The organism is Methylophilus sp. DW102 (assembly GCF_037076555.1).
Lineage (GTDB): Bacteria > Pseudomonadota > Gammaproteobacteria > Burkholderiales > Methylophilaceae > Methylophilus > Methylophilus glucosoxydans.
Genome location: NZ_AP029023.1, coordinates 1,034,664 through 1,150,006, shown reverse-complemented (window position 1 = coordinate 1,150,006; position 115,343 = coordinate 1,034,664). Strand labels below are relative to the sequence as shown.

91 protein-coding genes (2 of these 91 cut by a window edge) are annotated in these 115,343 nt (G+C 52.4%); 40 read left to right on the top strand and 51 right to left on the bottom strand.

Features of this window, described 5'->3' with window-relative positions; all coding sequences use genetic code 11:
- The 5 genes from lysS to AACH41_RS05260 form a co-directional block, all read right to left on the bottom strand.
- Positions 1-673 carry the start of a lysine--tRNA ligase gene (lysS, locus tag AACH41_RS05280; RefSeq protein ID WP_275356861.1) on the bottom strand. The gene continues 866 nt to the left of window position 1, outside the view, so the window shows 673 of its 1,539 coding nt (coding positions 1-673); its start codon is at positions 671-673; the stop codon falls past the left edge of the window.
- Between the two features lie 76 nt (positions 674-749).
- The gene (locus AACH41_RS05275; RefSeq protein ID WP_338657271.1) at positions 750-1,880 is read right to left on the bottom strand and encodes an ATP-binding protein; all 1,131 of its coding nucleotides are present in this window, start codon (positions 1,878-1,880) and stop codon (positions 750-752) included.
- 18 nt (positions 1,881-1,898) lie between these two features.
- Complete coding sequence (locus tag AACH41_RS05270; protein ID WP_194747059.1) at positions 1,899-2,579, bottom strand: response regulator transcription factor; 681 nt, start codon at positions 2,577-2,579, stop codon at positions 1,899-1,901.
- 171 nt (positions 2,580-2,750) lie between these two features.
- Positions 2,751-3,323, bottom strand: coding sequence for a hypothetical protein (locus AACH41_RS05265; protein ID WP_194747060.1), 573 nt, complete (start codon positions 3,321-3,323; stop codon positions 2,751-2,753).
- 47 nt (positions 3,324-3,370) lie between these two features.
- On the bottom strand, positions 3,371-5,272 hold the full coding sequence (locus AACH41_RS05260; RefSeq protein WP_338657268.1) for an ATP-binding cassette domain-containing protein: 1,902 nt from the start codon (positions 5,270-5,272) through the stop codon (positions 3,371-3,373).
- A gap of 218 nt (positions 5,273-5,490) precedes the next feature.
- Between AACH41_RS05260 and AACH41_RS05255 the strand changes: the two genes are divergently transcribed.
- The 3 genes from AACH41_RS05255 to tldD all read left to right on the top strand — a co-directional run bounded on the left by AACH41_RS05255 (position 5,491) and on the right by tldD (position 11,767).
- Positions 5,491-9,342 (top strand): YhdP family protein, encoded by a 3,852-nt coding sequence (locus tag AACH41_RS05255; RefSeq protein ID WP_338657266.1) that lies wholly within the window; start codon positions 5,491-5,493, stop codon positions 9,340-9,342.
- A gap of 34 nt (positions 9,343-9,376) precedes the next feature.
- Positions 9,377-10,231: a carbon-nitrogen hydrolase family protein gene (locus AACH41_RS05250; RefSeq protein WP_194747063.1), complete on the top strand. Its 855-nt coding sequence runs from the start codon at positions 9,377-9,379 to the stop codon at positions 10,229-10,231.
- A 96-nt stretch (positions 10,232-10,327) separates the two neighbouring features.
- On the top strand, positions 10,328-11,767 hold the full coding sequence (gene tldD / locus AACH41_RS05245; RefSeq protein WP_338657262.1) for a metalloprotease TldD: 1,440 nt from the start codon (positions 10,328-10,330) through the stop codon (positions 11,765-11,767).
- Positions 11,768-11,869: 102 nt separating this feature from the next.
- On the opposite strand, the gene AACH41_RS05240 is transcribed toward tldD, so the two are convergent.
- Complete coding sequence (locus AACH41_RS05240; protein ID WP_338657260.1) at positions 11,870-12,709, bottom strand: hypothetical protein; 840 nt, start codon at positions 12,707-12,709, stop codon at positions 11,870-11,872.
- A gap of 130 nt (positions 12,710-12,839) precedes the next feature.
- The gene (locus tag AACH41_RS05235; protein WP_338657257.1) at positions 12,840-14,006 is read right to left on the bottom strand and encodes a sugar MFS transporter; all 1,167 of its coding nucleotides are present in this window, start codon (positions 14,004-14,006) and stop codon (positions 12,840-12,842) included.
- A 255-nt stretch (positions 14,007-14,261) separates the two neighbouring features.
- Here AACH41_RS05235 and AACH41_RS05230 point away from each other — a divergent pair, with 255 nt between their 5' ends.
- Positions 14,262-14,522: a DUF2934 domain-containing protein gene (locus AACH41_RS05230; RefSeq protein ID WP_275356870.1), complete on the top strand. Its 261-nt coding sequence runs from the start codon at positions 14,262-14,264 to the stop codon at positions 14,520-14,522.
- Positions 14,523-14,525: 3 nt separating this feature from the next.
- On the opposite strand, the gene AACH41_RS05225 is transcribed toward AACH41_RS05230, so the two are convergent.
- The 10 genes from AACH41_RS05225 to greB all read right to left on the bottom strand — a co-directional run bounded on the left by AACH41_RS05225 (position 14,526) and on the right by greB (position 21,437).
- Positions 14,526-15,563 carry a hypothetical protein gene (locus tag AACH41_RS05225; protein ID WP_338657255.1) on the bottom strand — a complete coding sequence of 346 codons (1,038 nt, stop codon included), beginning with the start codon at positions 15,561-15,563 and terminating at the stop codon, positions 14,526-14,528.
- Positions 15,564-15,577: 14 nt separating this feature from the next.
- The gene (locus tag AACH41_RS05220) at positions 15,578-16,066 is read right to left on the bottom strand and encodes a hypothetical protein (protein ID WP_338657253.1); all 489 of its coding nucleotides are present in this window, start codon (positions 16,064-16,066) and stop codon (positions 15,578-15,580) included.
- 203 nt (positions 16,067-16,269) lie between these two features.
- Entirely contained in the window at positions 16,270-16,830 is a 561-nt protein-coding gene (gene efp, locus AACH41_RS05215) for an elongation factor P (protein WP_018986563.1), read from the bottom strand.
- A gap of 198 nt (positions 16,831-17,028) precedes the next feature.
- Positions 17,029-18,120: an elongation factor P maturation arginine rhamnosyltransferase EarP gene (gene earP, locus AACH41_RS05210; protein ID WP_338657249.1), complete on the bottom strand. Its 1,092-nt coding sequence runs from the start codon at positions 18,118-18,120 to the stop codon at positions 17,029-17,031.
- 130 nt (positions 18,121-18,250) lie between these two features.
- Positions 18,251-18,754, bottom strand: a complete 504-nt coding sequence (locus AACH41_RS05205; RefSeq protein WP_313984050.1) for a 3'-5' exoribonuclease — start codon at positions 18,752-18,754, stop codon at positions 18,251-18,253.
- A 195-nt stretch (positions 18,755-18,949) separates the two neighbouring features.
- Complete coding sequence (locus AACH41_RS05200) at positions 18,950-19,342, bottom strand: hypothetical protein (RefSeq protein WP_275357220.1); 393 nt, start codon at positions 19,340-19,342, stop codon at positions 18,950-18,952.
- Entirely contained in the window at positions 19,342-19,686 is a 345-nt protein-coding gene (locus tag AACH41_RS05195; protein WP_313984047.1) for a heavy-metal-associated domain-containing protein, read from the bottom strand. Before AACH41_RS05195 ends, AACH41_RS05200 begins: the two co-directional genes overlap by 1 nt.
- A 35-nt stretch (positions 19,687-19,721) precedes the next feature.
- The gene (locus tag AACH41_RS05190) at positions 19,722-20,378 is read right to left on the bottom strand and encodes a hypothetical protein (protein ID WP_338657246.1); all 657 of its coding nucleotides are present in this window, start codon (positions 20,376-20,378) and stop codon (positions 19,722-19,724) included.
- A 72-nt stretch (positions 20,379-20,450) separates the two neighbouring features.
- Positions 20,451-20,861 carry a hypothetical protein gene (locus AACH41_RS05185; protein ID WP_338657244.1) on the bottom strand — a complete coding sequence of 137 codons (411 nt, stop codon included), beginning with the start codon at positions 20,859-20,861 and terminating at the stop codon, positions 20,451-20,453.
- Between the two features lie 93 nt (positions 20,862-20,954).
- On the bottom strand, positions 20,955-21,437 hold the full coding sequence (greB, locus tag AACH41_RS05180; protein WP_194747074.1) for a transcription elongation factor GreB: 483 nt from the start codon (positions 21,435-21,437) through the stop codon (positions 20,955-20,957).
- Positions 21,438-21,705: 268 nt separating this feature from the next.
- Between greB and AACH41_RS05175 the strand changes: the two genes are divergently transcribed.
- The gene (locus AACH41_RS05175; protein WP_338657242.1) at positions 21,706-24,243 is read left to right on the top strand and encodes a methyl-accepting chemotaxis protein; all 2,538 of its coding nucleotides are present in this window, start codon (positions 21,706-21,708) and stop codon (positions 24,241-24,243) included.
- Positions 24,244-24,307: 64 nt separating this feature from the next.
- Here the strand turns inward: AACH41_RS05175 and AACH41_RS05170 are convergent, their stop codons facing one another.
- The 3 genes from AACH41_RS05170 to AACH41_RS05160 form a co-directional block, all read right to left on the bottom strand.
- Positions 24,308-24,676, bottom strand: coding sequence for a hypothetical protein (locus tag AACH41_RS05170; protein ID WP_275356879.1), 369 nt, complete (start codon positions 24,674-24,676; stop codon positions 24,308-24,310).
- Positions 24,677-24,800: 124 nt separating this feature from the next.
- On the bottom strand, positions 24,801-26,996 hold the full coding sequence (gene pbpC, locus AACH41_RS05165) for a penicillin-binding protein 1C (RefSeq protein WP_338657239.1): 2,196 nt from the start codon (positions 26,994-26,996) through the stop codon (positions 24,801-24,803).
- A 5-nt stretch (positions 26,997-27,001) separates the two neighbouring features.
- A complete protein-coding gene (locus AACH41_RS05160; protein WP_338657237.1) occupies positions 27,002-32,992 on the bottom strand; it encodes an MG2 domain-containing protein in 5,991 nt (1,996 codons plus the stop codon).
- A gap of 245 nt (positions 32,993-33,237) precedes the next feature.
- On the opposite strand from AACH41_RS05160, the gene AACH41_RS05155 reads away from it, so the two are divergent.
- From AACH41_RS05155 to AACH41_RS05140, 4 genes are all read left to right on the top strand, one after another.
- The gene (locus AACH41_RS05155; RefSeq protein WP_338657235.1) at positions 33,238-36,009 is read left to right on the top strand and encodes a PD-(D/E)XK nuclease family protein; all 2,772 of its coding nucleotides are present in this window, start codon (positions 33,238-33,240) and stop codon (positions 36,007-36,009) included.
- On the top strand, positions 36,006-39,407 hold the full coding sequence (locus AACH41_RS05150; protein ID WP_338657233.1) for a UvrD-helicase domain-containing protein: 3,402 nt from the start codon (positions 36,006-36,008) through the stop codon (positions 39,405-39,407). The genes AACH41_RS05155 and AACH41_RS05150 overlap by 4 nt, the downstream gene beginning before the upstream one ends.
- 7 nt (positions 39,408-39,414) lie before the next feature.
- Positions 39,415-40,077 carry an NAD(P)H-dependent oxidoreductase gene (locus AACH41_RS05145; protein ID WP_338657231.1) on the top strand — a complete coding sequence of 221 codons (663 nt, stop codon included), beginning with the start codon at positions 39,415-39,417 and terminating at the stop codon, positions 40,075-40,077.
- A gap of 160 nt (positions 40,078-40,237) precedes the next feature.
- Positions 40,238-40,480 carry a hypothetical protein gene (locus tag AACH41_RS05140; RefSeq protein WP_338657229.1) on the top strand — a complete coding sequence of 81 codons (243 nt, stop codon included), beginning with the start codon at positions 40,238-40,240 and terminating at the stop codon, positions 40,478-40,480.
- A gap of 163 nt (positions 40,481-40,643) precedes the next feature.
- Here AACH41_RS05140 and AACH41_RS05135 read toward each other — a convergent pair whose 3' ends face one another.
- Together AACH41_RS05135 and mfd are read right to left on the bottom strand one after the other, a co-directional pair.
- Positions 40,644-41,261: a DedA family protein gene (locus AACH41_RS05135; protein ID WP_313984021.1), complete on the bottom strand. Its 618-nt coding sequence runs from the start codon at positions 41,259-41,261 to the stop codon at positions 40,644-40,646.
- Entirely contained in the window at positions 41,261-44,668 is a 3,408-nt protein-coding gene (mfd, locus tag AACH41_RS05130; RefSeq protein ID WP_338657225.1) for a transcription-repair coupling factor, read from the bottom strand. The genes AACH41_RS05135 and mfd overlap by 1 nt, the downstream gene beginning before the upstream one ends.
- Before the next feature lie 157 nt (positions 44,669-44,825).
- Between mfd and rpiA the strand changes: the two genes are divergently transcribed.
- Positions 44,826-45,497, top strand: coding sequence for a ribose-5-phosphate isomerase RpiA (rpiA, locus tag AACH41_RS05125; protein ID WP_194747083.1), 672 nt, complete (start codon positions 44,826-44,828; stop codon positions 45,495-45,497).
- A gap of 32 nt (positions 45,498-45,529) precedes the next feature.
- Positions 45,530-46,990: a membrane-bound lytic murein transglycosylase MltF gene (mltF, locus tag AACH41_RS05120; protein ID WP_338657221.1), complete on the top strand. Its 1,461-nt coding sequence runs from the start codon at positions 45,530-45,532 to the stop codon at positions 46,988-46,990.
- 13 nt (positions 46,991-47,003) lie between these two features.
- Here mltF and AACH41_RS05115 read toward each other — a convergent pair whose 3' ends face one another.
- The 5 genes from AACH41_RS05115 to AACH41_RS05095 all read right to left on the bottom strand — a co-directional run bounded on the left by AACH41_RS05115 (position 47,004) and on the right by AACH41_RS05095 (position 53,083).
- A complete protein-coding gene (locus AACH41_RS05115) occupies positions 47,004-47,279 on the bottom strand; it encodes a hypothetical protein (RefSeq protein ID WP_338657219.1) in 276 nt (91 codons plus the stop codon).
- A gap of 251 nt (positions 47,280-47,530) precedes the next feature.
- A complete protein-coding gene (gene serS, locus AACH41_RS05110) occupies positions 47,531-48,802 on the bottom strand; it encodes a serine--tRNA ligase (protein WP_338657217.1) in 1,272 nt (423 codons plus the stop codon).
- On the bottom strand, positions 48,802-50,127 hold the full coding sequence (locus AACH41_RS05105; protein ID WP_338657215.1) for a replication-associated recombination protein A: 1,326 nt from the start codon (positions 50,125-50,127) through the stop codon (positions 48,802-48,804). Before AACH41_RS05105 ends, serS begins: the two co-directional genes overlap by 1 nt.
- A 24-nt stretch (positions 50,128-50,151) precedes the next feature.
- Positions 50,152-50,775, bottom strand: a complete 624-nt coding sequence (lolA, locus tag AACH41_RS05100) for an outer membrane lipoprotein chaperone LolA (protein WP_338657213.1) — start codon at positions 50,773-50,775, stop codon at positions 50,152-50,154.
- Positions 50,768-53,083 (bottom strand): DNA translocase FtsK 4TM domain-containing protein, encoded by a 2,316-nt coding sequence (locus tag AACH41_RS05095; RefSeq protein WP_338657211.1) that lies wholly within the window; start codon positions 53,081-53,083, stop codon positions 50,768-50,770. The genes lolA and AACH41_RS05095 overlap by 8 nt, the downstream gene beginning before the upstream one ends.
- A gap of 109 nt (positions 53,084-53,192) precedes the next feature.
- On the opposite strand from AACH41_RS05095, the gene AACH41_RS05090 reads away from it, so the two are divergent.
- The 3 genes from AACH41_RS05090 to AACH41_RS05080 all read left to right on the top strand — a co-directional run bounded on the left by AACH41_RS05090 (position 53,193) and on the right by AACH41_RS05080 (position 55,415).
- Complete coding sequence (locus AACH41_RS05090) at positions 53,193-53,657, top strand: Dps family protein (protein WP_194747090.1); 465 nt, start codon at positions 53,193-53,195, stop codon at positions 53,655-53,657.
- 201 nt (positions 53,658-53,858) lie between these two features.
- Positions 53,859-54,809 carry a thioredoxin-disulfide reductase gene (trxB, locus tag AACH41_RS05085; RefSeq protein WP_338657209.1) on the top strand — a complete coding sequence of 317 codons (951 nt, stop codon included), beginning with the start codon at positions 53,859-53,861 and terminating at the stop codon, positions 54,807-54,809.
- A 60-nt stretch (positions 54,810-54,869) separates the two neighbouring features.
- Positions 54,870-55,415: a Smr/MutS family protein gene (locus AACH41_RS05080; protein ID WP_194747092.1), complete on the top strand. Its 546-nt coding sequence runs from the start codon at positions 54,870-54,872 to the stop codon at positions 55,413-55,415.
- Between the two features lie 46 nt (positions 55,416-55,461).
- On the opposite strand, the gene AACH41_RS05075 is transcribed toward AACH41_RS05080, so the two are convergent.
- Both AACH41_RS05075 and AACH41_RS05070 read right to left on the bottom strand, forming a co-directional pair.
- Complete coding sequence (locus tag AACH41_RS05075; RefSeq protein WP_338657205.1) at positions 55,462-56,064, bottom strand: glycine zipper 2TM domain-containing protein; 603 nt, start codon at positions 56,062-56,064, stop codon at positions 55,462-55,464.
- A gap of 129 nt (positions 56,065-56,193) precedes the next feature.
- Positions 56,194-56,859 (bottom strand): Crp/Fnr family transcriptional regulator, encoded by a 666-nt coding sequence (locus AACH41_RS05070; protein WP_194747094.1) that lies wholly within the window; start codon positions 56,857-56,859, stop codon positions 56,194-56,196.
- Between the two features lie 362 nt (positions 56,860-57,221).
- Between AACH41_RS05070 and AACH41_RS05065 the strand changes: the two genes are divergently transcribed.
- Genes AACH41_RS05065 through AACH41_RS05055 form a run of 3 tightly spaced genes read left to right on the top strand, consistent with a single transcriptional unit; the run spans position 57,222 to position 59,265 of the window.
- Positions 57,222-57,539, top strand: coding sequence for a metalloregulator ArsR/SmtB family transcription factor (locus tag AACH41_RS05065; protein ID WP_194747095.1), 318 nt, complete (start codon positions 57,222-57,224; stop codon positions 57,537-57,539).
- A 38-nt stretch (positions 57,540-57,577) separates the two neighbouring features.
- On the top strand, positions 57,578-58,009 hold the full coding sequence (locus AACH41_RS05060) for a sulfur transferase domain-containing protein (protein WP_338657201.1): 432 nt from the start codon (positions 57,578-57,580) through the stop codon (positions 58,007-58,009).
- Positions 58,010-58,038: 29 nt separating this feature from the next.
- Complete coding sequence (locus AACH41_RS05055; RefSeq protein ID WP_338657199.1) at positions 58,039-59,265, top strand: FAD/NAD(P)-binding oxidoreductase; 1,227 nt, start codon at positions 58,039-58,041, stop codon at positions 59,263-59,265.
- Between the two features lie 14 nt (positions 59,266-59,279).
- Here AACH41_RS05055 and AACH41_RS05050 read toward each other — a convergent pair whose 3' ends face one another.
- Positions 59,280-60,746: a leucyl aminopeptidase family protein gene (locus tag AACH41_RS05050; protein WP_338657197.1), complete on the bottom strand. Its 1,467-nt coding sequence runs from the start codon at positions 60,744-60,746 to the stop codon at positions 59,280-59,282.
- Between the two features lie 285 nt (positions 60,747-61,031).
- Here AACH41_RS05050 and aceE point away from each other — a divergent pair, with 285 nt between their 5' ends.
- Positions 61,032-63,701 carry a pyruvate dehydrogenase (acetyl-transferring), homodimeric type gene (aceE, locus tag AACH41_RS05045; RefSeq protein WP_338657195.1) on the top strand — a complete coding sequence of 890 codons (2,670 nt, stop codon included), beginning with the start codon at positions 61,032-61,034 and terminating at the stop codon, positions 63,699-63,701.
- A 27-nt stretch (positions 63,702-63,728) separates the two neighbouring features.
- Positions 63,729-65,072, top strand: a complete 1,344-nt coding sequence (gene aceF, locus AACH41_RS05040; RefSeq protein ID WP_313983974.1) for a dihydrolipoyllysine-residue acetyltransferase — start codon at positions 63,729-63,731, stop codon at positions 65,070-65,072.
- Between the two features lie 49 nt (positions 65,073-65,121).
- On the opposite strand, the gene AACH41_RS05035 is transcribed toward aceF, so the two are convergent.
- From AACH41_RS05035 to AACH41_RS05010, 6 genes are all read right to left on the bottom strand, one after another.
- Positions 65,122-65,532 (bottom strand): gamma-glutamylcyclotransferase family protein, encoded by a 411-nt coding sequence (locus tag AACH41_RS05035; RefSeq protein ID WP_338657189.1) that lies wholly within the window; start codon positions 65,530-65,532, stop codon positions 65,122-65,124.
- Between the two features lie 64 nt (positions 65,533-65,596).
- The gene (locus AACH41_RS05030) at positions 65,597-67,717 is read right to left on the bottom strand and encodes a TonB-dependent siderophore receptor (protein ID WP_338657187.1); all 2,121 of its coding nucleotides are present in this window, start codon (positions 67,715-67,717) and stop codon (positions 65,597-65,599) included.
- 103 nt (positions 67,718-67,820) lie between these two features.
- Positions 67,821-68,480 (bottom strand): PepSY-associated TM helix domain-containing protein, encoded by a 660-nt coding sequence (locus tag AACH41_RS05025; protein ID WP_338657185.1) that lies wholly within the window; start codon positions 68,478-68,480, stop codon positions 67,821-67,823.
- Positions 68,481-68,622: 142 nt separating this feature from the next.
- Positions 68,623-69,783: a PA0069 family radical SAM protein gene (locus AACH41_RS05020; RefSeq protein WP_275356906.1), complete on the bottom strand. Its 1,161-nt coding sequence runs from the start codon at positions 69,781-69,783 to the stop codon at positions 68,623-68,625.
- Positions 69,756-72,317, bottom strand: a complete 2,562-nt coding sequence (locus tag AACH41_RS05015) for a glycosyltransferase (RefSeq protein WP_338657181.1) — start codon at positions 72,315-72,317, stop codon at positions 69,756-69,758. Before AACH41_RS05015 ends, AACH41_RS05020 begins: the two co-directional genes overlap by 28 nt.
- 34 nt (positions 72,318-72,351) lie before the next feature.
- Complete coding sequence (locus tag AACH41_RS05010) at positions 72,352-73,965, bottom strand: hypothetical protein (RefSeq protein ID WP_338657179.1); 1,614 nt, start codon at positions 73,963-73,965, stop codon at positions 72,352-72,354.
- A 207-nt stretch (positions 73,966-74,172) separates the two neighbouring features.
- On the opposite strand from AACH41_RS05010, the gene AACH41_RS05005 reads away from it, so the two are divergent.
- From AACH41_RS05005 to AACH41_RS04995, 3 genes are all read left to right on the top strand, one after another.
- Positions 74,173-74,646 (top strand): hypothetical protein, encoded by a 474-nt coding sequence (locus AACH41_RS05005; RefSeq protein WP_194747104.1) that lies wholly within the window; start codon positions 74,173-74,175, stop codon positions 74,644-74,646.
- A gap of 110 nt (positions 74,647-74,756) precedes the next feature.
- The gene (gene lpdA, locus AACH41_RS05000) at positions 74,757-76,532 is read left to right on the top strand and encodes a dihydrolipoyl dehydrogenase (RefSeq protein ID WP_338657176.1); all 1,776 of its coding nucleotides are present in this window, start codon (positions 74,757-74,759) and stop codon (positions 76,530-76,532) included.
- 102 nt (positions 76,533-76,634) lie between these two features.
- Complete coding sequence (locus tag AACH41_RS04995; protein WP_338657174.1) at positions 76,635-77,165, top strand: hypothetical protein; 531 nt, start codon at positions 76,635-76,637, stop codon at positions 77,163-77,165.
- Positions 77,166-77,232: 67 nt separating this feature from the next.
- Here AACH41_RS04995 and AACH41_RS04990 read toward each other — a convergent pair whose 3' ends face one another.
- From AACH41_RS04990 to AACH41_RS04980, 3 genes are read right to left on the bottom strand one after another with little or no spacing between them, the layout of a single operon-like run.
- Positions 77,233-78,114: an SPOR domain-containing protein gene (locus AACH41_RS04990; RefSeq protein ID WP_338657171.1), complete on the bottom strand. Its 882-nt coding sequence runs from the start codon at positions 78,112-78,114 to the stop codon at positions 77,233-77,235.
- Between the two features lie 13 nt (positions 78,115-78,127).
- Positions 78,128-78,928: a type III pantothenate kinase gene (locus AACH41_RS04985; RefSeq protein ID WP_338657169.1), complete on the bottom strand. Its 801-nt coding sequence runs from the start codon at positions 78,926-78,928 to the stop codon at positions 78,128-78,130.
- Positions 78,925-79,914 carry a biotin--[acetyl-CoA-carboxylase] ligase gene (locus AACH41_RS04980; RefSeq protein WP_338657166.1) on the bottom strand — a complete coding sequence of 330 codons (990 nt, stop codon included), beginning with the start codon at positions 79,912-79,914 and terminating at the stop codon, positions 78,925-78,927. The genes AACH41_RS04985 and AACH41_RS04980 overlap by 4 nt, the downstream gene beginning before the upstream one ends.
- Positions 79,915-80,081: 167 nt before the next feature.
- On the opposite strand from AACH41_RS04980, the gene AACH41_RS04975 reads away from it, so the two are divergent.
- The 8 genes from AACH41_RS04975 to AACH41_RS04940 all read left to right on the top strand — a co-directional run bounded on the left by AACH41_RS04975 (position 80,082) and on the right by AACH41_RS04940 (position 90,440).
- On the top strand, positions 80,082-81,863 hold the full coding sequence (locus AACH41_RS04975; RefSeq protein WP_338657164.1) for a glutamine--tRNA ligase/YqeY domain fusion protein: 1,782 nt from the start codon (positions 80,082-80,084) through the stop codon (positions 81,861-81,863).
- Between the two features lie 342 nt (positions 81,864-82,205).
- Positions 82,206-82,340: a hypothetical protein gene (locus tag AACH41_RS04970; RefSeq protein WP_338657161.1), complete on the top strand. Its 135-nt coding sequence runs from the start codon at positions 82,206-82,208 to the stop codon at positions 82,338-82,340.
- Between the two features lie 193 nt (positions 82,341-82,533).
- A complete protein-coding gene (locus AACH41_RS04965; RefSeq protein WP_338657159.1) occupies positions 82,534-82,710 on the top strand; it encodes a hypothetical protein in 177 nt (58 codons plus the stop codon).
- 93 nt (positions 82,711-82,803) lie between these two features.
- Positions 82,804-84,525, top strand: coding sequence for an AIPR family protein (locus AACH41_RS04960; RefSeq protein ID WP_338657157.1), 1,722 nt, complete (start codon positions 82,804-82,806; stop codon positions 84,523-84,525).
- A 9-nt stretch (positions 84,526-84,534) separates the two neighbouring features.
- Complete coding sequence (locus AACH41_RS04955; protein ID WP_338657155.1) at positions 84,535-85,095, top strand: flavin reductase family protein; 561 nt, start codon at positions 84,535-84,537, stop codon at positions 85,093-85,095.
- A 301-nt stretch (positions 85,096-85,396) separates the two neighbouring features.
- On the top strand, positions 85,397-87,559 hold the full coding sequence (locus tag AACH41_RS04950) for an HAD-IIB family hydrolase (RefSeq protein WP_338657153.1): 2,163 nt from the start codon (positions 85,397-85,399) through the stop codon (positions 87,557-87,559).
- Positions 87,560-87,588: 29 nt separating this feature from the next.
- Complete coding sequence (locus AACH41_RS04945) at positions 87,589-89,538, top strand: alpha-amylase family protein (protein WP_338657150.1); 1,950 nt, start codon at positions 87,589-87,591, stop codon at positions 89,536-89,538.
- Between the two features lie 38 nt (positions 89,539-89,576).
- Positions 89,577-90,440, top strand: a complete 864-nt coding sequence (locus AACH41_RS04940) for a mechanosensitive ion channel family protein (RefSeq protein WP_338657148.1) — start codon at positions 89,577-89,579, stop codon at positions 90,438-90,440.
- A 212-nt stretch (positions 90,441-90,652) separates the two neighbouring features.
- Here the strand turns inward: AACH41_RS04940 and glmM are convergent, their stop codons facing one another.
- The 4 genes from glmM to rlmE form a co-directional block, all read right to left on the bottom strand.
- Positions 90,653-92,005 (bottom strand): phosphoglucosamine mutase, encoded by a 1,353-nt coding sequence (gene glmM, locus AACH41_RS04935; RefSeq protein WP_194747117.1) that lies wholly within the window; start codon positions 92,003-92,005, stop codon positions 90,653-90,655.
- A gap of 48 nt (positions 92,006-92,053) precedes the next feature.
- Positions 92,054-92,878: a dihydropteroate synthase gene (folP, locus tag AACH41_RS04930; RefSeq protein ID WP_338657145.1), complete on the bottom strand. Its 825-nt coding sequence runs from the start codon at positions 92,876-92,878 to the stop codon at positions 92,054-92,056.
- A 115-nt stretch (positions 92,879-92,993) separates the two neighbouring features.
- Positions 92,994-94,898 carry an ATP-dependent zinc metalloprotease FtsH gene (gene ftsH, locus AACH41_RS04925; RefSeq protein WP_194747119.1) on the bottom strand — a complete coding sequence of 635 codons (1,905 nt, stop codon included), beginning with the start codon at positions 94,896-94,898 and terminating at the stop codon, positions 92,994-92,996.
- Positions 94,899-95,045: 147 nt separating this feature from the next.
- Entirely contained in the window at positions 95,046-95,666 is a 621-nt protein-coding gene (gene rlmE / locus AACH41_RS04920) for a 23S rRNA (uridine(2552)-2'-O)-methyltransferase RlmE (RefSeq protein WP_338657143.1), read from the bottom strand.
- Positions 95,667-95,721: 55 nt separating this feature from the next.
- Between rlmE and yhbY the strand changes: the two genes are divergently transcribed.
- Positions 95,722-96,030 (top strand): ribosome assembly RNA-binding protein YhbY, encoded by a 309-nt coding sequence (gene yhbY, locus AACH41_RS04915; protein WP_194747121.1) that lies wholly within the window; start codon positions 95,722-95,724, stop codon positions 96,028-96,030.
- Positions 96,031-96,092: 62 nt separating this feature from the next.
- Here yhbY and AACH41_RS04910 read toward each other — a convergent pair whose 3' ends face one another.
- The 6 genes from AACH41_RS04910 to bamE all read right to left on the bottom strand — a co-directional run bounded on the left by AACH41_RS04910 (position 96,093) and on the right by bamE (position 104,953).
- Positions 96,093-96,548, bottom strand: a complete 456-nt coding sequence (locus AACH41_RS04910; RefSeq protein WP_194747122.1) for a DUF4149 domain-containing protein — start codon at positions 96,546-96,548, stop codon at positions 96,093-96,095.
- A 58-nt stretch (positions 96,549-96,606) separates the two neighbouring features.
- Complete coding sequence (greA, locus tag AACH41_RS04905; protein ID WP_194747123.1) at positions 96,607-97,089, bottom strand: transcription elongation factor GreA; 483 nt, start codon at positions 97,087-97,089, stop codon at positions 96,607-96,609.
- A 92-nt stretch (positions 97,090-97,181) separates the two neighbouring features.
- Positions 97,182-100,397, bottom strand: a complete 3,216-nt coding sequence (gene carB, locus AACH41_RS04900; protein WP_194747124.1) for a carbamoyl-phosphate synthase large subunit — start codon at positions 100,395-100,397, stop codon at positions 97,182-97,184.
- On the bottom strand, positions 100,397-101,536 hold the full coding sequence (carA, locus tag AACH41_RS04895) for a glutamine-hydrolyzing carbamoyl-phosphate synthase small subunit (RefSeq protein WP_338657139.1): 1,140 nt from the start codon (positions 101,534-101,536) through the stop codon (positions 100,397-100,399). Before carA ends, carB begins: the two co-directional genes overlap by 1 nt.
- Before the next feature lie 228 nt (positions 101,537-101,764).
- Positions 101,765-102,571: a 4-hydroxy-tetrahydrodipicolinate reductase gene (gene dapB / locus AACH41_RS04890; protein ID WP_194747126.1), complete on the bottom strand. Its 807-nt coding sequence runs from the start codon at positions 102,569-102,571 to the stop codon at positions 101,765-101,767.
- A gap of 45 nt (positions 102,572-102,616) precedes the next feature.
- A complete protein-coding gene (gene bamE, locus AACH41_RS04885; RefSeq protein WP_338657136.1) occupies positions 102,617-104,953 on the bottom strand; it encodes an outer membrane protein assembly factor BamE in 2,337 nt (778 codons plus the stop codon).
- A gap of 172 nt (positions 104,954-105,125) precedes the next feature.
- Between bamE and fur the strand changes: the two genes are divergently transcribed.
- Together fur and AACH41_RS04875 are read left to right on the top strand one after the other, a co-directional pair.
- The gene (fur, locus tag AACH41_RS04880; RefSeq protein WP_194747128.1) at positions 105,126-105,548 is read left to right on the top strand and encodes a ferric iron uptake transcriptional regulator; all 423 of its coding nucleotides are present in this window, start codon (positions 105,126-105,128) and stop codon (positions 105,546-105,548) included.
- A 92-nt stretch (positions 105,549-105,640) separates the two neighbouring features.
- On the top strand, positions 105,641-106,177 hold the full coding sequence (locus AACH41_RS04875; protein WP_338657134.1) for a DNA-deoxyinosine glycosylase: 537 nt from the start codon (positions 105,641-105,643) through the stop codon (positions 106,175-106,177).
- Here the strand turns inward: AACH41_RS04875 and recN are convergent.
- Entirely contained in the window at positions 106,125-107,783 is a 1,659-nt protein-coding gene (recN, locus tag AACH41_RS04870; protein WP_338657132.1) for a DNA repair protein RecN, read from the bottom strand. The genes AACH41_RS04875 and recN overlap by 53 nt on opposite strands.
- 19 nt (positions 107,784-107,802) lie before the next feature.
- Positions 107,803-108,672 carry an NAD(+) kinase gene (locus tag AACH41_RS04865; protein ID WP_338657130.1) on the bottom strand — a complete coding sequence of 290 codons (870 nt, stop codon included), beginning with the start codon at positions 108,670-108,672 and terminating at the stop codon, positions 107,803-107,805.
- Positions 108,673-108,759: 87 nt separating this feature from the next.
- Between AACH41_RS04865 and hrcA the strand changes: the two genes are divergently transcribed.
- The 7 genes from hrcA to hldE form a co-directional block, all read left to right on the top strand.
- Positions 108,760-109,788 (top strand): heat-inducible transcriptional repressor HrcA, encoded by a 1,029-nt coding sequence (hrcA, locus tag AACH41_RS04860; protein ID WP_194747132.1) that lies wholly within the window; start codon positions 108,760-108,762, stop codon positions 109,786-109,788.
- Between the two features lie 160 nt (positions 109,789-109,948).
- Positions 109,949-110,431: an FxDxF family PEP-CTERM protein gene (locus AACH41_RS04855; protein WP_338657126.1), complete on the top strand. Its 483-nt coding sequence runs from the start codon at positions 109,949-109,951 to the stop codon at positions 110,429-110,431.
- A gap of 200 nt (positions 110,432-110,631) precedes the next feature.
- Complete coding sequence (locus AACH41_RS04850; protein ID WP_275356932.1) at positions 110,632-110,865, top strand: glycine zipper 2TM domain-containing protein; 234 nt, start codon at positions 110,632-110,634, stop codon at positions 110,863-110,865.
- Between the two features lie 134 nt (positions 110,866-110,999).
- Complete coding sequence (gene hemH, locus AACH41_RS04845) at positions 111,000-112,106, top strand: ferrochelatase (RefSeq protein WP_338657123.1); 1,107 nt, start codon at positions 111,000-111,002, stop codon at positions 112,104-112,106.
- A gap of 366 nt (positions 112,107-112,472) precedes the next feature.
- Complete coding sequence (gene rfaD, locus AACH41_RS04840; protein ID WP_313983884.1) at positions 112,473-113,462, top strand: ADP-glyceromanno-heptose 6-epimerase; 990 nt, start codon at positions 112,473-112,475, stop codon at positions 113,460-113,462.
- A 35-nt stretch (positions 113,463-113,497) separates the two neighbouring features.
- On the top strand, positions 113,498-114,058 hold the full coding sequence (locus AACH41_RS04835) for a D-sedoheptulose 7-phosphate isomerase (RefSeq protein ID WP_194747137.1): 561 nt from the start codon (positions 113,498-113,500) through the stop codon (positions 114,056-114,058).
- Positions 114,059-114,063: 5 nt separating this feature from the next.
- Positions 114,064-115,343 carry the 5' portion of a bifunctional D-glycero-beta-D-manno-heptose-7-phosphate kinase/D-glycero-beta-D-manno-heptose 1-phosphate adenylyltransferase HldE gene (gene hldE, locus AACH41_RS04830; RefSeq protein ID WP_338657118.1) on the top strand. It continues 178 nt past the right edge of the window, so the window shows 1,280 of its 1,458 coding nt (coding positions 1-1,280); the start codon lies at positions 114,064-114,066; the stop codon falls past the right edge of the window.

Here is a 115,343-nt window from a genome sequence, read left to right as displayed (position 1 = left end):
CGCCCCCTGGAATAGGATGCAGCATCGGTGTTTCCACTTCCAGAAACTCGTTTTCATTCATGAACTGGCGAATCGCTGCCACCACTTTGGAACGGGCCTTGAATGTTTCACGGGTTTCTTCCGAGGTGATCAAATCGACATAACGCTGGCGGTATTTGATTTCTTGGTCTTGTAAGCCATGAAATTTCTCCGGCAAGGGACGCAATGACTTGGTCAGCAAGCGCAATTCAGTGACATGCACAGACAACTCGCCTGTACGGGTTTTGAACAATCGACCTTTCGCGCCAAGGATATCGCCCATGTCCCAGTGCTTGAACTGGTCATACAAGGCTTCACCGATTTCATCCCTGGCAATGTAAAGCTGGATACGTGCTGAGCTATCCTGAATCGTAGCAAAACTGGCTTTACCCATCACGCGCTTGAGCATCATGCGGCCGGCAACCACTACAGGGATTTCTTGAGGATCCAGGGTTTCCTTGTCAGTCTCGGCATATGCGGCCTGCAACGCAGCGGCTTTATGCTCTGGCTTGAAATCGTTAGGAAAAACGGCCTTCTCGCTGGCCTGCGCTTGTTCACGCAACAAGCGTAGTTTCTCGCGACGTTCTGCAATCACATGATTTTCATCAACCACGCTCTCAGTTGCGTTATCTGGGTGGGAGTGTTGTGCTGTCATATTGTATCCGGCATTCGCCTGCGTAATCTTAAACGCGCTATTTTAGCATTGTTAGCGCTGATTTTTAGAGGATCGTCTACGTCGTTTCTTGCTGGATGGGCAAATGAATACGGATCATGAATCCGTCCGGGCTTAGATTGGTGGCGTTGACAAAGCCGCCATGGGCTTCAACGATATGCTTGGTCATGGCGAGGCCGATGCCATGCCCTTCGACTTGCGAAGCGCGGCGACCTCGCACAAAAGGCTTGAATATCTGCTCAAGCTCTTGTGGCTCTACGCCCTGCCCCTGATCCTGTACTTCGAGAATAATTTCGCCAGTACGCTGACTATGTTGCAACTCAATCGTCACCTCACCATCCACAGGACCATATTTGAGCGCGTTGCGGATCACGTTATCAATCGCACGTTGCAACAACTCCAGTTGCCCATCCAGAATGACGGGCTCATCTGGCATCAGCAACCGGATTTTGGCGTCATGCTTTTCAAACAGGACATCCCCAACAATGCCCGTTAACAAGGCCTGCAAATCCACCTCTACCTTTTGCAGCTTGTGTATATCCGATTCAAAGCGAAAAATTTCGAGTAATTCAGAGATCATGCGTTCCATGCGCACAGCTTCAAGCTCAACGCGCTGCAAAGAGCTCTGAATTTTTTGTGGATTTTGCATGGCCAGACCAACAGCCATCTGTATTCTTGCCAATGGGGAACGCAGTTCGTGCGAAACATGATGCATCATGTTTGACTGGCTTTTGATCATATTATTCAAGCGCAGCGCCATCAGATCAAAGGCCTGCCCTAGGCCGGAAAACTCATCATAAGAGGCCTTGATCTTGGGGCTGACACGCACGAGCAGATCGCCCTCTGCTGCACTTTTAAGATGAATCAGCAACAGCTTGATTGGATGCGCGATGGCCCAGGCAAGCAAACTGGCAAAGACGAGATTGGCGAGAATGCCGAAAACAAACACCCAAACCGGAAGGTTAAACACCAAAGGCAGGTGTTCATGTGACAGTGTTTTTGCGATCAGCTCATTAGAGGGTTGCGTCGGGGCTTGTGCTTTAACCTGGTCACTCGCGGCATGCAACGCTTCATGGTAGCCGACCAGCTTGCGATTCAGCTCCCACTCTGCAATGTTTCCAACAATAATATCGGTTGAAATGAGCGCCAGAAAAAGTGCTGCAAATAACTTCCAGAACAGGCGCCCCATAGGCCTCGCAATAGCGAATTATTCTCTTACCAGTTGATAGCCAACGCGGTAAATTGTTTGAATCACATTGACCCCGCCGGAAACTTCAGAGATTTTTTGACGGATACTGCTTAAATGAACATCAATGCTACGGTCATACTTGACCAGCGGACGACCTAAGGCCTTGACTGACAGATCCTCTTTGCTAACGATGGTACCTGCATGTTTGGCAAGAATTTCAATCAAACTGAATTCGGTACTGGTGAAAATGATAGGTTTATCCGCCCAGAACACTTTTCTGCGCTCGCTGGAAACCACCAGTTGACCAACCACAATATCATTCCCTTTGGGACTGTCACTGGTATGGCGGCGCAAGATCGCACGCACGCGAGCAACCAACTCGCGTGGTAAACAGGGTTTTTGAACATAGTCATCCGCGCCAGCTTCCAGGCCTTCAATGCGGCCTTCATTGTCGTCCTTGGCGGTCAACATCAACACAGGAATATCGGAATGCTGACGGATGTTGCGTAATGTTTGCAATCCATCCTGGCCAGGCATCATCACATCCAGAATAGCAAGATCAAACTTGCCAGCCAGAACATATTGCTCACCCGTCAGGCCATCATGTGCAGTTGTCACGGTGTAGCCTTCCTGCGTCAGAAATTCCTTTAGCATGTTGGCTAGTTCAACATCATCGTCAATCAACAGCAGCTTGCTCATTTATGTCCTTTTTGAGATTTGCATTAGGCTCAATGTACTTTAGCCACGGAATCTTAACGAACAAACAAATTCAATAACAAGCGTAAGCGAGACATTTTACCCAAGTTTTCAAACTGAATCGAAAATGTTAAATCAATTTAAAGTATACCGCAAATATGTTCGATGCAAAATTTAATCCGCAGTAAAAGCCTCACACAACTGGCTGAGCAACTGACCAAACAGAGGCAATACATCCTCCGGGCCATGCGGACTGTCATCGTCTGTGCTTGCAATCAGGTAGCTGATGGTCACTTTATCCAGATTTTCGCGGTAGGTCAGCCAGTGCTCGGAATCGGTTTCTGCGATCAATTGAAACTTATGAAACCCAGACTCGATAATCTCTGCCAGCATTTCTGGCGCCAGCCCTGCAAACAAGGTTTTGCCTATCGTCACTTGTGCCCGGGCATAATCTGGCTGGTGCCCATCCTGCGTTAATGGCATGAGCAAAAAGGCGTACAACATCAAGCCAAAACACTGATACACCCCCAGCATATCAAAGTCGCTTTGCAACTCATCGGCCGGATGGCGCTCTGCAGAACGTATGGCCTGAAAAGTTAAAAAACTTGCCAGGTAATGCGCGGCCTCTTCAACATCGGCATTCGCATAGGCAGACTTGGCCGCTTCAGCAGACAGCGGCACTGCATTGGCTTGGGCCTGACAGAGCTGATGTAACCACTTCAGCCGCTCTTCATATGTCATTTCCATAACTATTCCTTTATCAATGATTCCTATATATATGTTTGCTACAACAGTTAATCTACTTCCGGCAATGCCTCTAGTGCTTCCTGTAGCGACAACCATTCACTCTCAACCGTATCCAGCTGTTTCTGGTTTTGTGCCTGTGCAATCAACAGTGCTTGCAAAGCCTCCCGTTGCGAGGCTTCATAGATACCGCTCTCAGCCAGTTGGCTGTCTAGTGATTGCTTGGTTTGCTCCAGCTCGGCCAGCTGCTTCTCCAGTGCTGCCAGACTTTTGAGCAGCGGTCTGCGCGCTTGCAACCGCGCCTGTCGATCTGCTTTTTGCTGATGATAGGCATTCTGTTTAGTGGCCGTGCTTGTTGGCTCGGACATGGCAGACGGCGCAGATTGCAGTAAAGACTGCTTGTAATCTTCCAAGTCACCATCAAACACGCTGACCTGGCCTTCAGCAACCAGTACAAACTTTTCGCAGCACGTCGCCAGCAGTGTGCGGTCGTGCGAGACCATGACCATCCCCCCTTCATAGGCCTGCAAGGCCATAGACAGGGCATGGCGCATTTCGATATCCAGATGGTTGGTGGGCTCATCCAGCAAAATCAGGTTGGGACGTTGCCAGATGAGCATCGCCAGCGCCAGCCGTGATTTTTCGCCGCCGGAAAACGGGCCACACGGACTTTTTGCCATCTCGCCCCTAAAATCAAAGCCGCCCAAAAAGTCCAGCAGTTCCTGCTCTCTGGCTTTAGGGTCCAGGCGTTGCAAATGCATGAGTGGCGAATCCTCGGCGATTAGTTGCTCCAGCTGGTGTTGCGCGAAATAGCCGATGCGCAGATCTTTACCCTCCACCCGCTCGCCCGCCAACAAGGTTTCTGATTGCGCCAGCGCCTTAATCAGCGTGGACTTCCCTGCGCCATTTTTACCAAGCAATCCGATGCGCTCACCGGGACGAATCGCCAGATGCGCCAACTTGACCAGTGTTTGCTGACCATAGCCCAAGGCTGCTTGATTGATGACCAGCAAAGGATCTGGCGCGGCGCCCAGATCACGAAAACTGAAACTAAAGGGCGAATCCAAATGTGCAGCACTGATGCGCTCCATGCGCTCAAGCGCCTTGATACGGCTTTGGGCCTGACGCGCCTTGGTGGCCTTGGCACGAAACCGGTCAATATATTGTTGCAAATGGGCGATTTGCTGCTGCTGTTTTTGGTAGCTGGCTTGTTGCAACACCAGTTTTTCAGCGCGTTGGCGTTCAAAATCGCTATAGCCGCCGCGGTACAGGCTCAGTTGCCGCTGCTCGATATGCAGGATATGGTTAACGGTGTTATCCAGAAACTCGCGGTCATGCGAGATCAGCAACAAAGTGCCACGATAAGCGCTCAGCCAGCCTTCCAGCCAAATCACCGCTTCAATATCCAGGTGGTTGGTCGGTTCATCCAGCAACAGCAGGTCAGAACGGCACATCAGCGCACGTGCCAGATTCAGGCGCATCCGCCAGCCGCCCGAAAAATCACTGACCGCTTGACTCAGTTGTGCCTGGGTAAAGCCCAGCCCCGCCAGCAAGGCACTGGCTCTGGCCTCGGCACTATAGCCATCAATATCGGCCAACCGTTGATGCCACTCCGCCACCTGTATGGGATCCTGTGTGCCATTGGCCTCAGCCTGCGCCAGATTTACTTGCAGGGCATGCAACTCTTGATCGCCTTCGAGCGTGTAGGAGAGTGCAGACTGCGCAAGCGCAGGGGTTTCTTGTGCCACATGTGCAATCACCCATTGCTGCGGAATCAGTAATTCACCGGCCTCGGCCACCAGCTCGCCACGCAACAAGGCGAACAGGCTGGATTTGCCTGCGCCGTTCGCCCCGGTTAAACCAACCCGATGGCCGGGATGCAACTGAAAGCTGGCGCCTTCGACCAAGGGCTTGCCTGCCCGCGAAAAAGTCAGCTGCTTAAACTGAATCACTCTTGAATACCTTTAAACGTCATCGAACAGCAAAAGAATCGCATTTTAAACGAATCATGCCCGCTCGGCGGATAAATCCTTGAAGCGCTGCTGAAATAGCGGTGACGCCAGATAAAAGCGCGTAATGTAGTTGTAACGCTGACAGTGACGCAACTGTTTTCGAGTAAAATAGTCACATAAATAAATAATATCTTTTTTGTCCTGCAAAATCCCTCAATATGCCCCTGCAAAAAATCAAACGCTGGCTGCTCTCTTTGTTGATCGGCCTCCTCATCCTGCTGGCAGGCATCGTCGGGGTTATCCAGTTTTACGTGTTCCCCCATATCGACGACTATCGCAGCCGGATCGAACACACCTTGAGCGACGCGCTCAAGCAAAATGTCACCATTGCCAGCATAGCCATCCGCTGGCGTGGCCTGGCACCGCAAGTCACATTGGGCAAGGTGACGCTATACGATAGGCAACAACGCCCGGCACTTGAACTGGCCCAGGTCACCACCCGCCTGTCATGGAGCAGTCTGGCGCTACTCTCACCCTCGCTGGTCAGCCTCAATATTGATGCACCCAATCTGGTAGTGAGAAGAACTGCAGAGGGTCAAGTCTTTTTGGCAGGCATTTCCATGTCCGGGCAGGGGAATCCAGCGTTTGCCAACTGGCTGCTGTCGCAACGACGCATCAAAATATCCAATGCCACGGTGACCTGGCTTGATGAACAACGCCATGCTCCGCCTTTGCTGCTTAAGGATTTGAACATCCAGATATTGACACCGGTCTGGCAACGCCTGTTGCACCGTCACAGCATTCATGTTGATAGCCTGGTTTCAACAGGGACCCAGCAACGTATTCATCTTGAAGCCGTCGCGGTTGGCGATGATGTATCCAAGCCAGAAGCATGGCATGGCGAACTCTCGCTCCGTTTGCCTGAAACCGATTTGGCGGCCTGGAGCCCCTGGATTGACCTGCCTGTCGCGCTGACGGCGGGCAAAGGCAACCTGACCGCGACGCTGGCCTTTGACAAGCTGCAGTTACAGCGCCTAGCGGCACAGGTTGCGCTCAATCATGTTGCAGTCTCGCCCGCCCGGACATCGCAAACCTTTATCGCCAAAACGGTCAGTGGTGAAGTACGCTGGCAACGCGTAGAACAACGGCAAATGCTGACACTCAAGCATTTTTCTGCCGACATTGAGCCCGGCCTCATGCTCAGCGATGCCAATGGTGAGGTGCAATGGGACCAGCACGGTCATGAAGGCACCCTGAGCCTCAAACAACTGGGTCTGACGCATAGCAACCTGCTGGCAAAATGGCTGCCTGCCGACGCTGCCCTCACCCGCTATCTGGAAAACATGGTCCCCACGGGCAATGCCAGCAAAGTCAAGGCTCGCTGGCTATACCACGACAAGCAGTGGCAGGATTACGCCATCACAGCCAGCTTTGATCATATACAAACCAAGGCGTATGAAAAACTCCCTGGCTTGCAAAACTGGGCTGGGCAGCTGTCTGTCAAACCCAATGCAGGCAACCTGGAGCTGGATACAAAAGAGGCCACGCTTGAATTGGCAGGTCTATTGCGCTGGCCGCTACCGATTGATCAGCTACAAGGCGAAATCGAGTGGCGCAATAACGGCCAAAAAATGTTGATCAGCACACACAATCTGCATTTTGCCAACCCGCATCTGGCATTACGCACCAACATGGAATACCAATTGGGTGCCACCGGTGGCGATACCATACAGCTTCAAAGCCAGATTGAACGTGGCGATGCCAAATTTGCGTCGTTCTATTATCCCCTGGTGCTTGATCAGGCCACCCTGCACTGGCTGGATACCTCGATTCTGGGTGGCCAGATCCGACACGGCGAAGTGATTGTCAAAGGCCGGGTCAAAGACTTCCCCTATGTGAATGCAGCGTTTCATTCAGATCCGTCACTGGGTTTATTCAGGGTCACAGCCCAGCTTGACCGTGCCAGCCTGGAATACGGGACCGATTGGCCGCAACTGCAAGACATCGACGCCTTCCTCAAGTTTGAAGGCAAGCGGATGGATATTGCCGTTAAAAATGCCACCACGGTCGGCCAGCACATTACGCAAGCACAAGTAGAGATTCCGAGACTGGATGCGGATGACCCTATTCTGAGTGTCAAGGCCGTCGCAACAGGCAACCTGGAGCAAGGCATTAAATTCATCAACACCAGCCCGGTCAAGCAAGTCACCATGGGCTTTACCGATACGCTCAAAGCCAGCGGCGCGGCAGACCTCAAGCTAGCGTTACAAATTCCGCTCAATAACGTCGATGCCAGCCAGTTTCAGGGCGACTATGCGATCAAAAATGGCCATATCGCCGCCAATACGCAACTAGCCATGCCCGAAATGGGCAATATCAACGGGAATCTCAAATTCAACGAGAAGGGCTTGCAGGCGCAAGGCATACAACTCAGCCTGTTCGACAATCCGGCCACCCTGAGCTTGAGTACCCGCCCGGACAAATCTGTGATGATTCAGGGCAGCGGCCGCATCACGGATGCCGCCCTTAGAAAACTGGATAACAACCTGTTAACGCGTGCCTTGCATGGCACCACCGACTGGAAAAGCAATGTGCTGATTCAGGCACCGAATCTCAGGCTGGATATTCGCTCGCAGCTGATAGGCATGACGATTGATTTACCCGAGCCCGCCAAAAAAACGGCAGACACACCTGCCAACCTGATCATCCGTGTGCGTCAGGAAAACAACCAGCCGGATAAAATTGCGATTGACTACAATGAGTGGCTACACGCCAACCTGTTCCGCCAGGTCAATGGCGAAACAGCAACCATTACCGCAGGGGAAATTGCCATCAACACCCCTGCCCGCTTGCCTACAGGCAATGGCATCAATTTAAGGGCAGACTTTCAAAAGCTCAACATTGATGAATGGCTGCCCTATCTTAATCAGTCAGGCACGCCCCAAAACTCGGCCACTTCTTCACTGGCGCTCAATCAGGTAGAACTGACCGCGGGCACCTTGCATGTGTTTGACCGCAATCTGCATCAGATCAAACTGAATATCACGCCCGAAAGTGAACGCCTCAAGCTGCTGATACAAAGCCAGGAGCTGGCGGGCGAGGCAGACTGGCTGGCTGGCAAACCCAATAAACTGGTGGCCCGTTTAAATTATCTGCGTGTGCCACGCACCCCGGATAACGACACTACGCCAGCCCCCGCCGAGGCGCGCAGATTGGACATGACCTACCCGGAGCTGGATATCACTGCGCAGGACTTCCAGTTTGGCGACAAGCAATTAGGCAGCCTGGACTTGAAAGCTTTTAACAGCGGCGAGAGCTGGGTGATCCAGCGCATGAGCATTACCAATCCGGACAGCCAACTCACCGCAGACGGCACCTGGCGCAACTCGGTGCGCAGCCCGCAAACCCAGCTAAAATTCAACCTGAACTCCAGCAACCTGGGCAAAACCTTGCAGCGCTTTCAGCCCGGAGGGGAAATGGTCAAGGGCGGCACAGGCAACATGAATGGCCAACTAAGCTGGCCAGGCAGCCCGCACGAGTTTGCGGTTGAACGTCTGGATGGCAGCTTCACCATGCAGCTTGAAAAAGGCCAGATCCTGAAAGTGCAACCCGGTGTGGGACGCTTGCTCGGCCTGTTGAGCTTGCAGAGCTTGCCACGACGCTTGACGCTGGATTTCCACGACTTGTTTAGCGAAGGCTTTGCCTTTGACAAAATCACCTCTACCGCCAATATTCGCGACGGGATTTTACGCAGCGACGACCTGTTTATGACCGGCCCCGCTGCTGAGGCCAGAATCAAGGGGGAAACCAACCTCAAGGCCGAAACGCAGCGCCTCAAAGTGCGGGTCGTCCCACATATTTCCGACTCGGTATCGCTCGCAGCGCTGGCTGGCGGTCCAATTGTCGGTGTGGCTGCCTTTGTCGCACAAAAGCTGCTCAAAGATCCACTTAACAAAATCAGTGCCAGTGAGTATATGATTACAGGCACTTGGGATAACCCGCAGGAAGCCGACGCCGATAAAAAAGCCCCGGCCACCCCTGCTGTTCAACCTTTAAAAAATCTGCATTAATGTCAATATCAAGCATTTAAACCGGAAACTTGCCATGGCCGACAATAAAACCAAAAAACTCAAATCCTCAGCCAATGATGACATCGTCAAAGTTGCGGCGATCCAGATGGCGTCCAGCCCCAGTGTTTCGGCCAACCTGGTCGAGTCCAAGCGGCTCATCGAAATGGCGGCCAAGGCTGGCGCCAAGCTGGTGGTACTGCCCGAGTACTTTTGCATTATGGGGCTTAAAGATTTTGACAAGGTCACCATCCGCGAGAAGCCCAATACCGGGCCTATCCAGCAGTTTTTGAGCAAAACCGCCAAAGCCTACAAAATCTGGATTGTCGCTGGCACAGTGCCGCTGGAAAGCAATTACGCCAATAAAGTGCGTAACAGCTGCCTGGTGTATAACGACAAAGGCGAACAAGTCGCCCGTTATGACAAGATTCACCTGTTTGGCATGGATATGGGCACCGAGCATTACCATGAAGAAAACACCATTGAACCTGGCGATACCGTGGTCACCGTAGACACCCCGTTTGGCCGCATTGGCCTCTCGATTTGCTACGATTTGCGCTTCCCCGAACTGTTCCGCGCCATGGGTGATGTGGATATGATCGTGGTGCCCTCAGCCTTTACCGAAACCACAGGCAAAGCCCATTGGGAAACCCTGGTGCGCGCCCGTGCGGTTGAAAACCTGTGCTATGTGGTTGCTTCTGCGCAGGGGGGTTACCATCTCTCTGGCCGCGAAACCCATGGTAACAGCATGATTGTCGATCCGTGGGGCGTCGTGCTTGACCGCTTGCCGCGTGGCTCCGGGATTGTCATCGCCAATGTTAACCGCAACTATATTAAAAACCTGCGCGAAAGCTTGCCTGCGCTCAAACACAAAACCATTAAAGCCATTTAATGAAAACCCTGAGTACGCAAGCGGCACTCCTTGGTGAAAAATCACTCAAATCAAAACAACCCGCTCACCAGACGCTGAAAGTAAAGTAGACACACTATGCAAACACACCTGACCACAGCCAACGACTTACTGCTGCGCCCTGCTGGACTGGATCAAGAAGCGCTGACCAATGTGCTCTCCGGCATGATGACGCACAATATCGACTACGCCGACCTGTATTTTCAATACAGCCGCAGCGAATCCTGGGGCCTGGAAGAAGGTCAGGTCAAATCCGGCAGTTTCAATATCGACCAGGGTGTTGGCGTGCGCGCCGTCAGCGGCGAAAAAACGGCTTTTGCCTATTCGGATGACATCCACCTCGACGCCCTGCAACAAGCCGCCAGTGCCACCCGCGCTATCGCCAGCCTGGGGCAAGAAAAAACCGGCCACAGCATCGTCACCCGCAGCCACCTGCCACTCTATCTGCCGCAAGACCCGATTGCCAGCCTCAGTGCAGATGCCAAGGTCAAGCTGCTCGAAAAACTCGAACGTTACGCCAAGGCCCAAGACCCACGCGTGACGCAAGTGATGGCCTCCATGGCCGCCGAATACGAAGTCGTCATTGTCGCCCGTAGTGACGGCGTCATGGCAGGCGATGTGCGACCGCTGGTGCGCGTCTCCCTCCAAGTCATCGCCGAACACAATGGCCGTCGTGAACAAGGCTCCAGCGGTGGCGGTGGCCGCTTTGATTACAGCTACTTCACCGATGAAGTGCTACAAGACTACGCACAAAAAGCCGTGCATCAAGCCCTGGTTAATCTGGATGCGCGCCCTGCCCCCGCAGGCAGCATGACTGTCGTGCTCGGCAGCGGCTGGCCCGGCATTTTGCTGCACGAAGCCATCGGCCACGGCCTCGAAGGTGACTTTAACCGCAAAGGCAGCAGCGCTTTTAGCAATATGATCGGCCAGCAAGTCGCTGCTAAAGGCATCACCATTGTCGATGACGGCACCATCGCCGACCGCCGCGGCTCCCTGACTATGGATGACGAAGGCAACGCCCCGGAAAAAACCGTATTGATTGAAGACGGCATCCTGCGCGGCTACATCCAGGATACGCTCAACGCCCGCCTGATGGGCATGAGCCTCACCGGCAACGCACGCCGCGAAAGCTACGCGCACATCCCCATGCCACGCATGACCAACACCTATATGCTCAACGGCGACAAAGACCCGCAAGAGATTATCAAGTCAGTCAAAAAAGGCCTCTACGCAGCCAACTTTGGTGGCGGCCAGGTCGATATCACCAGTGGTAAATTCGTTTTCAGCGCCGCTGAAGCCTACATGATTGAAGATGGCCAAATCACCTACCCGGTGAAAGGTGCAACACTGATAGGTAACGGCCCTGACGTACTGAAACGTGTGAGCATGATAGGCAATGATATGGCGCTGGATAGCGGCGTAGGGACTTGTGGCAAGGAAGGTCAGAGCGTGCCTGTAGGGGTTGGGCAGCCTACGTTGAGGATTGACGGGTTGACGGTGGGTGGGACATCGGCATAACCTTTGACAGATGTATCAATTTCTCCCGCACTTTGAGTTAATTCAAATTACCAAGGATGCATCAATAAGAAATTTTACTTTTGTGAGTGGATCTGTCGGGCTTCACTTTTTTGAACTAACTTCCTGGTAAATCTGACTTAACGTCATCTCATTTTGGCGCAGAAGCAACTCTGCGCACTGATGACATCTTTCCAAAAAAGTTGGCAGAGCGAGCTTCGTAACCAAGTACACTCCATGCCTCGACCTGCCTGCCATATGATGCTTCCAAAGGATGTTACCCACCTCTATCTCTACCATATCCAATTCATTGCTTTTAGAGTTATGGGATACTGCATAAAGTGGCACATCGATTACAACAATTGGAAAGAATAACTCGAAATCAGGCAGTACAATTTCAAGTTGATTAGCTCGACTGGCGTAATACAAGGCAGCTTTCGTAGCACTCATGATTGCTTTAAAAGGCGTATCCTGAGCCTCAGAAAAAGCTTGGGTAACGCCGAAGCCAAGCCAAGGCTCTGAATCAAGATTTGGATAGATATACAGCTCGCCCTCCCCCGTAAAAATTAGCCTTCGAATGTATCGCTGAATGCACTCTTGACCAAAATAAGACTCCTCTAACTTATATGAGCTTATAAACTCATCTTGCTCTGAACCATCATTTACATTTGGAATAGCAAATAGTAACCAAGGTTTGTCCTTACTGCTCTTGCATTCAACCAAAAGGCGATAGCTCAAAAATACTGAGCCTTCGCCTTGACTGAAATTACTTTTGTATAAAATTAAATCAATTTCCCGTGACAAACCAGTTTCTGGGTCTACATAACATTCAGATTGCGAGACTTCAAATCCGGCATCTCTGGCTATTGAGGCGACCTCCATCTCAAGAGGGTAGCCATGTTTGTTTAACCAATTCTTCACACGTACTTTCAACTCATCAGTCATATAAAAAGTACCCTATCAAATGGTATTGCGATCTAGTTTTGTAGAATAGGAAAGAAGTTGCGCGCCCTGCCGGCTAATTTGCTTTGTTCAAGTTCCCCTAGGGAAGCCAATATCTCTGCGTCTGCTGAGACTAAAGCTTTGTCAGGTTCCTAAACCCCAACCACGCGATATACGCATAACAAATCACCGGCAACACAAAGGCATGATGTATTCCCAAGCGGTCTGCCAGCAACCCGGTCAAAAGTGGGATCACTGCGCCGCCCACAATTGCTGTTGCGAGCAAGCCTGAGCCTTTTTTCTCCTGCCCGGCTTTCAGGCTTTTGATGCCCAATGTAAAAATGGTGGGGAACATGATGGAGTTACACAAGCCAACCAGCACCATGGTCGCAATTGCAAGATTGCCCGTGCTTTGCATGGAGACCAGGATAAACATGACCGAGAGCAATGCGTGGGTGATAAGCACTTTGGCGGGGGCGAATGCCTTAAGGGTGAAGATTCCGATAAAGCGGCCGACCATGGCACCACCCCAGTACAAAGCCACCAATGGTGCGGCCTGGGTTTCTGCAACATGGCTGATGTCCATTACATAATTGACCAGAAAACTGCCTATCGAGACTTCAGCGCCAACGTAGGCAAAAATACCGATTACGCCCAGTAACAGGCCTTTTTCTTGCAATACTTCAGACCAGCTACTCTCGTCTGCTTCTGCGCTTTCGATCCCTGACAGGTTGATGCGTGATAGCACGACTGCGATCACGATCAATACGCTAGCGATCAGGAAATAAGGATAGACCACGCCTTCGGCATAGCTGGAGTTGGTCAAGCCAGAGAGGATGAAATAGGCGCCAAAAAACGGGGCGACAAAGGTGCCGAGAGAGTTAAAGGCTTGAGCCATGGTCAGTCTGGAAGACGCGGTTTCTTTGGGCCCGATGATGGACACGCAAGGGTTTGCGGCCACTTGCAGTAGCACGATGCCAGACGCGAGCACGAACAAGGCCGCCAAAAACAAGCCATAGGTGTGCAAGAGCACCGCCGGATAAAACAGCAGGCAGCCTAGGGCGGCCAAGGCAAAGCCGATCACCATGCCTTTTTGGTAGCCGACTTGCTCAATCAGTTTGCTAAAAGGGATAGAAGTCAGGCCATAAGCCGCAAAAAAACAGAACTGGATCAAGGCCGCCTGGGCATAGCTCAAGGCAAAAATGGCTTTCAGATAGGGCACCAGAATATCGTTCAGGCAGGTGATAAAGCCCATCATGAAGAACAGGATGGTCAGTGAAGTGAGTGCTTTTTTATACATATTTATTTTTAAAAATGATGAATTGCTGTCACTACACCATATCTGCAGCGACTTTGGAAGGGCCACCCTGCATTTGCAAAGCGAGTGAACTTGACCGTGAAAAATGCTTCAAACAGCAAAAATAGCTGACACATATCAAATTCCCTGCATATTCAGGAAGTTAGCCGCTTGACGATGACGGGTTACCGTTTGTAATATGAGTATGACAAGGCCACAAGCTTTATTTTCATTCATCTCTAGACCAAGGAGTTATGTATGGCAACCAGCAAGACCACTGATGTATCCGCAAAAAAAACCAGCGCCAAAAAAGCGGCCCCTAAAACTGACACCCCAAAAACCAAATCTGCCAGCCCCCGTAAAAAATCAGTAAAACCTTCTATTATCACCAGCGAAGAGCGTTACAAGATGATTGAAGTTGCGGCCTACTATATCGCAGAGAAAAATGGCTTTGGCGATAGCCACATGGATTACTGGCTACAGGCTGAAAAAGAAATTGATCACAAGCTGAATGCCTGAATCTCAACGGCCTGGGTTTGCAGGCCGCTTACCGTAATGATTTAGCGGTGCCGACGTGAACTGGATATCGGCACCGCTATGTTGTGCATATTGTAAAAATCCCAAGACTTCAGGGTGACTCAACTTGAGTCCATAAGCCACATAGGGGTACTCTGAGAGTGGCACCTGTTTCTGGAAGAACGGCCAGTTAGCGCTGGGATTGTAAAAGCGTTCAACCAGGCTGGTAATCGCCAATAACTCGTATTGTCCTTGTGCGTTCAACACCAGCCATGGCCCGCCAGAATCGCCCACCGTAGGCATGGGAATGGTATGGTCGTACTGGTCGAGGTCGTTTAATCGGTTTACCGCCAGCAGCGCCTTTTCGGCATGCACCAGTTCTTGCGTATAGGCAAACTGGGTCTGTGCTTGCAGGTGCAACATCTCGTCCATGTCGCGATAGGGCTTGGGCAATATCTGATAAAAATCCGACAGGTCATGCACAGGCTTGCGTTCGCCGCAGCGTGGATGCCGCGTATCCGCTTCGCCATAGCCGCGCCCATAGCCGCAAATCATAATCACATCTGGCACATGGTCGTCGATGCGAATGCGCAGCGGTTGGATCAGGCTTTGTACTTTGGCATCAAATACCAGCACAGCGACATCCTGAGTCAAATCTTCAGCTACACGGTCAAAGGGCCGGTAGAAGGCTTGTTTTAAGCGCACGTCCTCCAGTCCCAGCAGTTCAGGTTGCGCAATGCCTACCACGGGCAAATCTTTGGGGCCGGTCAGCCGCACCTCTTTCATGCAATGCGCAGCGGTAATCAGCGTCAATGGTTTGAGGCCCACAATGGCGGCACTGCAAATCGAGTCGTAATACTCCCACTTTTCAACAGACTGTAAAAAGTGTGCATGCTGTATGCTGAGCTTGACCGTGGAAATCGTCATGCCCGGAAACGTGAGCCCGTGAATAATGGCTTGCGTGGGATAGCCCATGGTCAATCCCAGACACACCACGAGCACAGGCGCAATCCGCCTGAGCAAGCCTTGCTTGATGTACCACATCAGGATTAAACCGCTTAGTGCAAGCTTCTGGCAGCGTTATTTTTTAACTCTATGGGGCCAAAACAGCTTTCAAGCGAAGGATCATCGTCATCACAAGAAATAAAACTGCTGCCATCAGGTTTAAACAGCACAAAACTGGTTTGCTCGGTATTGATTTCAGAATGTTGTTTGGTGCAATCCAGGGCCTTGTTACTTAAGGTCACGCGATGATTCAACTTGAAAAAACCATGTTCATCCGGTTGCGGGGTGACGTCATAACGCGCTTCAAGTTGCTCGTCGCCGCTGGTAAAAACCGCTGTGCCGTCTTCTTTAAACCAGTAGGTTTCGAGGCAACCACTCTCGGGCAATCTGGATTCCCAATAACCGATCAGGGGATGCTTGAGTGATCTGGGGTCTGCTTTCCCCTCTCCTTCTGCATGGACAGACAAACTGCTGAACAGCGTCGCCCCCAACACCACGGACAACAGGAAGAAGCTTGTTTTTTTGACTCGCTGATCACGCATTGCACACCCCCAAGATTGAAATGATGTAAAGCTGTCAGCGATTGTCATGGAAAAATTTTAAGCGCAGATAGTGAATGATTCACTTGAACGGTTGCATTATTTCCTAGAATGACGCACTACCAGGCATCATCGCACTGTCATCTCCAGTGGCAGGCAATAAAAAACCCCGGAAAATCCGGGGTTGGTCATCGCAAGCAGAGGAATTATTTCATCACGCGGTTGCGGTATTCACCTGTGCGGGTATCGATCTCGATTTTGTCGCCCTGGTTCACAAACAAAGGCACTGGAATTTCAAAACCGGAAGCGATTTTTGCTGGTTTCATGACTTTACCTGAAGTATCGCCTTTGACTGCAGGCTCGGTATAAGTGATCTCACGCACCACAGTGGTTGGCAGTTCGATAGAAATCGCTTTGCCTTCGTAGAAACGCACTTCACAGGGCATGCCGTCTTCGAGGTATGGCAGCGCGTCTTCCATAAACTCAGCGTCCACATCGTATTGGTTGTATTCAGCATCCATAAATACGTAGGTAGGATCAGCAAAGTAAGAGTAAGTCACTTCTTTCTTTTCGAGCACGATCACATCAAACTTGTCCTGTGCGTTGTAGACGTTTTCGCTAGGCGCTTCAGTCAACAAGTTTTTCATTTTCATTTTCACCACAGCCGCGTTACGGCCGGATTTGTTGTATTCAGTCTTTACAACCACCATCGGGTCGTTGCCAATCATCACTACGTTGCCAACGCGGAGTTCTTGAGCGATTTTCATAATAAGCCTTAATTTGTATGCGGGATTTTAAAACGCCGGATTATACCCGATATGCGTGACATTTCTCAAGAAAACAAGGGATTAAGTGACCACGCTTGCAAATTTCTGTGTTGCGCGTGACCCGTGCGCAAGCCGTATCTCATCGACTGCCTTGCTTGCTGCATTGTTAGCGCATCGCGCCTGATGCTGATCGTTCACTTAACGCCGGATTTTCTCAATAAAACGCACCAAGTTGGTGGCGAGATCTGGCTGCTGTGATTGTTGCGCTTTAAACGCTTGCGCATGGCTGGCAAGCGCGGGCAATGCAGTGACCAGCGATTGCCACAAGTCAGGACGCCAGTGCCCGCGTGCCCAGGCCAGCATGGTTTCACGCACGGTTTCGGCAACCGAGGCTTCGGCTAGTGCCAGATAGTGATCGAGAAAGGCATTGAGTTTAACCAGATGCGTTTCTTGGCTTTGCTGATACGGCAACCAGATCATGGGTTTGCCTGCCCACAATGCCCGTATCCAGCTATCCTCCCCGCGGACAAAATTCACATCGCACAGGTAAAGCAGGCGGTCGTAATCCGCTTGCGATAAAAACGGAATAACGAGAAACGTACACTGCTCGCGCTGGATCTGCTCACCCACCCGCAACGGGCTGCTGCCTAGCACATCGGCCAGCATAGGCGCGACTGTTTCTGGCACCAGCACAAACACCGGCTGGAGAGACTGCGCAAGCGACGCCACCAATGCGGCCAGCGGGGCATGCGCGTAGCAAAACAAGGAGAGCGTCAGTGTGTAAGGGGATGCGGCTATCGGCGAAGCAAATTCAAAGCTTGACCACTGCGCCGTCGCCTGCCATGCGTGCAAGCTGGCCTCACGTAGCAGGCCACCGGTCTGCGGCGTAAACCCGGGGTAAAAGAAATAACGGATCAAACCATTGGCTTGTGGTGAGGGTTGTGCATGAAACCCCTCTACCCAGGGTTCTGCAGATAAGTGATCGACATTGACCCAAGTGGCAGCGCCTTGCAACATGTCTTGCTGATAAGTCTCTGGCAAACCACAGCCAAAGGTTTCAATGACGACATCGGCCGCTGGTGAAAAATCTGCGTCTGCATTCCAGTGCCGTATCTCAATACGGGCATGCCCAGCACCCGCAAAACGTTCGGCCAACGCAAGATCATCTACCCACAGGCGCAGTGCAATATCGTACTCATCGGCCAATTGCCTGGCCAAGCGCCAGCACACGCCAATATCGCCAAAGTTATCCACCACTTTGCAAAAAATATCCCAGCGGACGCCAGACACAGCTTGGGAAAGTGACGCAACAGGGTGTATATGAGTCGCACACATAGGAGGAATAAAACGGGGGAATGCCCTTGAAACTCAGGAAGCGCTAGTCTACCCGATCTTGCCAGTGGTCGGCAGCCTGGCGCGTTTATGCCGCTGAGGCGGTGGTCATTTCAGCGGTTTCCAGCCAGGTCAATTGCAACAGCTTGGCATCGGTCGACGCGCGATGGGGCTCCAAAGCCATTTGCTCACGCAGGCGCTGCTTGGTCTCATGCCAGACGGCTTTCTGGTCAAGCGTGAGCGTCAGGCTCAAATCCTCAAGCTTGAAGTTGGGGCTCAAGCCAGCGGCCTCATACAAGCCGTGTAACCAGACAAAGTCTTGATACCAGCCATCGGTATATACCGTTTTGCCATTGAGCATATGATTCAAATGCAAGGCAATCTCGCGTGCCGTCGCGCCATAAGTTTCCAGAGACTGACGGGATTGATGGTGTAGCTTTTCCGCTTCATCATCCCAGTGCAGCCAGTCCGCATGCGGCTGTACTTGCGCACTCCAGGTCTGCCCGCTTTTATCCACATAGCCAATTTCGACCGGATAACTGCCAGCGCCAAAGCCAGAGGCTTCAATGTCGATGATGATAGGTGGATTCATGGCAACTCTCTGCATTGTTTTTCTAATTAAGTCATCGTCAAAAAGACGGACTTCTTTAATGAAACAGAATTATACGCAGGAATATGACGTGCAAATGAATTAAAAGCATTTGTTTTCAACCGCTTATTGACATTCAGCCGCATAAACGCGGCTGAATGTCCTCCCCCTGATTCATCCAACACCAGGGGATGCAACTCAAGCGATCAATAAGGGGGCAATAAAAGCGAAGAAGCTGCCGACCAAAAAGATGACCACAGAAAACCCGTAAATCCACAGGCTTTGCCGCCGGGTTTGCTGGCATAGCTTGGCTAACTGTGGATCCACCGGGCAAGGCAAATTGCGCGCACGCCACTGCATGATGCCGGCCAGCAGCAACATGCTGCCGGCCAGGCCAAACACCAGCGGCTTATGCTCGCTGATCCAGATCAGTTGCGGAAAATGGCTGATCAGGCTGGTCAGGGTTGCCACCGAGCCGATCGCCACCAGCGTGGCTGGCAAGGCACAGCAAATCAGCGTCGAGCCACTGGTGAATAGCGACAACAGATTCAACCGCTTGCTCGCCTGCAAATGATTGATTTCAGCGGCCATCATTTGCTACCTGCCTGGTGATCCGCCTTGACCACTTCTGCCTGAATCGCTTCAACAGTCTGGTTCACCCGGGCCAGCTTGGCCACCGTATAGCCAGCATCTTCAATCACTTTGCTAAAGGCCGCGTCGGAGACCTCCTGGCCATCTTTGAGTTGCAAGGCAACCACCCGGCTTTTCAGGTCAACAAATGCGGCCTGTTTCTGTGGCAAGGCATTGAGTTTTTTCTCGATGCCTTTGGCACAAAACGCGCAGACCATGCCGTTGACTTCGGCCTTGATCGTGGTCACGGCAAAAGCCGCAGGGGTCATTGCAGACAGCATTAATGTAATCAGTAATTTTTTCATGATTCAGATTCCTTTTATTCAATATTCAATCAGGGTTAAAACACAAACATGGCATTCAGGCGCGGCGCAAAGCCCTCGCCTTGCCAGGGGTTGGTCACCCCAAACTCAAGAAAGTAGTTTTTGTTGATGAGCCTTAGTGCAGGCGTCACCTGCACGGACGGATCGTTGTTGCGCATGGTTTTAACCTCCATCACAAACCATGGCTGGGTCTCGTTAAAGCCGGTTTCATAAAATGAAAACCCAGCTTGCACGGCGGCGGTGTCATAGTTCATGTGAGGGGCGCGGATCATGCGCGCCTTGGCGAGAAAATACAGCCGGGTAGACTCCACATCAAATTGCAGGCTGGGCGTATAGGCAAAGCCATCATAGTGACCGCTTGCCTCGCCGACGCTGCCGTTAAACCAGACATTGGCCTGGGCAGACGGCAGGTTCCAGCGTTTGATGATGCCGGTGTAATTGATCCCGGAAATAGTGGTGGCTTGCTCGCCTTTCCCCGACATGCGCATTTGCTCGACGCCAATGGCATGCCCAAAGGTGGGCGAGTAATTCAACATCCATTCCTGGTTGTAGCGACCGATCTCGGTCATGAGCATGGCGCTGTCCTCAAACCCCATCAGCGCCGCCGCGTGGGCGGTCAAACTAATCTGGCTGAGCAAGAAGGCGCCATAGGCAACATAACGTTGCTTAAACATATAGCCTCCATATTCAAAATGCAAAAACGCATTGTGCAAAAACGCTAGGTACGGACGGATTTGTCCTGGGCGTTAAGCGAATATGGGTGGCTTGATCGCGGGAGGGTAAGTTTGTGAGTGCACAGGATCTGCCTCAAACAAGGGGGCAGCATGAGACTGTGCGAAGAAGACAACAGCTGGAAAAGCTTGCAGATCGGCCACACCGGTGCTGACCATGCAAAAACCGCAGACACTGCACTGATGACCGGGCGCGACTTCACTATCCCCTTCAGGCATGGCATGTTCATGCGCGTCTGCCATATGGTGGCAAGGCATGGCCTCGGCCTGCGATTGCACTTGAGCAGAGCGGTCATGCGAAGACACAGCATGTGCGGCCAGATTGAAGGCCTGGTCAGCCAAGGTCATCTGCAATGACATGACGTTGGCAGCCATGACAAAGCATGGCAACCAGCAAATCAGGAACAAGCAGAGACGTTTACGCATGTCTTTAGGATAAGGCCTGGCGATGATTAGTTCAAGTCTTTGTCGATACTTTTACATGACGCTGCCAGCAGCGGGAGCGGCGCGATGCTTCCATCAGGCATAACGGATATCAATAATTTCATACTCGGTGTCGGCCCCTGGCGTCACCACATGTACGGTATCGCCCAGATTTTTGCCCAGCAGCGCTCTCGCCATCGGCGATACCCACGAAATATAGCCTTGTGAAGGATCCAGCTCATCCTGGCCGACGATGCGTATGGTTTTTTCGCTGTCATCACCAAGGTTAAACAAGGTCACCCAGGCGCCAAAAAACACTTTTTCAGTATTGGTTTGCGTATGGCTGTAAACAATCTCGGCGGCTTCCATGCGTTTGGTTAAAAAGCGGATACGCGAATCAATCTGCCGCAAGCGTCGTTTGCCGTAGATGTAATCCCCATTTTCGCTGCGGTCACCGTTGCCTGCCGCCCAGCTCACCACGCGGACCACCTCTGGCCGGTCGACTTTAATCAGGTATTGAAACTCTTTCTCCAGGGCGGCATAGCCCTCGGGCGTAATATAGTTTTTTTGTTCAGCCATTCAATTCCAAATCCATTTTTTGTGCCCCGCACGCTGACTTCAGAGGCAATCCCATGCTCGCCGAGCATATCATACAACATCATGAGTCTAGTACCCGCCAAGCAGCCATTCGCCTGTTGCATCCTCCCTTTGTGAAACATTTGTGAAAGTTTGATGAAAACGCTTTAGTTCAGGCCTTGTTTTACGTAAATAGGTTGAGCGTTGCAATCTGCACGCCCACGCCAGCCTGATGACTGGCCGTTGTTCAAGTTTGTCCCTGAGGAATTGCATGAAAAAGTCTCTCGCCCATCTCAATGTCGGCACCCGTTTGTTTTTAAGTTATGGATTGCTGATTTTATTTACCACCTTTATTTTTGTGATTGCCTGGCGCGGGTTTAATCATATCCACCAGACCTGGCAACAGTTTGAAACCGTACAGCTGACCAAACGAACCCAGATCGAAAACGCCAGCAAAGGCCTGGGAGATGCGGTACATCACTTTAAAAATTACATCCTCAGAGGCGGCCGCGAAGCCCGCAAATTTGAGCAAGGCCTCACCGATATTGAACAAGCCATGCAAGCCTATGCCGCGACCGGCGCGCTCAATGCCCAGGAAAAAGAGATTTTAGGCAATATCACCCTTGCCCTGACCACTTATCGTGACGCCATGAAACGCTGCGAAGCGCTCAAAAACGAAGGCATGGGCGTGACTGAGATTGATGCGACAGTCAAAGGCGCGGACAAGCCATTAAATCATTCCCTCAGGCTGCTGATGGATATGAATACTGCAGGCGTGTCGGATGCTTCTGCGCAATTTGCATCCACCATTGCCAGCGCGAACAAGCAGATCGAAATCGCATTACTGGTGGCGATAGTCATGGCCATGCTCATCGCCTGGAAAATGACCCACTCCATCACCAGACCGCTCGATCAGGCACTGAGCATGTCGCAGCATATCGCCAATGGTCAGTTTATTGTGCAGGCAGCGGCACAAGGGAGCGACGAAACTGCCCGGCTGTTAAACGAAATGCAGCGCATGCAAGCCAATATTCAGAACATCGTGCAATCCCTGAATGAAATGTCCAGCCAGCACCGGGCCGGCATGATTGATTACCGCATAGACAGCAGCCAATTTGCGGGCGCCTATCAGCAACTGACTTCAGGCATTAACCAGATGGTCGAGGAGCATATTGAGGCGCAGAGCCAGTCTTTGCAGGTGGTCACAGCCTTTGGCGAAGGGGATTTCAACCAGCCACTGGCGGCTTTCCCTGGTCAACGCAGCTATATCAATCAGAGCATTGAGCAGGTACGCCAAAACTTCAAACGCCTGATGGAAGATGTGCATACGCTGTCAGCCGCCGCGGAACAGGGCCAACTCTCCAAACGCGTGGATGAATCACGTCATCAGGGTGAATTCAGGCAGATTGTGGCCGGCTTTAACCAGACGCTGGATGCCGTGGTCACGCCCTTGCAGACCACGGCGCATTATCTGGATCAAATGGCGGCAGGCAATATTCCGACCCAGATTGACACCCAGTTTGCCGGTGACTTTAACCTGATGCAAACCAGCCTGCAGCACTGCGCACAGGCGATTCACCAGCTGATCAGCGATGTTCATCACCTGGCCTCGGACGCACAACAGGGCAAACTGGATACACGGGTAGACGTTGAAGCACACGCCGGGGATTTCCGTCAGATTATCCAGGGCATCAACCAGACCCTGGACGCGGTGGTCTCGCCACTGCATGTGGCGGCAGACTGCGTGAAACGCATTGCGGCGGGAGATCTGCCCGCCCCTATCCATAACCAGTACCATGGGGACTTCAAGGTGCTGATCAACAACCTGAACACCTGCATCCTGTCCGTGAAGCGACTGGTAGCCGATACGCGCCAGATTGCCGATGAAGCCCAGCAAGGCCAACTGTATAGCCTGGTGGATGTGACGGCGCATGCTGGCGATTTCAGGCTGGCCTTGCAAGGCTCACAAGAGATTCTGCAACGCATGGTGGCGCCGATAGAAACCGTCAAGCAAGCGGCTGAAACCATACAGGTGGCTGCCGCAGAAATTGAAAAAGGTAATAACGACCTGTCACGCCGTACCGAGACGCAAGCCAATGCCCTGCAAGAAACATCAGCCAGTCTGGAAACCCTGACCAGCCATATCAAGCAAACGGCCGACCATGCACGTCAGGCCCGCCAGCAGGCCAGTCAGGCCAACCAGATGGCCTTGCAAGGCGGCGATGCCTTTAAAGCACTGTCGACCACCATGCAAGGCATCAATGAGACCTCGGACCAGATCGCCCAAATCACCAGCGTGATTGACAGCATTGCCTTCCAGACCAACATCCTGGCGCTGAATGCCGCGGTAGAAGCTGCGCGTGCCGGTGAAGCTGGCCGTGGCTTTGCCGTGGTGGCAGGCGAAGTGCGCAACCTGGCCACCCGCTCGGCCGCTTCAGCCAAAGAGATCAAGGAATTGATTGCCGCCTCGGTCAGCCAAACTAATGTCAGTGCCAAACAAGTGGGGCAAGCCGGCCGCACCATGCAGGACATTGTGCTGGCCGTGCAACAGGTGTCCAGTAGCATAGGCGCTATCTCCGAAGCAGCCGGTCAGCAAAGTGACGGCATGCAGCAGATTTATGCCTCGATGACCGCCATCGACGAGACCACGCAGCAAAATGCCGCCTTGGTAGAAGAAGCTGCCGCGGCCGCAGAAAGCATGCTGGAACAGGTGCACACCCTGGTGGCCTCCGTCAATCAGTTCAAACTGGAGGCAACACCAGAAGAAACACTCGCCCTGCCACAACAGGCGTGGCGCTTAAGTGCCTGAAGCTTGCCTAGCCCCAGGCATAAAAAAATGCGCCCGGCCTGGGCGCATTTTTTGTGCTTCACGGTTAATTGTAATCGTCATTCACCTTTAACACGTTATAAACGTAGTAGCTGGTCTCACCAAAGCAGCTTGACGGTACGCCCTTGTGCTCTTCATATTGCAACCGGACGCGCTCACCAGACAAGGCATTGATTTTGGGAATCACGGCCGGATCGCGCACGGTAAAGTAAAACTTCTCGGCCTGGGTGCCGGGCACGGTGACCAGCACCAACTCGCCCTCCCAGGTTTTGCACAACCAGCCTTTATTCGAGAGTTTTTGCACATAGCCGACCCGGTCCCCCGATGAATATACCCAACTCAAGCTGGCCCAGGTATAGAGTGCAAACAAGGCCACCGGCAACAATAACCATAACAGCCACTTTAATACACGCATGTTTAAAATCCTGCTCTTCCGTAAATGATGAATTGTATGGCTGAATCATAAGGGATAAATCACTTGTACAGCCATATTTATTGTCATGGCTAACAGTTTGCCTTGTGGCCGCCTGGCCCTAGACTTAAGCCGGGGCTTTAAGGGCTATTGCCCGCACTTCAAACGGGTGCTGATCCAACAGCTGGCCGTGCTTGTCCCGCAGGCTTAAGACATGTTTGCCTGGGGGCGGCAAAGGAATCGTCAGTTGTGGCAAACGGCATTGGTTGATCAAGTGCTGATCCAGATACAGACAGCCCTGCCCGCTCCAGGCGGCTTGCACCAGCAAGGCTTGTTTGCGGTCGGGAATATCCGGATCTGGCGCAATCACCGCCCCCGCCGGTGGCGCAATCAGCTGTGCTTGTAGCGGTGCCAGACGAAGGGTGGTTGTAGCTGGCAGTGGCGCATTGCCTAGCACCCACTCTTGCCGGGGGGCCTCGATGGCTGGCACATAATGCACGGTTTGCGCCGCGACACCGGCTGGCGGCACAGGCGGCGTAGACGCGCTGTCCCGGTGCAGATATTCCATGATGTCACGCCACACCGGCGCTGCGCCTGTCACGCCTGACACATCCCACATTGGCTCGCCGGAAAAGTTACCGACCCAAACCCCTACCGTATAGCGCTGGCTGTAGCCTATCGCCCAGTTGTCACGCATGCCTTTGCTGGTGCCGGTTTTCACCGCCGCCCATCCCCGCGTCGATAATGGGCTGGACAAGCCAAAAGTCATACTGCGCGCCACCGGGTCAGACAAAATATCACCGATGATAAAGCTGGTTTGCGGAGTCAACACCTGGCGTGATGGGGACAAAGGCTTGGTGCCTGTGTGAAAGCTGACTGGCTGCCACTGACCACCATTGGCCAGTGCCCGGTAAGCATTGGTGAGCTGGAGCAAGCTGGTTTCGGCACCGCCCAGGGCGAGGCCAAAACCATAAAAATCGGCATCCTGTTTCAAACCCTGCAAGCCCAGCTGTTGCAGGGTGTGTAAAAAACGGTCCACACCCACCAGCGTTAAGGCACGCACGGCAGGTACATTTAACGATGAGGCGAGCGCCGTGCGCACACTGACCGCGCCATGAAAATGGCGGTCATAGTCTTGTGGAATATACAAGCCGCTGGGCGTGGTCAGTGCCAGCGGTGAGTCATCCAGCACCGAGGCGGCTTGCAGCCACCCCTGATCTATCGCCAGTGCATACAAAAAAGGCTTGAGCGTAGACCCTGGCTGCCGCAACGCGGCCACGCCATCCACCGCTGCAGCCCCGGATAAATCGCCGCTGGAGCCAACATAGGCCAGTACCTCGCCACTGGTATTGTCAAGCACCAGCACCGCGCCGTCGGTCACATGCTGGCTGGCCAGTTGAGCCAGATGGGTTTGTAATGTTTGCCGGGCAAAACGTTGCACACTGGCATCCAAGCTGCTGCGGTCACGCTGTCCGGCCTGTGTGAGTAACCGCCTGGCCACATGGGGCGCATCATCCTGCCCGGCCATCGAGAAAGGCCGTTTCGGTAACAAGGCGGCGCGTATCCACAAGCGCTCGCAGTCTTGGCGTGCATCCTGCGTGTGCGTATGCGTCAGCACATCGCAAGCGCGCCTGGCCAGACGCGAAGCACCGGCGGCTGGCGCCCGCACCAGCGCTGCCAGCAAGGCCGCATCCAGACGATCCAGTGCCGCCGGGCCTTTGGCCAGCAAGCCACGCGCGGCCGCATCGATGCCCACCAGTTCGCCACGAAACGTCACCCGATTTAAATACGCCTCCAGAATCTGGTTTTTCTGCCAATCATGATCAATGGCCAGTGCCAGACGAATTTGTGCCAGCTTGAAGCGCCATGGCGAGGTGTGTGAAAAGCCAGGCTGGGTGTCTTGCAGCCATAACTTGGCTAACTGCATGGTCAATGTACTGCCGCCGCGTCGATGCGGGCGATGCAGGTTATCCCAGATGGCAGACAACAGAGCCCACGGATCCACCCCCGCATGCTGATAAAAGCGCTTGTCCTCGGCCACCAGCATGGCCTGCTGCAAGCGTGGGGAAATCTGTGCCAGCGGCACCCAGTCCAGCCTGCGGTAATCATGATTCAGGCGCAAGCGTTGCAGCGGTGCGCCATGTCGATCCAGCAGCCAGGCCTCTGAACTCTGGCTGTGTTGCTTAAACTGGCCGAAGTCTGGCACCTTCACTGTCGCCACCCACAGGATCAGCAAGCAGATTCCGGCCAGCAGGACCAGCACTGCGCAAAGCCACGGACGACTGCGCAGGCTGAACCACAATGGCAGGAGGAAACGTCGCATCAATCTCACTGTACCTGCATGGCAGGCACCGGCAACTCGGCAAACACTTCTGGCGCATACATAGCCTCCACCCGGCTGCCAGGCAGGCTGAACTGGCCGGGCTGATTGAGTCTGACCGTATATTCGACCGTGAATTTACCCTTGGGCACGTAGGCATAATAAGCCCTGAAACCATCCAGTGCGCGCTCTTCATAGGCCGGGCGTTGCCAGCCCAGGCGTTGCTCGTTTTGCGTCAGTTGCTGGCTGTCTCCGCCCAGGCCACTGCCGAGGATGGTCGCGCCACTGGGCACCGGGTCATTGATGACCACCCAGGTCATGTCGGCTTGCGCCTCAACCGTGAGGCGGACGCGGTAGACATCGCCCCGTTGCCAGCGGCCAGCCGTTTTTTGCGACACTGGCGTGACCTCACGTTGCAAGCGATAACCAGCGAACAGAGGCGCTTGCACAGGCAACGCGGCTTTAGATGTGACAAATGCCCAGGGCTTACCTTCACCCTGCTGCTGGATTTGCAATGGAGCTGCCGCCTGCGGCCAGGCATACTGCGTCAGCAATCCCCCCGCTTCGGCCCATGGCGCGAGCTGGTTGGCGGCAATGATACCTTTAGCAGGCTTGGCACTGGCGGCGCGTGACCAAGGCAAATGCTGGCTTTGCCCCGCCAGGCTGAGCTCGACCTGGCCAGTCACCGCCGCCTGTTCATGGGCTTTTTGGAAATGCCGCAATGCCAGCACGCCCCAGGCATTCGCCAAGGTAGTCCGCCAGTGGCCAGCCTGTTGGCGGGACAATAAGCCACGTGCGAGACGCCCTGCATCCTCAGCAGGCAATTGCGGGTCTGCCGCCAGCAGGTCCAACGTACGCGCCGCATTGACGTCGGGCGACACCATCAACCACCACAGGTCATCCTGTTTCTCGGTCGAAAACGTGAACTGGGTGTCTGAAACCATCCAGCGCGATTGCAGCACCTGCATGGCCTGGGCGCGCTTTTGCTCAGCCTCTGGCAGCGTTGGCATGCGTTTAAGAATCGATAACCAGTCAATCACGCCTGAGGTCGGCCACAGTTCGGGGCGAATCTCTAATGCCTCCAGCATTTCTGGTCTGGCATGGTCATAGCGCGCCAGGGCGTCAATGGCGGCCAGCTTGCGCAACACGACATCCGCGGTTTGAATGCTGCCATAGCGGTGAATGCGGCCAGCGACAAAATCTTCCAGGCCTTTGAGCATGCGCTCACGCGCGTTCTCAGGGATGTCATAGCCTGCAGCATCGGCAATTTGCAATAAATAACTGGTCAGACTGTCATCGCCTTGCAGCCAATCCATGGGGAAATAACGCGCCAGACCATCGCCATCGAGGTGCTGCCCCAGACTGAGCATCACGCTATTCCAGCGGGCCTGATCCTCCAACGTCACCGCCACCGAGGCGCGCTGCTCCAGGCAGATATACGGATAGCGCTGCATCCATTCACGCACGCCAGACAGGCTACCGACCAGCGAGCGGTTAAGCCGCACGTCTATGCCGCCACGGCCAGGCACCGCCTGCGCCGGGGCTTGTACCGTCATCCGCCAGGGTTGACCCGTTTGCAACTGCTGTATGGTCTGCTGGTAGACACGAACCGGATAAGCGGCACCGACCTGCTGGTGGATGTTTAAGCGGTCTTTGATTTGCAAACGATTGGGGGATGGCGCGGTAGACTCGCCGACCACCGCCGCATCTATTTGCCAATCCAGGCCGGTCACGTTGTAAGGCACGCGGACCGCAAACGCCAGCGTCGCCGCCTGACCAGCGGCCAGCTTGACGCGCTGCGGTTTGGGTGCTCCCTCAACGCCTAACGGAGTAGCAGTCACTTGGATGGTGAGGGGCTGCTGGCTGGCATTGCGCACGGTCACCATGGCCTGCAGCTGATCGCCTTCCCGCACAAACGGCGGCAATCCAGAAAACAGCATCAGGTCTTGCGTGGTGCGGATCAGCGCACTGCCCGAGCCAAAGCGGGACGCACCGGCATGGGCAATCGCAGCAATGCGGAAACTGGTCAAGGCATCATTGAGCGGGATGCTGACACTGGCCTGGCCGTGTTTATCCAGCTTGATCACCGGCTTCCACAGCAGCAAGGTATCAAACAGCTCGCGCGCGTTAGCGCCTTGTCCGCCGCCGCCGCCGGGGGCGACGGCTTTTTTACCAAAGTGGCGTTTACCGATTACCTGCGATTGTGCCGTTGACGTATAGACCTCAATCGGCCGCCGCTGCATCATGGCCTCCAGCAACTGCCAGGAATCAGGCTTGGCTAGTTGCAGCAAGCCTTCATCCACTGCAGCCAGTGCCACTTCAGCATTCGAGAGCGGCTTACCTGCCGTGTCTGTCACCGTCAGCTTAACCTTGGCCTGCTCGCGCACCCGGTAAACCGGGTGTTCAGGCTCCACCTTGACCTTGAGGGCATAGCCTTGCCAGCCCACCTTGATTTGCGTCATGCCGAGCTTGAAGGCAGGCTTGCTTAAATCCACCAGCGCCGTTGGCCGCGTATCCACTTCAACCGGCAAATGATCGACCAGGCCGAAAAACTGGCCCACCTGATAGACCATGCGTTTAAGCCAGGCAAAGCGTCCGGGCGCTTGCGGATCAACCCGGCCACGCACCACCATCACCGACACATAGGCATTGGGCCCATATTCGGCCGCGATCGGCACCTTGACGATGGGCGACTTCATGCTGATCTTGCTGACAAACGAAGCCAGTACGCCTTCACGCTCCACCGTCACCAGGGCTGTCGCTTCGCGGAAAGGCATGCGTACTTCAAACTGTGCCGTCTCGCCTGGCGCATACTCGCGCTTATCAGCCAGAATATCAATGCGGTCGCTGGCGCCTGCGCTATACCAGCCGTCTTCGTCAGCCACATACACTTCCTGGCTGGCGATGGCAGGCTGTTTTTTGCTGTCTTTGGTGGTTGCCACCAGAATCAATTCGCCACTGGCTGGAGCTGCCCCCTTGCAACTCAGCAAGCCCTGGCCATCGGTTTGCCCATCGCAAACCGCGCCCACATGTTTGACTTCAGCGGTTTGTTCATACGCATAAAACCCGCCCAGCAACCGTTTACGGTAGGCATAGGTATGCCGCTGGTAGGCCTCAACAGCGACCGTCTGCCGCACCAGCGGTTTGCCTGTGCTATCCAGCGCCAGCACCTTAAACGCTAGGCTCTCCTGCGTCGCAAAATAACTGTCCATTTTAATGCCCAGATTCACAGCCGAGGGCAGCAGCAGCGCTTGCGTGGCTGCCGTCAGTATCTGGCCGTTGGGGTCGGCATATTCCATCTCCACCTGCAAGGCATGGGCGGTACGTACACTGGGCAAACGGTCAAACGTGACACGCGCACCGCCACTGCCATCCAGCGTCACTGCCTGCGTGCGGGGCGGGTAGCGCTTGTCACTGTCAGCAGATGCTGGATCCGAGGATTGCCCATCACTCCAGCCTTCTTCCGGGTCATAAGAAAAAGGTTGTATGGCGTGCAGCCCTTCCTGTGGCCGCTCACCGCCAAAACGAAACGCCTCATCCTGCGCAAACTGCATGGTATAAGGCTCTAGCCGACTGCGAAACTTGACCGGCAAGCCAGCCGCAGGCCCGCCCGCCAGATAGTTGAGTTGCACATCCACCTGTAATTGACGCTGGTTGACCACCGGTGCGGCGGGCGGTTTGAGGCTGGCATGCATCAAGGGCACGCGGTATTGCTCAACCCGGAAATGCCCCATCGTTACCTCCATGCCCTCCACGGTCATGGTCACCACATAGTTGCCCAGCTTGGCTTCTTTGGGAATCGCCCAGCTAGACGTACCGGCCGCATTGGCCCAGCGCACCGCGCGCGTCTCGCTTTCGCCGCTGCCCTGATGCGTCAAGGTGATCTCATCCGGCAACCGCTCGGGCAGCCGCAGACCTTTACCGGTATGCAAGCGCACAAAGTGCTTCATGGAGACGGTTTCACCGGCGCGGAACAAGGGGCGGTCAAATACCGTATGCGCCAGTACCGGGCCCGCTGTCTCGCCGCCGCCCAGGTTAAATTGCCAGGGGCTGAGGCCATCGTCCCACTGTGAAAACATAAACGACAAATCATCGTCTTTGCGTGCCGTGACCAGATGACCATAACAACTTTTGCGGTAGCTGTCTTCAAGGGCCTGTGCAATGTTCGCGCGGCCCAGGCGGTCGGTTTTGCCTTGCCAGAGCAAGACACCATCGCAGGTGGATACCCTGACTTCGGCGCCAGAGACCGGTTTGGCATTATCCAGCCGCGTCACCCACACCAGCGATGACTCATGGCCTTTTTTGTAATGCACGGCCAGGTTGGTGACCAGCGCGCTGGAGGAAACATAATAAGGTTTTTGCTCGCCATGCAACGCCGCCCCCAGGCGGTCACTGGCAAACTCGACCACATAGAATCCAGGCTTTTGCAGCGGAATACCTAGCACCTCAAACGTTTTTTGCCCTTGCCTGCGCGGCAGGCGGATCTCACTGGAAGCTACGTCCTGGTTGCCTATTAGCAGGGGGATTTCACCCTCGCGCGGGTAACGGTCATGCGTTTTCAAAAAGGCGTCAGACTCCCCACTGCCATAAGGATGCTGGGTGACTTTAAAATACCAGGCCGCCAGTTCGGCATCATTCTCGGGTTGCAAGCGGCCCACACGGCCAGATTGCTCGGCATTGGCGCCGGGGGTGATGCGCGCGCCTTGCAAGGTGACCTCGACATTACGCACCGTCACCGGCAAGGCAGGTTGCGCATACCGCTCCAAAATGCCAAATTTTGCGGGGAACTTGATCAGGGGCGGATCAACATCCATTGTCATCGCCAACGGGAAAGCGCGCGCATTGACCGGCACGCGCCCGGCATCATCTTTAAAATCACCAGGCAATTGCAACACCACCCGGCTATTGGCGGTAAACGGTCCTTTGAACTGCACGGCCTCCAAGGTCTCGCGTTGTGCATAGTCTGCAATCACCGGCTTTTGCGTGCTGCCATCCGGCAGCTTGAGGCGAATCGCTTCAGCCTGGCGACGACTGACGGGCGCATTAAATTGCACCTGGATCGGCAACACCGGAATACAGCCAGCCTTGGCATTGGTGCGTGTACAGCTTGCATTCACCTTAAACGCATCGCGCACTTTAAACCGCAGCACTTGCGGCTTGTTGGCAACCACACCACTGACGGAGGTGATGCCTGCGTCCCAATGCAAACTCACCTCACTGCCCGCTGGCAACGGGCGGCTGCACTGTGCCACCACAATATTCGCCTGCTGCATACGGCGGTCTTTGACTGAGAGCAGACCCTGCTGCGCATTTTTAAACAACACCAAAAACAACTGGCTGGCGCGGTCTTTTTGCTCGCGCAGGATCTGCTCGCGTGCCTGGCCCGTGATCAACTTGAGCGGAAACAGCTCACCTATACCTTGTATGCTGCAAGCCGCATGCTGCTTGACGCTGCCTTCATTGACAGGCGCATCAAGCCCCAGCAAAAACACCTGTGACTCATCGATATATTCAATGCCCTCTTCTGGCAGCGAGGTGACGATGGCCGGCCCCCCGGTTGAAAAACTGAAGGATTGCGACGAAACCGGTGTGCCCGCGACGCTTTGCAAACCTTTTTTAACAGAGAAGCGGCATTGCAAACCGGCCGGTAAATCGGTCTCAAAGTCATACACCCACTGCCTGTCATCCAGCCAATGCCCCTGGCCTTTGGCATCGCATTGAATGTCAAACGGTGCAGGCAGACGCGGATCACCAAAAGCCACCATGGGCAGCGAAAACCGGGCGCTGACTTGTCTAACCGCCTTCACCTCGCCTTGCGGTGCAAAGGTCACGCGCGCTTCGGTGTCAGCCTCGGCCGCCCATACATGTCCGCCCAGCAACCCTAGCCACAGCACACAACAGGCAGCCAGCCAACTTGCAGTCATCCAGCCGGTGGCAAGGCGCTCAGAAAACCGCGCCGGTTGTGCGCGCACAGCGTGTGTCAAAAAACGGGCCAGCATAGCGTGATCCTTAATATGGCAAAAACGCGGACGAAAGGGCAGCTCTCATCATTCAAATTGCCAAGCCAGACTAAGCTCGATTAAAAAATGGCGCGATTAAAAAATTCAGTCGCCGCATATCGTTGATATGGGAGGAAAAACTTTTTATGCGCAACGCAATATCGCGGCAAGTTGATTGATTAGAGGTGCCCGAAAAGGACATTATCTTATAAAATGACCTGTTGGTTAATGACACTTTGCTGAACATGCCTAGCGCTTCTCTCCCTCCTTCACCCACGCCAGCGGCGACCATCCTCTGCGCCTCTGCGCGTCTGGCGCAAGGCATCCGGCAATGGTTATCGTCCAGCTACCAGCAGCAAGGGCTGTTGCAATGGCAGGCACCGCAGGTGTTTCCGCTGCAAGACTGGCTGCAACAACGTACGGAAGAGGCCATTTTATGTGGCCGCATTGCCGTGGCGGATGCCCCGGCGGGCATGCTGTCCTCCACACAAGAGGCGCTGCTGTGGGAGCAAGCGATTCAGCATTGTCTGCGCCAGCATGACCACCTTGATTTATTGAACACCAACGGCCTCGCCAGTGCAGCGATGGAGGCGAACCGCTACCTGATTGAGTGGAATATCAGCCTGGATATGGATGCAGCCAGTGAGGAAACCCGCCAGTTCATGCAGTGGCGCCAGCAATTTCAGATGCTGTGCAAGCAAAGTGGCTATCTTGAGGGCGTGCGTTACCAAGCCTGGCAATTGGCGCAACTGCAACAGGGCTTGCTACCGTTGCCCGAGCGCATTGCCCTGGCCGGGTTTGACCGCATCAATCCGCATTTGCAACGTCTGATCGACCGTTTGCAAGCCGCAGGTGTGACCGTAGAGCCCTTTGAACATCGCATCACCGCGCAGCAGGTGCAGCGCATGGCCTTTGCTGAGAGCCTGGACGAAATGCGCGCTGCCGTGCATTGGGCCAAGCAGACACTCAGCACCCACAAACAGGCCAGGCTGGCCATCGTGGTGCCAGACCTGGAAGCTGTGCGCGACACACTGGCCAATCTGCTGGATGACACCTTTCATCCTGAGGCCTTGCATCCTGCGCATGCCGAAATCCCCCGCTGTTATGAGTTTTCGCTGGGCACGCCGTTAACGCGCTGGCCGCTGGTGAATACCGCCTTAACCCTGTTGCGGCTGGCTTTTCAACACACGCCGCTGGCACAAACCGAGCTGTCAGCGCTGCTGGCGGATGTGTATTGGTCACAAGCCCTATTTGAAGCCGATGCGCGCGCCGCGCTGGACGCCGAAATGCGCCGCCAGTTGCCCTTGCAAGTCAAGGCCACGACCTTTGCGCGGTTTATTACCCGCAAGCAGCAAGATGAGCATGCGATTCATAGTCCGGCGCTATTACAAGACCTCAACGCCTTGCTGACCACGGCCAGACAGCTACCTGCCAAACAACTGCCTTCGGCCTGGGCCAAGAGCCTGACGGCACTGCTCACCGCCAGCCATTGGCCAGGCGAGCGCAGCCTGTCCAGCCATGAGTACCAGTGCCAGCAATCGTTTTACAAGGTCATGGCGCAACTCGGTGCGCTGGATGCCTGGCTGGGGGCCATCCCGGCCATTACCGCCATCCAGCGACTGACACAATTATGTCAGGCACAGATTTTTCAACCGCAAACCGTGCGTCAGCCCAACCTCACCGTCATGGGTATGCTGGAAGCCAGTGCCCAGCCGCTGGACGGGGTGTGGGTGATGGGCATGAATGACCACGTATGGCCCCCGCTGTCGCGCACCAATGCCCTGATCCCGGCCGAGCTGCAACGGCAGGCAGGCACGCCCAATGCCAGCAGTGAGGTGCAAATTGCCTTTGCCAGCCAAATTCACCAGCGCCTGCTGGGCACGGCGCACCAGGTCATTTTTTCTTATGCGCAAAAAGAAGGCGACCGCCTGTTGCGCATGAGCCCGCTGATTCAAGACATTGCCGAAGTCGCTGCCAGTGCCGGGGTCGCCACGCTGGCGGAAACCCTGGCCACCAGCCAGCCCGAGCACTGGCAATGGCTGGACGACCACCAGGCCCCGCCCGTGCAAGATGGCGAACATGTGAGCGGCGGCACTGGCCTGCTGCGTGCGCAGGCGATTTGCCCGGCATGGGCGTTTTACCAATATCGGCTTAAAGCCCGCAAACTGGAGATGCCGCATAACGGGCTGGATGTCATGCAGCGCGGCGACCTCATCCACCGCGTGATGGCGGCATTTTGGCAACAACCGCGCGAGGACTGGCAAAGCTGTGCTGAAGAGGAATTGAAAAGTCAGCTGGACGCCCTTGCCGCGCAAGTCATGGCTGAATTCAATACCGAGTTTTCGCAGCCGTTTACAGAGGTGTTTTGCCAGCTCGAAGCCGAGCGCCTGAGCAAACTCGCCCTGACTTGGCTACTGCAAGTCGAGCGCGAGCGCATGCAACCGTTTACCGTGTCACTGGTTGAAAAAACCTTTAAGCCGCTGATTGAAGGCATCCAGGTCAAACTGGTGATAGACCGCGTGGATACGCTGGCAGATGGCCGACTGGTGGTGATTGATTACAAAACTGGCAGCATGCCTGACACCAAAAACTGGGCCAGCGATAAAATCACCGAACCACAACTGCCCATTTATGCCGCCTTTATTTTGCAAGACGCCGAGATTGCGGCGGTCTGCTTTGGCAAGCTGCGGCTCACGGATGGTGGCTTTGCCGGCATCGCCGCCGAAGAGGATATTGTGCCTGGCGTCAAAGCGTTTAATCACGAAAAAAACAAATTGTTTGACCCGGCAGACTTTCCCGACTGGCCGTCGATTCTGCAGCACTGGCGGACGCAAATCACGCTGACCGCGCAAGCCCTCAAGGCAGGCGAGGCAGCAGTGCTATTTGAGGCGGAGCAGGATCTGGATTATTGCGATGTGTTGCCTTTGCTTAGATTGCCAGAGCGGCAATTGCAGTTTGAGCACTTGCAATCTGGCCTCTTGCAATCGGCGCACTTGAAATCAAAAGGTGCCGCATGATGCACTCAGAAACACCATCAACGATGACAGCAGAGACCGTTTTGTCAGAGGCGCTGACACTGGATGCCGCCAACCGTGAACGCGCGCTGGCGCTGGAGTCCTTTATTGTCGAGGCCCCGGCAGGCGCGGGCAAAACCGAGTTGCTGACCCAGCGTTTTCTCAAGTTGCTGCAAACCGTGCAGGCCCCCGAAGAAATTATCGCCATCACCTTTACCAACAAGGCCGCTTCGGAGATGCGCGTACGGATTCTGGATAGCCTGTTGCTGGCGGCCAGTGGCGTGGCGCCCGAAGCCGCGCACAAGAAAATCACGTTTGCGCTGGGCCAGCAAGCCTTGCAGCGCTCGGCCGCCCTCAACTGGCAATTGCTGCAAAGTCCGGCCCGCTTGCGGATTTACACCATAGACTCCTTATGTGCCAACCTGGCGCGGCAAATGCCGTTGCTGAGCCGCTTTGGCACGCAACCGGCGGTGACAGAAGACGCCTGGCCTTATTACCGCGAAGCCGCGGGGCTGGCCTTGCAAAGCATGGATGAGCCTGTGCTGGGCGAACCGGTGCGGCGAGTGTTGCGTTATATGGATAATGATCAAACCCGGCTGGAAGCCCTGCTCATGTCCATGCTGGCCAAACGCGAACAATGGCTGCATCACAGCCAGACCGGGCACACACTGTCTGGGCAACTGGCACTGGTGCATTTAATTGAAACCGAGCTGGCGCAGATTCACCAGCATCTGCCCGCCCGTTTGCAACAGGCGCTGATGCCCATTGCGCGCTATGCCGGCAGTCAACTCCCAGACACGCACCCCATCTCTCAGCTACGCGATTGGCAAGTGGCTTTGCAACCGCGCCTGGCTGATTTGCCGAACTGGCGCGCGCTGGCCGAGCTGTTATTGACCGGCACGGGCGGCCTGCGCAAACGGCTGGATAAAAACATGGGTCTGCCCGCCACCGACGAAGCCAAGCCTTACAAGGAGGCCTTGACCGAGATTCTGGAGGGCCTGGCACAAGCACGCCGCGCAGAAACCAGCCTGGCGCGCATCCGCATGCTGCCAGACCCCAATGCCCGTGACGAGGCGCTGATTGCAGACTTAAGCCAGCTATTAAATATTGCCGCGGCCCAGCTCTGGTTGCACTTTCAGGCGCAAAACGAAGTCGACTTTGTCGAGATCGCCCAGCGCGCCTTGCAAGCGCTGGTGGAAGGTGGCGAAGCGAGCGAGCTGGCTATGCGGCTGGACTACCGCATACAGCATCTGCTGGTCGATGAGTTTCAGGATACCAGCCCGATGCAGATCGACCTGCTCAAGGCGCTGACGCGCGGCTGGCAAGCGGGCGATGGCCGTACCCTGTTTACCGTGGGCGATCCCATGCAGTCGATTTACCGCTTTCGCAAAGCCAATGTCGGGCTGTTTTTGAATGCGGCCGAATTCGGCATCGGCGACATCGCGCTGACCCCGCTCAAATTGTGGCGTAATAACCGCTCATGCCCGGCAGTGGTCGAGTGGATCAACCAGACCTTTAAAGGCATGCTGCCGTCTGAGGATGCCCCGCAGCAAGGGGCGATTGCCTATCGTCCCTTTGTCGCCACGCGCCCGTCCCTGCCTGGCGAGGGGGTGTTTGTGCATCCGCTGATCCAGCCGGTCAGCGAACATGAAGAAGAGGAACCGGCAGACCTGCGCCGACTCGAAGCCGAACAGATTATCCGCATTATCCAGCAGACACGCGCCGAACAGCCAGATGCCACCATTGCCGTGCTGGTGCGTGCACGCAAGCACTTGCATGCGCTGGTCACCGAGATGCGGCGCAACCATGCCGAGTTGAGCTTTCAGGCGGTGGAGATTGAAGAGCTGGCAAACCGCCAGATTGTCCAAGACCTGCTGACGCTGACCTACGCCCTGCACCAGCGGGCTGACCGTGTGCATTGGCTGGCCTTGCTGCGCGCACCCTGGTGCGGGCTGACGCTGGCCGACCTGCATGCCTTGATCGGCCAGGACGGGCAACGCAGCGTCATGAGTCTGCTCGAAGACGAACAAGTGATGGCACGCCTGAGTGCAGATGGCCAGACCCGCGCCCGCCATGTGCGTGAGGTCATGCAAACGGCCTTGCAATGGCGGTCCCGCACCGCCACCAGCCGCTGGGTGCACAACACCTGGTTGCGGCTGGGCGGCGCACACTGCTTATGGAACGAAAACGATGTGCAAGACGTGCAGGCGTTTTTTGCCCGCATTGCCGCGCTCGAGCAACACGGCCAGTTCAGCCCGCAAAGCTTGGCCGAAGATGTGAAAAAACTGTATGCAGCTCCCGATGCCAAAGCCGATGACCGCTTGCAATTCATGACCATCCACAAATCCAAGGGTCTGGAGTTTGACACGGTCATTCTGCCGGGCCTGGATGGCAGCAACCCGCCCGATGACGCCAAGCTGGTGATTTGGGAAGAAGTCACGACGGCCGATGGTGACGTCGCACTGGTCGCGGCACCCTTTGTACCCACAGCCCTCAAGCGGCAGCACTCCGGTGTCACGCCCTACGATTACCTGAATGACCTCGACAAAACCCGTGCGGCCTATGAAGACGCCCGCGTGCTGTATGTGGCTGCAACCAGGGCCGAGCGCCAGTTGCATCTGCTTGGCATTGCCAAACCGGATAAAAATGGTGACCCACAACCCCGTAAAAATACGTTTTTACAGCTGCTGTGGCCAGCCGTGAGTACGCATTTCAATCGCGAACAAGATATCGTGGTCCGTTACCCGCAACAAAGCCAACAGGCCGATATCCGGCAGTTTGTGCCCAAGCTGATTCGCTTGCCGCAAGCCACCAGTCCCGCCCTCTTGCAACCCAGCACCGATCTCGCGCGCGCTTATGATGCCACGCCCCCCGCAGACAGCACCGTCAGCAGCCTGGAGGCCGATATCGGCACCCTCGCCCACCTTTACCTGCAACTGATCGCCGAACAAGGCCTGGCCGCCTGGCAAGCCCACGCCAGCACGGGTTGCCAGTCATTGCTGGCAGCCATGCAACGCTGGTTTGCGCAACAAGGTTATGCTGAAGCGGAGGCCGTGCCAGCCAGCCAGCAAGTGGCGACGCTACTCACCACCACGCTGCAATCAGCGGATGGCCGCTGGGTGCTCGCTGAACATCCGCAAGCAGCCTCTGAGCTAGCGATTGAGCAACTTGCCGCCAATAAAAAAGTCATAGACCGTACTTTTGTTGCTGAGGGTGTACGCTGGATTGTCGATTACAAATCGGCCCCAGTCACAGCAAGTGACGATTTACCCAGCCTGGCAGCCACGTTCAAGCCGCAATTAGCCGCCTATGCTCAGTTGTTTGCGACCGAAGGCTTACCGGTGAAAACGGCTATTTTATTTTTAAGCGCAGGCAAACTCGTGCCTGTGGAGATTCTTTGAAGGACAGATGATGATAGATACACAAACGATTCTCGATGCATTTCAATTCCGCCATGCCTGTAAAGAATTTGATGCCAGCAAACAGATTCCTGCAGAAGAATTTGAATTGATCCTGGAAGCCGCCCGTCTCTCACCCAGCTCATTCGGCTTTGAGCCCTGGCATTTTATTGTGGTGCAAGATAAAACCCTGCGCGAAAGCCTGAAGCAGCATGCCTGGGGCGCGCCGCTCAAACTGGATACCGCTAGCCATTTTGTCTTGTGTCTGGCCATGAAATCTCCCTTTCTGGACGCAGACAGCCCCTACCTGCCGCAATTCATGCGTGAAGTGCAGCACCACCCGGACGACATTGCCAACATGCGACTGGGCTTTTACAAACAGTTTCAACAATCCGACTTTGGCCTCACCGACGAGCGCAAACTGTTCGACTGGGCCAGCAAGCAATGCTACATCGCGCTGGCCAACATGATGACCGTCGCTGCCATGCGTGGCATAGACAGCTGCCCGATTGAAGGCTTTAAACAACAAGAAACCGAGACCTTGCTGGCAGAGCAGTTTGGCGTAAACCTGCAAGAATATGGACTGGCCTATATGGTCGCCTTTGGTTACCGCAAACATGCACCCAAAGCGAAAACACGCCGTGCCATGGCGCAGGTAGTCACCTGGAAGTGAGCTTACTTGGAGCGTTCGGATACCCCTGCTGAACACTACGCAGTGACACCTTGATTGTTCACGCACGGCGACGCTTCAAGCATTGGCCTCAAAGGGCTATTTAAATGACTTGCCACCCTTTGCTACAGTCTGATTTCAAAATAAATCAAAGGGGTGATGGATGAAATCAGTATTTAAAAATATGTTCGCTTGCAATGTGCTCATGTTGGCAAGTGTTGCGGCCAATGCAACTACAGATCACTGGGCGTTATCGCATGGGATTGCCTTCAAGCATGACGTTGCTACATACTCGTTTGCGTTGGATGCTTCGACAAAGGTATCTTCCAATAGCCCCATAGGCAGAATGGCTGCCAAGGATGATGACCAGGCTGACAGTTCAGATGCGGAAACCATGCTTGCATAAACCTGCACAAGTGCCGCAAACGCTTGGTAGGCACTAGCTGATATCTAATGTGGTTGACCGATCTAGCGCAAATAAAAAAGGCCAATGAATGGCCTTTTTTATTTTTTGGCATCAGATTCTGATGAACCGCAGCCAGTTTTAGACACTCACTCAAGCTAACTGATTACGCAGCCTCGTTTTTGAAGTGTCTGCGCACGTACCAGGCAACAAAGATCAATCCCAGCGCGGCAATCACATAGTGTGACTCGTGGAAGTACACTTTCAAATCCTCCCAATGCTCACCGGCTTTCATGCCCACATACCCCAGCACCCAGCACCAGATCAGTGAGCCGACAAAGGTGTAAGCCACAAACCGCGTCATGTTCATGCGCGCCACCCCGGCAGGGAACGCAATAAACGTGCGCACAGCAGGCAACAGGCGAGCAATAAAAATAATGATTTCGCCGTGATTGGCAAACCAGCGGTCCGCCATGTCGAGGTCTTTTTTGCTGATCAGCACATATTTACCGAACTTCTCCACCAGCGGACGACCGCCGTACATGCCCAGGTAATAAGCAGGGATCGAGCCGACGACGCAACCGACAGCGCCTGCCAGCGCAATACCCCACAGCGTTAAATCGCCTTTGCTGACCAGGAATCCGGCAAACGGCATGATGATTTCAGAAGGCAAAGGAATACAGGCGGATTCAATCGCCATCAGCAACACAATGCCGCCATAGCCCATGCTGGCAATCACGGCAATAATCCAGCCCGCCACGGCAGCCACTAATTTTTCTAACATTACATAAATTCCTTCAAAAGGGTTTTCACTAATTCTACACGGTGATTGAGGTTACCAAGCTGCACCGTGACACGTAATTTATCCGGCCCGTTCATGCGGCAGCGCTTGTCGCGTTGCAGCAGATTGATCAGCTTGAGCGGATCGAGATCGGCTTTGACATTAAACTGCAACTGAATGGCTGCGTCAGAGGCATCGATTTTAATAATGCCCAAGGCTTTGGCGGCGATGCGCAAACGGTGGCAGGCAATCAGCGCCTCGCCGGGCTCAGGCAACAGGCCAAAACGGTCGATCAGCTCTTCCTGCATGGCGTCCAGCGCGTCGTCGTCTTCGCAGTTGGCCAGGCGTTTATAAATCACCAGCCGCTCGTGCACGTCAGGACAATAATTGTTGGGCAACAAGGCCGGGGTATGCAGATTGATTTCGGTGGTCACCCCCAGTGGCGCATCAAGATCAGGCTCTTTGCCGGCCTTGAGCTGTTTAACGGCATGATTCAGCATATCGGAATACAAGTTAAAGCCGATTTCCTGCATTTCACCACTCTGGCTATCGCCCAGCAACTCACCGGCGCCGCGGATTTCAAGGTCATGCATGGCGAGGTGAAAGCCTGCCCCCAGGTCTTCCAGCAGCTGAATCGCGTCTAACCGTTTTTGCGCCTGCGGCGTGATATTACGGTGCGGATCGGTCAGCAGATAGGTGTAAGCCTGATGGTGGCTACGCCCCACGCGGCCACGTAACTGGTGCAATTGCGCCAGGCCAAACATATCGGCCTTGTTGATGATCATGGTGTTGGCGGTGGGCACGTCGATACCTGTTTCGACAATGGTAGTACACAGCAACAGGTTGGCGCGTTGCTGGTAAAAGTCGCGCATGACGTGTTCCAGCTCGCGCTCGCGTAACTGGCCATGACCGATGACGATACGGGCTTCGGGCACGATTTTCTCCAGCTTTTCCTTCATGACATAGATGGTATCCACCTCGTTATGCAGAAAATACACCTGGCCGCCACGCTTGAACTCACGCATGACCGCCTCGCGGATAATGCCGTCCGAATACGGGGTATGGAAGGTTTTAATCGCCAGCCGTTTTTGTGGCGGGGTCGAAATCACTGAGAACTCGCGCAGGCCTTCCATGGCCATGCTCAAGGTACGCGGAATCGGCGTGGCGGTCAGGGTCAGCACATCCACCTCGGCACGTAGCGCTTTCATCTGTTCTTTTTGTCGCACGCCAAAACGGTGCTCTTCATCCAGAATCGCTAAACCCAGATTCTTGAATTTGACGTCTTTCTGAATCAGCCGGTGCGTGCCAATAATGATGTCTATGCTGCCATCGGCCAGTCCCTTGATGGCTTCGGCCTGCTCTTTGGCGGTGCGGAACCGGGAAATTTCGGCAACCTTGATTGGCCACTCGGCAAAGCGGTCGACAAAGTTCTGGTAATGCTGCTCGGCCAGCAAGGTGGTCGGCACCAGCACCGCCACCTGGCGGCCACCCATCACTGCGACAAAAGCGGCACGCAGCGCGACCTCTGTTTTGCCAAAGCCAACATCACCGCACACCAGGCGGTCCATGGGGCGGCCAGATTGCATGTCTTTGATGACGGCTTCGATAGCATCCAGCTGGTCTGGCGTCTCTTCAAACGGAAAGCCTTCACAAAAAGCCTCGTAATCATGCAGGCCCAAGGTAAAGGCATGGCCTTTGCGCGCAGCGCGTTGCGCATATAGGTTAAGCAACTCGGCTGCGGTATCGCGAATCTGTTTGAGGGCTTTTTTCTTGGCTTTTTCCCACTGGCCGCTACCTAGTCTGTGCAATGGTGCACTCTCGGGCGGCCCACCGGAATACCGTGAAATCAGAAACAGTTGCGATACCGGCACATACAATTTGTCTTCGCCAAAATACTCAATCAGCAACAGCTCAGTCTCGCCCTCGCCAAAATCGATATTGACAAGGCCCTTGTAACGCCCCACCCCGTGCTGCTCATGCACCACCGGGTCATCCAGCCGCAGTTCGGACAAGTCTTTGAGCATGCCTTCGGCATTGCGCGCTTTCTCCTGATTGCGGCGGCGCTGCTGGCGCACGGTGCTGGCATACAGCTCGGCCTCGGTGACCACCGCCAACGCGCCCTCGCGCGCATCCTTATCCACCATGCCCTGATGCAAGGGCGCCACGCCGAGCATGACCGGGAAGTTGGATTGTGCAAAGCCGGCCCAGTCTTCAGCCAGTGAAAAACTCAGGCCATGATCGCTGAACAGTTGCGCAATGGTCTCGCGCCGGCCCAGGCTTTCTGCGGCAATCAGCACCCGCCCGTCAAATTGCTGGATAAAGGCTTTCAGTTTGTGCAAGGGCTGCTCGGCACGTCGATCTACATCGACAGGCGGTAAAACGGTTTGTTGGGCAATTTGCTGAGTGACCAGCGCGAAGTCATGCGTGCGTTTAAAAAATTCATCGGCTTTTTGCAGCAATGTTTCCGGGCGCAAGATGGGTTTTTCCGCATCATGTGCCATCAGGCGGTAACGCGTACTGGCATCGGCCCAGAATGTTTGTGCGGCCTTGTCCAGGTCCCCATGCAGGCAAAGGACCGTTTGCACGGGCAAATAATCAAATAGTGTGGCTGTCTGCTCAAAAAACAGCGGCAAATACCATTCGACCCCGCCGCTGGGCGTGCCTTTACTCACATCTTTATAGATTTTGGCGCGTTGCGGGTCGCCCTCAAAGTACTCGCGAAACTGGCTGCGGAAACGCGTGATCGCCGCTTCATCCATAGGGAACTCGCGCGCAGGCAGCATGCGAATTTCGGGCACCGGATAGACGCTACGCTGGGTGTCGATATCAAACGTGCGTATGGTTTCGATTTCGTCATCGAACAGGTCTATGCGGTAGGGTAAGGCGCTGCCCATGGGGAACAAATCCACCAGTCCGCCGCGTACGCTGAACTCGCCAGGCGCCATCACCTGGCTCACGTGGTGGTAACCCGCCTGCGCACACTGATTGCGCAAGGCCTCCACATCCAGCCGTTGGCCTTTTTTGAGCATAAACGAGTGCGCTGCCAGGTAAGCCACCGGCGGCAGGCGCAATAATGCGGTCGCCATGGGCACAATCACCACATTGCTCTGGTTCTGGCTCAGTTGATACAAGGTTGCCAGGCGCTCAGAGATTAAATCAGGATGCGGGGAAAACACGTCATACGGCAGCGTTTCCCAGTCTGGCAGCAAGTGCACGGCAATCTCTTTGCCAAAAAACGGGATTTCGTCCATCAGCCGTTGCGCTTCAAACGCACTCGCCGTTAAAACGACCAGAGGCGTATTTGTTGCTTTTAAACCACAAGCCAGCTCGGCTAATGCCTGGCTATCCAGGCCCTGACTTTGAAAAGAAAAGCGCTGCGGATGCCCGATCACGGGGAGTGAAACTGCCATAAAAAATTAGACTCTTATTGCTTAGGTTAGATGAGTATTTGTTGGCGAATCTGCCGAGTTTGCTATTATAACTGCAAGCGTCGATCGGCTGTCATGGAATGACACCTAAGACGCCCGAGCGAATAAAATGTATGACCCCAGCACGGAGATGAGAAAGATGAATGACAAACAAGCCGTCGCGCTGGAAGCTGCCAGCTACGTCAAAGACGAGATGATCGTAGGCCTGGGCACAGGATCTACCGCCAATTACTTTATTGAAGCGCTGGCGCAACGCCAGCAGCAAGGCCTGCGGGTGACCACGGTTGCCAGCTCCACCATCAGCATGATCAAGGCGCAAAGCGTTGGCTTGACCGTGCTGGGCCTGCAACAGCTCAGCCAGATAGACCTTTATGTGGACGGCGCGGATGAAATCACGCCCGACAACACGCTGCTCAAAGGCCGCGGCTATGATCTGGTCATGGAAAAACTGCTGGCCAAGGCGGCCAAACAGTTTATTGTGGTGGCCGACAAAAGCAAGCTGGTGCCTCATATTGGCCAGAACTACCCTATCCCGATTGAAGTGATGCCTTTTGCCTGGCAAGCGGCCAAGCGCAGCATTGAAGCCATCGGCGGCACCGGAGAGTTACGACCCAATGTGGCGAAAGACGGCTTGTGCATGACCAGCCACGGCAGTCTGGTGCTGGATATGCGGTTTGAGGCTGGCCTGGACGCGCATAGCCTCAACGCAGCACTGAACAACATCCCCGGCGTGGTTGAGCATGGTATTTTTGCCAAACTGGCCACAACCATCCTGATTGCAGATCAGGGTCAGATCGCAACACGGGTTTAACTGGCGGCATTTCACTGCCGCTTTGCTGGCTCATGCGTTTTCTCTCTGCCCATTTGGTTCGCGCCGCATGGTTAACGGCCCTGCTCTGCCTGGGGCTTAGTGCGTGTAGCGATAATAGTGATACCAAACCAGCCACACGTGCCAAACCCAAGCCGGATCCATACACCATTCGCTTTGTTACGATCAATAGCCCCAGCACCTACTTTATCGACAGCCAGAACAATTACGCCGGACTGGAATATGACCTGGCCAAACGCTTTGTCGATTTTTTGGGGCCGCCGTATAAACTCGAATTCGTGGTGGTAGACAGCTTTTCCAAAGTGTTCCCAACCCTGCTCAAAGGCGACGCCGACATTGCCGCCGCCGACATCAGTATCACCCCTGCGCGTAAACGCCAAGTGCTGTTTGGACCGGCGTTTAACCAGGTGCAGTCCATGGTGGTGTTTAACCGCGATAAAAACAGTGAGCCGACTCATGCCAATGCGCTTTTGAATAAACGCATTGTGCTGCCCAAAAGCACCAGTTTTGTTGAACGCATGCGCGAGCTGCAGGCCAAGTATCCGGGCCTGACCTGGAAAGAATCCGACAAAATGAGCTCAGAGCAACTGATTGAAGCGGTGGCACGCAATGAGATCGACTTTACCGTGGCAGACAATCACCTGCTGGCGATCTTGCAATATAACTATCCGCAGCTGGATGCTGGCATGATGCTCGGCCAGGCCGACAAAATCGCCTGGGCGCTAAACAAACTGCATGGCGAACCGCGGCTCAAACAAGTACAGGCTTTTTTCAAGCAGATCGAAAAAAATGGTGTACTGCGCAACCTGGTTGACCGCTATCACGGCCATACCAAACGTTTAAAACCGGTCGATGTGGTTACCTTCCTCACCAAATCGCAGACCTTGCTGCCCAGGTATATCCGCCTGTTTAAAAACGCGCAAGAAATCACCGACATCGACTGGCGACTGCTGGCCGCGCTCAGCTACCAGGAATCTCACTGGGATAATTACAGCACCTCGCCCACCAATGTACGCGGGCTCATGATGCTCACCGAACAAACCTCTAATATGATGAACGTCACCGACCGCCTCGACCCCAAGCAAAGCGTGATGGCTGGCGCCAAGTTTTTTCTGTGGATGAAAGACCGCATTCCCGCACGCATTCCCGAACCTGACCGTACTTTTATGACCCTGGCTGCCTATAACAACGGCGTCGGCCACCTCGAAGATGCCCGCATCATTGCCCAGCGCCTGGGCCTCAATCCCGATAGCTGGGCAGACGTCAAACGCGGCTACCAACTGCTCAACGATCCCACCCACTACGTTAACGCCAAACATGGCTACTGCAGCTGCGGCGCGCCCGTGATCTACACCGAGCTGGTCAGAAGCTATTACCAGATCATGCAAAAATACTTTCCGCCCTATGACCCTGGCGTAGACCCATACAAAATCGCAGACATAAAAATGCCCTGGTTGTTAGCCAGGGCATCATAAAAAATTCAAACCATTAAGTTTTGTTGCATTCAACCACCAAATGGTGTTCTGTTGGCATATAAAAACCATCCCCCGCATCTGGGTGATCGAGCACATGATGTTCCACCAACTTGAAATCACTGGCGCATAGGTCTTTGGCCTTGGTTTTGCACTCCTCTAAACTGCTATTGAATTCACTGCAAGTCAATTTAAAACCTTGTTTACCATTGCCTGCGTCAAACGGGGTAGATTGCACGCTGGCGCAAAAAATGAACAATGATAAAGGGATAAAACGTAGTGATGTTTTCATGATCTCAGCTCCTGTTTAACAAATTTCATAGATTTGTCATACCAATGTCATTTTTCTGTGAATGACATATACGTATGTGCTTAGGAGTTAAGTAAAGTTGCATGAAATTTTTGTGACATGCAGTTTCTGATAATAAGTACAATTTTCTGAGTCATTGATCGCAACAATTGATGCCATGTCACACATACTAGTTAGAAATAAAAATGCCTTGGCTATCAACCAAGGCATTTTAAAAACAGCGATTGAATCTATTAACTAAGCAGGGTCTTTCCGCCCATATAGGGTTGTAATGCTTTAGGAATATTCACCGTGCCATCAGCGTTTTGGTTATTCTCCAGCACAGCCACCAGTGTACGGCCCACGGCCAGACCAGAACCATTCAAGGTATGCAACAACTCAGGCTTGCCATTGGCATTACGGAAACGGGCCTGCAAACGGCGCGCCTGGAAGGCTTCGCAGTTGGAAACAGATGAAATTTCACGGTAGGTATTCTGAGCGGGCAACCAGACTTCGAGGTCGTAGGTTTTAGCCGCGCCAAAGCCCATATCGCCGGTGCAAAGTGAGACAACGCGGTATGGCAGCTCCAGCGCTTGCAAAATCGCCTCGGCGTGGCCGACCATTTCTTCCAGCGCCTGATAGCTGGTGTCAGGGTGCACAATCTGTACCATCTCGACTTTATCGAACTGGTGCTGGCGGATCATGCCTTTGGTATCTTTACCATAAGACCCGGCCTCTGATCGGAAGCATGGGGTATGCGCGGTCAGCTTGATCGGCAGGCTGTCCATGGCGACAATTTCATCCCGCACCGTGTTGGTCAGCGTGACTTCTGAAGTCGGGATCAGGTAGAGCTTGCTGTCATTGTGGGCGGTAGAGAACAAATCCTCTTCAAACTTGGGTAATTGGCCGGTACCGATCAGGGTTTCGCGGTTAACCATATACGGCGTATAGCACTCGGTATAGCCATGTTTCTCGGTCTGGGTGTCCAGCATAAACTGGGCAATCGCGCGGTGCAGTTTGGCTATCTGGCCCTTCATAAAGGTGAAACGCGCGCCTGAAAGTTTAGCTCCTGTATCAAAATCCAGCCCTAATGGCGCACCGACATCAGCGTGGTCTTTGACGGCAAAGTCAAACTGGCGTGGCGTACCCCAGCGACGCACTTCGACGTTTTGGCTTTCTTCCTGCCCGACCGGCACGCTCTCATGCGGCAGGTTAGGCACGTTTTGCATAAGCGCCAGCATGCTCGCTTGCACTTCATTGAGTTGTGCCTCGGCCGCTTTCAACTCATCGCCCAAACCAGCTACCTCAGCCAGAATGGCACTGGCATCTTCGCCTTTGGATTTGGCGATGCCGATTTGCTTGGAGGCTGCATTGCGTTTGGCCTGCAGGTTTTCGGTATTGGTCTGAATGGTTTTACGGTGGGCCTCGAGCGCTTTAAACTCTTCTGCGGGGAATACAAATTTCCGTGCCGCCAGACGGGCAACCACGTTATCCAAATCATTTCTAAGCTGTTGAATGTCTAACATTATTTTTTCGCTTTGCTTTTTAAGTATTGCTGATCAAGGTCTTTAAGTTGATTGAGTTTCTCGCTTATTTTACCTTCCAATCCACGCGGTGTGGGCTGGTAAAATTGTGGCGGATCCATGTCATCAGGGAAGTATTGTTCGCCTGCGGCGTAAGCACCAGGTTCATTGTGCGCATAGCGGTATTCTTTGCCATAGTCGAGCGCTTTCATGAGTTTGGTGGGCGCATTTCTCAAATGCAAGGGCACGTTGCGGGACTTGTCTTGCGCCACAAACGCCTTGGCCAGATTGTAGGCCATATAGCCTGCATTACTTTTAGCTGCTACGGCCAGGTAAATCACGGCTTGCGCCAGCGCCAGCTCGCCTTCTGGGCTGCCCAACCGCTCAAACGTCAAAGCGGCATCATTCGCAATCTGCATGGCGCGTGGATCAGCCAATCCAATATCTTCCCAAGCCATGCGGATAATGCGACGGGCCAGATACAGTGGCTCAGCGCCGCCATCGAGCATGCGCATGAGCCAGTACAAGGCGGCATCCGGGTTTGAGCCGCGCACGGATTTGTGCAGGGCAGAAATCTGGTCATAGAAGGCTTCACCGCCTTTATCAAAGCGGCGCAGCTTGCTGGCCATGGTGGACTGCAAAAAGGATTCGTCTATGCGATCAACCTTGGCTGCCATGGCGCCGTTAAACAGGCCTTCAGCAAAATTAAGCAGGCGTCTGGCGTCACCATCGGCATAGGCGAGCACCTGTTCTTGCACCGTCTCATCTAGGGCAACAGCAGGTGCGACTTTTAAGCGCGCACGCTCAAGCAATTGCGCCAGCTCGTCTTCATTAAGTGCATTGAGTACAAACACCTGCGCCCGGCTCAGCAACGCGCTATTGACTTCAAATGAGGGGTTTTCGGTGGTGGCACCAATAAAGGTGATCAGGCCACTTTCGACATAAGGCAAAAACGCATCCTGCTGCCCTTTGTTAAAGCGGTGAACCTCATCGACAAACAGGATAGTATTGCGCCCGGTTTGTTGCAAGGTGAGTTCTGCACGCTCAACAGCTTCGCGGATATCTTTAATGCCGGATAGCACGGCAGAGAGTGGCACAAATTCGGTATCGGCGGTTTGCGCAATCAGGCGCGCCAGTGTGGTTTTACCCACCCCTGGTGGGCCCCATAAAATCATCGAGGGCAACTTGCCGGATTCAAATGCGCGTCGCAACGGCTTGCCCTCACCGAGCAGGTGGGTTTGCCCGACCACTTCAGACAATGTTTTTGGTCGTAGCTGCTCAGCAAGTGGAATACTGGAGGGAGTTTGCGGTTCAAACAGGGATGACATGATGATTCTGGCGCGGTCTACTGGCTACTCGCCAACGACATCCACCCCTTTGGGCACAGTAAACAGAAACTGGTTGGCGTTGAGGTTGGGGTTCACTTCCACGTTTGAAAACACGATATGCGTGCTTTGACCAAACGCATCCACCAGCCGCATTTCAGCCAGCTTGCCTTGGCTGAAGGAAATAATCACCACCTGAAAACCACTGTCTTTTTGAATTGGCTTGGCCTGTACGCGTTGCAAGCCCTCAAAATCGAGCAAACGCGTGAGACGGAAGCTCTCTTCCACATTAGGACCACCTGCCAGCAAAGCCGCGGGACTGGTGCCTAATACTTTATCTACCGCACGCAGCGTGACTTGCTGCAAGTCGACATCAAACAAAAACACCTGACGGCCATCACTGATGATTTGCTGCTCGTAAGGCTTTTGATAATCCCAGCGGAATTTGTTGGGCCGCTGCAATAGCATGGTGCCGTTGACCTCTTGCAGCTTGCGACCTTTCTGGTCAAATACGGTCTGCTTGAAGTTGGCGCGCATGGCGTGCGTGCTCTGATAGAACTGCTTTAAATCATCGATGCCATCGGCAAATGCTGTTGAAATGAGACATACGCTACATAACGCCAGCAGCACTCGGGTAAATACTTTATTCATGGTCTCCTCCGGCTTTCACTAATACCTCACGGTTGCCATTGCTTTGCATGGCAGAGACCAGTCCGGCACGTTCCATATCTTCGATCAGGCGGGCAGCGCGGTTGTAGCCTATGCGCAATTGACGCTGCACCGATGAGATAGAGGCGCGGCGTGTTTTGAGCACAATCGCCACTGCTTCATCATACAGCGGGTCTTTTTCGCCGCCCGCACTGGCCTCGCCACCACCCAGGCTATCCAGGTCGCCGCCTTCGGTCTCATTGGTGAGAATGCCTTCAATGTAGTTTGGTTCGCCTTGCGCCTTGAGGAAGTTAACCACGTTATGCACTTCGCCATCACTGACGAATGCACCATGAATCCGTTGCGGATAGCCGCTACCGGGCGGCAGATATAGCATATCCCCCTGGCCGAGCAAAGTTTCGGCGCCCATTTGGTCGAGAATGGTACGCGAGTCTATCTTGCTCGAGACCTGGAATGCCACGCGTGTGGGTACGTTGGCTTTAATCAGGCCGGTAATCACATCTACCGAAGGGCGTTGCGTGGCCAACACCAGATGAATACCTGATGCACGGGCTTTTTGCGCCAAGCGTGCAATCAGTTCTTCTACCTTTTTGCCCACCACCATCATCAAGTCAGCCAGCTCATCAATCACAACGACGATCAACGGCATTTCATCGAGTGGCTCCGGCTCGTCCGGTGTCAAACTAAATGGATGCGGGATCGAAGTACCCTGTTTTTTCGCATCGACAATTTTCTGGTTATAGCCAGCCAGGTTACGCACACCCAGCGTAGACATCAGTTTATAGCGACGCTCCATCTCGGCCACACACCAGTTGAGAGCATTGGCGGCCTGGCGCATATCGGTCACCACCGGCGCCAACAAATGCGGAATACCCTCATACACAGACAATTCCAGCATTTTCGGGTCAATCAGGATCATGCGCACGCGGCTGGCTTCCGCTTTGTACAACAAACTCAAAATCAGCGCATTAATCGCCACCGACTTACCAGAACCGGTGGTCCCCGCTACCAGCACATGCGGCATTTTCGCCAGGTCGGCCACAATCGGCTTGCCGGCGATGTCTTTACCCATGGCAATCGCGAGCGGCGAATTTAAATCGGCATAAGCCTGGCTACCCATAATCTCGGTGAGTGAAACGATCTGGCGTTTGGGGTTAGGAATTTCAAGCCCCATATAGCTTTTGCCAGGAATCGTCTCGACCACCCGCACGCTGATCACAGACAAGGCACGCGCCAAATCTTTAGACAGGTTAGTGATCTGGCTGCCTTTGACACCAGGTGCCGGATCCAGCTCATAGCGCGTAATCACCGGACCAGGCTGCGCAGTGACCACCTTAACCTCGATGCCAAAATCCATCAGCTTGCGCTCAATCAGGCGCGAGGTGAAGTCCAGAGTTTCTGCCGATTGCAATTCCACCGACTGGTTAGGCGCATCCAGCAAATGCAACGGTGGCAGGCCTTCCTGCTCTATGGCCTCAAACAACACCGCCTGTTTCTCTTTGGCCACGCGCTCGCTTGGCGCGATGGCAACCTCGGGCACAGTAATCTCCACCGGCTTGCGGTCTTCAATACGCTTGCGTTCCGCCTCGACAAACTCTTCACGCGCCTGCAACACCTGGCGGCCAACTTGACGGTCTTGCCAGTCCTGGTATTTCAATACGCTCCATTGGTAAAACTGAATGACCCACTCACCGAGCCGTTCGCTCATGGTGATCAGCGACCAGCCGGTAAACAGGCTAAAGGCCGTGGCAAATAACACCAGCAACAACATGGTAGATCCGGCAAAACCAAACATATTGCGCAGGAGATGGTCGATGCCGCTACCGATCACCCCACCCTGCTTGAGTGGAAAATCAGCAGGTAAACTCACCAGATGCCCAGACTCCAGGGCTGCAGAGGCAAGCAGCATCAAGGCAAAACCGACGGCATTCAACCACCAATCCTGCTTTTCAGCCGCATTCTGGTGCAACCGCTGATACATGAGCCACACTACAAAAAAAGCCAACACCACAAACCACCAGGAAGAAAATCCAAACAGAGACAGAAAAATATCGGCCATCCAGGCACCTACCGTGCCGCCTGCATTGTGAATGCGGTCACTCTCCCCCACCGCGTGCGTCCAGCCTGGATCTTCATGCGAGTAAGTCAGTAAAATCACCGCCAAAAAAACACCGAGTGCCGCCAGCGCAATCCAGGCAACTTCACGGATAAGCTTGGCGTCGCGCAGCTGTTTTTCCGTCGAGACTTTTTCCAGACGGACATTAGCGGCTTTTTTCTTATTAAAAAACAATATGTTGTCTCTTTCTCTGCAAGAGTGAACTTAAATGATTATAGCAAAATCAAATTGCAGACAGGGGAACGAGGTTCTAAAATACCCTAATCACTCACAAGGAGAGCTCATGGATATCGGAATTAACAATGAAAACCGCCAGGAAATCGCGCAAGGCTTGTCCAAGCTGCTGGCTGACACTTACACGTTATATCTTAAAACGCACTATTTTCATTGGAACGTCACTGGCCCGATGTTCAATACCTTGCATTTGATGTTTGAAACACAATACACCGAGCTCGCATTGGCCGTAGACCTGGTGGCTGAGCGTATCCGTTCACTGGGCGTGTATGCGCCAGGCACTTACGCACAATTTTCCAAGTTGACTTCCATTGAAGAAACCGTGGACGTGCCTAAAGCCAACGACATGATCAGCGAACTGGTGGCTGGTCACGAAGCGGTTTGCCGCACAGCACGTAGCGTGTTCCCGGCAGCCGAGAAAGCCTCTGATGAAGCCACGGCTGACTTGCTGACTCAACGCCTGCAGGTGCATGAAAAGACTGCTTGGATGCTAAGAAGCCTGTTGGAAAAATAATTCCGAGCAGTCTTTCGTTGTAGGCTCACTCGGCTTAGCCGATGTTAAGCAAAGCCGCCTAAGCCACAAAACTGCTTGGATGCTAACAAGCTTGCTGAAAAAATCTTTATATATTGATCACTTGACTGGAAGATGACCATTTAAAAACCCATGGTCATCCCCATCTGAATAAAAATAACCTTCCTGAATGGAATTTTCACCATGGCAACTAAACACGCCCGTTTAATGATTCTTGGCTCCGGCCCTGCCGGGTATACGGCAGCCGTCTATGCAGCTCGCGCCAACCTTAACCCGGTTTTAATCACTGGTCTCGCCCAAGGCGGCCAGCTCATGACCACCACCGAAGTCGATAACTGGCCTGCAGATGCCAACGGCGTCATGGGTCCGGAACTGATGGCGCGCTTTCAGCAACATGCCGAGCGCTTTAACACCGAGATGATTTTTGACCACATTCATACCACCCATCTCACAGAAAAACCGATTCGTTTGGTGGGCGACAGTGGCGAGTACACCTGCGATGCGCTAATTATTGCAACAGGCGCTTCTGCCAAATACCTGGGCCTGCCCAGCGAAGAAGCGTTTGCGGGCAAAGGCGTGTCCGCCTGTGCCACCTGTGACGGTTTCTTCTACCGCAATCAGGAAGTCGCGGTAGTGGGTGGCGGCAACACTGCAGTGGAAGAAACGCTTTATCTGGCAAACATTGCCAGCAAGGTTACCCTGGTTCACCGCCGTGACAAATTCAAGGCCGAAGCCATTTTGGTAGACAAGCTGATGGAGCGTGTGAAAGAAGGCAAAGTGGTGCTGGAAACCTTCCAGACGCTGGACGAAGTGCTCGGTGACAACACGGGCGTGACGGGCATGCGGCTGAAAGACGTCAATTCTGGCACCACCAAGGACATTACCCTCAAAGGCGTGTTTATTGCCATTGGTCACCAGCCGAATACGCAAATCTTTGAAGGGCAGTTAGAGATGGAGGGCGGTTATATCGTCACCCAGGCAGGCCGCCAGGGCAATTTCACGGCCACCAGCATCCCCGGTGTATTTGCTGCGGGCGATGTGCAAGACCATATTTACCGCCAGGCAGTCACCAGTGCCGGGACTGGTTGTATGGCCGCCCTGGATGCTGAGCGCTACCTGACCAGTCTGGAATAAATCCAGCAGCAATCGTGAAGAAGCGCACCCCGGTGCGCTTTTTTATTTTAAAATCGGGTTATGTCACAAGAACACCCGGACAACGATGAAAATGATGTGTCACTGTTTTACGAAGCAGTCAAAGGCGCACGTCCGGTCAAAACCAACCGCGTTTCCCATGCACCAAAAAAACCCAAACCGATTCCGCGCCAACTGATCCGCGATGAAAAACAGGCACTGATCGATTCGCTCAGTGACCACTACATCCCTGCCTACGAACTCGAAAGCGGAGAAGAATTACTGTATTTGCGCGAAGGCCAATCGCCGATGGTGTTAAGCAAACTGCGCCGTGGTCATTGGGTGGTGCAAGCGCATATCGACTTGCATGGCCTGATCAGTGATGAGGCCAGGGTCACCGTCTCCGAATTTATTGCCGGCTGTAAAAAACGTGGGCTGCGTTGTGTGCGCATCGTGCATGGCAAAGGCCTGGGCTCGCGCAATAAAGAGCCTGTGCTTAAACACAAATTACGCAACTGGCTCATGCAAAAAGACGAAGTGATTGCCTATGCCCAGGCTCGGGCCAATGATGGCGGCAGCGGGGCCGTAATCGTCTTGCTCAAAGCATAAACGCGCTGCCATCTCTGGCAACGCGTGATCGGTCTAAATCAAAAAATTACCAATATTGTGGATATGGATGGTGGCGCGGACCATGTCCTCTCATGGCGGCTGGACGGTAGACTGGTGCTGGCATCGGCTGTACCTGTGCGACATTTGGCCTCACCATCACAGCCACTTCCAGCGTTGGGCCGGGATCGCGGTCCATCATGGTAGCGTATTGGCGGCCCTGATATTCATAATTCACCTGATAGCCCGTGGTCACGGTTTGCCACTGGTCCACCATCACACATTGCTGCACGGGGCGGGTGACAACACGTTCATTGCCATAGGGATTCTGGTTGTCCACGCGGTCACCGACAATGGCGCCTACCCCGGCACCAACAGCAGCCGCTGCCACACGGCCACCACCCCGGCCTATGGTGCTGCCCAGCAAACCACCTGCCACGCCACCAATAATGGCGCCGGTGTTAGATCGCGCCGGCGCCTGATAAACACTTTCATTAATGTATTCAGTGCGGCACTCCTGACGTGGTTGATTGACTTGTTGCACTTGGGGTGCCACCGACAGCACCCGCGCCCGGTCTATATACTCGGCATCGGCAAATGCAGCCTGGCTGGCCAGCAACATCCAAGCACTGATTGCGATAGTTTTACGCACGTTGTTTCTCCTCTCAACATTCACACTGCATGTGGCAGTTGAGATTGATAACGTGCAGGCTGTTCAGTGCGATGACGCACAGACAGGACGCCGTGAGCGAAATTTTGTATCAGCGTGGATACAAGCAGGTTATTGATTGCTATTGGCCAGCTTGAGCAACTCGCCGCGTTGCTGGATTTCAATCACGCCGCGTCCCATGGTCAACCAGCCTTTTTGCTCCAGGCGCTTAAGCTGGCGGCTGATGACTTCACGCGCGGTGCCCAATTCGTCAGCGATCTGCTGATGGGTGCGCTGTATGGTGTTATTGCCCATGTCCAACAGCCACTTGGCCAGGCGTGCATCCAGCGTCTGAAAAGCGACTTCATCCAGCAACACAATGAGGTCGCTGATCAGTGCGCCGTAGTTCTGCATGACGTACTGCCTGAACACCGGCGAATCAATCATGAGTTTATGAAAAATGGCTTCCGGGATAATCACATCCTGAATGTCATCTTCAACCACGGTAGAGGCCGGATATTGGCTGTTGCCTAACAGGCAAGTTGTCGTGATCACACAGGTTTCACCGGCACCCACGCGATAAAGCACGATTTCACGCCCGCTGGCTGACATTTTATAAACGCGCGAGCGCCCTTTTAAACGCAGCACATAGCCGCCGCAATGGTCACCTTCGCGATAGCCAATCGCACCAACCGGCGCCTCTACAATGCGCGCATACTGCGAAACCAGTTTTTTTGCAGAGTCTTCCAATGCTTCCAGTTCTGGAAACAGACTGATCCATCCTAATGATTGCATCATCCCAATATCCCCATTCGTTCATTTTTTTGCTTGTCATACCTGCATGACAGCCACTTTTTTATGTACTGCACTTTATCACAGTTTGATTTGCATCCCTGTTTCAGATGGATTTGGCATGTGAACGTGCGATGGCAACTTGGTAGAGGTCGAGGGTCATCGTCATATGATTGACCGCAAGCTTACCCAAAAAATATGCAAATTGGATTAAGTTGATAACGCACCCCGTCAGTCCATCATCCGCAACACACAAAAAGTCATGCCCAGATAAGTGTTAAAGCGTACACAATCTGTGACAACAGGTTTATGATTGAATTTCAACGTACAAAGAAAATAAAAATATAAATGATTATGCAAGGGGTAATATGCAAACTTCAGAAATTGCGGTGGATCTGTTTGATCAGCTAAGGGCCTCGGCCGATCAAGCCAGTCAGTTAATGAAGGCCATGGCCAATACAGACCGTTTGATGCTGTTGTGCCAACTGTCACAAGGCGAAAAATCCGTCAGTGAATTAGAAGCCTGCCTGAATCTCAGGCAGCCCAGCTTGTCACAACAGTTAACCGTGTTGCGCGAAGCGCAGCTGGTGACCACCCGCCGCGAAGGTAAAAACGTGTTTTACCGCATAGGCAGCCCCGCCGCGCTTGCGGTGATCCAAGTGTTACACCACGAGTTTTGCAAATAATCCGGCGGGGACCATGCATCATTGCCGAGGACGTCACGATGAATCTCAAACAAATCGACCAACATTACAGTATCAGCGACCAACTCACGCCTACTGACTTAGATGCGCTGGCTGCGCAAGGCACGACCTTGGTGGTCAACTTCAGGCCTGATGGCGAGGGCGGTGAATCGCAGCCTGTCAGCGAGGCCTTGGCCTCGCAAGCAGCGGCGCTAGGCATAGCCTATGCGTACATCCCGGTAGTCCCCAACCAGATCTCAACCGAGCATGTGGCTCAACTGCAAACCTTGCTGATCAGCCACCCGGGACCCGTCGTCGGCTTTTGCCGTACTGGCAACCGGGCCAATCAAGTCTACCAACTGGCCTTACAGTCGCCCGCTGTGGTTGCCCAAAGCAAACCTGCTTGTTGCGGTGGATCAGCGGAGACCAAAGAGGGTTTACTGGATAAAGTTAAAGGCTGGTTCAAAGAATAAAAATCAATAAGAGAAGACGGTTTCACACCATGCAAAAAAATAACTTTGATATTGTGATTGTCGGTGGTGGCGCGGCGGGTTGCGCTATGGCTGCCAGTCTGAAAAAGCGCGATAACACACTTGCGATTGCCATTATTGAGCCGGCTACGCAGCATTATTACCAGCCTGCCTGGACCTTAGTCGGCACGGGCGAGTTTGACGCAGCGAATACGGTACGCCCCATGGCTGAATGCATCCCGCATGGTGTCACCTGGCTACACGCGGCAGCGACCGGCTTTATGCCTGAAGAAAAACACGTTGTCACTGACCGCCTGGGCAAGATTCAATATCAACAACTGGTGGTTGCCGCAGGCCTTAAACTGCATTGGGAGGGCATTAAAGGTTTGCCAGAAACGCTGGGCAAACATGGTGTGACATCAAACTACCGCTTTGACCTGGCGCCTTACACCTGGCAACTGGTGCAGCAATTACAGTCGGGCAAAGCCCTGTTCACCCAGCCCCCCATGCCAATCAAATGTGCAGGCGCACCGCAAAAAGCGCTCTATCTTTCTTGTGCAGAATGGTTGGCGCAGGGTCGGCTAGGCCAGATCAAGGCCTCGTTTTACAGTGCCGCACCCGCTTTGTTTGGCGTGAAAGAGTATGTGGAGCCGCTGATGCAGTATATCCGTCGCTATCAGGTGGATTTGCATTTGAATAGCACGCTGGTAGAAGTGGACGGCCCCAACAAAACCGCCTGGTTTAATATCAAGGATGCCGACGGCAACGTGCAGCGCATCAGCGAAACGTTTGACATGCTGCATGTGGTGCCGCCACAAACGGCGCCCGACTTCATCAAGCAAAGCCCGTTAGCGAATGCGGATGGCTGGGTGGAAGTCGATCAGCACAGTTTGCAACATGTGCGCTATCCAGATATTTTCGGCGTAGGTGACTGCACCAACACCCCCAATGCCAAAACCGCAGCGGCAGCTCGCAAACAAGTGGTCATTGCCGCAAAAAACCTGTTGGCGGCGCGGGCGGGCCTGGCACTGCCCTCGCGTTATGACGGTTATGGTTCCTGCCCGCTGACGGTTGAAAAAGGCAAAATCATCCTGGCGGAATTTGGCTATGGTGGCAAAATTGTCCCTACCTTCCCTTGGGATTCAACCAAAGCCCGCCGTTCTGCCTGGTGGCTCAAGAAATACCTTTTACCAAAGGTCTATTGGCACCTGATGCTCAAAGGACGCGAATGGCTGGCCAGATGCGGGGCGTGTGGCTAGCACGCACCCCCAAATTAACGTTTAGCTTTGCTGGCGAGAAACTGCTTAAGCCATTGCAAGGTGAGGGCCACACCAAAGCCATTCACCTCACTGGCGACCGCACCCAAACCGTCCTTGTGTGTATAAGACGATAAGTCTATGTGGCACCAATCGACCTCATGCTCGATAAACTTGCCTAAAAACCTTGCAGCAAGCATATGGTCCGCATCACTGTCCATGGTGCACTGCTTGATGTCGGCAATCTCGCTGTCCAACTCGCTGTCGTAATCTTCTGCATATGGAAACGCCACCACTCGCTCGCCACTCTCAGTACCGGCCTCGACCATCTGCTGCGCCAGGCTGGGCTGGTTGGCAATAATGCCGCTCATGCGCGACCCCAGCGCGGTTTGCATGCTGCCGGTGAGTGTGGCGTAATCAAGCATGACATCCGGTTTGCTGCGGCTGGCCAGGGTCAGGGTGTCAGCCAGCACCATACGGCCTTCGGCATCGGTATGCACGATTTCGATGGTCATGCCATTGAGCGCCGTGACCACATCATTTTGCTTGTAAGCGTTGGGGCCAATATGGTTTTGCGCCAGGGCCAGCCAGCAGTCCACATTCACAGCCAACTGTTGTGCGCTAATTGCCTGCAACACGCCAACCGCCACCGCGCTGCCGTTCATGTCCTGATGCATGCCTTGCATATATTTGGCCGATTTCAAATTATGGCCGCCGGTATCAAAGCAAATGCCCTTGCCCACCAGCGCCAGCGTTTTTTTCGCCTGCGGATGGCGATAGCTCAACCTCACAATCGCGGCATCCTGCGGCTCCGAGCCTTGCGCGACGGCCACAAAAGCACCTGCGCCCAACGCCCTTAGCCTATCAATATCAAACGCCTCATATTGCCACCCTTTTTCGCTGGCCATCGATTGCAAGCACTGTTGATACAGCGATGGCGTCAACATATTGGGCGGCGTCATGGTCAAGGCGCGGCACACGGTATTGCCAGCGACCAAGGCGGTGACTTCTTCCGTCCAGTCCAGGGCATCGACACCAAACAGACCGATTTCTCGTAAGGACTGACCCTTGTGCTTTTTCTTGAGTACCGGCAAAGCTTGCGCATTCACCAGCGTGACATACGCCGCCTGCCGGGCCAGCACGGTGGCCTGATTTTTTGCATATACACCAATAGCGATGCGCGCAGGATGCTCCTCCAGCAACGGCTTTACCGCACTGCGTAACAGGCTATTCAACGCAAAACGAGGACTACTGGCCTCGACCTGTACCAGACTCACCAGGCGGCCATCTGGCCATTCAAGCGTGACCGGCTTTTGTGCCAAATCAGCGGCAGTGAGGCCAGCCCGCGCCAGTTTTGCGGCTAATGCTTCGCCAAATGGCAGGGTGGAAAAGTATTTTTCTTCAAATACCAGCAAAATATGCTGCGCAAATGCGGACAACACGGTTGAATTGACTTCAGAATTTTGGGACCACTCGATGCGCATACAGTCAGAAAACACTCTTATATAAAATATTAAATAAACGTAGCAAAAGCCAGTAGACAAGCGTGTCTAGCTGATGCAAAACTTGACCAAAAGCGTCAAAAAAGAGACACTTACAGCTAATTGATAGCTTGCTGAGACTCATCACTTGAGTGCAGCAACGTGATACCATAAAAGTAGTGTCCAATTTCGGAATCCCTTCTTGGTAATCAACACTTTCTCAGCTCTAGGCATTGCTCGAAGCTAGATTATACGCATAGCGACTTAAAACTCGGAGAATCCTCACGCATGGCAACGCATTCGCAAGCACACCTCAATGAAACAGACGCACAAGAAACCCAGGAGTGGTTAGAAGCCCTCAGCGCAGTCATTGAGAATGAAGGGCCAGAACGTGCCCACTTTCTGTTGGAAGCAATGATTGATCAGGCCCGCCGTTCTGGCGGCCATTTGCCTTACAAAGCGACCACCGCTTATGTGAATACCATCCCCACCCACTTGCAGGCTAAACTGCAAGGCGATCCCGAGATGGAGCGCCGTATCCGCGCCCTGATTCGCTGGAATGCGATCATGACCGTGTTGCGTGCCAATGAAAAATCGCCCGGCATTGGCGGTCACATCGCCAGCTTCCAGTCGGCAGCCACTTTATATGATGTGGGCTTTAACCACTTTTTCCGTGCAGCCAACGAGAGCTTTGGCGGCGACTGTGTGTATTTCCAGGGCCACTCCTCGCCAGGTGTGTACGCACGTGCCTTCCTTGAAGGCCGCATCACTGAAGAGCAGATGGATAACTTCCGTCAGGAAACCGGTGGCAATGGCCTGTCCAGCTACCCGCACCCCTGGCTGATGCCTGACTTCTGGCAGTTTCCTACCGTGTCCATGGGTTTAGGCCCATTGGCCGGGATTTACCAGGCACGTTTCCTCAAGTACCTGCATAACCGTGGCATTGCCGATACCTCAGACCGCAAAGTCTGGGTATTCTGTGGCGATGGCGAGATGGATGAGCCAGAATCACAAGGCGCGATCTCGCTGGCGGCGCGTGAAGGTCTGGATAACCTGATTTTTGTCATTAACTGTAACTTGCAGCGCTTGGATGGCCCGGTACGCGGCAACGGCAAGATTATTCAGGAATTGGAATCCAACTTCCGCGGCGCGGGCTGGAACGCGATCAAGGTCATTTGGGGTTCTTACTGGGATCCGCTGCTGGCCATGGATAAAGACGGCCTTCTGCGCAAACGCATGGAAGAGTGCGTGGACGGTGAATACCAGAACTTTAAACAAAAAGGCGGCGCCTATACCCGCGAGCATTTCTTTGGCAAATATCCAGAACTGCGTGAAATGGTGGCTGCGATGTCAGATGCCGACATCTGGCGACTGAACCGTGGTGGTCATGATCCGCACAAAGTATTTGCGGCTTACCAGGCTGCAGTGACTCATAAAGGTCAACCCACCGTTATCCTCGCCAAAACTGTTAAAGGTTATGGCATGGGCGAAGCCGGCGAAGGCCAGAATACCACCCACCAGCAAAAGAGCATGGACATTGCCTCACTGAAGGCGTTCCGTGACCGCTTTGACCTGCCATTGACCGATGAACAGGTAGAAAACCTGTCTTACTACCGTCCGGCGGAAGACAGCCCGGAAATCAAGTACATGATGGAGCGCCGCGCAGCTTTAGGTGGCTTTGTACCTAGCCGCCGCCGTAAAGGTAACGAGCTAACCGTGCCTGAACTGTCCGCGTTTGAAAATATGCTGGGCGCCACCGGTGACCGTGAAATCTCCACCACTATGGCCTTTGTGCGTATCTTATCTACGCTGGTGCGTGACAAACAAGTCGGCAAATATGTGGTGCCTATCGTGCCGGATGAAGCGCGTACGTTTGGCATGGAAGGCATGTTCCGTCAATTAGGCATTTACTCTTCTGTCGGCCAGTTGTATGAGCCACAAGATTCTGACCAAGTGATGTTCTACAAGGAATCACAAAGCGGCCAGATTTTAGAAGAAGGCATTAACGAAGCCGGCTCTTTTGCCAGCTGGCTGGCCGCGGCGACGTCTTACAGCGTCACTGGCACCCAGATGATTCCGTTCTACATCTACTACTCCATGTTTGGCTTCCAGCGTATTGGCGACTTTGCCTGGGCCGCGGGCGACAGCCGTGCCCGTGGTTTCTTGCTGGGCGCGACTGCTGGCCGTACCACCCTCAACGGTGAAGGCTTGCAACATGAAGACGGTCATAGCCACTTGATGTCCGCGACCATTCCTAACTGTATCTCCTACGATCCTACCTTTGCTTACGAGCTGGCTGTGATCATCCAGGAAGGCATGCGCCGCATGGTACAAAATCAGGAAGATGTGTATTACTACATCACCCTGATGAACGAAAACTATAGCCATCCGGCTATGCCGGAAGGCAGTACCGAGGGCATCCTCAAAGGCATGTACAGCTTCAGCAAGTCGAAAGCCAAAGGCCCGAAAGTACAATTGATGGGTTCCGGTGTGATTCTGCGTGAAGTGATTGCTGCCGCCGAGTTGCTGGAACAAGACTGGGGCGTGTCTGCGGATGTTTGGAGTGTGACCAGCTTTACCGAGCTGCGTCGCGACGGTATTGACGCCGAGCGTCACAACCTGCTGCATCCAGAAGCCAAACCTAAACTGAGCTATGTTGAAGCCTCGCTGCAAAAAGCAGAGGGCCCTGTGATTGCCTCTACGGATTACATGCGCAGCTTTGCCGACCAGATTCGTCCATTTGTACCCAACAGATTCGTGACCCTGGGTACAGACGGCTACGGCCGCTCTGACTCCCGTGAAGCCCTGCGCAGCTTCTTTGAAGTTGACCGTTACTATGTGACGCTGGCCGCACTGAAAGCCCTGGCGGACGACGGCAAACTGCCAGCCAGCAAGGCCGCCGAAGCCATTAAAAAATACAATATCGACATTAGTCGTGCCAACCCGGCTACGATCTAAGGTCACGACATAAGGAACATACACAATATGTCTATCAAAGAAGTACTGGTGCCGGATATCGGCAACTTTGACAGCGTCGACGTCATTGAAGTCCTGGTCAGCGTCGGTGACACCGTCGCCAAGGAAGATTCATTAATCACCGTAGAGTCTGACAAAGCCTCTATGGATATCCCCTCTTCGCTGTCTGGCGTGGTCAAGGAAATTCACATCAAAGTGGGCGACAAAACCAAGCAAGGCGCCCTGATTCTGACCCTGGATACCGCTGGCGAAGCGGCACCGGCAGAAAAAGTGGCCCCGCAGCCGACCGCCACACCTGTGGTGGCTACTGTAACGGTGGATGAAGCCAAGGTTGCAATTCCTGAGCCTACCCGCCCGGTGGCTGAAGTTCCCCAAGTCATCCAGCCGCAAGCCACGCCTAACCCGGTGGCTGCCAGCACCGTAGCCAGCAGCGGCAAACTGGCACATGCCAGCCCGTCCGTCCGCAAGTTTGCGCGTGAACTGGGGGTGAGCCTGTCACTGGTGAAAGCCAGCGGCCCTAAAAACCGTATTTTGCAAAGTGATGTACAAGCCTACGTCAAAGGCGAACTGTCTAAACCACGCTCTGAAAGCATGAGTACTAGCGGTGGTTTAAGCACCTTGCCCATGCCGGTCATTGATTTCAGCCAGTTCGGCAATATCGAGACCAAACCACTTTCCCGCATCAAGAAACTGTCTGGTGCCAACTTGCACCGCAACTGGGTCACCGCGCCGCATGTAACACAGTTTGATGAAGCTGACATTACCGACCTCGAAGACTTCCGTAAGTCCATGCTGGCCGAAGCCGAGAAGCGTGGCGTGAAATTGACTTTGCTGGCTTTTCTGATGAAAGCAGTGGTCAACGCCCTGCGTACTTACCCTAACTTTAACGCCTCCTTGTCCCCTGAAGGCGATAGCCTGATCCTCAAGCAGTATTACAACATTGGCTTCGCCTGCGATACACCGGACGGCCTGGTCGTGCCTGTGGTACGTGACGTGAACCAGAAAGACGTGATGGACATTGCACGTGACCTGGCGGACCTGTCTGCCAAGGCCCGTGAGCGCAAGCTGAAAGTTGAGGAAATGCAGGGTGGCTGCTTTACCATCTCTAGCCTCGGTGGCATTGGCGGCACCATGTTTACGCCGATTATCAACTGCCCTGAAGTCGCAATTCTGGGAGTTTCCCGTGCGGCCATGCAGCCGGTGTACAACAAAGACACGGGCGGTTTTGACCCACGCCTGATCATGCCGTTGTCATTGTCATACGATCACCGCGTCATCGACGGCGCGGACGGCGCACGTTTCACCAGCCATCTGCGTGTGATGCTGAGTGATGTAAGACGCTTGTTACTCTGATTTTTAGACGAGTAAATACGCAAAGGGCGCGGAAAGCGCCCTTTGTGTTTTAAGCCATCTGTATCGGGTGCATAAAGTCCCCGGTCACTATCCTCGCCTTATCTGCTACAGGCCATTGGTAGAGATAAATCCATACTGGCTCAAGCAGCTGATCATCTATCGTGATAATCTGTGTTTGAACCCGTTGATATTCCGCGGGTTGTGGATGCCGGGCACTGCATTCTTCATACTCATCCAGCATGGTCAACACACTTTGCGTATCTCGGAGGCGATATACCTCTCCATATACACGATGACAGTGGTCGTTAGAAGCCACAACGCCAGGATAGAAGCTGATCTGATACATCAGCCCCTGAAACCAGCCATAGGCGACAAAATCAGCCTGCTGAGCCAGATACAGCGCCATCGCATTAGTATTGCCCTGACGCAGGGTGCCATAGACAAACAATAAATCATTCATGCTGCGATATTAACTGCGTTTAATGCGCTGATCCATGGTCAGCCTGCATCATGTCTTGCCTAAATTATTTAAATGCGTAATTTGCAGTCAGTAACAACATTTGCGGGTCACCGGTAAAACAAACGGATTGGCTGGAGCAGCCAGCAATGTAGCGTTTATTGGCCAGATTTTTGCCGTTGAGTGCAAAACGCCATGCGTCTCGTGTGTAATAAATGCCCGCATCAAACAAGGTGTAGTCGGGAACATCAAATGTGTTGGTCTCATTGCCCGCTTGTTTACCGATATGACGCACCCCTGCTCCGACGCTTAAGCCAGGCAGAATTGCACTCAGATTGTAATTAAGCCAGGCATTCGCCATATGATTTGCGACCAGAATGGGCCGCTTGCCCAGATTGGTCGAGTTGCTTTTGGTCACTTCCGCATCAATGTAGGTATAGCTGGCGACCAGGTTGAGATCATCAGTCACTTGTCCCGTCGCCTCCCACTCAAAACCGCGGTGGCGCTGTTCGCCTGTTTGCACACTAAAGCTGGCGCCATTAACCGGATCATTGGTGGTCACATTCTGCCGCTTTAACTCATACACAGAGAAGGTTGTGGAAAAGCGCTGATCAGGAGAGGCGTACTTAAGACCGGCTTCTTTTTGCTGTCCGGTTTCTGGCACAAAAGGTGTTCCCGCAAAGGTACTCCCAACCAAAGGCACAAACGATTCACTGTAACTGACATAAGGCGACCAGCCATTTTCAAACGCATATAGCAGGCCCAGCTTGCCAGTGGTTTTGTGTGCATTGCTTTGGCTATTGTTGCCTGTAATCCGGTTCTGATTAATTTCAGAGCGGTCATGACGCAAGCCCAGTTGCAGATTCCAGCCCTCTCCAAATTTAACCAGATCTTGCCAATAAACTCCTTGTTGCAATAACTCGTCACTACCTGTGCTATTCCCGGTCACAGTCACATTGCCCAAACTGACATTACTGTAATTGGGATTGAACAGATTTAAAGCCGAGACGCTTCGAGTCGCATAAAAGCGGTTTAAATAATAACGGATGTGGTCTAACCCAAAAAGCATTTGATGACTAAAAGCTGCAGTCGTGAAGTTGGCAGACAATTGATGATCCAAGGTCCACATTTGGGCAGACAAATCACGAATAGACGCACTACGATTATAGTTGAGCTGATTGGCTGAAAGCGTCCGTGGTTCGGTAAAGGTGCCGTTCAAATTGAGGGTGTTATAGCGTACGTTTTGCCTAAAACTCAAATGCGCATTAAAAGCATGCGAGAACTCATAACCGAGCAAAGTTTGTTCTGTATCGTAATGGTCCAGGCCGGGCACACCGACAAAACGTTTGAAGGAAATATCGCCATTTATGTTAGGCAAGATGGTGCCATCGGCAGGTAATCCGCGTATCGGCACATAACTGCTCTTTTGATAGCTGGTCAATACCGTCAAACTGGTATTGTCACTGATATCCCAAGTCAGTGAAGGGGCCACATACTGGCGCTTTCTATCGACAAAATCGACCTGGTCATCACTGCTGGCAGTCAAGGCCACCAAGCGGTAACGCAGGGTTTTATCCTGATTCAGCGCATCAGAAATGTCTGCCGTGTATTGCTGTTGCTGATAATTGCCAAAAGCCATGCCAAAACGGGCCATAGGGGTGTCGGTTGGACGCTTGCTGACTAAATTGACAAAGCCGCCCGGACCGGTCTGGCCATAAAGCACAGAAGAAGGCCCTTTAAGCACTTCTACCCGCTCCAGACCGAAAGGCTCAGCTTGTATCCAGGAGAGGTCATACGCCATCCGCATCCCATCTCTGAGCACATAATCACTTTGCACAAAGCCACGAATCGAAAAGTCATCCAGCCCGCGCCGGCCTCGTTGCCCGGCATCCACCCCAGCCACAAAACGTAGCGATTCCGCCAGCGTTTGCACCGCTTGATCGCGCATTTGCTCACTGCTGACCACCGAGATGGATTGGCTGGTTTCGTTAATTGGCAGATCAGTTTTTGTTGCGGTACGTGCCTGACTGGCCCGATATTTTTTAATCGGGGCAGTGGTTGACTCTGCGATTTTGTTTGTTTTGACGGCCACTTCTGGCAAGGTTTGATGGTCGGGCTGCAACGCTTCTGCACTTGCCATGGATGTAGACAAGGTGGCTGCGACCAGGGCCGCGGTCTGGAACTTCATGGATCACTCTCTATATTAAATAATAATCATTATCATTCAATATATTAACATAAATCCAACTAACCACAGCGTAAGCGCTACTTAAATACTTTCCAAGCAATGGTTACAACATCGCCAGTGTCAACCACACGCCCATTATCAAAGAGCTCCCCATCAATCCCGCCAATATCAATCTTGACTGACGCATTTTGGTCCAGAGCAATACACCCGTGATAGACAACACAATCAGCCCACCCGCCAACGTATCAGCCATAAGTACCCAACCCACACTTGCGCCCGTCCCTTTGTGCAGGTTGGTCAAAAATCCCCAGGCATTTACCTCTTCCTTGCGTACCAGCGCATATTCATTACCCACCACGTACTCTGCGGTAAGTTTTAGTTGCGGCATACGGAATTCGACTTCCCATTTTTCTGGCTGCGCTAAGGTTTTACCCATAAACCGTGCGGAAGATTTGTTCTTGAATGCAGGCTTGGCCTTCTTTTGAAAAGGCGCATGGTCAATCTCAAATGTCTGTTGCAGGTATCGAACAAAGTCCTGCTTTGTCGCGGTATAAGCAGCGGGGACTGTCAGCTGAATTTCTTTTTGCTCGATTTGAACTGCAGGGATTTTAAGGGTATTGCGGTGATCCAGCAGAATACCGGTGACGCCAAACAGCAACCCCAGTAATGCTCCCCATAAACCTAACCATCCATGCACCTGTCGTAACCAGCGAATGGTTTTTGCACGTCGGACATTGGCTGAGAGTTGGCGTGGATGTTGCACTAAGCGCTTTCTGAGAATGATGTGAAAATCTCAACCAGCGACAATCGTGTCTTTCGATAAAACATTTCGGGTTGCTATTAATTGAGAATAAGACGCAATTATATCTCAATCAACGCATACCGACGATAGTGCTCAATATTTTTTAGAACAATGAGAATTGCTGTTGAAGCTTAGTAGCACGCCCCCAGCTAGGATCTGCAGAGAACAAATCCGTGCGCAAATCAAGCCGTTCACCTGACATGCCCAATTTCTGGCAACTGAGTTTAAAACGATGCGCCAGCAGGTCGGCAAATATGCCCTCACCACGCATGCGCTGACCAAAACCACTTTGATAGGCTTTACCGCCGCGGCTTTGCTTGATTAAGCTCATGACATGGTCGGCCTTGAGTGGAAAATACTGTTGCAACCACGCCTGGAATAAATCACTTAATTCATGCGGCAAGCGCAAAAACACATAGCCCGCCTTGCGCGCGCCTGCCTGATACGCCTGTTCAAGAATCTTTTCCATATCACAGTCTGTTAAGGCCGGAATCACCGGCGCCACCATCACGCCGGTTGGAATGCCCGCCGCACTCAGTTTACGCAGTGTTTCAAAACGACGCTCAGGCGCGGCTGCCCGCGGTTCAAGCCGTCTGGCAATCTGACGATCTAACGTGGTAATACTCAGATAAATACTGGCCAACCCCTTGGCCGCCATAGGCGCAATCAGGTCAATATCACGCTCAACCAGTGAGGACTTGGTGACCAGGCTAAAGGGATGATTGGCGTCGCTCAGCACCTGAATCACCTGGCGCGTCAGTTGATATTCACGCTCTATGGGTTGGTAGCTGTCCGTATTCATACCGATGGCAATCGGCGCACAGCGGTATTTGGGGTGTGCCAATTCCTTTTTCAGGAGCTCGGCAGCCTCCGCCTTCATGAGCAAGCGTGACTCAAAATCGAGGCCGGGAGAAAGCCCCAGATAGGCATGCGTGGGTCTGGCATAGCAATAAATACAGCCATGCTCACAGCCACGGTAATGATTCAGGGTACGATCAAACGGCAGGTCTGGAGATTGAATGTAATTGATGACGCTTTTAGCCGCATCCAGCATGACTTCTGTGCGTAGGGCCGGCGCCTCTTCATCCAGACTGCCCCAGCCGTCATCAATGATTTCGCGGCGATGTGGATCAAAGCGGCTGACCTGATTGCTGCTGGCCGCACGTCCTTTGTATATAAGTGGCTTTTCCACCCGCTCGGGTGGAAAAGCATCAAGATGATCTTGCGCTAATTGGTCTACTTGCGTTCCGATATCCACTGGCATGCCAATGCACTCCAGTACGGCAGGGATTGCAGCGCGAGCATGGAAACCCACAATTGCGCATCCAGGTTGCTAAAACCGCGCGAATACAGCATGGCTGCTGCGCTGAGCAACAGAGAGATCAGAATCGTCAACTCCTCCTTGATTGGCGCGATCAGCTGCCAATTACTAAGTTTGGCTTTGGTTTTATTCGTCACGACAAAGACGCCTGCCTTGTGTGTCAGGCCACTGATGATACCCCGAGCAATGGCATGTGATAAACCCAAGCTGGCCAGTGAAGCGCCAAAGATATCCATCCAGCTGCAATGCATGGTTTTGCGGTACAAGACTGGTCCCAGAATGGCCTTGATCGCCAGGAAACACAGTATGGGAACAATCATGACCACCACTGGCAAACTGAAGTATTTAGGGAATGCCAACATGGCAATCGTCCAGCCGATAGAACCGATGGTGAAGATCAGTTGCAAGGCCTCCCCAAACCAGCCAAACCAGCCAGTCAAAAAGTGGTAGCGCTGACTAAAGTTGAGTGATGATTTACCCAACAACTTTGGCATGTGATGTTTAAGTATTTGCATCGCCCCAAATGCCCAGCGATTACGTTGTGATTTCAAGGCTTTGAAGTTGGCCGGTGTTAAGCCACGCCCAAAGGTTTCATCAATATAACGCAACTCCATGTTTCTCTCGAGCAATCGCAACCCAAGTTCGGTATCCTCACAAATACACCACTCAGACCAGCCGCCCAGCGTTTGCAACGACTCACGGCGGATCAGTGTCATGGTGCCATGCTGGATCAGCGCATTACGCTCATGGCGGTGATGCATGCCAATGCGGAAGAAACCTTCAAACTCCCAGTTACACATGCGGTGGAAGAAATGATTTTCCCATTCACGGTGGGCTTGTGGTGCTTGTACGACCGCCACTTGCGATTCCTGAAAATGAGGGACGAGGTCGGATAACCAGTCTGGTGTCACCACATAGTCAGCATCGACTACCCCCACCACTTGCGCATTCGGGTGGGTTTTATCCAGTGCAAAATTCAGCGCGCCCGCTTTAAAGCCTGGCCAGGAAGGCAAGTGATAAAAATGGAAGTTATCTGGCATATTCGCCATATAAGCCTCAAGCGGCTTCCATTTCGCCTCATCCTTGGTGTTGTTATCCACCACAATCACTTCATAACGCGTGTAGTTCAGATTACGCAGGCTATCAATCGTGGCAATGACCATTTCTGGCGGCTCATTGTAACAGGCCAGGTGGATAGAGACAAATAACTCCTGATCGGCAGGTAATGGCTGGGCGCGTTTAAAGAACCGCCGCCAGTAAGGTTTAAACATGACCTCACTAAACTCGGCGGCGTAGATCATCAACACCATCGAGGTCAGTGCAATACCCAATATCAGCCCGATCAGAACCACAAAATCGCGCAAGGTGTAGTAGTAGTCACCTGGCAGATTCCAGGCAATGGTCAAGGTCGTGATACAGGCCTGAAACAACACCGCCATCGACAATACGCCCCCTATGCCCCAGTGTTTAAAGCGCCAGGCAATAAACATCATCGGGATAAATGCCAACACCGTAGACCAAGTGGCTTTGGCAATCCAGCGCGTATTCGGTGGCACCGCGTCTTGCAGGGAGTATTTCTGGTGGCGATCAGCGTTATACATGCCCCAATAGGCACCCGCCCAGCCTTCCAGCGCAACTTTCCAGGGCTGGTCAAACGCTTCCATCAGGTAAAAATCCAGATCCTCAATGGAGTTACGGGCCAGGAACTCGCGGATAAAACGCGCCTGGTTGACTTCGCTGGCGACAGAAGCACCAATCGCTGGACCACGACTGGGCCAGCCTACCTCGGTGATCACGATTTTTTTACGGGGATAAGCTTCCATGAGCTGGTTATAGCGTTCAATGGTGTATTGCACGGCTTTTTCAACCGGCACGCCTTCATGGTAAGGCAGCAGGTGTACCGCAATATAATCCACATGCTTCACCAACTCCGGGTGTTTGAGCCAGACATGCCAAGGCTCGGCGGTAGACACCGGCACATTGCTATGTTCGCGGACAAAATCCAGGTATTCAATCAAGGACGGAACCGGCAAATCGTTACGCAACAGCGATTCGTTGCCAACAATCACACGGTCAATATTGCTGTAGTTTTCCAGCTTTTCGAGCAAGGCAGACACTTCCCGCGTATTTTTCTGCTTGTCTGCATCTATCCAGGCCCCCGCAATCACATTCATATTGCGCTTGGCGGCCAGCGGGATCACCTCGTTCAAATCCAGTGATGAATACATACGAATGTGGCGCGTATGTTTATGCATGAGGTCGAGATCTTGCGCCAGTTCGGCGGTGTTCGGATGCTGCCCTTCGAGCGGGCTTTGGTTGGCCCGGTAGCCGGTGTAGGCAAATCCATTGACTTCCGGCTTGACACTGATCAGTGGCAGCGCCCGGTTGGCCAGCGTCCAGAGGCCAAAATGCAACGCTGAAAAGACTATCGCAAACGCCAGACTTGGCAGCAATTTTTTAAACCATGAAACGATCACTTCTCATACTTCCCGTTATTGATGAGTTATTGTTTTAAACTGAATGATACGCTGAATCAGCAGCGTTGACTGTCAGCGGAATACCTACTTGTAGGCTTCTGAGAGGTAATATCAGCAAGGCAACACCGCAGACAGCAGTCCACCACCAGGCCATGGTATTCCCTGGCTCCATGATCGCCACGGCCACGGCGCAATTGGCAGCCATGACCAGCAGTGCAGCCACCAGCCAGAATCCAGCATTGACGGCCCCTGTTTGACCAGTCTGAGCGCGTAGCATCAATAAAGAAATCGTGATCACGACCAATGGCAGGCAGACCAAGATGATGGGAAAATCCAGATAGCGCCCATTGACTGCAAGCGCGCCGCTGGTCAGCAAGAATCCGACCGCCAGCAGTCGGAGCGCGGCTTGTTCCAGGCAAGCTTTTGCGTTCAACCCCAGCCAGTGCCGGAGCTGCAAGCCAAGCAGTCCCCACCCCAGCACGGCAAGCCCAGCCAGCATGCTCAGCTCTAGAGAATTACGGGCCGCCAAGTGTACATATTCCAGTTGCAGATAGGCATGCAAGCCCAGCAGCATGCCGCTTAATGCGAGTACCGCCAATTGATTCGCTGGGCGATGGCGATAAAATCCATAGGCAACGAATAGCAGCCCCAGGCCGAGCGCGGCCAGATAGGGTTGCAAGCCATCTGCACGCTCAGCCATCGCTCCCTGCAAGCTGAATTTGGGTTTTAGGTCCGTATCAAGTACGCCCCAATACCCCCCGACCGTGCCCTCCAGCTCACGCTTCCAAGGCTGATCCACGGCTTCAATCACGTTATATTGCCATTGACTCTGCTTGGCGGCCTGCAAAAAACCACGCATATATTTGGCTTGATTGATCGCGCTCGGCTTGGCCCAGAAGCGTTGGCGACCTTGCGATGGCCAGCCGGTTTCACCAATCAAAATAGGTTTTTTAAAGACTGTGCCCAAATGTCCCATCACCGAGGCGGTATGGGCAACCGCCTGATCAATGGCAACTGGCTTATCTTCCCAATAGGGCAGAATATGCACGGTGACGAAGTCCACGTCCTGCTCTAAAGTAGGATGCTTGAGCCAAAACTCCCACACATCGGCATAGGTGACTGGCGCCTTGGTATTGGCTTTCACCCATTGCAGGTAGCCATGCATCTTGGGCTCGGACTGCTCGCCGCGCAACAAGACCTCGTTCCCTACCACAATGCCACGCACGGTCTCCGGATACTGGTTCGCTTGCTGCACCGCTAGCTTGAGCTCTGCCTGGTTGAGATCTTCCAGCCAGCCGATCCAGACCCCAAGAATGACTTTCATGCCCAGTTTTTGCGCGGCCTTAGGCACATAATCCATCCCCTGGCCGACCGAATAAGTGCGCACACAGCGCGTGACTTTGGACAAGGCTTGTAAATCCTGCTCAATCTGCAGTGGATCGACATGCATGTCTTTGACCAGCGGACTCATGCCAGGCTTGTAATAAGGAGAATAAGAGATGCATTGCAGGGGCAACGCATCCGCATCCACCTCAAGCAACACTTGTGGTTGCTGCAATCGCCAGACGTAGTAAACGGAGCCTAGTATAAACAAGGTCAGCCAGACGATGGGTGAAATTCTTGATAACAAACGCTGCAATATGGTCACCTTGTCACGAGGTTGCTAAAAATAGCGGCTATTCTCTCATAAATCACCTAGGCTTGCGCCCTGCTTTTACAAGCTGCAAGCGACAAAAACACTAAAAGAGACTTGGTAAATTATGTAATTGCAATTATGATGAAATGTATTCAAAAGTCTCGCAAAAAACTCAGGCTTTTAAACTTTCTCACGCCAAAAATTTATTTCAGAAGTCATATGAACGTTAAATCCTGTTTAATCACCTTTAGTCTGTTCGCAATTTTTTCATCCACTGCGTTTTCAGCCCCTGCCGCGTCACCGGATTACAGTGGTGAATATTTGTGCAAAGGCAACAATATTGCTGTCGGCGATTATGAAGTGACCATTTATCTCAAAAAGAACCGCCGCAACAGCACAGCACAAGTTTCCGTCTACGAGCTGGCAACACACACGGAAAACAAACAAAGCTACACTGGCCAGGCTATTACCCGTGGCAAGCAGTTGGCGATGACCTTTAAACTGTCTGATGCCAAATATGCAGAATTCTCTACCGGCATGGGTCAATTCAGCAAAGTGGGCAAGGCCGGCTGGACCTTTAAAAACGATTATTACGAACCAGATGATACGGGCGGCAATTACGGCCATGAAACCTGCACCATGAAGCCAGCCACAGCGGTTAAACCGGTCACAACCGCCCCCGCCAAACGCTGATGCACGATGTGATTGAAACATCTATCGGGACAATCAAGCAGTGACAAGCCAAAAGTGCGGTTGTTCTTTTGGTGATAAAATAGCAAAACTAACGCATACATAAGGTTTTCATGAGTCAAATGGTTGAAATAGTGGTGCCGGATATCGGCAATTTTGACAGTGTCGATGTGATTGAAGTGCTGGTCGCCGTCGGCGATACCGTGGCCAAAGAAGATTCCCTCATTACCGTGGAGTCTGACAAAGCTTCCATGGACATTCCTTCCTCACATGCAGGCGTGGTCAAGGAGTTAAAAATCAAGGTGGGTGACAAAGTCGCCAAAGGCAGCCTGATCTTGCTGCTGGAAAGTGCTGAATCAACCACGACAGCCGCACAACCTGCTGCTGCACCAGATACACAAACCACCGCTGCAGCGGCGCCCGCTGCCAACGTCACGGCAGCCCCTGCCCCAGCGGTACCGACAGGTAATCATGATGTCACCTGCCAGGTCATGGTATTGGGCTCCGGGCCTGGCGGCTACACTGCCGCCTTCCGTGCAGCCGACCTTGGCCTGAAAGTGGTTCTGGTAGAACGCTATCCAACACTTGGTGGCGTCTGTCTCAATGTAGGCTGTATCCCTTCCAAAGCCTTGTTACACACGGCTAAAGTCATTACTGAAGCGCAAGAAACCGAACACCATGGCTTGCGCTTTGGCAAACCGGATATTGATCTCGACAAACTGCGCAACTGGAAAGCTAACGATGTCGTCGGCAAGCTGACTGGTGGCTTGGCCCAGATGGCTAAGGCGCGCGGTGTCACTGTGGTCAATGGCGTCGGTAAATTCACCAGCCCAAACCAGATTGCCGTCACCGGCGCCGATGGCAAAGTCACCCTGGTCGGTTTTGAGAATGCGATTATTGCCGCAGGTTCACAAGCCACCAAATTTCCGGGGGCGCCTGAAGATGAACGCATCATGGACTCCACTGGCGCACTCGCTCTTGCCGATATCCCAGGCCGTATGCTGGTGATTGGCGGCGGCATTATCGGCCTCGAAATGGGGACGGTCTACGACGCGCTGGGCTCTAAAGTGAGCGTGGTGGAATTTATGGACGGCCTGATTACCGGTTGTGACCGCGACCTGGTGCGTCCGCTGCAAAAACGCATGGAAAAACGTTTTGAAAGCATTATGTTGTCGACCAAAGTCACCAAGATCGAAGCCAAGGCGGATGGGATTTATGTAGACTTTGAAGGTGCAAATGCGCCGCAAGAGACGCAAAAATATGACCGCGTGCTCGTTTCTATTGGTCGCCGCCCGAATGGTAAAAATATTGGTGCCGAAAACGCTGGCGTGGTCGTCGATGACCGTGGCTTCATTAGCGTCGACAAACAAATGCGTACCAATGTCCCACACATTTTTGCGATTGGTGATATCGTTGGCCAACCCATGCTGGCCCATAAAGCCACGCATGAAGCGAAAGTAGCCGCAGAAGTGATTGCCGGTCACAAGGTCGAATTTGTCGCCAGTGTTATCCCTTCCGTCGCCTATACGGACCCAGAAGTGGCCTGGGTGGGCCTCACCGAAACCGAAGCCAAAGCCAAAGGCATTGAGATCGAAAAAGCCAGCTTCCCGTGGGCTGCCAGTGGCCGCGCCTTGTCTATCGCGCGTACCGAAGGCGCAACCAAACTGATTTTCGACAAAGACACTCACCGTGTGATTGGTGCCGGAATCGTTGGCGTCAATGCTGGCGAGTTGCTGGCTGAAGCTGTGCTGGCGATTGAAATGGGCGCCGATGCGCATGACCTGGGTCTGACCATTCATGCTCACCCCACCTTGTCTGAAACAGTATGCTTTGCCGCTGAACTCAAGGAAGGCACCATCACCGATATGCTGCCACCGAAAAAGCGGTAAACATAAATTTATTAACATCTCTTACTAAAAATATACCTGCCCTCTATAATATTAGTTAACTCCTGCTCACGGGAGTTAACTAATAACAACATAAGGGAGTATATGAAATATCATCACGTCGCTTTTGTGATGGCAAGCAGCCTTCTTTTTTCGGGTTGTGCGTCGATTACCAAAGATTCAAATCAACCGATTCGCGTTGAAACATACAACAAACAAGATCAACTCGTTGAAGATGCCAAATGTACGGCAAAAAATGAGCGCGGTGAGTGGTCCACCAAAACACCGGGTAGCCTGGTTGTGCATCGCTCTGGTCAAAACCTCGAAATTAAATGTCAAAAGGATAATGCAGAGTCTGGTTTTGCTGTTCTGGTCTCCAGAGCCAATGGCGGGATGTGGGGTAACATTCTGTTTGGCGGTGGCATAGGCGCGATTGTTGATCACAACAAGGGGACGGCTTACAGCTATCCAGACTGGGTAAAAGTGATTTTAGGCGATAGTCTTGTGTTTGATCGTAAAAACAATGTAGATAATCAAATCATGACAGGCCTGAAAGCCAATGGGGATTTGCTGAAGAAAATTCAAGAAGATAAAGCCAAGGAAGAAGAAGCGGCCAAAAAAGCAGCACAACAGTAGGACTGATTATCAAAAAACCCGCGAATGCGGGTTTTTTGATGTCTATCGTTTTAACGCCTTGTGAATTTTAATTACAAGGTATTTCTTTAAGCACGGCATCTGGAAACTGCGAACGCGCTTTTTGTAAACCGGCAAGTTGTTGTGGCGAGACCTGTTGCAATTTGATGACCGCCTGGCCGCCATTGCGGGTCGCTTTAATCAACAATTTTACCCCCTTGTTTTTGAGGTCTAGCATAAGCTTATCGGCCAGCTTTTCATCACGAAAAACTCCGAACGAGATCGCGTTCCGCCATTTGGGGTCGTCTTGCACAACAAAGAAATCCTCCACACCGAGTTTACGTAATTCATCGGCTTTGATTTGCGCAGCCTCGGCAGAAGGTAGCGGCGGTTTATAAATCCAGTAACGCACATTATCCTGCGGACTGCCGATCAGATTGGTATGAGTCTTGATATTGAGTTGCTGTGCCAGGCTCAAGGCTTCATTCAAGCGCGCGGTGTTGAAGCTGCTCCACTCATAGCATGCGCCAGCCGTCGCGGTATGTTGTTCTGCGGGCTTAGCCGACGGGGCTTTTTCTGCCTGCTTTGCTTCAGCGGGTTTCGCTTCTACCACTTTGGAGCTCACGGGCTTGTTAGGCTCAGGAGATTTTTGCTCAGATGGCTTGGTTTCAGGCCATTTAGTTTCAGCACCCTGGACATCTGGTTTTGACACTGGCTCACTGGCAGGCCCATGGTTATCAGCAGGCTGCACTACCGAATCGGAAGGCTCGTTTACCGCTGCCTCTGGATGGCGTGTGGGGTAAGACAGCAATGACTGCTCGGTGAGGATTTTAATTTGCTGTGGCTGGAGCTCTGGTTTAAGGCTACTGACGGCAGGTGACAGGGCATCGCGCTCAAAATAAGCAAACACCACCACATTCAGCAATACCAATATCCAGAATATTTTTTTCATTCTCTTATACTTTTCATTCGTCTGAACACTCAGCCAGGCAGGCCAATCCCTTTAATACCAGATTATCCACAATAATCGCCTGTGCTGACAATGCATGCGGCAAATATCTGACGATTAAATCTGCATCGCCGCCACTCATGAACAATAAAGGCACATGACCCAGCTGCTGGCACAAGCGCGCATATTGGGCAGCCACCGAAGCAGCCAGCGCCTGCACGCAGCCCACCCACATGGCATGCTGGCTATTTTGCGCAAAGCCCTCCGTGCCAGCGTCAAGGTCGGGATAGGCATAATCGAGTTGCGCCGCCCCTTGTTGCAAACTTTGCCACATCAGTCGCAAGCCAGGCTGGATACTGCCGCCAGCAAACATCGCCTGTACTTGTTTGAGCTCTTGCTTAACTTCTTGCTTGACTAGCAGCGCATCCATCGTCATTGCGGTACCCGCACTGACGACCAATGCTGATTTTCCCTCGCTACGCCATACCGCTAACAGGCTGCACCAGCGGTCGCTACCCAGTTGCGAAGGTTGACTGTAGCTGTTTTGCAAACCCAAGGCTAAAGAGGTGGCGACAATAGCTTGCAAACGTTGATCCCGCTCGGGCAAGGCTTGCAGCCAGCGCTCGCCCGCCACATTGCTTAAATAGATCCGGCTCGCCTTAGCAATTGCGGCGTGCAAGGCTTGCGCCTGTGCGGTGCCCTCAAACCAGTCTTGATTATCCAGGGTATTGATCTGCAGCGCTGTCGGCTGGCTCGATTGCTCAGGACACCAGGCCCATTTGGTGCGGCTATTGCCGGCATCAATCAGCAGTTTCATGACGCACTCCGCACGCTGATTTCGCCTGCGTTAAAGCGCTGAATACCGGCAGCGGTTTCCACCAGCAAACTGCCCTCTTCAGCTACGCCAACCACGCGACCGGGAACCGACTGGCCATTGGCTAACAGCAGATTCACAGCTTGCTGCTCAAAAGCATGATACGCCGTCCACTCGGGCTGAAAATAGACAAAACCATGCTCGGCAAACAGGCTTAAGTGTTGCGCCAACTGGTTCAAGCAGTGGCCGAGCAAGTGGTTAGGGTCTACAGGCGCACCCGACAACTGATTTAGGCCCATCGCCGCCTGGTCAATCTGCTGTTGTAAGTCAGCCTCCAATTCCAAATTGAGGCCTATGCCGATCACCGCTGCACTTGGGCCTTCCATATCCCCCTGCAGCTCAATCAGAATCCCGCCCAGCTTGTGCCAACTGCCCGCTTGCAACACCAGCAAGTCATTCGGCCATTTTAAGCGCACGCTGGTTAAGCCCATCGTGTGCAAGGCCCGCACTAATGCCAAACCGACCACCAGACTCAAGCCAGACAAGCCAGCCGCACCACATTGAAAGCGCCAGAGCAATGAAAAAGTCAGGCTACCACCCAATTGAGAATGCCAGGAACGGCCGCGTCGACCGCGCCCGGCTGTCTGCATATGCGCCGCCACACAGGTCGCATGGGCAATACCGCGCGCACTCTCCTGCATTAAATAGCGGTTAGTGGAATCAACCTGCGCCAGCACTTGCACATGAAACCAGGGCGCATACTCGCCACAGGCCTGGGTAATTTGATCTGCATCGAGCAAGGTCAGCGGCTTGGGCAAGCGATATCCGCGTCCACGGACTGAAAACACCTTGATGCCTAGCTGCTCAGCAGATTGAATCGCGTTATATACCGTGGCGCGCGTGACGCCAAAACGCTGGGCCAAGTCTTCACCAGAGTGAAATTTACCATCCGCCAGCACGGCCAGAATAGGAAATGCCAGCTTGTTCATAACAACCGGTGAGTGGCGATAATCATGCGTATATTCATAGCCCGCAGTGTAGCATACCCGCCCTGTCAGGCCGGGCGATAAAAGCCCGAAACGCCCTGTATTAAGCGTTTTGGGTCAGGTCGCTAACCGTGTAAAATAAGCACACTTTAGCAACTTCAAGAACCGCCATGTCTACACAAAAAGAACCGATCCCCGCCGCCTCCAATTTTATTCGTGCCATTATCGAAAAAGATCTGGCCGAGCACAAATATGCGACTAAAAAATGGGCAGGTAGCCCCGGTGATGCTGCACACCAATCTACCGGGCAGGTCGATTTTGCCAAAATCCGCACACGCTTTCCGCCAGAGCCTAACGGCTACCTGCACATTGGCCATGCTAAATCCATCTTTTTAAACTTTGGCCTGGCGCGTGATTACGGCGGTGTTTGCCATTTGCGCTTTGACGACACCAACCCGGAAAAAGAAAGCCAGGAATATGTAGACAGCATCTCTGACATGGTGCAATGGCTGGGCTTTGGCTGGGACAACGCCACGCCCAATGGCAGCAAAGAAAATAATCTTTATTTTGCCTCGGATTATTTTGATGTGATGTACCAAGCCGCAGAAGCGCTGATTACCAATGGTCACGCCTATGTCGACGAACAAACCGCCGAAGAGGTACGTATCAACCGTGGCACACTGACTGAGCCAGGTAAAGATTCGCCTTACCGCAACCGCAGCGTAGAAGACAACTTGCGTATTTTCCGTGAAATGCGCGATGGCAAGCACCCAGATGGCAGCATGTTGTTGCGCGCAAAAATCGATATGGCCTCGCCCAACATCAATATGCGCGACCCGGCCATTTACCGCATTCGCCGCGCGCACCACCACAACACCGGCGACCAATGGTGCATCTACCCGATGTATACCTTCGCCCACCCAATCGAAGATGCACTGGAGCAAATCACCCACTCCATCTGCACGCTAGAGTTTGAAGATCAACGCCCGTTTTATGACTGGCTAATGGCGCGCCTGGTTGAAGCTGGCTTGCTGGCCAACCCGGTGCCTTACCAATATGAGTTTGCACGCCTCAACCTGACCTATGTCGTGCTCTCCAAGCGCAAGCTGATTCAGTTAGTCGAAGAAAAACATGTGACTGGCTGGGATGACCCACGCCTGCCGACGCTGGCCGGTGCTCGCCGTCGCGGTTACACGCCAGAAGGCTTTAAGCTGTTTACAGACCGTATCGGCGTCTCCAAGGCAGACTCCTGGATTGATTACAGCATCCTCGAAGACTGCATGCGCGAAGTCCTCAACGAATCCGCACCACGCAAAATCGGCGTGCTCGACCCGATCAAACTGGTGATTGATAATTACCCAGAAGGCCAAGACGAAGATTGCTACGCCCCTAACCACCCGCAAAACCCTGAGCTGGGCAAACGCGTGGTCAAACTCTCCAAAGAGCTGTGGATAGAGCGCGAAGACTTTATGGAAGAACCTTCCAAAGGCTACTTCCGCCTGTTCCCAGGCAACATGGTGCGCCTGCGATACGGCTACGTGGTCAAATGCCTCAGCTGTGAAAAAGATGCAGCTGGCAACGTCACCACCGTGCATTGCGAATACCTGCCAGACACTAAATCCGGCACGCCGGGTGCGGATAGCGTCAAGGTCAAAGGCAATATCCACTGGGTCAGCGCTAACCACGCTTACACCGCCGAAATCCGCCTGTACGACCGCCTGTTTAAAGAAGCCCACCCGGGCAGCGGCGACAAAGACTTTTTAGAAGACATTAACCCGGATTCTGTCAAAGTCATCACCGCCCAGCTTGAGCAAAGCGCCCAGGAAGCCAACCCAGGCGACAGCTACCAGTTTGAGCGTCATGGCTATTTTGTCGCGGACAGAAAAGATAGCGTGACTGGCAAGCCAGTGTTTAACAGAACGGTAACGTTGAAGGATACTTGGCAGAAATAATGGATAAGAGCCACGCCAATCATTCATCTTTCCCTCAAAGGCGGGAACTCAGCTTGGATGAGCAAGCGTGGCTAACTATTTCCAAGCAACGTCTGGATGACATCCTTTCCAACAAGGTAAAAACCATCCCAGCCGAAGTCGTTTTTGAAAGAATTGACCAACTTCTAGGCCGATGAAAAAAGTCATCATTATGCAGGTCCAAACAGCGCAGGAAAAACTACCTTTGCCCGTGAATACTTGCCTAATGAGGCCAATTGTCCAATCTTTATCAATGCCGACCTGATTGCGGCCGGGTTGGCACCCTTCTCTCCTGAAACCGCAGCCGTCAAAGCGGCAAGACTCATGCTGAAAGAAATTGAGTTGAATGTAAAAGCTGGCAACAGCTTTGCCATTGAAACCACGCTTTCAGGCAAACCTACGCCAAAGATATTGTTACATGGAAAAAACTTGGCTATCACATCACGCTTGCTTTCCTGAGCCTACCTGATCCAGAAATCGCGATAGCCAGAGTTGCCGCATGTGGACATAATATCCCTGAAGGCACCATCAGGCGTAGATTCAAAGCAGGTTTAGAAAATTTTCATAAGCTTTATAGCTCTCTAGCAAACTCATTGATTTTGTATGACAATTCAGGCAACGAACCTAAATTAACATCACGAGGTTTAAATCTATGACTGAAAAAGAAAATTTGATAGAGAAAGAGTTTAAGGACATAGAGCAAGCTTTACGTCGCGCAGCTCAAACTGCAAAAAGGCTAGCTGAACAAAACGGTACGCCTTATGTAGTAATTACGACATCGTTTAATCAAATAACTTTTTCACATGAATCTACAAAAAATCAGCCATAAATTTTTTGTACTTTAATCTTTGAAACCTCAAAAAGCTAAATAAACTCATGTATCACACCATTAATAATTAATTAAAATTTGGGATGAATTAGTATGGATAGAATAACGAAATCTCTAGTTGTTGATTTCTTTGAATCTTCGCAGATAAAGCAAGTTGATGATTCAAAAGATTTTGAGTTGTTTTGTAATTACACAATAATTTCTAACGAATACAATAAAACTTTCGATGTTGAGTTGGTTACCATCGGTTCGGGGCATGACACGGGTATTGATGGAATAGCTATCGTGGTCAACGGTTATTTAATTGAAGAGATAGAAGAAATAGATGATCTTTTACAAAAAAATGGCTATTTAGAGGTCACCTATATTTTTATACAGACTAAAACATCCTCTAACTTCGAAGCAAAAGAAATTAATACGTTTTACTTTGGTGTGAATGATTTTTTTTCAGAATCACCACAACTCCCTAGAAATGATGATATTAAACACTTCGCCGAACTTTCAGACCATATTCTGGCACATGCGTCTAGCTTTAAAGAAAATCCAAAATGTAAAACCTTTTTTGTTACAACAGGTGTAAGAAACGAAGACGATGAAAATATTAATGCTGTTTTATCACACAATAAACGTCTTCTTGAAAACTACAACCTTTTTGAAGAGGTTCAAGTTCATACAATTGGGGCAAACGAATTAGGCAAGCTATATAGAAAAACAAAAAACCCAATTTCGGCATCTTTTGTTTTTGTTAACAAAGTAACCCTTCCAGAAATTGAAGGAATCAATCAAGCTTATTTAGGATTATTACCGTTTTCTGAATTCAGGAAAATCATTATTGATGAGAATGACAACATTCACAGCGTTTTTGATGACAATGTGCGCGACTTTCAAGGAAGCAACAACCCAGTAAATAAAAGTATTTCTGAAACACTTAAGGATAAAAACTCCAAACTTTTTAGCGTGCTAAACAACGGAGTTGCAATTGTAGCCAATTCAATAAAAACTTCTGGAAACAATTTTACTATTACTGACTATCAAATCGTGAATGGTTGCCAAACAAGTAGTGTTCTTTATGAAAATCGCAACAATCCAACATTAAGTGAAATTAATGTCCCAGTTAAATTAATCGTAACCGATAATGAAGATGTCAAATCTCAAATTACAGTTTCTACAAACAATCAAACAGCAATTAAGAAAGAACAACTCACCGCAATGTCAGATTTCCAAAGGAATCTTGAGCAATACTATGATTCAATAGAAGTGGGTGAAAAATTATTTTATGAAAGGCGTGCTAAACAATATAGTTCAGACAAGAATGTTGTAAAAAGAAAAATTATTACTGTTCCAATCCAAATTAAGTCATTTTTGTCAATTGTTAATCAAAATCCTCATTTAGTTACAAGTTACTTCGGAAGTCTTATAAAAAATATAGGTGAAGATGGCTCTGGAATTTTCGAAAGAAACCATCAATATGGAATGTATTATCTTGCAGGTTTAGCATTCTATAAATTAGACGCGTTATTCAATTCAAGTGAACTAGATAAAAGGTATAAAAAGATTAAATTCTTTTTAATTATGCTCATTCCTAAGATTGCATCAAAAGAAAATTTACCACCTATGACTAGTCAAAGAAAGGTCGAAGCTTATTGCACTCCAATAATTGAAAAACTCAATGACCCAATAACGTGCAAAAAGATATTTGAAACTGCTATTAAGATCGTTGAAAGATCAGGACAAAATATTGATGACAAACAAATACTAAAATCTAGAGCAATGACCGAAAAAATATTGGCGGCATATGCGAATGAAAAAGTTTAATTTCAAACCATGAATCCCGTTGAATTCAATTTAAAATTTGCAACACGTCTCATTAATCATGGTCCTACATCCATAATCACCTCAATCCACGATGGAAAACCAAACATCATGGCTGCCGCCTGGGTCTGCGCTTTAGACTTCAATCCACCTAAAGTAACGGTAGTGATTGATAGCAAAACCTACACGCGTGAACTGATTGAAGCGGAAGGTACTTTTGCCATCAACCTGCCTTGCGTCAAGCAAATTGAGATGGTGAAAAAGGTAGGTAGCATCAGCGGCCGCGATTTGGCAGGCACAGACAAGTTTGCGGAATACGGCATTGAGACCTTTGCCGCACAAGAGATTAGCGCGCCACTGGTGAAGGAGTGCGTGGCGTGGCTGGAGTGCAAGATTATCCCCGAGCCGCATAACCAGAACACTTACGATTTATTTATTGCTGAAGTGGTGGCGGCACATGCCGATACACGGGTGTTTAGTGACGGCCGCTGGCATTTTGAGGGACATGACGAGTTACGCACCATCCACCATATTGCTGGCGGCGCGTTCTATGCTACTGGTCAAGCCTACTAGCCTCTAACTCATGCAAAAAATCAGCCCTGCCCTCTTGGTCAGGGCTTTTTTATTGCCTGCGATCTTGTTAAAAGTTGAAACTTTTTATTTTAAATTGATGTCAATTTATTAGCCTGTAGTTGAAATAGGGGTATTACAGGCCTGATATCCCGCTTATTTCCCTCGCGGAAAACATGGATGCAAGTAGCATCTTTCAATCTAATGGACGTAGAGTCCTGCAGCATTTTTCATCATGATCAATTGCAGTTGCCAGGCCTGAGGTGCAATTGCCTTGCTTTGTGGTGAGCCAGTGGAGGTAGCCATGCGTGTGAATAAAAAAGAACCCTCAGAATCCTTGTACGTGCTGCTAATCAGCGTACATGGTTTGATTCGTGGCCAGCAACTTGAGCTGGGCGCGGATGCCGATACCGGCGGGCAATGCACTTATGTACTGGATTTGGCAAATGCGTTAGCGGAGCATCCGCAAGTCGGCAAGGTCGACCTGATGACGCGGTTGATCGACGACCCGCAGGTGGCGAGCGATTATGCGCAGCCTGAAGAGAAACTTAGCGATAAGGCCCGCATTATCCGCTTTCCATGCGGGCCCAAGCGCTACATCCGCAAAGAGTTGTTATGGCCACATCTGGATCAGATGGTGGACCGTTGCCTACACTATTTACGTCAACAAGGCCGCTTGCCAGATGTGATCCATTCCCACTATGCCGACGCCGGCTATGTGGGCCGCCAGTTGTCTATGCTGCTGGGCATTCCGCTCATTCATACTGGCCATTCACTGGGCAAACCCAAGCAGGCGCGCCTGCTTTCCAGTGGCCGCAAGGCAGACAAGATTGAAAAGCAGTTTAATTTTGAGCGCCGCATTGCCGAGGAGGATGCGCTGATTCAGCATGCTTCGATGATCGTGACCAGCACACGCCAGGAGGTTGAGCTGCAATATGGCATGTATGCGCAAGCCGATCATCAGCGCTTCCGCGTCATCCCGCCCGGTACAGATACATCGCGCTTTTCGCCGCCAGGCCGCCGAGCAATACCAGCAACGCTGGAGCAGAGTATCCATCGCTTTTTGCATGACCCGAAAAAGCCGATGATTTTGTGTATTTGCCGGCCCGAGGTGCGCAAAAACATCAAGGGCTTGCTAGCCGCCTATGGCAGCCACCCGGCGCTGCAAAAGAAGGCTAACCTGGTGCTGGTCGCCGGTAGCCGAGAGCGCATTCGAGACCTGGAAAAATCGCAGGCACAGGTGTTGAATGAATTGCTGCTGGATATTGATGCCTATGACTTATGGGGCAAAGTAGCAATTCCCAAAAGTCATGCGCAAGAAGATATCCCAGAGCTGTACCGCATGGCGGCCAAAAGCCGTGGCGTATTTATCAACGCCGCCTTTACTGAGCCTTTTGGGCTGACCTTGCTCGAAGCCGCGGCTTGCGGCCTGCCGGTGATTGCGCCAGATGATGGCGGCCCGCGCGATATTCTGGCCAATTGTCATCATGGCTTGCTGGTAGACACACTCAATAGCGATGCGATTGCAGACGCACTGCTCTCAGCTCTCACGGATAAAGCACGCTGGCGCAAATGGGCCAAGAGCGGCGTCTTGAACGTCAAACGCCATTACACCTGGGCGGGTCATGTGAACAAATATGTCAGAGAGGTACACCAACTGCTAAGAAAACAACGCAAAAATCTGCGCAAGCAGCAAGTCGCGCTGCATCAAGGCAAGTCACCGATCCCGCTGGCAAAATATGCATTTATAACAGACATAGACAACACCTTGCTTGGCAACCAACAGGGGCAGCTTGACCTGGTGGAATGGCTGGTGGCCAATGTCGGCTATAACATTTTTGGCATCGCCACCGGGCGCCCACTGGAGAGTGCGATTGAGATATTGCGTAAAAACAATATTCCTATCCCGGATGTGCTCATTACCTCCGTCGGCTCGGAAATTCACTATGGGCTCAACCGCACGCCAGATATCGGCTGGGCTAACCATATCCGCCATTTATGGCGACGTGATGACTTGCTAAAAGCGTTAGCGGAGTTGCCTGGGCTACGTCTGCAATCTGCTGAAAATCAGCGTGAATTCAAAATTTCTTATGTGGTGGATGCCAGCAAGATGCCGCCTGTGAAAAAAATCCGCCAGCATCTGCGCAAGCAGGGGCTGCACGCGCAAATCATTTATTCACACGGTGAGTTTCTGGATATCTTGCCGGTTCGCGCTTCCAAAGGCCATGCCATCCGCTATTTGTCTTACAAATGGGATTTGCCACTGGCCAACTTCTTGGTGGCAGGCGACTCTGGCAATGATATTGAGATGCTGATGGGCGACACCATGGCCGTCGTAGTGGGTAACCATAGCGAAGAATTGGCACATTTAAAAGGCATGCCACGGATCTTTTTTGCCGAGGCCACGCATGCGCACGGCATTCTGGAGGGCATGCGCCATTATAAATTCGGCAGTGCAACAGCCTGAAATAATCAGATCAACAAGGACCTCGATACATGTACGAACAAATTTCCCACGCGGTGTTGAACGAGATTCTGTCTTCGTTCAAACAACCGGCTGGCAAAGACTGGCACTATTTTTATACTCGGCTGGGTGCTAACTTTTACGCCATTTATTCGCTGTTTCAGCATCTTTATGGTCAGCGCGAAGACTTTAAGCCACAACTGGGGCGGCTGGTGGAGGTGCTGGCGACACAATATGCACAGCGCGCGCCACATTTGCGCGCAAAAGACCTGGAGCGCGAAAAAAACCATGACTGGTTTATGCAGCAAAAGTGGGTAGGCATGGCGCTCTACAGCCAGGGCTTTGCGGGCAGCCTGGCAAATATGCGTGACAAGCTGCCCTATATGCAAGATCTCGGCATCAATCTCGTGCATATCATGCCGATTTGTGACTGCCCGGCGCATGAGAATGATGGCGGCTATGCGGTGCGCGACTTCAGGAAAGTGGATGCGCGCCATGGCACGATGGAGGATTTGGAACAGTTGATTGCCGCCATGCAGCAGTGCGGAATCCTGCTAACGCTGGATGTGGTGGTCAACCATACCTCAGATGAGCATGCCTGGGCGCAACAAGCCAAACAAGGCAACCAGACCTATCAGGATTATTACTTCATGTATCCTGACCGCACGCTGCCTGATCTGTTTGAAAGCGCCATGCCGGAAGTGTTTCCTGAACAGGCCCCAGGCAGTTTTACCTTTAACGCCGACACCGGCAAATGGGTGATGACGGTCTTTAATCATTACCAGTGGGACCTCAACTACACCAACCCTGCTGTGTTCATTGAGATGGTGGACATCATCCTGTTTTGGGCAAACAAGGGCGTAGATATTCTACGGCTGGATGCCGTAGCGTTTTTGTGGAAAAAAATCGGTAGCAGCTGCCAGAACGAGCGCGAAGCCCACCTGATTTTGCAATTGCTCAAGGATTGTTGCCAGATTGCAGCCCCCGGTGTGATCTTTATTGCCGAAGCGATAGTTTCGCCAACAGAAATTATCAAATACTTTGGTGAAGATGCCATTAACGCCAAGGAATGTGAAATTGCCTATAACGCCACGTTTATGGCACTGCTTTGGGATGCAGTCGCCACCAAACGGACCGTATTACTGACCAAGGGCGTGGAGGACTTGCCGGAAAAACTGGACCGCGCAACCTGGCTCAATTATGTGCGCTGCCATGATGATATTGGTCTGGGCTTTAGTGATAAAGCCATTATCGAAGCCGGATTTGAACCGGTGTCACATCGCCGCTTTTTGGTCGATTATTACACCGGACATTACCCTGAATCGAATGCACGCGGCTTTGCCTTTGGCGTCAACAAAAAAACCGGCGATGCCCGCATATCTGGTGCGCTGGCGTCACTGGCCGGGCTGGAAATGGCCCTGCAAACACAGGACCTACTGGCAATTGAAAATGCGATCAAAACCATCGTCTTGTTGCATAACCTGATTTTGTCGTTTGGCGGAATCCCGCTGATTTACTATGGCGATGCGGTTGGTACGCTTAATAACGACAGTTATCTGCAAGATGAAAACAAAATGCACGACAACCGCTGGGTACACAGACCGACACTGGACTGGGAGGTGATGGCGCGTCGTCACCAGCCAGGCACCGTCGAACAACGGATTTTCAGCCAGATCAAGCAACTGATTGCGATCCGCAAGGAGACTTCAGCCTTTGCCGATTTAAACAACCGCGCGCTGATTACACAAGACAATCCGCACCTGTTCGCCTTCCACCGCTATGTGCCATCGGGCATGCATGCCAACGTGGTGGTAATCGCCAACTTTGCCACACAAGCGCAGCAGGTCAACCTGCAGCCGTTTAAGCAACGCGGCCTGTTTAAAGCCAGGATGATGACGGATTTATGTAGTGGTTCAACGATCTCCACCGAGCAGGAGACTCTAGAAATCCCGACCCTGACCGCTTACTGGCTATCCAGTTAGTGCATTTACTTTATTGATCGAAAGGAGTGTTTGACACCATGTCTTGGTTTACATACTTAGGAATAGAGCAACCTGCGGAAATACTGGCGCTGGTAAAAACCCTGCTGCGTATTTTTTTCATTATTGGCGTGGCTTATTTTCTCAACCGGCTGAGCAAAAGCCTGATTGTGAAACTCAGAGATAAGCTTAACTCCAGGCAAGTAGACAACCTGGAAGAGATCAAACGTCTCAACACGCTCAGCATGGTGCTGCGGTATATCGTCACCACCGTGATTCTGGCGATTACCGTGGTCGAAATCCTGCATGAGCTTGGGATTTCGATTGCGCCGGTACTGGCGGCAGCCGGGGTCGTTGGTTTGGCAGTGGGCTTTGGCGCACAGAGCTTGGTCAAGGATTATTTTAATGGCTTTTTTCTGCTACTCGAAAACCAGATTCGCAAAGATGATGTCGTGGAAATTGCTGACAAAGCTGGCTTGGTGGAAGAAATTACGCTGCGTTATGTGAAGATGCGCGATTACGAAGGCAATGTGCATTATGTGCCCAATGGCCAGATCAGCACGGTAACCAATCGCTCGCGGGATTTTGCTTATGCGGTAATGGATATTGGTGTAGCTTACAAAGAGAATTTGGCACGCGTCATACAAGTCATGCTTCAAGTTGGAGCAGACTTATGTATGGACGACGAATTTAAACCTATTATTTTGGATAATCTGGAGATGGCTGGAGTCGACAATCTTGCAGACTCTGCTGTTGTCATTCGCTGTCGTTTAAAGGTACTTCCTTTACAGCAGTGGACCATCAAACGTGAGTACCTGAAACGGATCAAGAATGCCTTTGATGCAGAAGGTATTGAGATTCCCTTTCCACACCTTACGGTTTATCAAGGCAAACAGGCCGCATGATAAAAAGTGAGAAATCTTCCGCTTTCTTGTGGCTGCCAAAGTGATATTTTGACAACGCAGGTAAAACAACCTCAAGAGAATGCCAGATACACTAGGCCACAAAAATATGTAAGCCGAAGGGCTGAAGGTAGCTGATAAATTCAGATATCACAGACCCATCCAGCAAACTGAGGCATTTGTGAAAATAGAAAATTCGTCTATATGTTGTTTGCTCAATTAGTCAGTTGACGGATCACTTGTGCTAAATGCTCGGCCTGGGCTTGCACCAAACTCTGGTTCAACCCTTCGACCATCACGCGGATTTTGGGCTCAGTGCCAGAAGCGCGTAACAAGACCCTGCCTTCTCCATTAAGCGCAGCCTCAGCTTGTTGCACAGCTGTTTGCACGGCCGCCTGGTTCAAGTCCAGCTTTTGTTTGGTGGTTACATTAATCAACACCTGCGGATATAGCGTCAGGTCAGCACCCAGCTGTTGCAGGGACTTGCCGCTTTCACGCAAGGACTGCAACACCTGCAGGGCCGCAATAATCGCATCACCACTCGAGTGTTTATCCAGCGTGAGGATATGGCCAGAATTCTCCCCGCCCAGTTTCCAGTTTTTTTCCTGCAACAGCTCCAACACATAGCGGTCGCCGACATTGGCACGGCCAAACGGAATCTGATGCTTTTGCAAGGCGTGTTCCAGGGCCAAATTTGTCATGAGGGTACCGGCCACGCCGCCCTTGAGTTTGCCTTTGGCATACAGGCCCATGGCAATAATATAAAGTAACTGGTCACCATCCAGCAGCTTACCTGCACCATCGACCATCATGACACGGTCGCCATCGCCATCAAAGGCAATGCCTAAATCTGCCTGATGTTCCACCACGGCTTTTTGCAGGGCTTGCGGGTGAGTGGAACCCACCTGCTCGTTAATATTGAGGCCATCAGGATGATTGCCTATAGCGATGACGTCTGCCCCCAACTCATGGAACACCGGCGGCGCGACATGGTAGGTGGCGCCATGCGCACAATCGAGCACAATTTTGAGGCCACGCAGATCAAGGTGATTGGGAAACGTGCTTTTACAGAATTCGACATAGCGGCCCGCTGCGTCATCGACACGCTTCGCTTTGCCCAGTTGCGCGGAATCCATGACCTGCATGGGCTGAGCCAGCGCGGCCTCAATCGCATACTCGATCTCGTCCGGTAACTTGGTGCCCTGTGCAGAGAAAAACTTGATCCCGTTATCATAATAAGGGTTGTGTGAAGCAGAAATCACAATGCCGGCCTGCGCACGCAAGGCACGCGTTAGATAAGCCACGGCAGGCGTCGGCATGGGGCCAGTCAGCAGCACATCCACCCCAGCAGCAGACAATCCGGCCTCCAGGGACGCTTCCAGCATATAGCCAGAAATCCGCGTATCTTTGCCTATCAATACTGTGGGGCGTTTACCCGCAGGCAAGTGTTCATGGCTGGCCAATACACGTCCGGCTGCATAGCCCAAGCGCATGACAAACTCTGGCGTAATCACCGACTCTCCGACGCGTCCGCGAATGCCATCTGTACCGAAATATTGCTTACCCATGTGTGTATCCTTTAATCGTTATGCTTATGTATGGTCATGCTGAGCTGGCTATTTAAGTGCAGCAACCACCTTGAGGGCTTCAACCGTCGCCTTGACATCGTGCACGCGTAACAGATGCGCCCCTTGCATGGCACTAATTACGGCAGCAGCTACACTGGCGTGCAATCTGGCGTCGACATCGTTGCCAGTCATTTGTCCCAATACCGATTTACGCGACAGGCCAACCAGCAATGGGCAGCCCAGTTCGCTAAATTCAGGCAAAGCCTTGGCAAGGGCAATATTGTGCGCGCGCGTTTTACCAAAGCCAAAGCCTGGATCCAGCATAATCCGGTCTTGGGCGATGCCTTCCGCCAGACACATATCACGCTGGGTCTGCAAAAACAGTTTCACCTCAGCCACAACATCCTCATAGCGAGGATCCAGCTGCATGGTTTGCGGCATGCCTTGCATATGCATGATGCAAACACCGGCATCGCTCTTGGCAACCACCTCAAGCGCGCCAGGCTCCTGCAAGCCTCTCACATCATTGACGATGCTGGCGCCAGCCGCAAGCGCGGCCTGCATCACGGCAGGCTTATAAGTATCAATGGAGATCGGAACGGGAATATCGCGTGCGACCAGGGCCTCTATCACCGGCACCACACGTTGTAACTCTTCGGTCAGGGAGACAGGTGTCGCATTAGGCCGCGTAGACTCACCACCGATATCGAGCACCGCGGCGCCTTGTTCGATCAATGTCAATGCATGATGCACCGCGGCATCCACCTGCTGGAATTGACCGCCATCGGAAAAGGAGTCCGGCGTGACATTGACGATACCCATGACTTGGGGCTGGTCAAAATTGAGACGAAAACGTCCACAATGAAAGAGCATAGGTCATTGATTTCCAAAAAAACAAAGGCTGGCAAAAGCCAGCCTTGTTATTTTAACTGAAAGCCAGGTTGTCACAAACCTGTGGCCAACCTTAACCTCAATCTTTAGTTAGGCTTTAGGTCTCAGTATCATCGCCTTTTGCCGTTGGTTGCGGTGCCGGGTTTACCATCGTGCCTGAACCACTGCCACCAGAACTAATGGTAGGTCCATTTTTCTGCTTGGGTGGACGCACTGGCAAACCAGCCATAATGTCATTGACCTGATCAGCATCAATGGTTTCGAACTCCATCAAGGCTTTAGTCATCGCCTCCACTTTGTCGCGGTTATCTTCAAGCAATTTGCGCGCAATCGCATATTGCTCATCCAGGATACGGCGAATTTCAGCATCGACTTTTTGCTGCGTGGCTTCTGAGACGGTCCGTGAAGACATACTGCCCATCCAGGAATCCTGCTCGCTACCTGCATAGACCATGGTCCCCAGCGAATCGGACATCCCGAACTTGGTCACCATGTCACGCGCCATTTTTGTCGCACGCTCAAAGTCATTCGAAGCGCCGGTAGACATCTGATGCATGAAAATTTCTTCAGCAATCCGACCACCAAACAGAATCGAGATATCTTCCAGCATTTTGTCCTTGTAATTGCTGATACGGTCATGCTCAGGCAACTGCCAGGTCAAGCCCAGCGCCCAGCCACGCGGCATAATGGTGACCTTGTGCACAGGATCCGCTTTCGGCAGCAACTTGGCGACCACCGCATGCCCAGACTCATGATAGGCCGTATTCAACCGCTCCTCTTCACGCATCACCATAGACTTGCGCTCTGGCCCCATGAAGATTTTGTCTTTGGCATCCTCAAAATCTTGCATATCTACCGTGCGTTTATTACGACGTGCAGCGAACAACGCCGCTTCGTTGACCAGGTTAGCCAGATCAGCACCACTAAAGCCTGGTGTACCACGGGCAAGAATATCCGCTCTCACATCTGGATCAATGGGCACTTTACGCATATGCACATTGAGGATTTGCTCACGACCTTTGATGTCTGGCAAGCCGACCATAACCTGACGGTCAAAACGGCCAGGACGCAATAATGCTTTATCCAGAACATCGGCACGGTTGGTTGCTGCAATCACGATCACACCGGAATTGGCCTCAAAACCATCCATCTCAACCAACATCTGGTTCAACGTTTGCTCGCGCTCATCGTTACCGCCACCAGTACCGGCACCGCGGTGACGACCGACCGCATCAATCTCATCAATAAATACGATACAAGGGGAGTTCTTTTTGGCCGTTTCAAACATGTCACGCACACGCGCAGCACCCACGCCAACAAACATTTCCACAAAGTCAGAACCAGAGATACTGAAGAAAGGGACTTTGGCTTCACCGGCAATCGCACGGGCCAGCAAGGTCTTACCGGTCCCAGGCGGGCCTACCATCAATACGCCACGCGGGATGCGGCCACCCAGTTTCTGAAACTTGCTTGGGTCCTTCAAGAATTCAACCAACTCAGCCACTTCTTCTTTGGCTTCATCGCAACCGGCCACATCAGCAAATGTGGTGCTGTTGTTGGATTCATCCAGTTGACGTGCCTTGCTCTTGCCGAACGAGAATGGGCCACCGCCCTTGCCGCCACCTTGCATCTGGCGCATGAAGAAAATCCAGACACCGATCAAGAGAATCATGGGGAACCAGGAGACAAAAATGCTCATAAGCATGGATTCATGCTCTTCTGGTTTGGCTTCTACAATAACGTTATTTTTAAGCAGGTCTGATACCAACCATGGATCGGAAGGCGAGAATGTCTCATAGTTTTTGCCCTCGTTGGTAGTCACATGCAAGGAGCGACCATCAATCTGCACCTTGGCTACGCGGCCATCCTTGACCTCTTGCATGAACTGAGAGTAAACCACCTGGCCACTGCTTCTGCCCGTGCCGCTAAATTGATTAAATACCGTCATCAGCAACAAGGCAATTGCTACCCAAATCGCGATATTCTTCAGTAGATTATTCAAAGTGGTTCCTTAACTTTAAAAACGAAAGGCAGGGAGAATCCCTAAGAAAATAATGGAGGCAAAGCCTATAATTTCAAGCCTTCAATGGCATTGTATACCCATTTTTTTGCTTGTGCGATCAAACTAAACGCAAAAAAGCATTGCAATTCAAGCTTTTCGCTGCAAGCCCAGCAGATACACTTCACTGCTACGATCACGCGAGGCTTTAGGTTTACGTGTGACGACTTTGGCAAACTGGCCACGCATTTGTTTCACAATTTCCTCAAATCCACTACCGATAAAGACTTTGACCAGAAAGTTGCCGCCCGGTTTCAACCAATGCTGACAAAAATCCAGGGCGAGCTCTGTCAAATACGTTGCCCCTGCCTGGTCAACATCTTTGAGTCCGCTCATATTAGGCGCCATGTCGGCAATCACCAGATCGACCAGCTTGCCATTCAGCGCGGCCTCCAATTGCTGCAGTACCGTTTCTTCGCGAAAATCACCGCAAATAAATTCCACACCGGGAATCGGATGCATCTCCAGAATATCCAGTGCAATCACGCGGCCCTGGCCTTTGATGCGCTGGACCGCGACCTGTGACCAGCTGCCAGGTGTAGACCCCAGATCCACTACGGTCATGCCAGGCTTGATCAATTTATCTTTATCGTCAATTTCGAGCAGCTTATAAGCAGCGCGGGCACGGTAGCCGTCTTTTTGCGCACGCTTGACGAATTCGTCATTGAGATGCTCTTGCATCCAGGCTTTACTGGTTTTGGAGGGTTTCATAGGGGGAATTCCTGCTTCATGCTAAAATGCGGTCTGTTTTCAAGGAATATTTTGCATGCAATTAAACAGCAAACAAATCGCTTATTTACGTGGTCTGGCGCACAATTTAAATCCGGTAGTCATGATAGGCAACAATGGCCTGACAGACGCGGTACTCAAGGAAATCGAGGTCAGCCTCAATGCCCACGAGCTTATCAAAGTGCAAGTGGCGGGCGATGACCGCGATTTGCGTAAATCATTATTCGAAGAGATCGCCGATAAAGCGGGCGCCATCGCCGTGCACCATATCGGCAAACAACTAGTGTTTTATCGCGCCAGCGAAACCGTGAAAGCTTCAGCGAAGATCGTAATCCCCAAGCTGTAATCACGCTCACAAACACGCCTGATACAAAAAACGCGCATTCCTTTGCGCGTTTTTTATTGGCCTCAGTTCGACTTGACCACCAACCAGACGCCTAACAAACACTCAATCATGTAAGCAATACTCGCCACACCATGCCAGGTTTTAAAGCGGCTGGCGAACACACTTTGCATTACATCGTTTGGCAGAGCACTGGCTTTGAGCTGAGCCAATAATGGCTGGATGCCAAATTCGCCAATCAGGACCAGTATCCACATGATGAGGATCACCCAGAACAGGCCTTGCTTGAATGCGGAAAAACCGTCACTCGCCAGCCGCTGGATCAACAACCACAAGCCGCTGACAAGTCCAATGTAGCTGACAATCGTAAACAACTTTCCTGCGACGTTTCCGGCCAGCATATGGTCAGGAATGGTTTTGAACAGCACACTGGCGGTGATGGCGGTCATCCACAAAGCCCCCACCCATAACGTAAGTAAGACCGGGTTTAACCATCCGGTGAGTCCTGATTGCTTGGCCATCGCTGCTACGCTCCTATTTTCTGCTATTCACGCATCCCAGATGATTCAATCGCAAGGACTAAACGTAGAGTACCTCAATGATTTCGTACTCTTTCACGCCGCCTGGAGACTGGATTTCAACGACTTCACCCTCAGACTTGCCAATCAGGCCACGTGCAATTGGCGAACTAACCGAGATTTTGCCATTTTTGATATCGGCTTCGTCCTCACCCACGATCTGGTAGGTTTTAGCATCGCCAGAATCCAGGTCTTCAAATCTCACGGTCGCGCCAAACACCACACGACCCTCTGCATTGAGCATGGTTGGATCAATAATCTGCAGGTTGGACAATTTCGCCTCAAGCTCGGCAATCCGGCCTTCGATAAAGCTCTGGCGCTCTTTGGCTGACTCATACTCTGCATTCTCAGACAAGTCGCCTTGTGCCCGTGCCTCAGCGATTGCCTGGATAATATTGGGTCTATCCACCGCGCGCAAACGTTGTAATTCTTCTTTGAGCAATTCTGCACCTTTCACGGTGACAGGAATCTGATTGACTGCCATGATGAAAATACCTTCAAAAAATGAGTATAAAAAAAATAAACCACACCCGAATGAGCGTGGCTTATTTAAATATCAACTAAGCCTAGTGTATGTTAACCAAGGCGTTTGTGCAAGTCTTGCACCGAGTAGACATCCATATCCTTGCTTTGTGCCATGCCGATACAAGCGGCACGCGCACCCGCCAGAGTCGTGTAATAAGTCACCTTGTTCTGAAGCGCGCTGCGGCGGATCTCATACGAGTCAGTAATCGCCTTTTTGTCTTCTGTGACATTGACAATCAAACTGATCTCATCGTTCTTGATCATGTCGACAATATGCGGACGGCCTTCAGCGACTTTGTTCACCGGTGTCACCTCTAGACCTTGCTCGGCCAGTGCACGCGCTGTACCTTTGGTCGCCACTAGCGTGAAACCGAGTTTAACCAGGTCCTGCGCAATGTCGATCACTTTTTTGTGATCTTCGTTACGTACGCTGATAAAGGCTCTGCCCCCGGTAGGCATCTTCACAGAGGCCCCCAATTGTGACTTCACAAAAGCCTCGGCAAAAGTATTGCCTACACCCATCACTTCACCAGTGGACTTCATTTCAGGCCCCAGGATGGTATCCACGCCCGGAAACTTGATGAAGGGGAACACAGCTTCTTTCACCGAGTAATAAGGCGGAATCACTTCTTTGGTCACGCCTTGAGATTTCAGCGTCTGACCTGCCATGCAACGTGCCGCAATTTTGGCCAGCTGCAAGCCACAGGCTTTAGACACAAACGGTACGGTACGGGATGCGCGCGGGTTAACTTCTAGCACATATACGACATCGCCCTGCCCACTGTTCTGCACGGCAAACTGTACGTTCATCAGGCCCTTCACGCCCAGCGCTTTCGCCATTTGTACGGTTTGTCTGCGCAACTCATCTTGCAGGTCGTCGCTCAGGCTGTAAGGCGGCAGTGAACAGGCAGAGTCACCAGAGTGCACACCAGCTTGTTCCACGTGCTGCATGATGCCGCCGATCAACACATCTTCACCGTCGCTCAAAGCATCCACGTCTACTTCAATCGCATCGTTCAGGAAGCGGTCCAGCAGAACTGGGGACTCATTAGACACCTTAACCGCTTCACGCATGTAGCGCTCCAACTGGCTTTGCTCATGCACGATTTCCATCGCGCGGCCACCCAGAACATAAGAAGGGCGCACCACCAACGGGTAACCGATTTCAGTCGCAAGGCGAATTGCCTCTTCTGGCGCACGCGCTGTGCGGTTCGGCGGCTGCTTCAGGTTCAGGCTATGCAGCATTTGCTGGAAGCGTTCACGGTCTTCTGCACGGTCAATCGCATCAGGCGTGGTCCCAATGATAGGCACGCCAGCTTTTTCGAGGTCACGCGCCAGTTTGAGCGGGGTTTGGCCGCCATACTGCACAATCACACCCACCGGTTTTTCGATGTTGACGATTTCGAGTACGTCTTCCAGTGTCACCGGCTCAAAATAGAGACGGTCAGAGGTGTCGTAATCGGTAGAGACGGTTTCAGGGTTACAGTTGACCATAATGGTTTCGTAACCATCTTCACGCATGGCAAACGCCGCGTGCACACAGCAATAGTCAAACTCGATGCCCTGACCAATGCGGTTAGGACCACCGCCTAACACCATGATTTTTTTCTTGTCCGACGGATTGGACTCGCACTCTTCCTCATAGGTCGAGTACATATAAGCCGTGTTGGTGGCAAACTCAGCCGCACAGGTATCTACGCGCTTATAGACCGGACGCACATTAAGCGCCTGACGGAAAGCACGCACTGCATGCTGGTCTGTGCTCAACAGCTTGGCCAGTCTACGGTCAGAGAAGCCTTTACGCTTGAGGCGGAACAGAGTCTCTTTGGTCAAATCCCCCAGCGACTTGCCTGACAATGACAATTCGAGTTTGATGATTTCTTCAATCTGCACCAGGAACCAGCGGTCGATTTTGGTGATATCAAACACTTCATCCACACTCATGCCCAAACGGAAGGCGTCCGCCACGTACCAGATACGCTCAGGACCGGGCTCACCCATTTCCTTGACAATACGGTCTTTGTCATCGGTGACCGAATCCAGACCATCCACACCGACTTCCAGACCGCGTAACGCTTTCTGGAAAGACTCCTGGAAGCTACGACCCATGGCCATGACTTCACCCACAGATTTCATCTGGGTCGTCAAGCGGCTATCCGCCTGCGGAAATTTCTCAAACGCAAAACGTGGCACTTTAGTGACCACATAGTCAATCGATGGCTCAAATGAAGCCGGGGTCTGACCACCGGTAATTTCATTACGCAACTCATCCAGCGTAAAACCCACCGCCAGTTTGGCCGCGACTTTGGCAATCGGAAAGCCTGTTGCTTTGGATGCCAGCGCAGAGGAGCGTGACACCCGCGGGTTCATCTCAATCACAATCATGCGGCCATCGTTCGGGTTGATGGCAAACTGCACGTTGGAACCACCGGTATCTACCCCGATCTCACGCAATACGGCCAGTGAGGCATTACGCATGATCTGGTATTCTTTGTCGGTCAGGGTTTGTGCTGGCGCAACAGTAATACTGTCACCGGTATGCACGCCCATAGGATCCAGGTTTTCAATCGAACAGATAATGATGCAGTTGTCCGCTTTGTCGCGTACCACTTCCATCTCGTATTCTTTCCAGCCCAGCAGCGACTCTTCGATCAGCAACTCGTTGGTTGGGGAGGCATCCAGGCCACGCTCGCAAATGGCGATAAATTCTTCACGATTGTAGGCGATGCCACCACCACTGCCGCCCATGGTGAACGAAGGGCGAATAATCGCCGGATAACCAATAGTGGCCTGCACTTGCAAGGCTTCTTCGAGGCTGTGTGCAATCGCTGAACGTGCAGAACCCAGGCCAATTTTGGTCATGGCTTCTTTAAACTTCTGACGGTCTTCGGCTTTATCAATCGCCTCTTTAGTCGCGCCGATCAGTTCCACATTGTATTTCTGCAAGACGCCGTGCTTGTCCAGATCGAGGGCACAGTTCAATGCCGTTTGCCCACCCATGGTTGGCAGCAAGGCATCAGGACGCTCTTTTTCAATAATTTTTTCGACGATTTGCCAGGTAATGGGCTCGATGTAAGTCGCATCTGCCATTTCCGGGTCAGTCATGATGGTGGCTGGATTGGAGTTGACCAAAATGACCCGGTAACCCTCTTCCCGCAAGGCTTTACAGGCTTGGGCGCCAGAGTAATCAAACTCACAGGCTTGACCAATGACAATCGGACCTGCACCGATAATCAGAATACTTTTAATGTCGGTTCTTTTTGCCATTAGATGGACTTTCTTTCTTGCATTAACTGGATAAAGCGGTCAAACAACACGCTCATTTCTTGCGGGCCTGGGCTGGCTTCCGGGTGTCCCTGGAAGCTGAAGGCGGGCTTGTCTGTACGCGCGATCCCTTGCAGGCTGCCATCAAACAATGACACATGCGTCACTTTGACATTGGCAGGCAGCGTCGCCGGGTCAGCCGCAAAACCATGGTTCTGGCTGGTGATATACACACGCTTGCTTTCCACATCCTGTACCGGATGGTTGGCACCGTGATGACCAAATTTCATTTTCAGGGTTTTTGCACCACTGGCCAATGCCAGCAACTGGTGGCCCAGACAGATCCCAAAAGTGGGGATGCCTGAATCCACCAAGGTTTTGATCGCTTTTATTGCGTAATCACATGGTTCAGGATCACCAGGGCCGTTAGACAGGAAAATGCCATCGGGCTGATAGGCCAAGGCTTGTTCGGCGGTTGCCTGGGCCGGCAAAACGGTGACTTTACAGCCACGTGAAACCAGCATGCGCAGAATGTTGCGTTTCACACCATAGTCAAATGCCACCACATGAAACTGTTGCTCAGCCGCTTTGCTAAAGCCCGCGCCTAATTGCCATTCCTGCTCGGTAAACTCATAGGCTTGTGTACAGCTCACCACTTTAGCCAAGTCCATCCCGGCAAGTCCGGGGAAGCCCTGTGCATGGGCCAATGCCTGCGCTTCATCCACATGCTCACCCGCCATAATACAGCCGGCTTGCGCACCCTTTTCACGCAAAATACGGGTCAACTTGCGCGTATCGATATCAGCAATCGCCACTACATTGTTGGTCTTGAGATAATCGGAAAGATTTTGTTCACTGCGGAAATTGCTTTCCAATAAGGGCAGGTCACGAATAATCAGACCCGCAGCATAGACTTTGCCAGATTCCACATCTTCGCTATTGGTACCATAGTTACCAATATGCGGATAAGTCAATGTGACAATTTGTTCGGTATAGGAAGGATCGGTAAGAATTTCCTGATAACCGGTGATAGAGGTATTAAACACCACCTCACCGACTGTATGACCGGAAGCGCCAATGCTCATGCCCTTAAAAACAGTTCCATCTGCTAACACTAAAATCGCTGGAATTGTTTTTGACACCTTTAGCTCCTTAAGTTTGAATCGAAACACATCTTTTGAAGGTCGCAACATGCCTGCGAGGGCCCTATGCAGCGGTGAGTAGATGTGCAAAACGGGAAAAGTTTTTTGGACTCTTCCCGTTCAGAATTGCGGCATTATAGCCTAGATTAAAGCCTCACTCAAGGGCGAGGTATTGTCAGAGGATGTTAAAGCATGATGATTGCCCGCGTGAAATCAGCGGCTTAACCATCAATTCTTGTCAAAGCCAAGCACATCTCGCATATCAAACAAACCGGCCTGTTGGGTTGCCAGAAACTTGGCAGCGCGCAACGCGCCCTGAGCAAAGGTCGCCCGGCTGGAGGCCTTGTGCGTTAACTCTACACGCTCACCCACACCCGCCAGGACCACCGTATGATCGCCCACCACATCGCCACCGCGCAGGGTTGCGAAGCCTATGGTGCCCGCTTCACGCTCACCAGTGACACCTTCACGCGCATACACGGCACAATCCTTCAGTGCCTTGTCTATGCCTTTGGCTGCGGCTTCGCCCAAGCGCAGTGCCGTGCCAGACGGCGCATCGACTTTATGGCGATGGTGCATTTCGACGACTTCGATATCGTAGCCTTGGTTTAATACGCGCGCGGCTTGTTCAACCAAGTTAATCAGCAAGGTGACACCCACGCTCATATTGGGCGCAAACACAATCCCGATATTTTTGGCAGCTGCCTCAATACTGACTTTCTCAGCCTCGCTAAACCCTGTGGTGCCAATCACCAGCTTCACCTGCGCCTGCTGACACGCTTGCAAATATTGCATACTGGCTTCAGGACGGGTGAAGTCCACCAGCACATCAGCCCCCTTCAATGCAGATTCAACATCAGAAGTAATTTTGACGCCACTCAACTTGCCAAACTGCTCACCAGCATCTCGACCAATCATGGCACTTTCAGCACGATCCAAGGCCGCATGCAGTTGCAAGCCAGGATCAGAAAAAACGCCTTCAAGCAGGGCATGCCCCATACGGCCAGACACGCCTGCAATCACTACTTTCAACATAACTCGCTCAACTTATTGTTTTATATACTATTTTAGAAAAACGGATTAAAAACCGATTTGCTCCAACACGCCATCCAGATGCTCTGCGCTGCCTTCTGGCGCCGTCACCTGTTGCTTGGTGGCTGGCAGTTCTGCACCATTGCCAGCACTTTCACGCACGATCAACCAGCGCTTGCTAGCGTTATCCAGCTTGAGCTGCAGACGTTTGACCATTTCGTCGCGATAGGCTTTAGAAGCATACTTCTGATTGAAGGTGACCACTGCACTATCCCCTTCCCGCGCCACACTCACATCAGTGATTTCGAGCGTGATTTTACCTTGCTGTGGAGACAGGCGTTTTTTACGTTGCGCCTCCCAGGCTCCGCGGCTAGGCAAGCCTTCTGGCACAAACTCAGGCGAGTAAGCAGCAAAATAAGCATTCACATTTTTGTTTCGCCAAGCCTGCGCCCAGGCATCCACGGCCGCCTCTACACTGACTTCAGGAGTAGCGGCTGGAGGTTGTGTTGCCACTTCAGCCTGATCCATGGCAGGGGCAACCATCGGCGTCTCGGCCAACATCACCTTGGGCGTTGCTGCTACTGCAGCCACGGCTGGAATCGTTGCCGTACGCTCACGCGCAATTAACCAGCGTCTTTGGCTAGGCTCATAACGCATTTCAAGCGTCTTATTCAGCACATCTTTGTAAGTCTTGGCCGAATATTTTTGTTCAAATTGCACCACCGCAGAGACACCATCGCGCTGCACCACAATATTATTCAAGACCAGTGTGATTGGGCCCTGGCTGGGAGAAAGACGCTGCTTGCGTTGTGCCTCCCATGCCGCTTTGCTGGGCAAGTTTTCTGGCACAAAGTCAGGCGCGTAGGCGGCCAGATAGGTTTTAATATTCTTACTGCGCCAGGCCTGCGCCCAATTGGCGACTGCCTGATTAATCTCGGCATCACCGACAGCGGCAGAAGGCTCAGCAGCATTTTCTGCCACGGTCGCCACATTATGCTCGGCTGGCTTGGCAAGCGCAGCTTCTGGTGGTAATACAGGCGTGACAGGTGCAGCCGCCAGACTTTCAGACTGAGGAGATGCAGCGGGTTCAGCAACAACAGGCGCCACTGCAAGCGCGGCGGCAGGGCTGCTTGGCGTCACAGACTCTTTAGCTGTAGGCACTTGCGCAACCGCTTCTTTGACAGCTGGTTTTGAAACTGACGGTGGAGGTGGAGGCGGCAGCTCCGGTTCGGGTTCAGGTTCTGGCAACTGCTCCGCAATAAATGTAGGTGCTGGCTGGCTGGCTGCTTCTGCTTTTGGGGCAACGCCTTTTTCAGTCACTTGATGCGCTTGTGCATCCGTCGCAGGCTGATTGGCTTCAGCCATATTGCCCTTGATCATTTCCTGTTCGGTAGGGATGACAGGCGCGACATATTCCCCCTCAGGAATATAAGGGATAACCTCGTCATCTTCAGTCATGTTGACTGTAGTCGGTGGTGAAGCTGGCTTAGCCACCGGCGCAACAGACAAGGGCTTGGTCTGCGGTTTAGGTGCGATTGATTTTTTGCTGTTTTTTGACTTAGGGGCAGCCTCAGCAACAGCAACGGTAGCGGCCGTCGCGGCGACCGCGGCCGATGGACTTACGCCAGGTGCATTTGCAGCAGAGGCAGGACTCGTGGTGGAAGCCGCGCTTGCTGCAGTATTCGATTCAGCCGCAGGTACTGCCACAGCAGGCGGCGCAGCATCCTGTTCAAAGACAGGTGGCGGCTCAACGGTGTCTGCAATTTGTGCCGCCATGGTTTTTTCATTCATGGCCTGTGTACTGGCCGCCAAAGCTGGAGTACTCGCCTCTGCCGGATTCGCTTTCACCATTTCTTGCGGAGTAGGGGCTGCCTTATATTCCCCCTCAGGGATATGCGGCACAATTTCCTCATCGGCCATCTGCTGCGGAGTGACGGCTGCTTGAACCTGCGTAGGAGACTCGGCAGTGACCACTTTATTGGCTGAGTCCGCTTTGGCTGGCTTAGCTTCCTTCGCTTGAGCATCACCCTCCCAGAATTTCAGCTTGTCCGCCCAGGACTCCTCTTTCGTTGCTTCAGCTTTTTTAACCGGAGCTTCTACAATGGTTTTGATGTCCGGGTTCTCTGCCGAAGGAATCACATCGCCACGCACAGCCACCAGGCTGTCCTTATCAAAATCCAGAATGACGCGACGTTTTTCAACAATTTGGCCTTGCTGGCGTAACTCGTAAAAATAGTCCCAGCGATTATCACTGAAACTATCTACGATGAGCGGTGTCCCCATAATGTAGCGGACTTGCGAACGGTTCATACCCGGCCGCAGTTGCATTAACATTTTTGAAGTCACCACATTGCCCTGCTGGATGTCCATCTTGAATGGTTTCATTGATGGAAGCTTGGCGCCGCACCCACTCTCCAGAGATGCGACAACCAACACAAATAAGATAGAATTACGCATTGGATTCACTTTATAATCGGTATATTCATTACATACATTAATATACCACGTAGTTTCGCGAATCAAGTACGCCATACTACTTAACCCTCGGACAAAAATTATGCATGATCCTAAAGACCTCAAAAATGCAGGCCTCAAAGCAACACTGCCCCGTTTAAAAATTCTGGAGCTATTTGAAAACAGCGAGCAGCGCCACCTGTCCGCGGAGGATATCTACAAGATCATGATCACCAACGGCGAAGACGTGGGCTTGGCAACGGTCTACCGCGTCTTAACGCAATTTGAGCAGGCAGGCTTGCTGGTACGGCATCACTTTGAGAGTGGCAAAGCCGTGTTTGAAATGAATGAAGGCACTCACCATGATCATATTGTCTGCATCAAATGTGGCCGGGTAGAAGAGTTTTATGATGAAGAGATCGAAAAGAGACAGAAAGCTGCCGCCGAAAAATATGGCTTTAGCATGCAAGATCACTCTTTAACTATTTATGGGACATGTACAAAAACCTCTTGTAACGAATCCTGATATTCAACTATCAACTATTCAGGTCTTAACACCGACCTGGATACGCTTGATTGTCAGCCTCGCTCAGAGGCATGTTAAGTCCACAGATTCACATGCATAGTGCTGCTGGTTTTCCACCTATCGCCAGCGCCGGCGCCCGCATCCTGATTCTGGGTTCTCTGCCTGGAGTGACCTCCCTGCGGCAACATCAATATTATGCGCACCCGCAAAACGCGTTCTGGCACATCATGGAAACATTATTTGGGATTCCAAAACAAACGGCTTATGCGCAACGCTGTGAACAGTTGCAATCACTCAAGTTGGCGGTATGGGATGTGTGTCACTCGGCCAGCCGACCTGGCAGCCTGGATAGTGCGATTGTCGCGAAGTCTGTGATTGCAAATGATATTCCAGGCTTACTCAAACACATTCCAACCATAGAATGTATTGCCTTTAATGGTCAAGCAGCGGCAAAGCTCTTTAAAAAGCATGTTGTTTTAGAGACCACGATCCCGCAGATCACCCTGCCTTCAACAAGCCCGGCCCACGCCAGCCTGAGTGTTGCGCAAAAGCTTGCACAATGGCAAACGCTACAAGTCAGGCTGTCACACCCAGCATTTCTTTCGCATGCTGGCGAGTCGCCTCTGTAATCTGCAAACCGCCCAGCATACGCGCGATTTCTTCAATCCGTTCATGCACATTGAGCGCATGAATCCGGCTCAAGGTCACGCCTTGCTGTTCAGACTTGCTGACTTGCAAATGTTGTTGCGCCTGCGAGGCCACTTGCGCCAAGTGGGTGATGACCAGCACCTGCCTGTGTCGACCGAGTTCACGCAACAAACGGCCCACCACTTCAGCCACTCCGCCACCAATGCCCACATCCACTTCATCAAAAATCATGCAGGGTACGGTGCCTAATGACGCGGTGGTCACTTGCAAGGCCAGGCTGATCCGCGACAACTCGCCGCCTGACGCGACTTTATTGAGCGGCCGCGGCTCGACCCCGGCATGACCGGCCACCATAAACTCCACTTGTTCCAGGCCATAGGCAGCCGGTTCGCCCGGCGTCAGACTCACCGAAAAACGCCCCCCTTTGAGTGACAGTGCCTGCATTTGTCCGGTGATGGTCTCGGATAAGGCTTGCGCCGCCTGGTGTCTGACAGCAGACAGTGCGGCGGCTTGTTGCTGATAAGTCTGCCACGCTGCCTGCACCTGTTTTGCCAAGGCTCCGTCATCGGCAAACGTTTCCAGCTCAGCCATCCGGCTTTGCTGTTGTTGCAACAGTGCTGGCAACTCATCCGGCTTGACCCGATACTTGCGGGCCGCCGTGTGGATCGTCTGAATACGTGACTCCACCTCAGCCAAACGCTCAGGATCAAGTTCACTTTTTTGCAAATGCCGATTGAGTGCACGACTCGCTTCTTCGAGCTGAATCACCGCCGAATCGACCGTTTCTGCAATTGGTTGCAATCCGGCATCGATGACTTGCAATTCAGCGAGCTTGCTTTGCACTTGCGACAACAAATCCAGCGCATTGACCTCCTCGCCTTCACTCATCATCTGCAAGCTCGCCTCCATGCCAGTCAGCAGACTGGCACCATGACTGAGCCTGACATGCTCTTGCTGCAAGGCGAGCCATTCTTCTGCTATAAAGCCGAGTTGTGATAACTCGCGGGTACTGTCACGCAACAGGGCCAATTCCTCTGCATACTCACTGGCATTTTTCTCATATGCCAACTGTTGCTGATGCAGCTGAAACCAGGTTTTATAACTTTTAGCCACGTCTTTAGCCAGAGGCACTGCCTGCGCATAGGCATCCAGAATTTCTCGCTGGGTGGCCATTTTTAACAGGGAGTGATGTGCATTCTGGCTGTAGATATCAATCAGCGTCTCCCCGATTTCACGCAACTGCCCGACGGTTGCAGAAACACCGTTAATAAAGGCACGGCTGCGGCCGTCGGCATAAATCACGCGCCGCAGAATCAGGCTATCATCAACGGCCATTTCTTGTGCACGCAACCAGTCTGCAGCCGCCTGGTTACCCGAAATATCAAACGTGGTGGCAATCTCGGCTTTGTCACAGCCCTTGCGCGTCACATCGCCTTCGTTCCTGGCGCCCAGACTCAGCGACAGCGCATCAATCAAAATCGATTTGCCTGCACCGGTCTCGCCGGTGAGTGCCGTGTAGCCTGCCGAGAACTCCAGTTCCAGCGCATCAACAATGACAAAATCTCGGATAGATAGGGCTTGTAACATAGATGGTTAAACGGGCGCGTTAGCCCCAGTTGAGTTTGTTGCGTAACATATCAAAATAGCAGTAGTCTTGAGGGTGCACGAGCCGAATCGACTGCTCAGCGCGCGCAATACGCACATGGTCCCCGGCGGCCAAAGGGAATTGGCCTTGGCCATCATAACTCATCTGAGCGTCCGCCGCGCTGACCACAATCACGTCAATCACACTGTCCGCAGGCACGGTGATCGGCCGATAACTGAGGGTGTGCGGACTGATAGGCACGATCGAAATCGCCTCCAGATCGGGATGCATAATCGGCCCGCCGGCAGATAAGCCATATGCGGTTGTCCCGGTCGGCGTGGTCAAAATCAGGCCATCCGAACGCTGTCTTGACACAAACTGACCATCCACATGTACCTCAAGCTCAATCAGGCGAAAAGCGCTTTTAATCACCACATCGTTTAAGGCAACCACAGGCAAAATCTGGCTGCCCGCTCTGGTCACCACTGAATGCAGTAACATGCGTGACTCAAGCTGAAAATGACCCTGTAAAATCTCGTCAATCTCATCCAGCATCTGGTCCGTTTGCAAGTCAGTCAAAAAGCCGAGTCGCCCGCGATTAATGCCAATCAAGGGCACGCCGGTTTCACGCAAAGCACGGCCGACGCTCAGCATGGTTCCATCGCCGCCCATGACAATTACCAAATCGGCTTTGCTGCCTATCTGCTCCAGCGAGGCCTGCTCAAAACCTTCTTGTTCCACATAGGCTGCGGTATTGGCTTCCACACAGACATGCAGCCCCTTGGCTAACAAGTGATGTGCCAAGCGGGTCAAATCACTTTGCATTTGCTGCAAGGCAGCAGTGTCCATATACTTGCCGACAATGGCAACTGAGCGGAATGTAGATTGCATGCCGCATTAAAGCATAGAAGCCCTGAACTGAAAAGCTAAAGGGGCTGTTATCCCAGGCGCAAATGATGCAAAATCTAACTCATTCTAATGAGATCGTCTAAAGTGGATAAACGCGCGCAAATTTTGCTTAAAACCTTGGTAGAGCATTACATCAGTGAAGGGCAACCCATAGGCTCCCGCACTCTGCTCCAGCATTCCGGCCTGGATGTCAGCCCTGCGACAATTCGTAACGTCATGAGTGACCTCGAACAATTGGGGTTTATTGCCAGTCCACATACCTCTGCGGGCAGAGTACCCACCAAAAAAGGCTACCGCCTGTTTGTGGACTCGCTGATGACGGTACAGCCGCTTGATCAACGCGCCCTCGCCCAGCTTAAAACTGGGCTATCCTCGCCCGACCCGCAAGCACTCATTAACAATGCGGCGGATATGCTCTCGCAACTGACCCAGTTTGCAGGCTTGGTCATGACGCCCAAGCGTAGCCGCAACGTGCTTAAACACCTTGAGTTTTTACATATAAATGACAAAAAAATACTCGTGATTCTGGTGACCGATGACGGCCAGGTACAAAATCGGATTGTCCTGACCGACCGCGCCTTTAGCGCCAGTGAGCTCACCACCGCCAGCAATTATGTCAACAGCCACTGTCAGGGACTCACCCTGGAAGAAGTACAGATCAAGCTCAAGCAGGAGCTGCAACAAATGCAGGCAGACATCAATCACCTCATGTCTGCTGCGCTGGATGCTGCCAGCCAACCAGAGCCTTCAGAAAAAGAGGCTGTGGTGATTGCGGGCGAACGCAAACTGCTAGAAGTGAATGAGCTCTCAACCAACGTCGGCAGCTTGCGCAAACTGTTTGAGATTTTTGAACGCCGCACGGCGCTGATGCAATTGCTTGATCAAAGTCAACGCGCCGATGGTGTACAAATCTTTATCGGTGGCGAAAGTGGCTATCTGGCACTGGATGAATGCAGCTTGGTCACTGCACCCTATGAAGTCGATGGTCAGGTCGTGGGGACGCTGGGCGTGATCGGCCCGACCCGAATGGCCTATGAGCGGATTATCCCGATTGTCGATATCACGGCCAAGCTATTATCTAGCGCACTCTCAAACTAAATATTGCCAGACCATATCAGGCTAATAATTCCGACACCGAGATCAGCCACGGTCGGATAAACCTTCTACTGCTGTTTTTTCACAATCCTGATCTACATGCTTGTCTATGTTGCGCAAAGCGCTCGACACAAGCTCGTTTTTTATTACTCAGGAGTTTGTTATGAAAAAATCCGCTTTATCAGTTGCACTATGTCTAAGTACTTTAATCATTAATCCCACGTATGCTGCAACCTACGATGCGACTCGAGCTGGTGGCGGTTATGTTTTCAGCAATATTTTTAGCGGCAATACAAGTTTCAATGACTACATTTCGTTTAGCACTGATGGCTTACAACAAGTCCTCACCAGTATTTCTGGTACAGGAACCACCTTTCAGTTCAAGGAATTTAACTTACTGGATGAAAACAAAAACCTGGTCATGAATGGTACGGTATTCAATTCCGGCCGCAATCTTTCTTTTGGATTTACAAATAGCATTCAACAAGGTAGCTACTATCTGCAAGTCGTTGGAGAAAGTACAGGTACAAATGCCAGCTACGCAGGGACCATTACCTTAGCGAACGCAGTCCCAGAACCTGAGTCCGCAGCGCTGATATTGGCGGGATTAGGCCTCTTAGAATTGAAACGCAGAAGACAAGCTTAAACATGATTCAGCCCTCCCTTGTTAGAGCAACGTTATGCTCTGGCAAGGGCTATTTTGTCTACGCAACAATTTGATTTTCTTTTATAAGAAATATTCACCCGTCAGATTCCTCTGACACACTAATCAGCTTGGATTGACTGCCTACGCTCTGCTCACTTACTTAAAATACCTACATGTTTAATCCCTTTGGAGAGGAAATCATGAAAAAACCATCCCCTGTCTCACTTCAGAAATCCCTGGTTTGGACTGCCCTGCTGGTCCTGACTCTGAGCACTTCTGCCTGTGGCTCTATGAGCACGCGTGGTAAAAACACTGCCATTGGCGCGGGTGTAGGCGCAGTCGCGGGCGCAGTCTTAACTGGTGGCAGCTCCATCGGAACGGTCGGTGGTGCGGCGGTTGGTGGCGTGATTGGTAACCAGATTCATAAGAAATAACCTGGATCTAAACAAAGATTATGGTCGCAAATCAGCCGCATGATTTGCGACCAGATTAACTATCGCAACAACAAACATCGGCACTTTTCAAAAGTAGGTAAGTCATAAGGGCACTTTTCACTTAAAATGCGTTCATGACTTACTACCAGCCAGAACCTGCTTACACCCACGGCAGTCAACCAAAAGTGGGTATACTGTTAGCTAACCTGGGCACGCCTGACGCCCCCACGGCGAAAGCCTTGCGGCCTTACCTGCAGCAGTTTTTGATGGACAGGCGTGTGGTCGAAATCCCGCGCTTTATCTGGTGCTGGATTCTGCATTGCATCATCCTGGTGATTCGCCCGAAAAAATCGGCAGAAAAATATGCCAGCGTGTGGACAGACCAAGGTTCACCGCTCATGGTTTATGCCCAGCAACAGAAAACCTTATTGCAACAGAGTCTGGCTAAACACATTAACAGCCCGTTTGCCGTCGAACTCGGCATGACCTATGGCAACCCCAGCATGAAAAGCGCCATTGACTCGCTCAAAGCCCAAGGCTGCGACCGCATTTTAGTATTCCCGCTCTACCCCCAATACGCCGCCAGCAGCACTGCGGCGGCGCTGGATGCCGTGTGGCGCGTACTACTTAAAATGCGCAATGTGCCTGCCATCCGTACCATCAAGCACTACCACGATCATCCGCTGTACATTCAAGCCTTGGCCAGCCATATCAAAGCCTACTGGCAACAACACGGCCAGCCAGAAAAACTCGTGATGAGCTTTCATGGCGTGCCCAAATTCCACCTGATAAAAGGCGACCCCTACCATTGCGAGTGCCACAAAACCGGACGCTTGCTGGCAGAGGCCTTAGGCTTAAGCAAAGACCAATATCAAATCGCCTTCCAGTCCCGTTTCGGTCGTCAGGAATGGTTGCAACCTTACCTCGCCAACACGCTAGACGCCTTGGGTAAACAACAAATCAAACGCATAGATGTCGTTTGTCCCGGCTTTAGCAGCGACTGCCTGGAAACCCTGGAAGAAATTGCTATGGAAGGTAAACACTTGTTCCAGTCAGTGGGCGGTGGGGATTATCACTATATCCCTGCACTCAATAGCGAAGCCGTCTGGATTGAAGCGATGCGCGATATTGCGCTGGAGCATTTGCAGGGTTGGGTGAGTAATGAGTTTGACTCAGCAAAAGCAGCAGCTGAAGCACAAGCGAGTAAACAAAACGCTTTGGCAATGGGCGCTGAAAAATAACGCTGCGGCTCGAACATCACATTTTTTAAACATTTAAAAGCCCTCATGACTGACATGTCATTTTCCAGCATCTAACTTGGCTGCACGTCAAAAGGATGAAAACACTGGCCAAAGCTTCGCTATCTAGATAGCCAGTGTTGGTGGAGAGAGCGCCGTGATGTTGAGTCAAAAAATTAGTATCAGCATTTATCTGCCTGAGAACCGTGCACAAAGATAGCAAATCTATCTCCTGCATTTTGCACCAAGCATAAAAACTCATTTCAGCGTTCATTCGCATTGGTCTTGCTTGCAGCGCTCGCCTATTCCACTGCCAGCCCTCCCCAATTACGCGTTATAATCGCGTTTTAACGTTTTTATCGTTCCCCTATGATCATTATCACCGGTGGTGCAGGCATGATTGGTTCTATCATGGCCTGGCATTTAAACAACAAACTGGGTCGGCAAGACTTGGTGATTGTTGACCGTATCACGCATGAAAACCAGTGGCAAAACCTGGTACACAGACACTATGCCGAATACCTGGATAAAGACCAGCTGTTTGAGTTTCTCGAAGAGAATGATGAGATCACGGCAGTGATTCATATGGGGGCGATCAGCGCAACCACCGAGCGTGACTTTAACAAGCTGGTGGCGGATAACATGCATTATTCGCAAGACTTGTGGTCCTGGTGTGCCGAGTATGAGGTGCCGTTTTTCTACGCCAGCTCTGCGGCCACGTATGGCGGTGGTGAACAAGGCTATGACGATACCAGCATTGAGAACTTGCGGCCATTAAACGGCTATGGCTACTCCAAGCACTTTTTTGACCAGTGGGTGTTGCAGCAAGTCGCACAAAAGCAACCTACCCCGCCCGCCTGGGCTGGATTCAAGTTTTTTAACGTCTACGGGCCGAATGAATATCACAAAGAGCGCATGGCCAGCGTGGCGTATCACACGTTTAACCAGTTTAGCGAGACCGGGACCATGCGCCTGTTTAAAGGCACCAAAGAAGGCATAGAGGACGGCATGCAGTTGCGTGACTTTGTCTATGTCAAAGACGTGGCGGATGTGATGGGCTTTTTCCTGGAATCAGCCCTCAAAAACAAACCGGTTGCTAGCGCGATTTACAACATAGGCACCGGTCAGGCACGCAGCTTTAAAGACCTGGCGACCAACGTGATGACCAGTATGCGCCGAGAGCCCAACATCACTTATATTGATATGCCGCAAGACCTGCAGGGCAAATATCAGTACTTTACCCAAGCAGAGATGAAGAAGCTGCGCGATGCGGGATATAAAAAGCCGTTTACCTCGCTGGAGGAAGGCGTCAAAGACTATGTGCAAAACTATTTGATGCAAGACGACCCTTACGCATAAGTCATCAAACAATTGAGCGATAGATTGTGAGCGATATGAACCATATTGAATACCTCAAAGGTGAACACGCCGCCCATATGGCGATGTTTCAGGCGCTGGAGCCCTTATTTCCACTCATCAGCGATGTCGGCAACTTGCTGCGTGACTGTATTGCGCGCGGGGGCAAAATTCTGCTGTGCGGTAATGGCGGCAGTGCGGCAGATAGCCAGCATATTGCAGCAGAGATTGTCGGCCGCTTTAAAAAAGAGCGCAAAGGTCTGCCCTCAATTGCACTGACAACAGACACCTCCATCCTGACCTCAGTAGGCAACGATTATGGCTATGACTATATTTTTGCCCGTCAGGTAGAAGCCCTCTGTCGCCCCGAGGATGTGCTGATCGGCCTCACCACCAGTGGCAATAGCGCCAATGTGGTCCGTGCCATTGAAACCGCCAATGAAATCGGCGCCACCACCATAGGCATGACTGGCGGCACAGGCGGCAAGTTAAATGCCCTGTGCAAGCACAATATTGTGGTGCCATCCAGCGTGACTGCACGCATCCAGGAAGCGCACATCTTTATCGGCCACAGCTTGTGCGAGATTCTGGAGTCTTAAGTCTGATGAATCCTGCATTCAGTAAAGTTGTGCAGCAGTTTGGTGATCAGGGTGCCCATGCCCTGGTGATTGGGGACGTGATGCTGGACCGCTACCTGCTCGGCGAGGTCAACCGCATTTCACCTGAAGCACCGGTCCCGGTTGTGCTGATCAAATCCGAACAACAGCGCGTGGGCGGTGCCGCCAATGTGGCAGCCAACCTGGCATTATTGGGTATCTCAACCAAGATGATTGGCTTGATGGGCAATGATAGTGAAGGCCAGACCTTACTCAAAGCCATGCAGTCACATGGGATTACGACCGAAGCCATGCTCACCAGCCAGCATCGTCCAACCATTGCCAAAACCCGTATTCTGGGCGGACATCAGCAAATGCTCCGTCTGGATCAGGAAGATACTCAGAATTTGAATGAAAGCGAGCAAGCTGAAATCCTCGCCAATATTGACACTGCACTGGCAGCGCAACCTGCCCTGGTGATTTTGTCAGACTACGCCAAAGGCTTGCTCACCGAAACCCTCTGCCAGCAGGTGATCCAGCGTTGCCGTACGCGGCAGATACCGGTGTTGGTAGATCCTAAAGGCCGTGATTACAGCAAATACCGTGGCGCAACTGCACTCACGCCGAATAAAAAAGAAACCGCCGAAGCCTGCGACAGCAGCCAGCAAGATCCGGCGCTAATCGCCAAAGCAACGGCGCTCAAGCAACGCTTGCAACTGGATTTTCTAGCCGTCACCAGAGGCGAAGAAGGCATTACGCTGATTGATGACAGCACCCACCATCTTAACGCCACCGCCAAGCAGGTATTTGATGTCTCAGGCGCAGGGGATACCGTGATTGCCACCCTGGCTGCCGGGCTGATGCACGGGCTGTCGGCACTGGATAGCTTATCATTGGCCAATATTGCCGCTGGCGTGGTGGTTGGCAAAGTCGGCACCGTGCCAATTACCAAGGCCGAATTACTTGATGCGCTGATGACGGCACAAGGCAATGAACAGGCGCACAAAATCTGCGCACTGGAAGAGCTCAAGCAAAAGGTCAGCCGCTGGAAACAGCAAGGCCAAAAAATCGTTTTTACCAATGGCTGCTTTGATTTATTGCATGCAGGCCATGTCACTTACCTTGAAGCGGCCAAAAAGCGGGGCGACAAACTGGTGCTGGGACTCAACACCGACCGTTCAGTATCTGCGCTCAAAGGCCCGACCCGACCCGTGGTGAATGAAAATGATCGTGCGCGCGTGCTGGCCGCCCTGGAGTCTGTGGACGCGGTCATTTTGTTTGATGAAGA

Excerpts from the sequence above, each read along its gene's own strand:
- AACH41_RS05030 (WP_338657187.1), bottom strand. The coding sequence starts at position 67,717 with ATGAAGTTCCAGACCGCGGCCCTGGTCGCAGCCACCTTGTCTACATCC.
- AACH41_RS04965 (WP_338657159.1), top strand. The coding sequence starts at position 82,534 with ATGACTGAAAAAGAAAATTTGATAGAGAAAGAGTTTAAGGACATAGAG.
- AACH41_RS05090 (WP_194747090.1), top strand. The coding sequence starts at position 53,193 with ATGGATATCGGAATTAACAATGAAAACCGCCAGGAAATCGCGCAAGGC.
- AACH41_RS05080 (WP_194747092.1), top strand. The coding sequence starts at position 54,870 with ATGTCACAAGAACACCCGGACAACGATGAAAATGATGTGTCACTGTTT.
- AACH41_RS05175 (WP_338657242.1), top strand. The coding sequence starts at position 21,706 with ATGAAAAAGTCTCTCGCCCATCTCAATGTCGGCACCCGTTTGTTTTTA.
- lpdA (WP_338657176.1), top strand. The coding sequence starts at position 74,757 with ATGAGTCAAATGGTTGAAATAGTGGTGCCGGATATCGGCAATTTTGAC.
- AACH41_RS05230 (WP_275356870.1), top strand. The coding sequence starts at position 14,262 with ATGGCAACCAGCAAGACCACTGATGTATCCGCAAAAAAAACCAGCGCC.
- AACH41_RS04945 (WP_338657150.1), top strand. The coding sequence starts at position 87,589 with ATGTACGAACAAATTTCCCACGCGGTGTTGAACGAGATTCTGTCTTCG.
- greA (WP_194747123.1), bottom strand. The coding sequence starts at position 97,089 with ATGGCAGTCAATCAGATTCCTGTCACCGTGAAAGGTGCAGAATTGCTC.
- hrcA (WP_194747132.1), top strand. The coding sequence starts at position 108,760 with ATGAGATCGTCTAAAGTGGATAAACGCGCGCAAATTTTGCTTAAAACC.
- dapB (WP_194747126.1), bottom strand. The coding sequence starts at position 102,571 with ATGTTGAAAGTAGTGATTGCAGGCGTGTCTGGCCGTATGGGGCATGCC.
- mltF (WP_338657221.1), top strand. The coding sequence starts at position 45,530 with ATGCGTTTTCTCTCTGCCCATTTGGTTCGCGCCGCATGGTTAACGGCC.
- recN (WP_338657132.1), bottom strand. The coding sequence starts at position 107,783 with ATGTTACAAGCCCTATCTATCCGAGATTTTGTCATTGTTGATGCGCTG.
- AACH41_RS05185 (WP_338657244.1), bottom strand. The coding sequence starts at position 20,861 with ATGCGTAAACGTCTCTGCTTGTTCCTGATTTGCTGGTTGCCATGCTTT.
- AACH41_RS05195 (WP_313984047.1), bottom strand. The coding sequence starts at position 19,686 with ATGAAAAAATTACTGATTACATTAATGCTGTCTGCAATGACCCCTGCG.
- AACH41_RS05020 (WP_275356906.1), bottom strand. The coding sequence starts at position 69,783 with ATGCCAGTGGATATCGGAACGCAAGTAGACCAATTAGCGCAAGATCAT.
- aceE (WP_338657195.1), top strand. The coding sequence starts at position 61,032 with ATGGCAACGCATTCGCAAGCACACCTCAATGAAACAGACGCACAAGAA.
- AACH41_RS05145 (WP_338657231.1), top strand. The coding sequence starts at position 39,415 with ATGATGATAGATACACAAACGATTCTCGATGCATTTCAATTCCGCCAT.
- AACH41_RS05055 (WP_338657199.1), top strand. The coding sequence starts at position 58,039 with ATGCAAAAAAATAACTTTGATATTGTGATTGTCGGTGGTGGCGCGGCG.
- carB (WP_194747124.1), bottom strand. The coding sequence starts at position 100,397 with ATGGCAAAAAGAACCGACATTAAAAGTATTCTGATTATCGGTGCAGGT.
- AACH41_RS04975 (WP_338657164.1), top strand. The coding sequence starts at position 80,082 with ATGTCTACACAAAAAGAACCGATCCCCGCCGCCTCCAATTTTATTCGT.
- aceF (WP_313983974.1), top strand. The coding sequence starts at position 63,729 with ATGTCTATCAAAGAAGTACTGGTGCCGGATATCGGCAACTTTGACAGC.
- AACH41_RS05265 (WP_194747060.1), bottom strand. The coding sequence starts at position 3,323 with ATGGAAATGACATATGAAGAGCGGCTGAAGTGGTTACATCAGCTCTGT.
- AACH41_RS04955 (WP_338657155.1), top strand. The coding sequence starts at position 84,535 with ATGAATCCCGTTGAATTCAATTTAAAATTTGCAACACGTCTCATTAAT.
- AACH41_RS05200 (WP_275357220.1), bottom strand. The coding sequence starts at position 19,342 with ATGGCCGCTGAAATCAATCATTTGCAGGCGAGCAAGCGGTTGAATCTG.
- AACH41_RS05070 (WP_194747094.1), bottom strand. The coding sequence starts at position 56,859 with ATGATGCAATCATTAGGATGGATCAGTCTGTTTCCAGAACTGGAAGCA.
- yhbY (WP_194747121.1), top strand. The coding sequence starts at position 95,722 with ATGCAATTAAACAGCAAACAAATCGCTTATTTACGTGGTCTGGCGCAC.
- AACH41_RS05275 (WP_338657271.1), bottom strand. The coding sequence starts at position 1,880 with ATGGGGCGCCTGTTCTGGAAGTTATTTGCAGCACTTTTTCTGGCGCTC.
- AACH41_RS04855 (WP_338657126.1), top strand. The coding sequence starts at position 109,949 with ATGAAAAAATCCGCTTTATCAGTTGCACTATGTCTAAGTACTTTAATC.
- AACH41_RS05140 (WP_338657229.1), top strand. The coding sequence starts at position 40,238 with ATGAAATCAGTATTTAAAAATATGTTCGCTTGCAATGTGCTCATGTTG.
- greB (WP_194747074.1), bottom strand. The coding sequence starts at position 21,437 with ATGGCTGAACAAAAAAACTATATTACGCCCGAGGGCTATGCCGCCCTG.
- AACH41_RS05035 (WP_338657189.1), bottom strand. The coding sequence starts at position 65,532 with ATGAATGATTTATTGTTTGTCTATGGCACCCTGCGTCAGGGCAATACT.
- AACH41_RS05105 (WP_338657215.1), bottom strand. The coding sequence starts at position 50,127 with ATGTCATCCCTGTTTGAACCGCAAACTCCCTCCAGTATTCCACTTGCT.
- fur (WP_194747128.1), top strand. The coding sequence starts at position 105,126 with ATGCATGATCCTAAAGACCTCAAAAATGCAGGCCTCAAAGCAACACTG.
- AACH41_RS04990 (WP_338657171.1), bottom strand. The coding sequence starts at position 78,114 with ATGAAAAAAATATTCTGGATATTGGTATTGCTGAATGTGGTGGTGTTT.
- AACH41_RS05170 (WP_275356879.1), bottom strand. The coding sequence starts at position 24,676 with ATGCGTGTATTAAAGTGGCTGTTATGGTTATTGTTGCCGGTGGCCTTG.
- AACH41_RS05235 (WP_338657257.1), bottom strand. The coding sequence starts at position 14,006 with ATGTATAAAAAAGCACTCACTTCACTGACCATCCTGTTCTTCATGATG.
- glmM (WP_194747117.1), bottom strand. The coding sequence starts at position 92,005 with ATGGGTAAGCAATATTTCGGTACAGATGGCATTCGCGGACGCGTCGGA.
- AACH41_RS05225 (WP_338657255.1), bottom strand. The coding sequence starts at position 15,563 with ATGTGGTACATCAAGCAAGGCTTGCTCAGGCGGATTGCGCCTGTGCTC.
- AACH41_RS04850 (WP_275356932.1), top strand. The coding sequence starts at position 110,632 with ATGAAAAAACCATCCCCTGTCTCACTTCAGAAATCCCTGGTTTGGACT.
- AACH41_RS04985 (WP_338657169.1), bottom strand. The coding sequence starts at position 78,928 with ATGAAACTGCTGATTGATGCCGGCAATAGCCGCACCAAATGGGCCTGG.
- AACH41_RS05220 (WP_338657253.1), bottom strand. The coding sequence starts at position 16,066 with ATGCGTGATCAGCGAGTCAAAAAAACAAGCTTCTTCCTGTTGTCCGTG.
- AACH41_RS05160 (WP_338657237.1), bottom strand. The coding sequence starts at position 32,992 with ATGCTGGCCCGTTTTTTGACACACGCTGTGCGCGCACAACCGGCGCGG.
- rlmE (WP_338657143.1), bottom strand. The coding sequence starts at position 95,666 with ATGAAACCCTCCAAAACCAGTAAAGCCTGGATGCAAGAGCATCTCAAT.
- tldD (WP_338657262.1), top strand. The coding sequence starts at position 10,328 with ATGCAAACACACCTGACCACAGCCAACGACTTACTGCTGCGCCCTGCT.
- AACH41_RS05205 (WP_313984050.1), bottom strand. The coding sequence starts at position 18,754 with ATGAATCCACCTATCATCATCGACATTGAAGCCTCTGGCTTTGGCGCT.
- pbpC (WP_338657239.1), bottom strand. The coding sequence starts at position 26,996 with ATGCGACGTTTCCTCCTGCCATTGTGGTTCAGCCTGCGCAGTCGTCCG.
- AACH41_RS05190 (WP_338657246.1), bottom strand. The coding sequence starts at position 20,378 with ATGTTTAAGCAACGTTATGTTGCCTATGGCGCCTTCTTGCTCAGCCAG.
- AACH41_RS04995 (WP_338657174.1), top strand. The coding sequence starts at position 76,635 with ATGAAATATCATCACGTCGCTTTTGTGATGGCAAGCAGCCTTCTTTTT.
- AACH41_RS05270 (WP_194747059.1), bottom strand. The coding sequence starts at position 2,579 with ATGAGCAAGCTGCTGTTGATTGACGATGATGTTGAACTAGCCAACATG.
- bamE (WP_338657136.1), bottom strand. The coding sequence starts at position 104,953 with ATGAAACCATTCAAGATGGACATCCAGCAGGGCAATGTGGTGACTTCA.
- AACH41_RS04970 (WP_338657161.1), top strand. The coding sequence starts at position 82,206 with ATGCTGAAAGAAATTGAGTTGAATGTAAAAGCTGGCAACAGCTTTGCC.
- AACH41_RS05150 (WP_338657233.1), top strand. The coding sequence starts at position 36,006 with ATGATGCACTCAGAAACACCATCAACGATGACAGCAGAGACCGTTTTG.
- AACH41_RS04835 (WP_194747137.1), top strand. The coding sequence starts at position 113,498 with ATGAACCATATTGAATACCTCAAAGGTGAACACGCCGCCCATATGGCG.
- AACH41_RS04910 (WP_194747122.1), bottom strand. The coding sequence starts at position 96,548 with ATGGCCAAGCAATCAGGACTCACCGGATGGTTAAACCCGGTCTTACTT.
- folP (WP_338657145.1), bottom strand. The coding sequence starts at position 92,878 with ATGCTCTTTCATTGTGGACGTTTTCGTCTCAATTTTGACCAGCCCCAA.
- AACH41_RS04980 (WP_338657166.1), bottom strand. The coding sequence starts at position 79,914 with ATGAACAAGCTGGCATTTCCTATTCTGGCCGTGCTGGCGGATGGTAAA.
- AACH41_RS05155 (WP_338657235.1), top strand. The coding sequence starts at position 33,238 with ATGCCTAGCGCTTCTCTCCCTCCTTCACCCACGCCAGCGGCGACCATC.
- AACH41_RS05005 (WP_194747104.1), top strand. The coding sequence starts at position 74,173 with ATGAACGTTAAATCCTGTTTAATCACCTTTAGTCTGTTCGCAATTTTT.
- AACH41_RS05065 (WP_194747095.1), top strand. The coding sequence starts at position 57,222 with ATGCAAACTTCAGAAATTGCGGTGGATCTGTTTGATCAGCTAAGGGCC.
- AACH41_RS05240 (WP_338657260.1), bottom strand. The coding sequence starts at position 12,709 with ATGACTGATGAGTTGAAAGTACGTGTGAAGAATTGGTTAAACAAACAT.
- lolA (WP_338657213.1), bottom strand. The coding sequence starts at position 50,775 with ATGAATAAAGTATTTACCCGAGTGCTGCTGGCGTTATGTAGCGTATGT.
- AACH41_RS04875 (WP_338657134.1), top strand. The coding sequence starts at position 105,641 with ATGCATAGTGCTGCTGGTTTTCCACCTATCGCCAGCGCCGGCGCCCGC.
- AACH41_RS04865 (WP_338657130.1), bottom strand. The coding sequence starts at position 108,672 with ATGCAATCTACATTCCGCTCAGTTGCCATTGTCGGCAAGTATATGGAC.
- serS (WP_338657217.1), bottom strand. The coding sequence starts at position 48,802 with ATGTTAGACATTCAACAGCTTAGAAATGATTTGGATAACGTGGTTGCC.
- hemH (WP_338657123.1), top strand. The coding sequence starts at position 111,000 with ATGACTTACTACCAGCCAGAACCTGCTTACACCCACGGCAGTCAACCA.
- AACH41_RS05250 (WP_194747063.1), top strand. The coding sequence starts at position 9,377 with ATGGCCGACAATAAAACCAAAAAACTCAAATCCTCAGCCAATGATGAC.
- rpiA (WP_194747083.1), top strand. The coding sequence starts at position 44,826 with ATGAATGACAAACAAGCCGTCGCGCTGGAAGCTGCCAGCTACGTCAAA.
- AACH41_RS04960 (WP_338657157.1), top strand. The coding sequence starts at position 82,804 with ATGGATAGAATAACGAAATCTCTAGTTGTTGATTTCTTTGAATCTTCG.
- efp (WP_018986563.1), bottom strand. The coding sequence starts at position 16,830 with ATGAAAATCGCTCAAGAACTCCGCGTTGGCAACGTAGTGATGATTGGC.
- AACH41_RS05050 (WP_338657197.1), bottom strand. The coding sequence starts at position 60,746 with ATGCGCATCGAGTGGTCCCAAAATTCTGAAGTCAATTCAACCGTGTTG.
- AACH41_RS05060 (WP_338657201.1), top strand. The coding sequence starts at position 57,578 with ATGAATCTCAAACAAATCGACCAACATTACAGTATCAGCGACCAACTC.
- mfd (WP_338657225.1), bottom strand. The coding sequence starts at position 44,668 with ATGGCAGTTTCACTCCCCGTGATCGGGCATCCGCAGCGCTTTTCTTTT.
- trxB (WP_338657209.1), top strand. The coding sequence starts at position 53,859 with ATGGCAACTAAACACGCCCGTTTAATGATTCTTGGCTCCGGCCCTGCC.
- rfaD (WP_313983884.1), top strand. The coding sequence starts at position 112,473 with ATGATCATTATCACCGGTGGTGCAGGCATGATTGGTTCTATCATGGCC.
- AACH41_RS04950 (WP_338657153.1), top strand. The coding sequence starts at position 85,397 with ATGCGTGTGAATAAAAAAGAACCCTCAGAATCCTTGTACGTGCTGCTA.
- AACH41_RS05135 (WP_313984021.1), bottom strand. The coding sequence starts at position 41,261 with ATGTTAGAAAAATTAGTGGCTGCCGTGGCGGGCTGGATTATTGCCGTG.
- AACH41_RS05115 (WP_338657219.1), bottom strand. The coding sequence starts at position 47,279 with ATGAAAACATCACTACGTTTTATCCCTTTATCATTGTTCATTTTTTGC.
- AACH41_RS04940 (WP_338657148.1), top strand. The coding sequence starts at position 89,577 with ATGTCTTGGTTTACATACTTAGGAATAGAGCAACCTGCGGAAATACTG.
- AACH41_RS05255 (WP_338657266.1), top strand. The coding sequence starts at position 5,491 with ATGCCCCTGCAAAAAATCAAACGCTGGCTGCTCTCTTTGTTGATCGGC.